This is a genomic window from Nonomuraea sp. NPDC046570 (assembly GCF_040645915.1).
GTDB lineage: Bacteria > Actinomycetota > Actinomycetes > Streptosporangiales > Streptosporangiaceae > Nonomuraea.
In genome coordinates, this window is record NZ_JBEYZF010000005.1 from 1 (window position 1) to 114818 (window position 114818).

100 protein-coding genes and 3 pseudogenes are annotated in these 114818 nt (G+C 69.0%); 54 read left to right on the forward strand and 49 right to left on the reverse strand.

Annotated elements, in window-relative coordinates:
• The 5 genes from ABZ911_RS10170 to ABZ911_RS10190 form a co-directional block, all read left to right on the forward strand.
• Positions 1–288: universal stress protein (locus tag ABZ911_RS10170; protein WP_358054034.1), on the forward strand; the 288-nt coding region annotated here is incomplete at its 5' end.
• A gap of 620 nt (positions 289–908) precedes the next feature.
• Complete coding sequence (locus tag ABZ911_RS10175) at positions 909–1766, forward strand: ABC transporter substrate-binding protein (RefSeq protein ID WP_358054036.1); 858 nt, start codon at positions 909–911, stop codon at positions 1764–1766.
• Between the two features lie 2 nt (positions 1767–1768).
• Positions 1769–2587, forward strand: coding sequence for an amino acid ABC transporter permease (locus tag ABZ911_RS10180; protein WP_358054038.1), 819 nt, complete (start codon positions 1769–1771; stop codon positions 2585–2587).
• Complete coding sequence (locus ABZ911_RS10185) at positions 2584–3342, forward strand: amino acid ABC transporter ATP-binding protein (RefSeq protein WP_358054040.1); 759 nt, start codon at positions 2584–2586, stop codon at positions 3340–3342. The genes ABZ911_RS10180 and ABZ911_RS10185 overlap by 4 nt, the downstream gene beginning before the upstream one ends.
• Positions 3343–3371: 29 nt before the next feature.
• Positions 3372–4565, forward strand: coding sequence for a serine hydrolase domain-containing protein (locus ABZ911_RS10190; protein WP_358054041.1), 1194 nt, complete (start codon positions 3372–3374; stop codon positions 4563–4565).
• A 70-nt stretch (positions 4566–4635) separates the two neighbouring features.
• On the opposite strand, the gene ABZ911_RS10195 is transcribed toward ABZ911_RS10190, so the two are convergent.
• Positions 4636–6609, reverse strand: a complete 1974-nt coding sequence (locus tag ABZ911_RS10195) for a S9 family peptidase (protein WP_358054043.1) — start codon at positions 6607–6609, stop codon at positions 4636–4638.
• Positions 6610–6641: 32 nt separating this feature from the next.
• Positions 6642–7895: an MFS transporter gene (locus tag ABZ911_RS10200; protein ID WP_358054045.1), complete on the reverse strand. Its 1254-nt coding sequence runs from the start codon at positions 7893–7895 to the stop codon at positions 6642–6644.
• A gap of 123 nt (positions 7896–8018) precedes the next feature.
• On the opposite strand from ABZ911_RS10200, the gene ABZ911_RS10205 reads away from it, so the two are divergent.
• Positions 8019–8939, forward strand: a complete 921-nt coding sequence (locus tag ABZ911_RS10205) for a helix-turn-helix domain-containing protein (RefSeq protein WP_358054047.1) — start codon at positions 8019–8021, stop codon at positions 8937–8939.
• 144 nt (positions 8940–9083) lie between these two features.
• On the opposite strand, the gene ABZ911_RS10210 is transcribed toward ABZ911_RS10205, so the two are convergent.
• The gene (locus ABZ911_RS10210; protein WP_358054049.1) at positions 9084–9545 is read right to left on the reverse strand and encodes a GNAT family N-acetyltransferase; all 462 of its coding nucleotides are present in this window, start codon (positions 9543–9545) and stop codon (positions 9084–9086) included.
• An 807-nt stretch (positions 9546–10352) separates the two neighbouring features.
• Here ABZ911_RS10210 and ABZ911_RS10215 point away from each other — a divergent pair.
• Positions 10353–11309 carry a S8 family serine peptidase gene (locus tag ABZ911_RS10215; protein WP_358054051.1) on the forward strand — a complete coding sequence of 319 codons (957 nt, stop codon included), beginning with the start codon at positions 10353–10355 and terminating at the stop codon, positions 11307–11309.
• 153 nt (positions 11310–11462) lie between these two features.
• On the opposite strand, the gene ABZ911_RS10220 is transcribed toward ABZ911_RS10215, so the two are convergent.
• Both ABZ911_RS10220 and ABZ911_RS10225 read right to left on the reverse strand, forming a co-directional pair.
• Positions 11463–12188 (reverse strand): DUF6796 family protein, encoded by a 726-nt coding sequence (locus tag ABZ911_RS10220; protein WP_358054053.1) that lies wholly within the window; start codon positions 12186–12188, stop codon positions 11463–11465.
• 167 nt (positions 12189–12355) lie between these two features.
• A complete protein-coding gene (locus tag ABZ911_RS10225; protein ID WP_358054057.1) occupies positions 12356–13009 on the reverse strand; it encodes a methyltransferase domain-containing protein in 654 nt (217 codons plus the stop codon).
• A gap of 112 nt (positions 13010–13121) precedes the next feature.
• Between ABZ911_RS10225 and ABZ911_RS10230 the strand changes: the two genes are divergently transcribed.
• The 6 genes from ABZ911_RS10230 to ABZ911_RS10255 all read left to right on the forward strand — a co-directional run bounded on the left by ABZ911_RS10230 (position 13122) and on the right by ABZ911_RS10255 (position 17086).
• Positions 13122–13694, forward strand: a complete 573-nt coding sequence (locus tag ABZ911_RS10230) for a TetR/AcrR family transcriptional regulator (RefSeq protein WP_358054059.1) — start codon at positions 13122–13124, stop codon at positions 13692–13694.
• A gap of 40 nt (positions 13695–13734) precedes the next feature.
• Positions 13735–13953 (forward strand): hypothetical protein, encoded by a 219-nt coding sequence (locus tag ABZ911_RS10235; protein WP_358054060.1) that lies wholly within the window; start codon positions 13735–13737, stop codon positions 13951–13953.
• Positions 13954–14098: 145 nt separating this feature from the next.
• Complete coding sequence (locus ABZ911_RS10240) at positions 14099–14611, forward strand: hypothetical protein (RefSeq protein ID WP_358054061.1); 513 nt, start codon at positions 14099–14101, stop codon at positions 14609–14611.
• Between the two features lie 30 nt (positions 14612–14641).
• Positions 14642–14953 (forward strand): hypothetical protein, encoded by a 312-nt coding sequence (locus ABZ911_RS10245; RefSeq protein ID WP_358054063.1) that lies wholly within the window; start codon positions 14642–14644, stop codon positions 14951–14953.
• A 247-nt stretch (positions 14954–15200) separates the two neighbouring features.
• Positions 15201–16700, forward strand: a complete 1500-nt coding sequence (locus ABZ911_RS10250; protein WP_358054065.1) for a hypothetical protein — start codon at positions 15201–15203, stop codon at positions 16698–16700.
• 149 nt (positions 16701–16849) lie between these two features.
• Positions 16850–17086, forward strand: a complete 237-nt coding sequence (locus ABZ911_RS10255; protein WP_358054067.1) for a hypothetical protein — start codon at positions 16850–16852, stop codon at positions 17084–17086.
• A gap of 119 nt (positions 17087–17205) precedes the next feature.
• Here ABZ911_RS10255 and ABZ911_RS10260 read toward each other — a convergent pair whose 3' ends face one another.
• Both ABZ911_RS10260 and ABZ911_RS10265 read right to left on the reverse strand, forming a co-directional pair.
• Positions 17206–18018, reverse strand: a complete 813-nt coding sequence (locus tag ABZ911_RS10260; RefSeq protein WP_358054069.1) for a methyltransferase domain-containing protein — start codon at positions 18016–18018, stop codon at positions 17206–17208.
• Between the two features lie 302 nt (positions 18019–18320).
• The gene (locus ABZ911_RS10265; RefSeq protein ID WP_358054070.1) at positions 18321–18647 is read right to left on the reverse strand and encodes a rhodanese-like domain-containing protein; all 327 of its coding nucleotides are present in this window, start codon (positions 18645–18647) and stop codon (positions 18321–18323) included.
• Between the two features lie 76 nt (positions 18648–18723).
• On the opposite strand from ABZ911_RS10265, the gene ABZ911_RS10270 reads away from it, so the two are divergent.
• Positions 18724–19308, forward strand: a complete 585-nt coding sequence (locus ABZ911_RS10270; RefSeq protein WP_358054072.1) for a helix-turn-helix domain-containing protein — start codon at positions 18724–18726, stop codon at positions 19306–19308.
• A 371-nt stretch (positions 19309–19679) separates the two neighbouring features.
• Here ABZ911_RS10270 and ABZ911_RS10275 read toward each other — a convergent pair whose 3' ends face one another.
• Positions 19680–20435 (reverse strand): SDR family oxidoreductase, encoded by a 756-nt coding sequence (locus ABZ911_RS10275; RefSeq protein ID WP_358054074.1) that lies wholly within the window; start codon positions 20433–20435, stop codon positions 19680–19682.
• A 299-nt stretch (positions 20436–20734) separates the two neighbouring features.
• Here ABZ911_RS10275 and ABZ911_RS10280 point away from each other — a divergent pair, with 299 nt between their 5' ends.
• The 7 genes from ABZ911_RS10280 (at position 20735) to ABZ911_RS10310 (ending at position 28188) form a co-directional block, all read left to right on the forward strand.
• The gene (locus ABZ911_RS10280; RefSeq protein ID WP_358054076.1) at positions 20735–21934 is read left to right on the forward strand and encodes a low temperature requirement protein A; all 1200 of its coding nucleotides are present in this window, start codon (positions 20735–20737) and stop codon (positions 21932–21934) included.
• Positions 21935–22036: 102 nt separating this feature from the next.
• Positions 22037–23767, forward strand: a complete 1731-nt coding sequence (locus ABZ911_RS10285) for an FAD-dependent oxidoreductase (protein WP_358054078.1) — start codon at positions 22037–22039, stop codon at positions 23765–23767.
• A 163-nt stretch (positions 23768–23930) separates the two neighbouring features.
• A complete protein-coding gene (locus tag ABZ911_RS10290; protein ID WP_358054079.1) occupies positions 23931–24161 on the forward strand; it encodes a hypothetical protein in 231 nt (76 codons plus the stop codon).
• On the forward strand, positions 24154–25881 hold the full coding sequence (locus tag ABZ911_RS10295) for a ferritin-like domain-containing protein (RefSeq protein WP_358054081.1): 1728 nt from the start codon (positions 24154–24156) through the stop codon (positions 25879–25881). Before ABZ911_RS10290 ends, ABZ911_RS10295 begins: the two co-directional genes overlap by 8 nt.
• Before the next feature lie 28 nt (positions 25882–25909).
• Complete coding sequence (locus ABZ911_RS10300) at positions 25910–26827, forward strand: RNA polymerase sigma-70 factor (RefSeq protein WP_358054083.1); 918 nt, start codon at positions 25910–25912, stop codon at positions 26825–26827.
• 168 nt (positions 26828–26995) lie between these two features.
• Positions 26996–27673, forward strand: coding sequence for a hypothetical protein (locus ABZ911_RS10305; protein ID WP_358054085.1), 678 nt, complete (start codon positions 26996–26998; stop codon positions 27671–27673).
• Between the two features lie 29 nt (positions 27674–27702).
• A complete protein-coding gene (locus tag ABZ911_RS10310; protein WP_358054087.1) occupies positions 27703–28188 on the forward strand; it encodes an Ohr family peroxiredoxin in 486 nt (161 codons plus the stop codon).
• Positions 28189–28286: 98 nt separating this feature from the next.
• Here ABZ911_RS10310 and ABZ911_RS10315 read toward each other — a convergent pair whose 3' ends face one another.
• Positions 28287–28571 carry a WhiB family transcriptional regulator gene (locus tag ABZ911_RS10315; protein ID WP_358054089.1) on the reverse strand — a complete coding sequence of 95 codons (285 nt, stop codon included), beginning with the start codon at positions 28569–28571 and terminating at the stop codon, positions 28287–28289.
• A gap of 480 nt (positions 28572–29051) precedes the next feature.
• On the opposite strand from ABZ911_RS10315, the gene ABZ911_RS10320 reads away from it, so the two are divergent.
• Positions 29052–29816 carry a sigma factor-like helix-turn-helix DNA-binding protein gene (locus tag ABZ911_RS10320; RefSeq protein ID WP_358054091.1) on the forward strand — a complete coding sequence of 255 codons (765 nt, stop codon included), beginning with the start codon at positions 29052–29054 and terminating at the stop codon, positions 29814–29816.
• Positions 29817–29997: 181 nt separating this feature from the next.
• On the opposite strand, the gene ABZ911_RS10325 is transcribed toward ABZ911_RS10320, so the two are convergent.
• Together ABZ911_RS10325 and ABZ911_RS10330 are read right to left on the reverse strand one after the other, a co-directional pair.
• Positions 29998–30765: an SDR family NAD(P)-dependent oxidoreductase gene (locus ABZ911_RS10325; RefSeq protein ID WP_358054093.1), complete on the reverse strand. Its 768-nt coding sequence runs from the start codon at positions 30763–30765 to the stop codon at positions 29998–30000.
• A gap of 428 nt (positions 30766–31193) precedes the next feature.
• Positions 31194–34301: an AAA family ATPase gene (locus ABZ911_RS10330; protein WP_358054095.1), complete on the reverse strand. Its 3108-nt coding sequence runs from the start codon at positions 34299–34301 to the stop codon at positions 31194–31196.
• Between the two features lie 148 nt (positions 34302–34449).
• Between ABZ911_RS10330 and ABZ911_RS10335 the strand changes: the two genes are divergently transcribed.
• Positions 34450–34788, forward strand: a complete 339-nt coding sequence (locus tag ABZ911_RS10335) for a hypothetical protein (RefSeq protein ID WP_358054097.1) — start codon at positions 34450–34452, stop codon at positions 34786–34788.
• A gap of 150 nt (positions 34789–34938) precedes the next feature.
• Here ABZ911_RS10335 and ABZ911_RS10340 read toward each other — a convergent pair whose 3' ends face one another.
• From ABZ911_RS10340 to ABZ911_RS10355, 4 genes are all read right to left on the reverse strand, one after another.
• Positions 34939–35661, reverse strand: a complete 723-nt coding sequence (locus ABZ911_RS10340) for a GNAT family N-acetyltransferase (protein ID WP_358054099.1) — start codon at positions 35659–35661, stop codon at positions 34939–34941.
• Between the two features lie 128 nt (positions 35662–35789).
• A complete protein-coding gene (locus ABZ911_RS10345; protein ID WP_358054101.1) occupies positions 35790–36851 on the reverse strand; it encodes a GNAT family N-acetyltransferase in 1062 nt (353 codons plus the stop codon).
• A gap of 396 nt (positions 36852–37247) precedes the next feature.
• Complete coding sequence (locus ABZ911_RS10350) at positions 37248–37778, reverse strand: pyridoxamine 5'-phosphate oxidase family protein (RefSeq protein ID WP_358054103.1); 531 nt, start codon at positions 37776–37778, stop codon at positions 37248–37250.
• Between the two features lie 325 nt (positions 37779–38103).
• On the reverse strand, positions 38104–38511 hold the full coding sequence (locus tag ABZ911_RS10355) for a MerR family transcriptional regulator (protein ID WP_358054105.1): 408 nt from the start codon (positions 38509–38511) through the stop codon (positions 38104–38106).
• Positions 38512–38560: 49 nt separating this feature from the next.
• Between ABZ911_RS10355 and ABZ911_RS10360 the strand changes: the two genes are divergently transcribed.
• A complete protein-coding gene (locus tag ABZ911_RS10360) occupies positions 38561–39445 on the forward strand; it encodes an NAD(P)-binding domain-containing protein (protein ID WP_358054107.1) in 885 nt (294 codons plus the stop codon).
• A 23-nt stretch (positions 39446–39468) separates the two neighbouring features.
• Here ABZ911_RS10360 and ABZ911_RS10365 read toward each other — a convergent pair whose 3' ends face one another.
• The gene (locus ABZ911_RS10365; RefSeq protein ID WP_358054498.1) at positions 39469–39918 is read right to left on the reverse strand and encodes a helix-turn-helix domain-containing protein; all 450 of its coding nucleotides are present in this window, start codon (positions 39916–39918) and stop codon (positions 39469–39471) included.
• A gap of 120 nt (positions 39919–40038) precedes the next feature.
• On the opposite strand from ABZ911_RS10365, the gene ABZ911_RS10370 reads away from it, so the two are divergent.
• The 3 genes from ABZ911_RS10370 to ABZ911_RS10380 all read left to right on the forward strand — a co-directional run bounded on the left by ABZ911_RS10370 (position 40039) and on the right by ABZ911_RS10380 (position 42576).
• The gene (locus tag ABZ911_RS10370) at positions 40039–40764 is read left to right on the forward strand and encodes an SDR family NAD(P)-dependent oxidoreductase (protein WP_358054109.1); all 726 of its coding nucleotides are present in this window, start codon (positions 40039–40041) and stop codon (positions 40762–40764) included.
• A gap of 188 nt (positions 40765–40952) precedes the next feature.
• Positions 40953–41456: an HIT family protein gene (locus ABZ911_RS10375; protein ID WP_358054111.1), complete on the forward strand. Its 504-nt coding sequence runs from the start codon at positions 40953–40955 to the stop codon at positions 41454–41456.
• Between the two features lie 472 nt (positions 41457–41928).
• Positions 41929–42576, forward strand: coding sequence for a response regulator transcription factor (locus ABZ911_RS10380; protein ID WP_358054113.1), 648 nt, complete (start codon positions 41929–41931; stop codon positions 42574–42576).
• Between the two features lie 63 nt (positions 42577–42639).
• Here ABZ911_RS10380 and ABZ911_RS10385 read toward each other — a convergent pair whose 3' ends face one another.
• Positions 42640–43731, reverse strand: a complete 1092-nt coding sequence (locus ABZ911_RS10385) for a histidine kinase (protein WP_358054115.1) — start codon at positions 43729–43731, stop codon at positions 42640–42642.
• 416 nt (positions 43732–44147) lie between these two features.
• Here ABZ911_RS10385 and ABZ911_RS10390 point away from each other — a divergent pair, with 416 nt between their 5' ends.
• Both ABZ911_RS10390 and ABZ911_RS10395 read left to right on the forward strand, forming a co-directional pair.
• The gene (locus tag ABZ911_RS10390) at positions 44148–45053 is read left to right on the forward strand and encodes an ATP-binding cassette domain-containing protein (RefSeq protein WP_358054116.1); all 906 of its coding nucleotides are present in this window, start codon (positions 44148–44150) and stop codon (positions 45051–45053) included.
• A complete protein-coding gene (locus ABZ911_RS10395; protein ID WP_358054118.1) occupies positions 45053–47281 on the forward strand; it encodes an alpha/beta fold hydrolase in 2229 nt (742 codons plus the stop codon). The genes ABZ911_RS10390 and ABZ911_RS10395 overlap by 1 nt, the downstream gene beginning before the upstream one ends.
• A gap of 160 nt (positions 47282–47441) precedes the next feature.
• Here the strand turns inward: ABZ911_RS10395 and ABZ911_RS10400 are convergent, their stop codons facing one another.
• Together ABZ911_RS10400 and ABZ911_RS10405 are read right to left on the reverse strand one after the other, a co-directional pair.
• Entirely contained in the window at positions 47442–50252 is a 2811-nt protein-coding gene (locus ABZ911_RS10400) for a hypothetical protein (RefSeq protein WP_358054120.1), read from the reverse strand.
• A gap of 248 nt (positions 50253–50500) precedes the next feature.
• Positions 50501–51586, reverse strand: coding sequence for a helix-turn-helix domain-containing protein (locus tag ABZ911_RS10405; RefSeq protein ID WP_358054122.1), 1086 nt, complete (start codon positions 51584–51586; stop codon positions 50501–50503).
• 205 nt (positions 51587–51791) lie between these two features.
• Between ABZ911_RS10405 and ABZ911_RS10410 the strand changes: the two genes are divergently transcribed.
• Together ABZ911_RS10410 and ABZ911_RS10415 are read left to right on the forward strand one after the other, a co-directional pair.
• Positions 51792–52178: a hypothetical protein gene (locus tag ABZ911_RS10410; RefSeq protein WP_358054124.1), complete on the forward strand. Its 387-nt coding sequence runs from the start codon at positions 51792–51794 to the stop codon at positions 52176–52178.
• A gap of 5 nt (positions 52179–52183) precedes the next feature.
• Positions 52184–52645, forward strand: a complete 462-nt coding sequence (locus ABZ911_RS10415) for a MarR family winged helix-turn-helix transcriptional regulator (RefSeq protein WP_358054126.1) — start codon at positions 52184–52186, stop codon at positions 52643–52645.
• A gap of 187 nt (positions 52646–52832) precedes the next feature.
• Here the strand turns inward: ABZ911_RS10415 and ABZ911_RS10420 are convergent, their stop codons facing one another.
• From ABZ911_RS10420 to ABZ911_RS10430, 3 genes and pseudogenes are all read right to left on the reverse strand, one after another.
• Positions 52833–53261 carry a helix-turn-helix domain-containing protein gene (locus ABZ911_RS10420; protein WP_358054499.1) on the reverse strand — a complete coding sequence of 143 codons (429 nt, stop codon included), beginning with the start codon at positions 53259–53261 and terminating at the stop codon, positions 52833–52835.
• Between the two features lie 105 nt (positions 53262–53366).
• Positions 53367–53453, reverse strand: a pseudogene (locus tag ABZ911_RS10425) (MarR family transcriptional regulator); the annotation flags it as partial.
• Positions 53427–53558 (reverse strand): annotated as a pseudogene (locus ABZ911_RS10430) (helix-turn-helix domain-containing protein); the annotation flags it as partial. The pseudogenes ABZ911_RS10430 and ABZ911_RS10425, both read right to left, overlap by 27 nt.
• A 358-nt stretch (positions 53559–53916) precedes the next feature.
• Here ABZ911_RS10430 and ABZ911_RS10435 point away from each other — a divergent pair.
• Positions 53917–55206, forward strand: a complete 1290-nt coding sequence (locus ABZ911_RS10435) for a serine hydrolase domain-containing protein (RefSeq protein WP_358054128.1) — start codon at positions 53917–53919, stop codon at positions 55204–55206.
• 123 nt (positions 55207–55329) lie between these two features.
• Here ABZ911_RS10435 and ABZ911_RS10440 read toward each other — a convergent pair.
• Positions 55330–55521, reverse strand: a pseudogene (locus ABZ911_RS10440) (LuxR C-terminal-related transcriptional regulator); the annotation flags it as partial.
• 313 nt (positions 55522–55834) lie between these two features.
• On the opposite strand from ABZ911_RS10440, the gene ABZ911_RS10445 reads away from it, so the two are divergent.
• Positions 55835–56146, forward strand: a complete 312-nt coding sequence (locus ABZ911_RS10445) for a hypothetical protein (protein ID WP_358054130.1) — start codon at positions 55835–55837, stop codon at positions 56144–56146.
• 209 nt (positions 56147–56355) lie between these two features.
• Here the strand turns inward: ABZ911_RS10445 and ABZ911_RS10450 are convergent, their stop codons facing one another.
• Both ABZ911_RS10450 and ABZ911_RS10455 read right to left on the reverse strand, forming a co-directional pair.
• Positions 56356–57624, reverse strand: a complete 1269-nt coding sequence (locus tag ABZ911_RS10450) for a serine hydrolase domain-containing protein (RefSeq protein ID WP_358054132.1) — start codon at positions 57622–57624, stop codon at positions 56356–56358.
• A gap of 174 nt (positions 57625–57798) precedes the next feature.
• A complete protein-coding gene (locus ABZ911_RS10455) occupies positions 57799–58593 on the reverse strand; it encodes a helix-turn-helix transcriptional regulator (protein WP_358054134.1) in 795 nt (264 codons plus the stop codon).
• Between the two features lie 149 nt (positions 58594–58742).
• Between ABZ911_RS10455 and ABZ911_RS10460 the strand changes: the two genes are divergently transcribed.
• Positions 58743–60161 carry an MFS transporter gene (locus tag ABZ911_RS10460; RefSeq protein ID WP_358054135.1) on the forward strand — a complete coding sequence of 473 codons (1419 nt, stop codon included), beginning with the start codon at positions 58743–58745 and terminating at the stop codon, positions 60159–60161.
• A 348-nt stretch (positions 60162–60509) separates the two neighbouring features.
• Here ABZ911_RS10460 and ABZ911_RS10465 read toward each other — a convergent pair whose 3' ends face one another.
• From ABZ911_RS10465 to ABZ911_RS10475, 3 genes are read right to left on the reverse strand one after another with little or no spacing between them, the layout of a single operon-like run.
• The gene (locus ABZ911_RS10465; protein ID WP_358054137.1) at positions 60510–61073 is read right to left on the reverse strand and encodes an alpha/beta hydrolase; all 564 of its coding nucleotides are present in this window, start codon (positions 61071–61073) and stop codon (positions 60510–60512) included.
• 38 nt (positions 61074–61111) lie between these two features.
• Positions 61112–61948 carry a DMT family transporter gene (locus tag ABZ911_RS10470; RefSeq protein ID WP_358054139.1) on the reverse strand — a complete coding sequence of 279 codons (837 nt, stop codon included), beginning with the start codon at positions 61946–61948 and terminating at the stop codon, positions 61112–61114.
• A 7-nt stretch (positions 61949–61955) separates the two neighbouring features.
• Positions 61956–63962: a phosphocholine-specific phospholipase C gene (locus tag ABZ911_RS10475; protein ID WP_358054141.1), complete on the reverse strand. Its 2007-nt coding sequence runs from the start codon at positions 63960–63962 to the stop codon at positions 61956–61958.
• A 439-nt stretch (positions 63963–64401) separates the two neighbouring features.
• Here ABZ911_RS10475 and ABZ911_RS10480 point away from each other — a divergent pair, with 439 nt between their 5' ends.
• On the forward strand, positions 64402–64662 hold the full coding sequence (locus ABZ911_RS10480) for a transposase (RefSeq protein ID WP_358054143.1): 261 nt from the start codon (positions 64402–64404) through the stop codon (positions 64660–64662).
• A 104-nt stretch (positions 64663–64766) separates the two neighbouring features.
• Here the strand turns inward: ABZ911_RS10480 and ABZ911_RS10485 are convergent, their stop codons facing one another.
• The 5 genes from ABZ911_RS10485 to ABZ911_RS10505 form a co-directional block, all read right to left on the reverse strand.
• Positions 64767–66770: a beta-galactosidase gene (locus ABZ911_RS10485; protein WP_358054145.1), complete on the reverse strand. Its 2004-nt coding sequence runs from the start codon at positions 66768–66770 to the stop codon at positions 64767–64769.
• A 4-nt stretch (positions 66771–66774) separates the two neighbouring features.
• Positions 66775–67614, reverse strand: coding sequence for a carbohydrate ABC transporter permease (locus tag ABZ911_RS10490; RefSeq protein WP_358054146.1), 840 nt, complete (start codon positions 67612–67614; stop codon positions 66775–66777).
• A 2-nt stretch (positions 67615–67616) separates the two neighbouring features.
• Positions 67617–68588 carry a sugar ABC transporter permease gene (locus tag ABZ911_RS10495; protein WP_358054148.1) on the reverse strand — a complete coding sequence of 324 codons (972 nt, stop codon included), beginning with the start codon at positions 68586–68588 and terminating at the stop codon, positions 67617–67619.
• Between the two features lie 2 nt (positions 68589–68590).
• A complete protein-coding gene (locus ABZ911_RS10500; RefSeq protein WP_358054150.1) occupies positions 68591–69859 on the reverse strand; it encodes a sugar ABC transporter substrate-binding protein in 1269 nt (422 codons plus the stop codon).
• 131 nt (positions 69860–69990) lie between these two features.
• Entirely contained in the window at positions 69991–71196 is a 1206-nt protein-coding gene (locus ABZ911_RS10505; RefSeq protein WP_358054152.1) for an ROK family protein, read from the reverse strand.
• A gap of 109 nt (positions 71197–71305) precedes the next feature.
• Between ABZ911_RS10505 and ABZ911_RS10510 the strand changes: the two genes are divergently transcribed.
• Positions 71306–73384, forward strand: a complete 2079-nt coding sequence (locus tag ABZ911_RS10510) for an alpha-galactosidase (RefSeq protein WP_358054154.1) — start codon at positions 71306–71308, stop codon at positions 73382–73384.
• Between the two features lie 7 nt (positions 73385–73391).
• Here ABZ911_RS10510 and ABZ911_RS10515 read toward each other — a convergent pair whose 3' ends face one another.
• Positions 73392–75779, reverse strand: a complete 2388-nt coding sequence (locus ABZ911_RS10515) for a glycoside hydrolase family 3 C-terminal domain-containing protein (RefSeq protein WP_358054156.1) — start codon at positions 75777–75779, stop codon at positions 73392–73394.
• A gap of 194 nt (positions 75780–75973) precedes the next feature.
• On the opposite strand from ABZ911_RS10515, the gene ABZ911_RS10520 reads away from it, so the two are divergent.
• Positions 75974–76582 carry a TetR/AcrR family transcriptional regulator gene (locus ABZ911_RS10520; protein WP_358054158.1) on the forward strand — a complete coding sequence of 203 codons (609 nt, stop codon included), beginning with the start codon at positions 75974–75976 and terminating at the stop codon, positions 76580–76582.
• On the opposite strand, the gene ABZ911_RS10525 is transcribed toward ABZ911_RS10520, so the two are convergent.
• Complete coding sequence (locus ABZ911_RS10525; protein ID WP_358054160.1) at positions 76566–76736, reverse strand: hypothetical protein; 171 nt, start codon at positions 76734–76736, stop codon at positions 76566–76568. The two genes, ABZ911_RS10520 and ABZ911_RS10525, sit on opposite strands and share 17 nt — an antisense overlap.
• A 23-nt stretch (positions 76737–76759) precedes the next feature.
• Complete coding sequence (locus ABZ911_RS10530) at positions 76760–77374, reverse strand: hypothetical protein (protein ID WP_358054162.1); 615 nt, start codon at positions 77372–77374, stop codon at positions 76760–76762.
• Between the two features lie 348 nt (positions 77375–77722).
• Here ABZ911_RS10530 and ABZ911_RS10535 point away from each other — a divergent pair, with 348 nt between their 5' ends.
• From ABZ911_RS10535 to ABZ911_RS10565, 7 genes are all read left to right on the forward strand, one after another.
• Positions 77723–78655, forward strand: coding sequence for an ABC transporter permease (locus ABZ911_RS10535; RefSeq protein ID WP_358054164.1), 933 nt, complete (start codon positions 77723–77725; stop codon positions 78653–78655).
• Positions 78652–79518: an ABC transporter permease gene (locus ABZ911_RS10540; RefSeq protein ID WP_358054166.1), complete on the forward strand. Its 867-nt coding sequence runs from the start codon at positions 78652–78654 to the stop codon at positions 79516–79518. Before ABZ911_RS10535 ends, ABZ911_RS10540 begins: the two co-directional genes overlap by 4 nt.
• Positions 79515–80507, forward strand: coding sequence for an ABC transporter ATP-binding protein (locus ABZ911_RS10545; RefSeq protein WP_358054168.1), 993 nt, complete (start codon positions 79515–79517; stop codon positions 80505–80507). The genes ABZ911_RS10540 and ABZ911_RS10545 overlap by 4 nt, the downstream gene beginning before the upstream one ends.
• Positions 80504–81325, forward strand: coding sequence for an ATP-binding cassette domain-containing protein (locus tag ABZ911_RS10550; protein ID WP_358054170.1), 822 nt, complete (start codon positions 80504–80506; stop codon positions 81323–81325). Before ABZ911_RS10545 ends, ABZ911_RS10550 begins: the two co-directional genes overlap by 4 nt.
• A gap of 45 nt (positions 81326–81370) precedes the next feature.
• Positions 81371–83062: an ABC transporter substrate-binding protein gene (locus ABZ911_RS10555; RefSeq protein WP_358054172.1), complete on the forward strand. Its 1692-nt coding sequence runs from the start codon at positions 81371–81373 to the stop codon at positions 83060–83062.
• Positions 83063–83160: 98 nt separating this feature from the next.
• A complete protein-coding gene (locus tag ABZ911_RS10560; RefSeq protein ID WP_358054174.1) occupies positions 83161–84840 on the forward strand; it encodes a CocE/NonD family hydrolase in 1680 nt (559 codons plus the stop codon).
• 48 nt (positions 84841–84888) lie between these two features.
• On the forward strand, positions 84889–85242 hold the full coding sequence (locus ABZ911_RS10565) for a hypothetical protein (protein ID WP_358054176.1): 354 nt from the start codon (positions 84889–84891) through the stop codon (positions 85240–85242).
• Here ABZ911_RS10565 and ABZ911_RS10570 read toward each other — a convergent pair.
• The gene (locus tag ABZ911_RS10570) at positions 85226–86257 is read right to left on the reverse strand and encodes a PP2C family protein-serine/threonine phosphatase (RefSeq protein WP_358054178.1); all 1032 of its coding nucleotides are present in this window, start codon (positions 86255–86257) and stop codon (positions 85226–85228) included. The two genes, ABZ911_RS10565 and ABZ911_RS10570, sit on opposite strands and share 17 nt — an antisense overlap.
• Before the next feature lie 239 nt (positions 86258–86496).
• Positions 86497–87378 carry a hypothetical protein gene (locus tag ABZ911_RS10575; protein ID WP_358054180.1) on the reverse strand — a complete coding sequence of 294 codons (882 nt, stop codon included), beginning with the start codon at positions 87376–87378 and terminating at the stop codon, positions 86497–86499.
• Positions 87379–87691: 313 nt separating this feature from the next.
• Between ABZ911_RS10575 and ABZ911_RS10580 the strand changes: the two genes are divergently transcribed.
• Complete coding sequence (locus ABZ911_RS10580; protein WP_358054181.1) at positions 87692–88531, forward strand: SMI1/KNR4 family protein; 840 nt, start codon at positions 87692–87694, stop codon at positions 88529–88531.
• A 289-nt stretch (positions 88532–88820) separates the two neighbouring features.
• Here the strand turns inward: ABZ911_RS10580 and ABZ911_RS10585 are convergent, their stop codons facing one another.
• Positions 88821–89309 (reverse strand): MarR family winged helix-turn-helix transcriptional regulator, encoded by a 489-nt coding sequence (locus ABZ911_RS10585; RefSeq protein ID WP_358054183.1) that lies wholly within the window; start codon positions 89307–89309, stop codon positions 88821–88823.
• A gap of 95 nt (positions 89310–89404) precedes the next feature.
• Between ABZ911_RS10585 and ABZ911_RS10590 the strand changes: the two genes are divergently transcribed.
• Entirely contained in the window at positions 89405–89854 is a 450-nt protein-coding gene (locus tag ABZ911_RS10590; protein WP_358054185.1) for a nuclear transport factor 2 family protein, read from the forward strand.
• A 69-nt stretch (positions 89855–89923) separates the two neighbouring features.
• Here the strand turns inward: ABZ911_RS10590 and ABZ911_RS10595 are convergent, their stop codons facing one another.
• Positions 89924–90967: a LysR family transcriptional regulator gene (locus ABZ911_RS10595; RefSeq protein ID WP_358054187.1), complete on the reverse strand. Its 1044-nt coding sequence runs from the start codon at positions 90965–90967 to the stop codon at positions 89924–89926.
• Positions 90968–91086: 119 nt separating this feature from the next.
• Here ABZ911_RS10595 and dnaE point away from each other — a divergent pair, with 119 nt between their 5' ends.
• Together dnaE and ABZ911_RS10605 are read left to right on the forward strand one after the other, a co-directional pair.
• Positions 91087–94617, forward strand: a complete 3531-nt coding sequence (gene dnaE / locus ABZ911_RS10600; protein ID WP_358054189.1) for a DNA polymerase III subunit alpha — start codon at positions 91087–91089, stop codon at positions 94615–94617.
• Positions 94614–94937, forward strand: a complete 324-nt coding sequence (locus ABZ911_RS10605; RefSeq protein ID WP_358054191.1) for a DUF6300 family protein — start codon at positions 94614–94616, stop codon at positions 94935–94937. Before dnaE ends, ABZ911_RS10605 begins: the two co-directional genes overlap by 4 nt.
• A gap of 98 nt (positions 94938–95035) precedes the next feature.
• Here ABZ911_RS10605 and ABZ911_RS10610 read toward each other — a convergent pair whose 3' ends face one another.
• On the reverse strand, positions 95036–96208 hold the full coding sequence (locus ABZ911_RS10610; RefSeq protein WP_358054193.1) for an MFS transporter: 1173 nt from the start codon (positions 96206–96208) through the stop codon (positions 95036–95038).
• 14 nt (positions 96209–96222) lie between these two features.
• On the opposite strand from ABZ911_RS10610, the gene ABZ911_RS10615 reads away from it, so the two are divergent.
• A complete protein-coding gene (locus ABZ911_RS10615) occupies positions 96223–96801 on the forward strand; it encodes an XRE family transcriptional regulator (protein WP_358054194.1) in 579 nt (192 codons plus the stop codon).
• A gap of 234 nt (positions 96802–97035) precedes the next feature.
• Here the strand turns inward: ABZ911_RS10615 and ABZ911_RS10620 are convergent, their stop codons facing one another.
• The 4 genes from ABZ911_RS10620 to abc-f all read right to left on the reverse strand — a co-directional run bounded on the left by ABZ911_RS10620 (position 97036) and on the right by abc-f (position 100999).
• Positions 97036–97869 (reverse strand): hypothetical protein, encoded by an 834-nt coding sequence (locus tag ABZ911_RS10620; RefSeq protein ID WP_358054196.1) that lies wholly within the window; start codon positions 97867–97869, stop codon positions 97036–97038.
• A gap of 200 nt (positions 97870–98069) precedes the next feature.
• A complete protein-coding gene (locus ABZ911_RS10625) occupies positions 98070–98606 on the reverse strand; it encodes a SigE family RNA polymerase sigma factor (protein WP_358054500.1) in 537 nt (178 codons plus the stop codon).
• Positions 98607–98670: 64 nt separating this feature from the next.
• Entirely contained in the window at positions 98671–99315 is a 645-nt protein-coding gene (locus ABZ911_RS10630; RefSeq protein WP_358054197.1) for a CatB-related O-acetyltransferase, read from the reverse strand.
• Between the two features lie 64 nt (positions 99316–99379).
• The gene (abc-f, locus tag ABZ911_RS10635) at positions 99380–100999 is read right to left on the reverse strand and encodes a ribosomal protection-like ABC-F family protein (protein WP_358054199.1); all 1620 of its coding nucleotides are present in this window, start codon (positions 100997–100999) and stop codon (positions 99380–99382) included.
• Between the two features lie 154 nt (positions 101000–101153).
• Here abc-f and ABZ911_RS10640 point away from each other — a divergent pair, with 154 nt between their 5' ends.
• The gene (locus ABZ911_RS10640; RefSeq protein ID WP_358054201.1) at positions 101154–101786 is read left to right on the forward strand and encodes a TetR/AcrR family transcriptional regulator; all 633 of its coding nucleotides are present in this window, start codon (positions 101154–101156) and stop codon (positions 101784–101786) included.
• Positions 101787–101834: 48 nt separating this feature from the next.
• Here the strand turns inward: ABZ911_RS10640 and ABZ911_RS10645 are convergent, their stop codons facing one another.
• Together ABZ911_RS10645 and ABZ911_RS10650 are read right to left on the reverse strand one after the other, a co-directional pair.
• A complete protein-coding gene (locus tag ABZ911_RS10645; protein WP_358054501.1) occupies positions 101835–103139 on the reverse strand; it encodes a DUF6596 domain-containing protein in 1305 nt (434 codons plus the stop codon).
• Positions 103139–103558, reverse strand: a complete 420-nt coding sequence (locus ABZ911_RS10650) for a YciI family protein (RefSeq protein ID WP_358054203.1) — start codon at positions 103556–103558, stop codon at positions 103139–103141. The genes ABZ911_RS10645 and ABZ911_RS10650 overlap by 1 nt, the downstream gene beginning before the upstream one ends.
• Positions 103559–103873: 315 nt before the next feature.
• Between ABZ911_RS10650 and ABZ911_RS10655 the strand changes: the two genes are divergently transcribed.
• From ABZ911_RS10655 to ABZ911_RS10670, 4 genes are all read left to right on the forward strand, one after another.
• Complete coding sequence (locus tag ABZ911_RS10655; RefSeq protein ID WP_358054205.1) at positions 103874–109363, forward strand: carboxyl transferase domain-containing protein; 5490 nt, start codon at positions 103874–103876, stop codon at positions 109361–109363.
• Between the two features lie 182 nt (positions 109364–109545).
• Positions 109546–110526 carry an NAD(P)/FAD-dependent oxidoreductase gene (locus tag ABZ911_RS10660; protein WP_358054207.1) on the forward strand — a complete coding sequence of 327 codons (981 nt, stop codon included), beginning with the start codon at positions 109546–109548 and terminating at the stop codon, positions 110524–110526.
• 57 nt (positions 110527–110583) lie between these two features.
• Positions 110584–110946 carry a thioredoxin gene (gene trxA, locus ABZ911_RS10665; RefSeq protein ID WP_358054209.1) on the forward strand — a complete coding sequence of 121 codons (363 nt, stop codon included), beginning with the start codon at positions 110584–110586 and terminating at the stop codon, positions 110944–110946.
• A gap of 6 nt (positions 110947–110952) precedes the next feature.
• The gene (locus tag ABZ911_RS10670) at positions 110953–112158 is read left to right on the forward strand and encodes a Cmx/CmrA family chloramphenicol efflux MFS transporter (protein WP_358054211.1); all 1206 of its coding nucleotides are present in this window, start codon (positions 110953–110955) and stop codon (positions 112156–112158) included.
• 61 nt (positions 112159–112219) lie between these two features.
• Here ABZ911_RS10670 and ABZ911_RS10675 read toward each other — a convergent pair whose 3' ends face one another.
• Together ABZ911_RS10675 and ABZ911_RS10680 are read right to left on the reverse strand one after the other, a co-directional pair.
• Positions 112220–113668, reverse strand: a complete 1449-nt coding sequence (locus tag ABZ911_RS10675; RefSeq protein WP_358054213.1) for an APC family permease — start codon at positions 113666–113668, stop codon at positions 112220–112222.
• A 351-nt stretch (positions 113669–114019) separates the two neighbouring features.
• Entirely contained in the window at positions 114020–114724 is a 705-nt protein-coding gene (locus ABZ911_RS10680) for a TetR family transcriptional regulator (RefSeq protein WP_358054215.1), read from the reverse strand.
• Between the last annotated feature and the right edge of the window lie 94 nt (positions 114725–114818).

Genomic DNA, 114818 nt, shown 5'->3' on the forward strand with positions numbered 1-114818 from the left:
CCCTACGCGGGGACCCACGGCCGCCTGCTGGACATCCCCGGCGAGGAGTCGGAGGCGGCGCGGCAGCGGCTGATCCCGTGGCGGGTGAAGCACCCGGATGTCCAGATGAACGAGAGCGCGGTCTGTGAGCACCCGGTATCGGCTCTGGCCGAAGCCTCGCGGACGGCCGACCTCGTCGTGGTCGGCTCGCGTGGCCTCGGCGGATTCGCCTCGGCCGTGCTGGGTTCGGTCAGCCACGGCATCCTGCATCACGCGCACTGCCCCGTGGCCGTCGTTCGGCCCCGATGACCACGTCATTGTCCCAGACGAGTAGGTCCGATGTCTGGGGTTCGGTGATCAGACATGAAGAGAGGGCGTCCAAGATCATGTTGTGACGCAAGATCTGAACACCCTCTTGACCGTGCTGTACGTGAAGACCTGGCGGCAGTTCGCAGGGCGCGGGGGAGCAAGCCGATTCGGTACGGCGGCGCCCGCACGGTGCATGGGCGCACCTTGGAAGTGCTGGTGGATGCCGACGATGCCAGGGTGCTGTATCAGCCGCAGAAGCTCGACCTGCTCAGCCCATCGGGCACGCCAAGCCTCCACGTGGCGCTACGTGGTTGAGGACCTTGGCTCCCAGCCGCCAGACACCTTGTCTCGGCGCGCCACAGCGCGGCCTCGCCACCGCTGCCGACTTGCGAGAGCAGCAGGTACTTGTCGGGCTCTTTCTCTGGCCCTACAGGTCCTGCGGCGGATCCAGACGGCGCTCGACATTGAGGAAGTACAGCTGGCGCGCAAGCTTTAGCCGATCCGATAACGCTGGCCGGACGGAGTTTGGCGCTCGCCCCAAAGCCGGGCAGCGGACACGCTTCCACACTGATGGCGTGTTAATACCAAGTTTAACAGGCGGTCATCGGGTCTGCGCGCTCATGGCCGTCCTCCTGCTCGCCACCTCCGCATGTGGAGGGGCGCCCGCCGCGCAGAACCCGCCTGCCGCGCGGAACACCGCGCCCCTCTACGACCTGCTGCCCGACAAGCAGAAACGGGCCGGCAAGATCATGGTCGGCTCGGACATCTCCTACGCGCCGATGGAGTACTACGACACCGACGGCACCACGGTCCTGGGCTTCGACAAGGAGCTGGGCGACGCGCTGGGCCGACGGCTCGGCGTGCCGTTCGAGTTCGGCAACGCCTCCTTCGACGGGCTCGTCACGGCACTCAAGTCGGGCCGGATCGATCTGGTCATGTCGGGGATGTCCGACACCAAGGAGCGCCAGCAGAGGGTCGACTTCGTCGACTACTACACGGCCGGCGCCATGCTGCTGGTCCGCAAGGGCAACCCGGACAACCTGCGGTCGCTGGCCGACCTGTGCGGGCGCACGGTCGCCGTCCAGCGGGCCACGACCCAGGAATCCTACGCGCGGAACCAGAGCGAGAGCTGTGTCCGGCAGGGCGGCCAGAAGATCGAGATCCTGTCCTTCGACCGCGAGACCGAGGCCCTCCTACAGGTCAAGCAGGGCCGAGCGGCCGCGGGCCTGGAGGACTACCCGGTCGCGACCTACAACGCGCGCACTTCCGGCGGCGGGAACGACTTCGAGGTGGCCGGCGAGCAAATCAACGCCGGTCCGCTCGGCATCGCGGTCGCCAAGGACAACACCGCCCTCCGCAACGCCGTACAGCGGGCGCTGCAAGAGGTCATGGCCAGCGGCGAGTACACGAAGCTGATCGACAAGTGGGGCATACCGGCCGGTGCGCTCACCAGTGCCACCGTCAACGCGGGGACCTGACGATGGCCGTTCCCGCCCGCGCGATCCCGGTGCGGCACCATGGCAGGTGGCTGATCCTCGCGATCCTGCTCCTCGCGGCGGCGGGCCTCGTGCTGGCCTTCTGGAGAGCCGACATCGACTACGCGGTCACCGCTCGCTTCCTCACCGCGCCGAACGTCCTGGACGGCCTGCTCAACACCGTCATCATCAGCGTCCTGGCCCAGGGACTCGGCATCGCCCTCGGCGTGCTCTTCGCGCTCATGGGCATGTCGCGCAACCGGGAGATCCGCCTGGTCTCGGCGGCCTACATCTGGCTGTTCCGTGGTACGCCGGTGATCGTCCAGCTCCTGCTCTGGTACAACCTCTCCCTCGTCATCCCCAGCGTGGCGGGCTGGCCGACCAACCAACTGATCACCCCATTCCTGGCCGCGCTCCTCGGGCTGGGCATCAACGAGGGCGCCTACATGGCCGAGATCGTCCGCGCCGGGATCCAGTCGGTGGACCACGGACAGCACGAGGCCGCCCGCGCGCTGGGCATGCCGCCCATGCTCACCCTGCGCAGGGTCGTCCTGCCCCAGGCCATGCGCGTCATCGTCCCGCCCACCGGCAACGAGTTCGTCAGCATGCTCAAGATGAGCTCGCTGGCCTACGCCATCCAGTACGGCGAACTCCTGCAGTCGGCGGTCAAGATCTACTCCAACAACCTCGCGATCGTGGAACTGCTGCTCACCGTCTCCGTCTGGTATCTGGTCCTGACCTCCATCGCCACGATCCTGCAGAGCTTCCTGGAACGGCGCTACTCCCGCGGCCTCACGCGCCCGGTTCCGGGAGGCGTGCGATGAGCGTCGTCAAAGCCGTGCGGGTGTGCAAGTCGTACGGCGCCACGCAGGTGCTGCGTGGCATCGATCTGGAAGTGGCCCCCGGCGAGGTGTGCTGCATCATCGGCCCCTCCGGCTCCGGGAAGTCCACCTTCCTGCGGTGCGTCAACCACCTCGAGAAGATCGACTCAGGCCGACTCGAGGTGAACGGGCACCTGGTCGGCTACCGCGAGAAGAACGGCCTGCTGTACGAGCTACGCGAGAAGGAGGTGGCCGCGCAGCGCCGCACGATCGGCATGGTCTTCCAGCGCTTCAACCTGTTTCCGCACCTGACGGCGCTGGAGAACGTGATGGAGGCGCCGCTCCGGGTCAGGCACGAGCCGCGGACGTCCGCACGCGAGCGCGCCCTGGCGCTGCTGGACCGCGTGGGCCTGTCCGCCCGCGTCGGCGCCTATCCCGCCGAGCTCTCCGGCGGCCAGCAGCAGCGGGTCGCGATCGCCCGCGCGCTGGCCATGGAGCCCGCCCTCATGCTCTTCGACGAGCCCACCTCCGCACTCGACCCCGAGTTGGTCGGCGAGGTGCTCGACGTCATGCGCGACCTGGCTCGGTCCGGGGTGACCATGATGATCGTCACGCACGAGATCGGCTTCGCCCGGGAAGTGGGCAACGTCCTGGTCTTTCTCGACGAGGGCACGATCGTCGAGTCCGGCCCGCCGTACGAGGTGCTGGCCGATCCCCGCCACGAGCGGACCCGCGCCTTCCTCTCCAAGGTCCTCTGAAATTCCCCAGAGAAAGGAACAGTCCCACCATGCCTACCACCAGAGCACGAAGGCTCCTGGCACTCGTCAGCCTCACCGGATTACTCACCGGCCTGTTCACGGCCGCCCCGGCCACCGCCGCCCCGGCCTCCCGGCAGGCAACCGACCTGACCCAGCTCCTGAACACCGCCCTGGCCGAGAGCTCCGCCAAGGTCGGCAACCCGGGTGTCCAGGCGGTCATCCTGCGCAACGGCCAGCTCGTCTGGTCGGGGAACTCCGGCAAGGCCGTCGACGACCCGCCCACCCCTGTCACCGACAACACGCTGTTCGGCTACGCGAGCTTCGGCAAACTGCTCCTGGCCACCTACACGCTCAACCAGGTCGAGGCCGGCAAGCTCGCCCTGGACACCCCGATCTCGGCCTACATCGGCCACGATGTGCCCGGATCCGGCGTGATCACGATCCGCATGCTGCTCACCCACACCGCGGGCTACCCCGACGTGTACGCCTCGCCCGAACTCGCCCCCCTGATGCCCGGTGGTGACCAGTACCAGCCGGACGTGCCGTACACCTGGGAGATGATCGCTCGCGGCCTGCGCGCTCCCGTCGATCCCGGCAAGGAGTACCGCTACTCCAACACCGGCTTCCTCATCCTGACCCACGTGCTGAGCGTGCGCGCGGGCGGGGACCAGAAGCTCACCGACGCCATCAACGCCTTCAACACCCGCGCCGGCTCCGTCGTGCCCGAGGACGGCAGGGTGCTGACGATGGAGCGCAAGCAGCAGGACTACAGCCGCTTCGCTCATGGTTACGAAACCTTCCGCGACCTGGGGACGATCGACATGTTCACCTACTTCGGCGGCACCGGCATCCCGACCGACATGTTCGGCCTGCCGTGGGGCGACGGCCTGTTCGCCGGGACCGCGCTCGGGGGCGCGCAGTTCATCGACGCGCTGTATGCCAGGAAGCGGCTCCTGCAGCCGGCCACCCTGCAAGCGATGATCACCCCCAGCCCGCAGTCCGCCGCGGACAACGAGACCTACGGGATGGCCACCGAGCGCATTGAGGTCGGCGACCGTGTCTGGCAGGGACACTCGGGTGGGTACGGTGGCTTCAACACGCTGGGCGGGACGGACATGACGCGCGGAGTGACGCTGATGGTCGTGGCCAACCACCTGGGGACGAGCGCAGCCGCAACAATCTGGAAGAGGCTGGCCAGAACGTACGCCTCGGCCACGAGCTGAGCCACCTGCCCGTGCGGAGTGGCCACCTGGCTACTCCGCACGGAATGACACGACCAATGGGCTCGGGGTGTCAGCTGCGGGCCGGCATGTGCCTCTGGAACCAGTCCACGACGCGGGTGCAGAAGTCGATCAGCGACGGGAAGCTGCGGACACCGTGGCCTTCCTGTGGGTAGATCACAAGCTGGGACTCAACCCCGTGCTCGAGCAGCGCCTGATGGAACTCCTGGGCCTGCGTCGGAGGGGTGCAACGGTCCAGGGCGCCGGCGATGTTCAAGCACGGGGTACGCACCTTGCTGGCGTGGGCTACGGGGCTCCTGGAGTGGAACTTGTCACCAGGGACTTCTGGGTTCCCGTCGAGGAACAGCGCGTCGAAGTAGGGGATGTTGCTGGTGAAGTGCTGGCTGTACCAGTTCGTCACGGGTGAGAATGGTACGGCGGCAGCCCAGCGCTGGTCCTGGGTGACCAGCCATGAGGACATGTAGCCACCGTACGACCCGCCGGTGAGGCCGACCCTGGTCGGGTCCACCATCCCGCGCTCGACGAGAGCGTCGATCGCGGAGGTGAAGTCGGTCGTGTCCGCGCCGCCCATCTCGCCGAACACCAGCTGGGCGAAGTTCTGCCCGCGGCCGGAGCTGCCCCGCGGGTTGGGGTTGAGGACGGCGTACCCCTGGCTCACCAGCAGCGGCGTCCAGGGGTAGAGCATCGACCACAGGTTCCGGTAACCCCACACCGGGCCACCGTGGATGTTCACCACGAGCGGGAAGGGCCCATCGCCGACGGGGGTGCAGAGGATCCCGTCGATCTGCAGCCCGTCGGGTGCGGACCAGGAGACAGTTTCGGCCTTGCCCGCGACCGACAGCAGGTACTCGGTACCCGGGTGTCTGATCCCCGCGAGCTCGACCCGGTCGTCACCCAGCACCACGACCCGTTGCGGCACCGAGTAGCCCTCCTCGATGAGCACCAAGCGGCCGTCGGCGGACCAGGCCGCCTCCGGGTAGCGCGTACCGCAGCTGGTGTCCGTGCTCGACCAAACCTCGGTGGTCTTCCCGGTCACCGCGTTGTATACGGCGGCGACGGTTTCCAGGCCGCGGATCCCCAGGATTCCCAGGCGATCCGCGTCGATCCACTGGGTCGTGGTGACGTCCACCTCACCGGTGTCGACCCGCTCGAAGGCGGCACCGGGAGCGCCGACCAGCAGGTCACCCGCGACGACCCAGCGGTCGCTGCACACCGCCTCGACCACCGCCAGCCGTTCCCCGGAAGGCGAGGCCGCAGGACAGCCGAGCTGTACCTCGGAGCGGGCCAGTTCGGTAACCGCCCCGTCGAGGCCCAGGCGGGAGAGGACGGCCGTGTACCAGGCACCCTCGTCCGGAGCGGGGCTGGTGACCGAGACGACCGCGTCGGGGCCGAGCCAGACCGCCTCCCAGGTGTTGAGACCCTCCGGCGACATTCTGATGGTCGTACCTGCCGCGAGGTCGTGGATCCACAGCGACCGCCACGACTCCTCCGTCACGCCGGCCTCGACGTGCGGGTGCCAGTCCGGTAATTCCTCCTTCGGCTTGTACGTCGTGCCGCTCCCCTGACCGCCGGACAGATCGGCGCCGAGCCCCGCCACCCCGAGCAGCACCTTCGTGCCATCTGGCGACCAGGAGCAGTACTCCACCGTCCCGGGTACGGCCGGCGTCGCCTCCGCCTCACCGAGCTGACCGGTGCGCAACAGGTACAGCTGGAACCGGCCTGCCTCCGTACGGTCCGACAGGAACGCCACCGTCGCCCCGTCCGGGGAGAAGCGCGGTTGCCGCGAGGAACCGGACGGCCCCGTCAACGGCCGCAGCTCCGCACCGTCGACCAGGAAGCAGGCCTGGCGTGGAAGACCGACCAGCTCGTCGTACACGAGCCCGGTCGCGGCGATTCGCGAACCGTCGGCGGAGCAGGACGGCTCCAGCAGCATGTGCGGCTGTCCCAACGCCGGCCCGTGTAACCGCCGGAAATACTCTTCGACCAGGTCCCAGGTGGCGCTGCCGCGCACATCGTTTCCGCTCATGGGCGGACCATATGCGAGGGGAAGGTCCGTCTCTATCGACTCGTGACGCGAGCTGGAGGGCTTGGGCTCGACGATTGTCGAGGTTGGATTCCTCCTACCGGGGTCGATCGCGACTGGCCTCCGGCCTCCTGAGGTTCCCGGCCCAGCCGCCTGACTGGCTTGATCAACAGTAGCGCCGCCACCACGCCGACCGCCACCAGGGCCGACCCCAGCATGAAGGCGCGCGGTTCGACCAGCGCGGCGACCGGACCGGCCAGCGCCTGCCCGACTGCCATGCCCGCGACCGACCCGGCCACCTGGTAGGCGTTGACCCGGTTCAGCACGTCCGGCGCGACCTGCGTCTGCACGCTGGTCGACCACATCACCGACCAGAACGCCCACGCGCACCCCCCGAGCAGGTGCCCGGCCATCAGCAGCGGCAGCGGCAGCCCGAGCGCGACCGTCAGCGGCACCGCCACGTACCCGCTCAGCGCCACCGCCCCGGCCGCCAGCGGCCTGCGCGGCCTGAGCCTGATCGCCACCAGCCCGCCCAGCACAGTCCCGAGGCCGAGCGCCGCCATCACCCAGCCGTAGTCGGCCCCGATGACCTGCGACGACAGCGGCACGTACGGCCCGACCACCAGAACGCCCCAGAACACCCAGACCAGGATGACCGACCACATCCAGCTCCTGGCCTTGAACTCCTCCCAGCCCCTGCGCAGGTCGCTCAGCACGTCGGAGGGCTCCGGCCTGGGTACGGTGACCCGGACCAGCAGCAGGCACACCCCGCTGACCAGGAACGTCGCGGCGTCCACCGTGTAGACGAAGACCGGCCCGGCGACGACGATGAGGACTCCGGCCAGTGCGGGACCCGCCAGATGGGTGACCGCCTCGGCGATCTTCAGCGTCGCGTTGGCCCGCTGCGGATCTTCGGCGACCAGGGTGACCATGCCGTTGACGCCCGGTTCGAACACCCCGGCGGCCATGCCCGACAAGAACGCCATCACCAGCAACAGGGCGTACGGCGGAGCACCATCCAGGAAGGCGACGGCCACGACCCCCTGGGTGATGACCCTGACCACGTCCGCGCCGATCATCAAGCGCCGGGCGCCGATCCGGTCGGCGACAACCCCGCCGAACAACATGACCAGCACAGCCGACGCGGTCCAGAGCGCGAGCACGTAGCCGACGCCCGCGATCCCATAGACTTTCCCGATCGACAGCGCCGAGGCGACGGGCATCATCGCGTCACCGAGCAGCGAGATCGTGCGGGCCGCGAAGTAGAGGGTGAAGCTCCTCGTCCACATGAGCCCCAATTCTGGATTTTTCCAGATCAGAGCACCGGTGTCCCAAATGACATCATTGGGTACATTTGCGCCATGGCCCTGGATTGTCCGGTAACGCCCCCGCCGCCCCCCAGCCCGCATCGCGTGGTCGCCTTGGTCGCCCCGAACCAGGAGCTCTACCCGGTCACCTCCGCCTCAGCCGTCTTCGGCTACCACGGCCCCGACATCCCCCAGCACTACAGCCTCAGCCTGTGCGCCGAACACCCCGGCTCCCTCCCCACCACCCTCGGCGTCCCCATCCAGGTGGACAGCGGCCTCGAAGCCCTCGATGACGCCGACACCGTGGTCATCGCGGGCTGGACCCTCACCCCCTCGCCCGCCGTACTCCACGCGGTGTCCCAAGCCCATGCCCGAGGCGCCCGCATCGTCGCCGTCTGCGCCGGAATCTTCATCCCCGCCGCCCTGGGCCTCCTGGACGGCCGCCGCGCCTCCGTCCACTGGGAACTCTCCGGCGAACTCGCCGCCCGCCACCCCCGCGTCATCCCCGACAGCACCGTCATCTACGTCGATCACGGCGACGTCGCCACCGCCGGAGCCTCGGCCGCCACCCTCGACCTCTGCCTTCACCAGGTCCTCCAGGAGTACGGCGCGGCCCACGCCATGCGCATCGGCCGCCAGCTCGCCGCCGGTCCGCACCGCGAGGGCTGCCAGCGCCAGTACCCTCCCCTCCCCACCACCGGCCCCATGCCAGACTCCCTGGCCCCCCTGCTCGAATGGCTCCTCTCGCGCCTGCCCGACCAGATCACCGTCGAGGACATGGCCGCCTACTCGGGCGTCTCCCCCCGCACCCTCACCCGCCAGTTCGCCGACCAGCTCGGCGTCCCACCCGCCCGCTGGCTGCTGGAACGCCGCCTGGCCGCCACCCGCGCCCTGCTGGAGGAGACCGACCTGCCCGTCGAGACCATCGCCACCCGCGTCGGCCTCTCCTCAGCGGTCAACCTCCGCCGCCGCTTCCACACCGCCCTGCGCACCACCCCAGCCGCCTACCGCCGCTCCTTCCGCTGAAGCTCCCAGGCAGTTCCGCCGCGATCACGACCGATGGCCGGGCCCCTCTCCGGCCTCCAACCGCCCCAGCGGCTGTCTGATCTCGCCCGCCGCGACCCCACCCATCCACTTGTTCTGTACGGCGAGCACCCACGATGCCCCCGGTCACCCCTGGCCATCGGGGGTCAGAGAGACGGGCATGCGGAGTTCCAGGATCTCCTCCTCGCCGAAGGTCTGCCCGGTGGGGACGAATCCGGCAGAGGTGTAAAGGGCCTTGGCCGCGACGTTGTCGGCGCGTACGCCCAGCCGTAGTACCGGTGCGCCGAGCTCGTCCCGCACATGTGCGACGATCTGCCGGAGGGCGGCCCGGCCCAGGCCCTTGCCCTGGTGAGACTTGTCGATCATCAAGCGGTACAGCCACATCTGGCCGTCGTCGGGATCGGGGCCGTACATCGCGAAGCCCACGGCGCACTCGCCGTGCATCACCGCCCGGGTCACGAAGCCCGGCAGAAAGCGACTTTCGGCGATCGAGTACAGGTTTGACGAGATGAGGTCGCGCTGGTCGTCGGCCACCGTCAGGTCGGCCACGTCTTCCCAGGTCTCCCGGCACAGGTCCTCAAGGCGCACACGAATCAGCATGAGGTACCTCTAGCCGATCTTCACGCGGGCTGTCATGTGAATTGTTCGCACAACCGCCTAGAGCTGGCGACCTTCACTGTCAGTGACCTGCGGCGACGTGGCCGCACGCAAGGGTGGCAGCCGCTTGGTCGAGGAGGCTCGCAACCTCCTGCAAACGATCAGCCCAGCATGAGGTGGTCGTCTCCGCCTCAGGCTTTCGCAGGAAGTTTGAGTCGTTTACACGAGAAAAGCGCCTTTGAACTGAAAATTATGTCTTTAGTCGATTTGAGCGAGAGTTCAGCTTATCTCTCACCTTGGGGGAGTTGCTTCTAATAATTCCCTTGTTTGGAATGTTGGTGCTATGGAGAGTCATTTCGCATGACATCAACGCTCTGCGTGTATTGAAATATCTTATTTCAATATTGCATGAGAAAAGAATCACTCAAGGGGAGTGCAGTGAGACTTATCCGTACCCTGCGTTCGGCGCCTGTGGCCATCTTCATGGCGGTAGGCCTGATCGTTGTCCCAACCCCCGCCTACGGCGCGAAGCCGTACCCAATCGACCCGCGACCAGGAGGCGCCGAAAACGCACATGTGGCAGCCGCGCCCGAGTCCTATGCCAGCGCGCGGGGGCCCATATCAACGCCTGTCTGCGACCGGGCCGTCGAGCCAGGGAAAGCTCGCTGCCATTCGCTGATCCGCACCGGCATCGCGCCCCGGGCATCACGGCAATCAGGCATGGCCCCTGCCGGACTGGCGCCACGCGACATTCAAAGCATTTACCGCCTGCCAACCGTGTCCGGCCAGGGGCAGACGGTGGCCGTCGTCATCGCGTTCGACTACCCCACCGCCGAACAAGACCTGGCGGTCTACCGCCGCACCTTCGGCCTGCCACAGTGCACCACCGCCAACGGCTGCTTCCGGAAGATCAATCAGAACGGCGGCAGCGTCCCGCCCCCGAGCGTCGTCCACCCCGACTGGGCACTGGAGGCCGCCCTCGACATCGACGCAGTCAGCGCCGCCTGCCCGCGCTGCAATATCCTGCTCGTCGAAGCCAACGACAACACCTTTGGCAACCTGCTCACCGCCGTGGACCGGGCACGCCTCCAGGGTGCGAGGTTCATCTCCATGAGCTGGGGCGCCGGCGAAAACCCCGGCCAACCACTCCTCGACTCCCACTTCAACCACCCGGGCATCGCCTTCGTCGCAGCCGCAGGCAACGTCGGATTCCAAACGAGCTGGCCTTCTACCTCTCCGCACGTCACCGCCGCCGGAGGCACCACACTCAACTTCACGCAGCAGGGCGGTTTCCTCAGCGAGACCGGCTGGAGCAACGGCGGCTCCGGCTGCTCCCGGTTCCAGGAGAAGCCATCGTTCCAGAGCGACCCCGGCTGTCCCCGCCGTACCACCGTGGACATCTCCGCCGTCGCCAACCCGGCCAGCGGCCTCGCCGTCTACACCACGACCCCGACAGCAGCGAACGCAACCGGCTGGCTGATCGTCGGGGGGACCAGCCTGTCCTCGCCACTGATCGCCGGCATGTACGCGCTGGCGGGCACCCCGAGAGCGGGTACCTTCCCCAACTCCTACCCGTACGCCCATCCGGGGGCTTTCCAGGACATCGTCGTCGGATCCAACGGCACATGCGGCGGCTCCTATCTGTGCACGGCGGTGCGTGGCTACGACGGGCTCACCGGCATCGGCGCCCCACGCGGTGTCGACGGCCTCCGCGCACCCCTGTCCCGGCCAATGGCGCAGACCCAGGAGCACTGAATCCCGGCGAGCATGCAATCTCCGCGAACAGGGTCATCGCTGAGTTGTGGTCGGTCGCGAGATGGAAAGCATCATTGCGAACCGGTCGCGCAACCCTGCGATGACCCTGTTCCGAGATCTGTGAGGTCGAACCGGAGGCGGCGGTACGGGCCGCTATCGATTCCGCGCTCTCGTCCAGAGTGCGGCGGTGGACAGCGCGAAGAACAGCAGATTCCCTATGCTCAACGCCGCGCCCTGGAGTGCGACACCCGCCGTCCCAGGGAAGAGGCCGATGACCAGCGCACCTACGGGGATGCACACCAGAGGGTTGACCACGCACATCCACCGGGGAAACGCGGTATTCCCGCGCAGGACGCATACGGCCATCCATGCGGACCCCACAACCCAGAAGGCCAGAAGCACGAAATACGGGATGAAAAGCACCGTCGCCATGTCACCCGGCAGCGCCGTCAGCACCTCGGACCGGCTACCGGACTCGTGCACCGCTATTGCCGACTGGCCCCAGTAGTAGAAGGACCCATGGGCGAAGGGGGCCAGCGCGTAACCGGTGGTCAGCAGCAGCACCGGCGGCAGCGAGAGCCACCGTCGTGCCTGCCGGACGCCTTGCCAGAGATGCCAGCAGGCGGCCAGGTAGAGCGGGCCGGTCAGCACGCCGAGCAGTGCCCCCCAGGCGAGCCGCGTGGTGGAAGCGGGCAGCATCTGGGCCAGTAAGTCGCGAGGCATTCCCTCGTAGGTGGTCAGGATGGGGTAGCTGCTGGGGCTGCCCATGGGCAGCCCCAGCAGCAGAACATCCCCGACCAGCCAGGCGATCGACGCGAGGACACCGGCGATCCCCGTGAGACGCACCCAGCGCACATCACCGCGAAGTGGTTGTGTCACCGCAACCCCCTTGAAAAGGCAATAAAGTTAGGCAAGGCTAACCTGTCTTTCGGGGGGTTGTGGCTGCGAGAGTGGCTCTGGAGCTGGCTGTCGCCATTGGATCGTCCTACTGATCGGTCCCAGCGCGCGGTGACCCGGCCCGCCAGCTCTGCTCGTCGTCGCGCTGATCAGGCCGCGGGCCGCGAAGCCCGGATGTAGGAGAGCATGACCGGCAGGTCGCCCTCGTCCTCGACGTGGAATCCGGCCTGTGGGAGCAGATCGGCGAGCAGGTCACGTGGGTTGTGCCGCATCGCCGGGCCTGTCAGCATCGCGACCAGGTGGGCGAGCAGCCGGTTGGTCGGCGGGCGGAACTCGGCGATCAGCAGCCGCCCGCCCGGCCGCAGCACCCGCAACATCTCCCGCACGGCGGCACCGCGCTCGGCTGCCGGTATGTGGTGGACGGCCAGGCTGGAGACCACCACGTCGAAACCGGCGTCGGGCAGGTCGAGCGCTTGGCCCTCGCCCACCTGGTAGGAGCAGTTCCCCGGGGCGCTACGACGAGCGTATTCGATCATCGGGGGCGACGCGTCGACGCCCGTCACCTGACCGGCCGGGCCCACGACGGGGGCCAGGATACGGGTCAGATAGCCGGTGCCACAGCCGACGTCGAGCACCCGGTCGCCCGGGCGGGCCCGGGACAGCGCGGCCAGCCGGGTGAAGATCTCGCGCCGTCGTCCGAAGAAGCCGACCTCCGACGCGAGTTCGTAGGCGCGCGGGTGGTCGATCGTCCCGCCCGCATCGGCGTGCTCGGCGTGATCGTGTAGCAGTTTGCCCAATCCCATTCGATCTCTCCTCTCGAACAACCTGTTCAGTTATGTATGGTGTGTTTGCCAAGGGTGTCAGGTCAACGATCACTTCCGGCCCGTTGTGCAGTACTGAACAGAAAGCGGTGAAGTGCCCGGAACCCTCGACAGGCGGGTGCGGCGTACCCGGCAGGCGATCCAGCAGGCGCTGGTGGAACTCGTCTTGGAGAAGGGGTATGAGGCGGTGACCGTCACCGACCTTATCGACCGTGCCGACGTCGGCCGCTCCACCTTCTATGCGCACTTCGACGGCAAGCAGGCGGTGTTGTTCGCCAACCTGTCGGAGATCGCCTTCCTGCATCCGGCGGCCAGCGCCGACGGCCCGCTGTTCGCTTTCAGCCTGGCGATGTTCGAGCACGTGGCCGAGCAGCGCAGGTTGGTACGGGCGCTGCTCGGGCGGCGTAGCGGCCGGGCGGTGATGGCCCACGGCGAGCAGTTGCTGCAGGACCTCATCCGCGACGAACTGCTGGCCCGTGGTGCGCGCGCTTCGACGTCGCTGGAGCTGGTGGTGACCTGCGTCGTGGGGGCGTTCATGGCCCTGCTGTCGCGGTGGGTGGATGAGGAGATCACGGCCACGCCGGCCGAACTGGATGCGGTCTTCCGCGCAGCGGTGGGGCCGGGAGTGCAAGCGATGCTGGCCCAGGCGTGCGTCGTCAGGCCGTGAGCTAGTCTCGTGGCGCATATTCCGATCATGTGAGGCATACATGGACATCGGCCCATATCGCGTCATCCGTCAGCTGGGGCAGGGTGGGCAGGGCACGGTCTACCTGGGGCAGGACGAGCACGGCGGGCTCGCCGCCGTCAAGGTCATGAACGGTGGGATCGACCGCGCCTTCGCCCGCGAGCTCGCCGCCGCCCGCCAGGTCGACGAGTTCTGTACGGCCCGCGTCCTGCGAGCCGACCAACGAGCCGGACCTGGGTGAACTACCTGAACCGCTGCGTGGAATCGTCGCCCGCTGCCTGGCCAAGGATCCCGCCATCAGGCCATCGGCCCGCGACCTACTCCTGGCGCTGCTGGGCGAGCGGGCGCCCGATCAGGAGGACGTCGCTCTGCGCCAAGGAGCCGAAGTGGCTCACGGCGGTGCTGTACAGGCTGGTGGTTCCGTACGCGAGCGAACGACGGCGGAGCGCAGGGCCGGCGGGCTCTCGCGGCGGGCGCTGCTGGCGGCTGGGGGAGCGGTCGCGGCGGCGGCGGCCACCACGGGCGTGGTGCTGTGGCGCGGCGCGACGGACCAGTCGAACACGCCTGTGGGGACCACCACCAGCACGCCCACACCCACGACACAGATCACGGCACCACCACCGACGCCTGGCGACCTCCCCCTCGCTCTGGAGAGCGCGGTCGGCGCGAAGCCCATGGCCGACTTCTCCTTCGAGGGACACCTGCCCCAAGGCTCCTGGGCCACGAAGGCGAAAGGACAGCTGTCCTACGATCACGACGCGGTGTCGTCGCTGGACACACGCATGGACATGACGGTCACCGCCGAGCACATCGAGCTGACCAAACGCGTGATTCTCGCGGATGCCGAATACGTCGACGGTAAGGAGGTGACCGACCCGGCGAAGGGGCGGATCATGTAGGAAGCCCGGTGCCCACGCGCCATGGGGGCGGTGGGCGTCATCATCGATCTGGCCAGGCTGACCGAGAACGTGCAGGCGTCGGGCCGCCGATACTCTGGCGCGCTGGTCACCACGAAGGCGCCGGAGTCGCTCCGGCAGCAGTTCAGCGCGATGGGCGACCCCGAACGGAAGCTCGCCGAGACCAGTTTGTCCTGGGTCCTGACACTGGACGCGCAGAACAGGCCGAAGAGGTTCGAGCTCTCCTGGCACTTCAAGCTCGATGAGGCGACCCGGCTGACCTCCAGCTTCGTCACCGAATACAGCGCGTGGCGTGAAGGGGAGGTTCGAGAGCCCGGCTCGTAGATCACGCTGCCCCGTTTTCCTCCGGGGCCTCGCGCGAAGATCATCCATGGTGAGAGCGGAGGCCCGGCTCCTGGCGGGCGCCGAAATCGACGATCCTGAACGGCTGTCGGCTCCTCGACTGGCTGGGACGCGATCGCCGTTGTGCGACCTCGATCGCACATCACCCAGGAGAGGTCATACCAGAGTGGCACGCAGCCCTGGACGTTGAGCCGATGCCAGGCAGAGGCGGCGCGCGAAAAATGATCACATGCCTGTGACGATACTCGGACTGTCGCCCGTGGAGCTCCTGGCCCTGCTGGCCGCCCTCGTACTGGTGTCGGCCCGCTGGCTCCCGCCCGGCGCGCGTCGGCCGGTCACGGTGGTCGCCGGGGTGGCCTTCGTGCTGTCCGCGGCAGTGCCGGCGGTGCTCGGGATCCGCTGGCAGCTCATCCCCATCCTCACCGGCGGGGCCACCGCGCTCGCGTTCGCCGCTTTCCCTCTGCTGAGACGACGCGCTGAACGGCCCGCGCGGCGGCCCACCGCCGGGCCCGCGCGGCGGGCCCGGCGGTGGGCGTCCCTGTCGGGATCGGTGGCCTGCCTGGCCCTTGTCCTCGCGGGAGCGGGGGCGGCGTGGGCCCTCCCTTTGCCCGTGTTCCCCGAACCGTCGGGGCCGTACGCGGTCGGCACCACCGTCATCCAGTGGACCGATCCTGATCGCGCTGAAACCGCCACGCCCAAGCCCGACGACCGGCGTACGATCGTGGTGCAGCTCTGGTACCCCGCGAACGGCAAGTCCCCGGCAGCGGAAAGAGGGCGGTACCTCGGCCGTACAGAGCAGGAGGCGCGGCTTGTCGCCCGTGGCACGGCGGACTACTTCGGCGTGCCCGGCTTCATGCTGGACGAGGTGGCGCGCGCGCACACGCGCTCGACGCCCGATGCCCCGGTGGCCGACAGAGGCGGCCGGTTCCCCGTGGTGCTGTTCTCTCCCGGGCTGGGCGGCGTGCGTACCCAGAACACCGCCTTGGCCGAGGAACTGGCCAGCCGCGGGTACGTCGTGGCCGCCCTCGACCACCCCTACGACTCGGCCGTCGTCACCCTCGCCGACGGCCGGGCGGTCCGCACCCGGCTCGCGGCGACCGGCGACGCGGCGGAGGACGAGAGGCGGGCCGCCGTGTGGACGGCGGTCCGGGCCGCCGACCTCAGCTTTACCCTCACCCAGCTGGGCCGCGTCGACCGCGGCGAGATCCCGGGCCTGCTGGCCGGGCGGCTCGACACTCGGCGGGCCGCGGCGACCGGCCACTCCCTCGGCGGTGCCGCCGCCCTTCAGGCCGCCCGCCAGGACTCGCGGTTCGCGGCCGTCATCGTCCTGGACGGCTTCCCGCGCGACCCCGCCCCGAGCCCGTTCCACCAGCCCGTGCTCGCGCTCACCCACGACATCGCGCCGGGCGAGGAGGCGGACTACATCTCCCGCCTCACGCGGGTGCTCGATCTCAGCACGGCGACGAGCTACCGGCTCACCGTCCCCGGTTCGGCGCACCTCACGTTCACCGACTCCCCGCTGTACCTGCCGCCTCTGCCCGCGCTCATCGGCTCTTCGGGCCGCACCGGCGGCCCGCGCGTCACCGCGGCGACCACCGCCGCCTTCCTGGACGCCACCCTCCGCGGCAAGCAGGGCGACCTGGCCACGACCCTCCGGAGGTACGGGAACCTGACGGTCTTCTCATCGGCGGCGTCTCCGGGTCCCCCTGTCGTAGGGACTGCCGGCTGAGCTGGGCGCAGGTCGTAGCGCATGGTGGTGTCGGCGGAGGCGTGCCCGGCCATGCGGGCGGTCTGGATCGCATCGGTGACGGGCGGCATGTTGGAGACGAAGGTGCGGCGCGCATCATGCGAGGTGCGAGCGGTGGCATCCCCGCGGGGGTGATCGCTAGTGTGCAGGTCATCGGCGAGCTCAGCGGAGTGCTGGACCTGGTCGATACCGACGACACCGCGCTGCTGCGCGAGCGCCTGATCACCGTCGGCCCCGCCGCCGACGTGGTGCTCACCGGTGCCGAGGTCGAGGCCTACCGGCGGACGGTGACCCGGCTCAACGCGATGTGGGCGCTCGGCGAAAGCGCTTTGCGGCTGTTCGTTGGGGGTTCGTCGAACGGGCGTTGACTCAAGAGTGTGGCCGGATGAGACCCGGCTCAGCGGGTGGTGAGTTCGGCGAGGTCGACGTCTCGGCGGGAGTCCTATGGCCGGTCAAGATCTCTACGACTTCGCCTTCACCCCTGGGCTCATTCGGCGCGCTGTCCGACACGGAGGACGCTCAGGTAACGGCGTGATACTCGGTCGCCCATCCGCGTGCGGATGCGCTCGGCGATGGCGTCGAGCAGGGCCTCGCGGACGTCGCGGTCGAGCCTCCGGTACAGCGACGTCGAGCGAAGGAGATCGGCAAAGCCGTCGCCGTTGAACCACTGAACGGTCGGGTACCAGCGCACGATCGTTGGACCGAACAAGCCGCCGGGATCTTCGACGAGTCCCCAACCCTCGTCGGTTGTCCGCACATCGTCCTCAAGCGGCGGATGACCCCAGCCGGGGTTCCCGGGGGAGAACCGCTCGTGGAGATCGGCGGTCTCGGCGTACACCTCCGGCTCTCCCGGCCGACGGACAACAACGTTGCCGAGCAACGCCATCCAACCTCCGGGATGGAGCACATCGTGCGCTCGCTGCCAGCCGATCGACGGATCGATCCAGTGCCACGCCGACGCAGCCACAAGGACATCGAAGCGCGCGCCGCGGTCGTCCCACTCTTCAAACGTCGACGTCTCGACTTCGACGTTGTGGAAGGTGGCGAGCCGTTGGCGAGCGAGTGCGGCCATTCCCTCGCCCGGCTCGACGGCGGTCACTGAGCACCTGAGCGCTGCCAGCGAGCGCGTCGCCTGGCCGGTACCGCACCCCACCTCAAGCACCGACGACCTTTCGCCCATGCGGGTGACGGTGACGAGATCCGCGAACAGCTCGCCGGGGTAGCTCGGCCGGACCCGGTCATAGAGCTCCGGCACCTCGTTGAACACCCGACCGAGGTCACGTCGATCCTCGCCTGCCATCGCACCATCCTGCCGAAACTGTCACCGACGGGCCGCCCCTGGGGAAGCGTACTGTTCCGCTGTTCCTCAACCCGGGATCTTCGAAAGAGCTTGATCCAGTCGGCCGTGCCTCGGTAGCTCCGATCCGGCAAGGGCGGGTTGCGTGCTTTTGGGGCCGCCCAGCACCGCGAGTGCCGCCGCCGTACGCGGGCTGGGTGGACATCGGCCCTTGGCAGCGACGACAAGGACCGCCGAAACGGTCCGGCGCGTGCGACTACCGGGGAGGGGCAAACCTTCTCTCGTTGCCCCTCCCCGGGTGGGGATCAGGCGGATTCGGTGGGAAGACCGGCGTCGGTCCAGTCCTCGATGCCCTCGCGGTACTTGCGGACGTTGGTGTAGCCGAGGGCGGTTAGCCGGTCGGCGACCTGTCCACTGTTGGGGCACGCCGGGTTGGAGCAGTAGGTGACGATCGCGGCGTCGAGGTCGGGGAGCAGGGAAGCAGCCAGGTTGTCGACATCGTCTCGGACCAGTGCGAGGGCGCCGGGCAGATGCTGCTTTGCGTAGTACTCTCCGCCCAGCGCGTCGACAACGGTCACGGTGCCCGCGTCGATCGCCGCCTTCAGCTCGTTTCGGGTGATGAGTGCGGTCATACCACTACCTCCAAGAGAATCGGACTATAGTCCGGTTGTGGCTCATGACAATAACGGACCGCAGTCCGGTTCTGCAATGCCGTTGGAACTGCTACGCACGCCACCCCCCAAGGAACGGGCGGACGCGGCACGTAACCGGGCTGCGGTACTGGAGGCCGCAGCCCGGCTATTCGCCGAACAGGGCGTAGAGGCGGTATCCATGGACCAGGTGGCCGCAGCCGCCGGCGTCGGCAAGGGCACCTTGTTCCGCCGGTTCGGCGACAAGTCCGGGTTGGCCGCCGCTCTGCTGGACGCCCGGGAGCGGGTGCTGCAGGAGGCAATACTGCATGGACCGCCGCCACTCGGCCCCGGGGCGGCAGCCGACGAGCGGCTCGCCGCGTTCGTCGACGCCTATTTCGACTACCTGCTGGAGTACCTGGACCTGATCCGGATGTCGGAGACCGCGGCGCCTGGTGCCCGATACCGGATCGGGGCCTACCGGTTCTGGCACCGCCACATGGCGATCCTGCTCGCCGCCACGCCTGATCCCGAACACACAGCCCATGCCGTGCTGGCCGCCTTGTCGGCCGAGCACGTATCCGCACTCCTGCCAGAGCTGGGCGAAAAGCGGATACGCGCCGGCCTGCTCCGCCTTGCGCGTTCGGTGACGAAGACGACCTGACCACTGTGGAAGGCCACCCTCCACTCGCTGCCCCCCCGCCACGATCACCCCGGCGTCCCTGGCCACCAGCGATGCCGACCAGCACGCCGTCGTACACCTCATCGCCGAGAAGCTGGAATGGGCGGCGCGCCCGCTCAGCAGATCCGACGGCTGGACCACCACCGGCCACGTGGACAGCGGCGCTCGCCGCCCCGGGCACCCGCCCACCAGAGGCTCGCCGTGAATCAAAGGCAGGACCGGAGTGCGGACGCGGTGGTGCCCGATCGATGTCCACGGTCATCGTGCGCGCCTATGCGGGTCTCCTCCACGAAGGGCACTGCCGTCTTGCACACGGTCGATCTCGACCTGGGCGTGGAACTACCTTGGTTGCTCTATTTGCCGGTGGCGTTCTGGTTGAGCCAGTCGTGGTAGCGGATCGCGCCGAGCATCGCGCCGTCACCCGGTACCAGCGAACGCTCGCTCAGTTCGCTGCCGAAGTAGCGCGCGTGCGGGTCGGTGACGACCTCGCGTGGGTCACCCCAGGCAGCCAGCGCCTTGCGGAAGAACTCATCCATCCGGAGCTGCTCCGGTCCGGCGACCTCGACCCTGCCGTTCAGCGGCGCTCCCACCGCGGTCCGGCCGACCGCCTGGGCCACATCGTCACCCGCGATCGGCTGGAACAGCACAGGCGCCATGTGCACCTTGCCCTCCGCTGTGGCCTCGTCGGCGATGCCACGGGCGAACTCGAAGAACTGCGTCGAGTGCACGAGCGAGAACGAGATGCCCGACTTCTCGATCAGCCGCTCCTGAGCGATCTTCGCCGCGAAGTAGCCGTTGTCCGGCATCCGCTCCGTCCCCACGATCGACACCGCGACGTGGTGACCCACGCCCGCCGCCGCCTCCGCCGCCAGCAGATTTCGCGTGGAGGTCTCGAAGAACTCCATGACGGCGGCCCGCTCGAACGATGGCGAGTTCGACACGTCGACCACCACCTGCGCGCCTGCCAGCACCTCGGCCAGCCCCTCGCCGGTCAGCGTGTTCACGCCGGTGTTCGGCGAGGCCGCCACCGCCTCGTGACCATGCTCGCTCAGCTTGGTCACCAGCTTCGACCCGATCAGCCCCGTTCCGCCAATTACCACGATCTTCACCACAAGCCCCCTTCTGTCCGCCGGGGCACCCATGTGTCACCGGTCGCCAGCTAAGACCAGACAGCCGCCAGGCTTGTGACAACCACCGCGTAATCTCGTCTCGCCGTGGCACCGGGACCTGACGTAGGACGCGGCTGACGGCTGCCCGCCTGGCGGACAACGGACCGCTGTCGGACGACGGTCGGTGCCACGTTGTCACAGATCGCATGGCCGTCCTGTCTTTTGGACGGAGGACCTCGCGGAGCGACAGGAGCTTGACCGTGCCACCAGCCAGGACCACCATCCGGATCCGCGTCCGGATGAACTCACGTCCCATCGACGAGCAGCACCGCGCTTCGAGCCAGCTCGAGCTGCTGTTCGACCTCACATTCGTGGTCGCGGTAGCGGTCGTCACCGCGCAGTTCGCGCACGGCATCGCCGGCGGTCATGGCCTGACCGAGCTGATCCCATTCCTCCAGGTGTTCTTCGCGATCTGGTGGGCGTGGATGAACTTCACCTGGTTCGCCTCGTCCTACGACACCGATGACGTTCCCTACCGGCTGCTGACCATGGTGCAGATGGCCGGCGTGCTGGTGCTCGCCGCGGGAGTGCCCGCCGCGGTCGGCCACTCCGATCTCGGGATCATCACGCTGGGGTACCTCATCATGAGAGTCGGGCTCGTCACGCAGTGGCTGCGGGCCGCGCGCGAAGACCCGGCGAGCCGCCGCACCGGGCTCCGCTACGCCGCCGGCATCGGCCTCGCGCAGGTGGGCTGGCTGCTCCGGCTCGCCCTGGTGGAGACGGGCGTCCTGTCCGCATCCCTTCAGCTGCCGCTCTTCGTCTGCCTGGTCGTGTTGGAGCTGGCGGTGCCGCGGTGGGCGGAGCGGGCCAGGGCCACCAGTTGGCACCCGCACCACATCGCCGAGCGCTATGGCCTGTTCACGATCGTTCTGCTCGGTGAGAGTGTCCTGGCCGCGAGCCGGGGAGTCGAAGGGGCGCTCGAAGCGGGCGAGATCAGCGGTCCCTTCGTCGTCGTCGCCGGATCCGGCCTTGTCCTGTTGTTCGCTCTTTGGTGGCTGTACTTCCTCGTTCAGGCCGGGGAAGGCCTCAGTGACCGGCGCCATCGTTCCTACTGGTGGGGGTACGGCCACTATGGCATCTTCGCCGCCCTGGCTGCCCTCGGCGCCGGGCTCGAAGTGGCGGTGGAGCAGAGCGGGCACCAGGTGGCGGCATCACCGCTGGCAATCGGCTACGCGGTCGCCATCCCGATCGGTGTCTATCTCGCTCTGCTGTCGGCGGTGCAGGCGATGGTCGTCACGGAGCCCGTCATCTCTCCCGCTGCGGTAGTGGGCTGCGTCACCGCCATCGTGCTGCTGCCGCTCGCGGCACCGTGGATCGGTGTGGCCGCCGCGGTCGCGATGATCGCGGCAATCTGCGTCGCGCTGATCGCCGTGACGATCTGGACCGCGGCCGTTGCGACCCGTGCCGGATCGCCGTTCCCAGATTCGGGTGAGCCGTAACGCAGAACGCCAAGCGCCGGCAAAGCGGCGTGGATGTCACAAATCACGCTGCTAGCCGGTCTTGCTTCCGGATTACTTAGTCGATGCGCTCAAAGGAGCATCATGCACGCGCCAGAGAATCGGATCGCCACGTCCGTCCTGGTCATCGGGACGGGAGGGGCCGGGCTGCGGGCGGCCATCGAACTCGCCGAGCGCGGTGTCGGCGTCCTCGCGGTCGGCAAACGACCGAAGGCGGACGCGCACACCTCGCTCGCGGCGGGCGGCATCAACGCGGCGCTCGCCACGATGGACCCGGAGGACACCTGGCAGCAACACGCGGCCGACACCCTCAAGGAGAGCTACCTCCTGGCCAACCCCCAAACGGTGCAAATCGTCACAGAGGGGGCCGCGCGGGGCATTGAAGACCTTCAGCGGTACGGCATGCCGTTCGACCGCCGGCAGGACGGCCGGATCTCCCAGCGCTTCTTCGGCGCCCACACCTATCGGCGCACCGCCTACGCCGGGGACTACACCGGACTCGAGATCCAACGGACCCTGATCAACCGGGCGGCTCAGCTCGATGTCCCCATCCTCGACACGGTGTACATCACCCGGATCCTCGTCCGCGACAACGCGGTCTTCGGCGCGTACGGGTTCGACCTGATCGACGGCAGCCGCTACGTCATCCACGCCGACGCGGTGATCCTGGCCGCCGGTGGCCACACCCGGATCTGGCGACGCACCTCCTCCCGGAGAGACGAGAACACCGGCGACTCCTTCCGCCTCGCCGTACTCGCGGGTTGCCGTATCCGCGACCCCGAACTGGTGCAGTTCCACCCATCCGGTCTCATCGCGCCCGAGAACGCGGCCGGCACCCTTGTCTCCGAAGCGGCACGAGGCGAGGGCGGGATCCTGCGCAACCAGCTCGGCGAACGGTTCATGTCGCGCTACGACCCAGCGCGGATGGAATTGTCGACCAGAGATCGCATCGCGCTGGCCGCCTACACAGAGATCAAGGAAGGTCGTGGAACCCCGAACGGTGGCGTCTGGCTCGATGTGTCACATCTGCCGCGCGAGACGATCATGACGCGGTTGCCGCGCGTCTACCAGACGCTTCTGGAACTGCAGATGCTCGACATCACCAAGGCACCGATCGAGATCGCACCGACCGCCCACTACTCGATGGGCGGCGTCTGGGTACGGCCGGCGGACCACAGCACCGGGGTCGATGGGCTGTACGCGATCGGGGAGGCGGCGAGCGGCCTGCACGGCGCCAACCGCCTCGGCGGCAACTCACTCATCGAGCTCCTCGTCTTCGGCCGCATCGTCGGACAGGCGGCGGCCGAGTACTCCGCGGGCCTCGACGCCCAGCGCCGTTCCGCCGAGGCGCTCCACGGAGCACGTGCCGAGGTGGACGAGCTCCTGGCCGCCGACGGTCCTGAGAACGTGCGGTCGCTGCAGCGAGCGCTCCGCGACATCATGACGGAGCACGCAGGTGTGGTTCGCGACGAAAGCGGCCTGCTGAAGGGACTCGGCGAACTCGCCGCCGTAGAGGCGCGCATCAACGACGTCGGCGTACACCCGGACATCGCCGGATTCCAGGACCTGGCGCACGCCTTCGACCTGAAGTCCGCAACGCTCGCCGCACGCGCGACGATCGAGACCGCACTCGAGCGTCGCGAGACCCGCGGCTGCCACAATCGCTCCGACTACCCCGAACTCGACCCCGCGCTGCAGGTCAACCTCGTGTGGGCCGGGCCCGGATCGGTGGATCGGGAGGCCATCCCGCCGATTCCCGACGAGATCGCGGTGCTCATGCGCGAGGTCTCAACCGTCGGAAAACTCGCCGAGTAAGGAATTTCGCGGGGGTTGTCACAAGTCTGTAGGGCTGCCTTGTCTTAGCTGGCGACCGGGTGGCACATGGGCGCCTTCGCCGCCGGTCAGATCGCCGTGCGGCTGGTCCGCGCGGCCGGGCCGGGCTGCCTGACATCCGGCTCAAACCACCTAGGGAGGAACCATGAGCACGCCGAACGGCGAGAACGAGTTTCTGTATGAGCTCCACGTCGAGGTCGAGGCCGAACTGATCGCGGTCAGGGCAAGCCATCCTGAGGAGGAGATGCGACTGTCGGTCACCGAATGGCTCTTCGACCCGACGGACGCCGAACGCGAGGAAATCGGCCTGCGAGGCCTGCGCGACGCGGTCGAGGCGCTGGAGGACCCATCCCGGCCTGGCGGCGACGTTGCCTGAGGCGCGGATCGACACTCTCGACAGTCTGCGTGAGCACCTGCAGTGGGCGGTCGAGCTGGAGCACGCGACGCTGCCGCCGTACCTGTGCGCGCTGTACTCGCTGGACCCCGGGCGCAACCCCGAGGCCGCCCAGGTGGTGGGCAGTGTCTTCGCCGAGGAGATGCTGCACCTGGCGCTGGCCGCGAACCTGCTCAACGCCGTCGGTGGCCGTCCCCGGCTGGACATGCCGGGGATGCTTCCACCGCACCCCCGGACGCTGCCGCACGGCGACCGCTCCTTGGACCTGTCGCTGGTCCCGTTCGGTCCGGAGGCGCTGGAGATGTTCCTGCGTCTCGAACAGCCCGCGCCGCCGAGCGCTCCGCCGGAGTCCGACGGCTACGAGACGATCGGGCAGTTCTACGCCGCGATCGAACAGGGGCTGCGCCACCTGTGCGACCGGCTCGGCGAGCAGGCGGTCTTCAGCGGCGATCCGGCCCGGCAGGTGAGCGCCGCCCACTTCCGGCACACCGCCGGACGGCTGTTCGCCGTCGAGGATCTGGAGTCCGCGCTGGGGGCGCTGGCGGAGATCGTCGAGCAGGGCGAGGGTACGGCCCGCGGCTCGGTGTGGGACGGTGACCAGGACGTCTTCCACCCCGAACGGGATGAGGTCGCCCATTACTACCGTTTCCAGGAACTGAAGCTCGGCCGCCGCTATCAGCGTGGCGACACCCCGGAGTCCGGGCCCACAGGGGAGAAGATCTCCGTAGATCTCGCCGGCGTCCACCCGATGAGGCGCAACCCGCGACTGGCCGACCACGCCCAGGACAGCGCGATCCGCATAGCGCAGGAAGAGTTCAACCACACCTACTGCGCCATCCTGCATCTGCTGGAGCAGGCGTTCAACGGCAGCCCGAAGCTGCTCGCGGTCGCCACCGGCACCATGTACGCGCTCAAAGCCCAAGCTCGGGCCCTGATGCGGATGCCTGACGGCGAGGGCACGACAGCCGGCCCCACCTTCGAGTACGTCGCACCTGAACGGCGCCGGTGGAGCGTCGGCGATCGGCAGCGGATCGTCGTCCTGCCCGACGGCCCGTACGTGGTGTACGGCGGCGTCCCGCTCCGGCGGAAGCGCAAGATCGTTTCCGCCGAGAACGACGCGCTGACCTGGAAGACCGGCGAGCCGCTGGATACCGAGGAGACCTACGCGCTGTGCCGCTGCGGCCACTCCGGCTCCAAGCCCTTCTGCGACGGAACCCACGCCCTGATCGGGTTCGACGGTACGGAGAGCACGGAGATGCGGCCCTACAAGGAGCTGCAGCACGTGCACGACGGGGTGGGCATCTCGGCCCAGCGGGTGGGGGAGCTGTGCATCCATGCCGCCTTCTGCCTCGGGCGAACCAGGCCGATCGCCGCGATGCTCGCCGACACCGGCGACAGCGACGTGCGCTCCACCATCATGGGCCGGATCGACCACTGCCCTTCCGGCTCGTACAGCTACGCCCGCGAACGCGGCGGCGAGCCGATAGAGCCCGACCTTCCGCAGGCCATCTCGGTCCTGGAGGAGGAGGACGGACTGGCCAGCGCGCTGTGGGTCACCGGCGGAGTGCCGGTCCTGCGAGCGGACGGCCGGCCGCTGGAGACCCGCAACCGGATGACGCTGTGCCGCTGCGGCCACTCCGGCAACAAACCGCTGTGCGACGGCACCCATCGGGAGATCGGCTTCCGCGAGGAAACGCCATGATGCCAACACTGCGAAGGCGCAGGTAGACATGCATGCGGAATCCCTGGAACAGGCGGACGCACTCGAGCAGGCCGCGTATGCGTTCATCGAGTTGCGGCCACGCCTGTTCGGCATCGCCTACCGGATGCTCGGCAGCGCGGCCGAAGCCGAGGACATCGTGCAAGAGGTCTGGTTGCGCTGGCAGGACACCGACCGCGCGACCATCGAGAACCCGCCGGCCTTCCTGGCGTTGATCACCACCCGCCTGGCCATCAACTTCGCCCAGTCCGCCCGCGTCCGCCGAGAGGCGTACGTCGGGCCGTGGCTGCCCGAACCCGTGGACACCAGTATCGACCCCGCCGTGGGCGCCGAACGCGGTGAAGCACTCGAACTCGCCCTGCTCCTCCTGCTCGAAAGGCTCACCCCCACCGAGCGGGCCGCCTACGTCCTGCGCGAGGCCTTCAGCTACCCCTATCCGCAGATCGCGGAGATCCTCCAGCTCAGCCCGGTCAACGTCAGGCAACTCGTGAGCCGTGCTCGCAAACACCTGACCGCCGTCCGCCGCGAGCCCATCGACAAGGTCGAGCACCGGCGTCTGCTGAAGGCATTCCTTGACGCCGCGCAGAGAGGGAACATCGCCGCCCTCGAAAACCTCTTCGCCGCTGATGTCGTCAGCTCCTCCGACGGCGGTGGCCTCAGAGGGGCGGCGCGCTTCCCCGTGCGGGGCGGCAACCGGGTGGCGAGGTTCATGGCAGCGTTCGCGCCCCGGTTCTGGTCGGACGACACCATCACGTGGGTCGAGATGAACGGGCGCGCCGGCGTGCTCGTCCCCCGAGGGCGCGCCGGTGTCACGCTGCTCGCCATCGAGGCGTCGCCGGACGGGATCCATCACCTCATGTGGACGGTCAATCCGGTCAAGATAGAGGCGTTCGAACGGTCACGCACACGAGCAAGCCACCTCGTCTAGCAATGGTGTCACACCCCGAAGGGCTACCCGGTCTTACCTGCCGACACCGAAGGAAACAGAGGAAATCGTGCGGACCACCCCGTTGGCCGACGGACATGCCGGCCCTTCCACCCCAGTCTGGAAACAGGAGCAGCGACACCGCTCTTTCTGCTGCGAAAGCGGCAGACCTTGACCGGGGCGGGCGCCGAGTCGCTGGCGGAGATGCTCGACGAACGGCAGCATCTGCTCGAGATCGCCTTGTGGATGTTCGGCTCGGAAGTCACGGCGGACCACGTCGTCCAAGAGACCTACCGCCGCTGGTACGCCCTCGACGATGAGGATCGCGCAGGTATCGCAGTGCCCCGCGCCTGGCTGACGCGAACCGCCGGAAGCATCTGTCTGCACCTTCTGGCCGCCCCGAGCCGAACCCCGGCTGGCCCGACGCGCCTGCCCGAGCCCGTCGTCGACCTGGCACAGCACCACGTCAGGTTCAGCCAGGCGATGCTCGCCAGACACGACCGTGTCGCCCGCCGGTTCGCCGTGGCCTGCCAGACGGGCGACACGTCGGCGCTGCGGACTGTCCTGGCCGCCGACGCGATCGTCGTGAGCGATGGTGGCGGCAAGGTGCGCGCCGCCGTACACCCGACCTACGGCGCGGACGCGGTCGCCCGGCTCGTGGAGGCTCTGCTGATCGGTCAACCCGGCACAGAGGTGGTCGCCGGTTCCGTGAACGGTCGGACCGGTCTGGTACTGCGCCGGGAGGGCCAGGCCGTGGCGGTGGTCAGCGTGAGCGTCGCCGGAGCCGAGGTCACTGCCGTGTGGATAGTGCTGAATCCCGACAAATTGCAGGGCTGGCACCGCCCATGACCAACCTCCCCACGCTGAAAGGGATATCGGTGAACGACCCGATCTTGTCCACGGACCACGACTACAGCGGCTCCGCGTTCAAGCCGCTCTACACGACGCGCGTCGCAGTGACAGGCGGCAGCTCCGCCCACGGCCGGGCCACCGGCCAGGCCCGCTCCGCCGATGGCGCCCTCTCCCTCGAACTGCGGATGCCCGAGGAGTTGGGCGGTGACAATCCCGGCCCGAACCCCGAACAGCTCTTCGCCGCCGGATACGCCGCGTGCTTCCATGGCGCGCTCAGCCTGCTGGCCCGACGGCATCTCCTCGACCCCGAATCGATCACGGTGGACGCGACGGTCGCCTTCGGCCGCGATCCCGCCGACGGCGGCTACCAGCTACGCGCCGACCTCGTCGTGACCTGGCCCGGAGTCGAACGCGAGACGGTCGGCCCGCTGCTCGCCCAGGCGACCGCACTGTGTCCGTACGCGAAGATGACCCGCCAGGGCATTCCCGCGAGCATCAGCTTCGCCCCCTGAACAGGCATACGCCCCGGTCGTAGGTGATCACCCGGTGGGCTCGTACGGACAACCCGCGTGATCTTCGACATCGCATGAATGCCTGAGTCGGGTCGACGTCATGTCCTGGTTCGGCGGGCGGCACCCTCAGGTGAGGGCGCGGAGCGGATGCGGCGGCGCTCGTCCGGGGTGGTACCGCCCCACATGCCGTCCGGTTCGCCGGTTTCGACGGCCCACTCCAGACAGGGCAGGCGTACCGGGCAGCCCAGGCAGACGCGCCGGGCCACGGCAGTGTGCGGAGCAGTCCGGCCGTCCCAGGTGAGTGGGAAGAACAGGGCGGGATCGCTGTTCCTGCAGGCCCCGCGGTCCGCCCAGCGCAGGGTCGGTCTCGTTTCGATGTCCATGGTCGCCACCTGAGTATTCGATGCGCGGGCAACCGGCCCGCCCATGACTGCAGGGCGGGCCGGTCATTCCCGGTTGTCAGCGGGTACGGCGGTCGGCGTCGACGATGGTGTCGGCGATGGCGGTCGGACGGCTGATCGCGATCGCGTGCGACGCTCTTGACCACCCGGGATCCGATGAGGCCGGTCCTACCTTCATTTCCTAGCCTTCAGCAACGCGTCCGCGGTGCTCGCTGCCGCGGCCGGAACCACCATCACGGCGTCGACCGCCTCGGCGGACAGCATGATCACGGGGGTCAGCCCCTGAATGCGGCACGCTGGCTGTCGGCTCCCGCCGGGACCTCAGTGAGCGAAGCGGCTCGTGCTACGCCCCGGTGTACCCACCACGGGCCCCAGTGGTCCGGACCAGGGTACCGACCAGGCTCTCCCCAGGGCGCGATGGAGGGGCCCAAGAAGCGACCGTGATCACAGTGGCATCGCCGGATGCTGGGTGCGAACGGAGCCGAGATCGTGACCATGAACCTGTTGAAGTCGCACCGAGACCATGCGGAGCAGGCCGATGACCGGTCGATCAGAGGATGGGACGGAGCTGCTTCGGTGTTCGTCAGCGCCGCGCCCCGGCTCCTCGCGATCGGTCTGCGCGTCCTGCAAGACGTGGGCGAAGCCGAGGACGTGGTGCAGGAGACGTGGCTGCGATGGGCCCGCGCCGACCGCTCGGTCGTCATCAGCCCGCCCGCCTTCCTTGCGCTGACCACCACCAGGCTCGCCATCAACGTCGCCCAATCCGCCCGCAGGCGCCACGAGACCTCCGCCGGCCCCTGGCTTCCCGAGACGACGGACCGCTCTGTCAGCCCCGAGACGGCAGCCGAACGATGCGAGGCGGTCGACACCGCGATCCGGCTGCTGCTGGAGAGACTGACCTCCGCCGAACGAGCGGTTTATCTCCTACGCATAGCCTTCGACTACCCCTACCGCCGGATCTCCGAGATCCTCCACCTGGGCGAAGACCACGCGCGGCAACTCGTTCGACGCGCCCGCGACCACCTCGCCACCGAGCGACGCCACCCGGTGAGCACCACCACGCACCGGCGCCTCGTACGGACGTTCCTCGCCGCCGCGCAGACCGGCGATCTCGCCGAACTGGAAGACCTGCTCGCCGCCGACCTCGGCCCGCCAGGTCGTCCGGCCATCAGGGCCAGGCTTGTCGATGGTGATCGCGCAGGTGCAGTGGTACTGAGCTCGCGGTAGCAGCCTGTCGCCAGGCGTCGACGCGGCGTAGTTGCTGCTTATCCGTCTCGTTTCGGTAGGGGATGGGTGTTCACGGTTGCGGCGGAGCGCCGTTGTCCGGTCGGTCCTCAGCGGTGCCGGCGATGAGATGATCGACGTCGCCGACACTGGCCTTCGTAGACTCGCGCTCGAGTAGGCGCGGCTACCATGTTTGGTCGCCGGCACGAACCAGCATCTCGTTGACGGCGACCCGCCGCTCTCGCGTGACGATGTAGCTGATCGCGTCCGCGATGTCCTCTGGCCGCAGCGCTTCGATTCCGTCGATCTGTCGGCGGGCCGTGTCCCGGGTGGTGTCGCTGAGGTGGTTCACCAGTTCGGTGTCCACGGTGCCGGGCTCCACCACGCTGACCCGGACGCGTTCGCTGAGCAGTTCCTGGCGAAGCGATTCGGTGAACGCGTTCAGGCCGCACTTGGTCAGGCCGTAGACGCTGCTCCCCGGTCGGGCGACTCGCCCGGCCGTCGAGCTGACGTTCACCAGATCCGCCACCTGCCGCGGGGATGTCGACGCCGCGTAGATCAGGTGCGGGATGGCAGCGTGCGTGACGTGCAGCAGCGCCGCCACGTTGAGCGAGATCATCCGATCCCACTCCTCGATGGTGGTGTGCAGCGCCGAGTTGAGCAGCATGATCCCGGCGTTGTTGACCAGGATGTCCAGGCGCCCGAACCGATCCAGCGCGTCATGCACCATGTCGTCGGCGCGTTCGGGCTCGGTGATGTCGGCCTCCAACGCGACCGCCTCTCCGCCCAGCTTCGCGATGTCGCTCGCGACCTGGTCCAGGCGGTTGCGGCGGCGGGCGACCAGGGCGACCGCCGCGCCCTCGCGGGCGAGGCGGCGCGCGGTCGCGGCGCCGATTCCGCTGCTGGCGCCGGTGACGAGCGCGACGGCTCCGTCTAGCGGCCGGTCGTACATGACTGCCTCATTCCCTCGGGTCGAGGACGACGCGGAAGCGGGCGTCGCCGCGGATCATTTGCTGATAGGCCTTGGGCGCCACGCCGGCCGAACCCCGGCACCAGCGGCGACCGCTCCTCCTGTGCTCGGACGAAATGCCAGACACGACGAGACTCGCGCAGCTGGGTGCCGGGTCGCACCAGGGAGTCTCACTGGTCAACCGGGGCCAGGGAAGGCCACCGGTGCGAGCGGCCGCCCGTCGCCCCGATTCTGGACGGGCAGACAGCTTAGGAGGCACGACATGGCGCCGGTCGACCACAGGCCGGTCAGCTGGGGGCGGCACTGCCTGCCATCACGGCGAACGCGCCCTCGAGCTCGCCCTGCGCCTGATGACCAACACGGCACTTACCAGGGCGTCGACGGCGGCCGGCAGCTCATTCCCCGAACCTTCATGGACTCGTACTCGCCGCGCGGGACAGGGCGTCGCCGAGCTGCCTTCGGGAGCTGATTCCGAGTTTGGTGAAGATCTTGCGGAGGTGCCACTCGACCGTACGCGGGCTCAGGAAGAGACGAGCCCCGACCTCCGGGTTGGAGAGGCCGTCCCGCACGAGCAGGGCGATCTGTTTCTCCTGCGCCGTCAACTCGTCACTCGTCGAGGCCTCGTTCTTGCGCTTGCGGACGGTCTCGCCCGTGGCGAGAAGCTCGCGGCGGGCACGCTCGGCGAACGCCTCCATCCCGATCGACACGAACATCTCGTACGCGGTACGCAGGTGAGCCCGCGCCTCGGCCCGCTGACGGTCCCGGCGCAACCACTCGCCGTACAGCAGGTGAGCGCGCGCCAGTTCGGGGCGCAGGAGCGTCCTGCCCAGCCGCTCGATCGCCTCGCGGTAGAGGTCGTCCGCGGTGGCGTCGTCGCTCAGTAGTGCGCGGCAGCGAGCCAGGATTCCCTGGGCCCAGTCCGTGTCGCACGGTTCTGCCGCATCCGCCAAACCTTCGAGCGCCCCGCGGGCGGCCGTGTCGTCTCCGACGCGCGCCGCCGCCTCGACGAGCTCGGGCAGCGCCCATTGGGAGACGATCAGGTTGGCGCTCCGGGTGGTGGCCTGGGCCGCCGGTAGCGCGAGCCCATAGCGGGCGAGGCCGTTGTAGAGGACCGCGGCCGCCCAGTGGGCGGACGCGACGCCGTTCAACTGACCACCGGCACCGGCCTCCTCGATCGTAGCGGCGATCAGCGCCGCGGCCTCGGCCTCCTTACCCTGCATTGCCGTCAGCAGGAGCTGGGTGTGCTGCGTCATGGGCACGCCCGTCGCATCGGCGACGGCTTCGGATTGGGCGACGAGCGTGGCCGCTGCAGCGAATTCACCGCTCAACACGATCGGTAGTCCTAAGGCGTGGAGATAGATCGGAAGCTCGGACAGGGCAGCGGCCGTGCGCACCTCCTCGATCACCCTGACGGGCCACTCGGCCATGATCCGGTCCTCCCAGACGAGCGCGGTCAAGCCACCGGCCGCCCAACCCCATTTCAGGAGGTCCTGCAGGGGGGCGTCGGTGAGCGCGATCACCGCCCTTCGCAACGTGGGAAGCGCGGCGCTCCGGCCGTCGGTGATGAGCAGCGCGTAGCCCTCGAGCACGAGATCAAGGGCACGCGGACTACCTTCAGGAGAGGGGAGTTCCCTCATCGCCCGGGAGATGGCCATGAGGCTGTCCCGGTTTCCGGCCCCGAACGATGCGGAACCCCAGGCGATAAGGTACGTCTCCCGCGCCAGGTCCATGTCGAAGGGCTCCAGCCGCTGCGCGGCTGTCAGCAACATCAGCGGCGCGTCGTTGTTGAAGCCGGCCGCGAACGTGATGTGACCGCGTGCCAGGTGGGCTCGCACGCGTTGGAACTCGCTCTGGGCATCCCGGTCGGCGATGTCGACGAATCGGCGCGCGGCTTCGATGTCGCCCGCCCGAAGGCTGGCGTCCGCCGCCGTCAAGGCACGTTCGGCGCGCTGCGAGGTGTCGATGGTTAGTGCCACGGATCGCTGCAGGAACGCCGCTGCGGCGGCCAGCCCACCGCGCGCCTGTGCCCGGCCGGCAGACCGTTCAAGTTCGGCGGCGACGCTCTCATCGGGCGCGGCCGTCGCGGAGGCGAGGTGCCAGGCACGGCGGTCCGGGTCGACCTGGGCGTCGGTGACCTCCGCCAACGCGAGATGGACTGCCCGGCGATCCCCCTCCTTCGCCGACCCGTACACAGCCGACCGCACGAGCGGGTGACGGAAGATCACCCGTACGTCGAACTCCAGCAGTCCGTCCGTCCCGCTCGCCAGGACCGTCGCCGGCGTGACGCCGAGCCGTTCGGCGGCACGCCACACCAACGAGGGGTCGCCGACCGGCTCGGCGGCGGCGATCAGTAGGAGCAACCGGGTCTGCTCGGGCAAGCCTTCGATCCGGGCCAGGAAGCTCTGCTCGATCCGGCCCGGCAGCGTGTCGGCGCCCAGGAGGCCGAATCCGCCCGTCATCTGGGTCACGGCCAGCTCACGCGGTAGCTCCAGCAAGGCAAGCGGGTTGCCCCTGGTCTCGGCCACGAACCGATCGCGGATGTGTTGATCGATCCGGACGTGCGTCACCGAGCTCAGCAGAGCGTGTGCGTCTGCGGCCTTCAGCCCGGTGACCTCCAGCTCCGGTAGTCCGAGCAAGTCCTGAGCCCGCCGGCGAGAGCCGAAGACGAGGGCGACCGACTCCGCCAGCAGCCGCCGGGCGACGAAGCCGAGGACCTGCGCCGAGGCCCGGTCCATCCACTGCGCGTCGTCGACCACACAGAGCAGGGGACCCCCCTCCGAGGCGTCCGACAGCAGACTCAGTACCGCCAGCCCGACCAGGAAGCGGTCGGGCGGCGTTCCCCCTCGCATCCCGAACACCGTCTCAAGCGCATCACGCTGCGGCGCGGGAAGGTTCTCCAGCCGATCCAGCAGCGGCGCACATAACTGATGCAATGTGGCGAAAGCCAGTTCCATCTCGGACTCGACACCGACCGCGCGCAGCACCCGCATGCCGGTCGCCGAGTTCTCCGCGTACTCCAGCAGTGCCGACTTTCCGACTCCCGGCGCGCCGTGCACCACGAGCACGCGACTCTCCCTCATGCGGACGGCCGCGATCATCTGATCGAGGAGAGCGCACTCCGACCCCCGCCCGAGCAGCCCGACGTTCTGACCGTGCCCGGCGCTCCGCCTACGTTGGTCCACGGTCCCCCGCCTTTTGTCCCAATTGCACGACTCTGAATACACCCAAGACACACACCAGGCCAAGTTTCCGGACCCGGGCTGTCGGTACGGAGCTGTCATGCGTTGCAGCAGGACGAACACGCCGAGCAGGGGCAGGCCGGCGACGATGAAGGGCCAGTGGCCTGACAGGCCGTAGGTCAGGGCGACCAGCCCGCCGGTGACCGTTACCGCGCCGGGTAGGTCGAGCCGCCCGCCCTGTGGCGGGGAGGGGCGGACCATGAGCCAGGTGGACACCAGCGCAACGGGGACCTTCACGTAGAAGATCGAGCGCCAGCCGTACAGGCCGGTGTGTGTCACCAACCTGATGGCCAAGTACACCTAAAGCCCGCCGCGCCTACGAGACAGAAGCCACGGGGCTAACAAGCCCATTCCCTTACTGATAGTAGTGGCTTAATTACTCTGCGTGTATGGTCGGTGTCCGGTCACAGCCAAAAAGGAGAAAGACATGAGCGCAGCAAGGTGGACAAGTCGGACGGTCAGGAAGGCTCTCACGATCGGCGCGTTCGCGGCCGCCCTTGCCGGCGCCGCACCGGCGACCGCCGCCACCACCGCCCCGCACAACGCGCCGACGATGCTGGCGGGCGAAGTCATCGTCTGCAGTGAGGTGTCCGCGGAACTGCCCACCGTCTTCGGACGCGACTGCAGTACCGGAACCTGGGGCCCGCTGTCCGACTTCACCATCGTCGACCGCGGCACCAGGGCCGCCTACCGGTGCGCGACCGGCTGGGCCGAAGGCAGCCTGTGGGTGAACGGCCAAGGCTGCCGGAGGATCCCTACCCCCTGACCGGTCAACGGCCTAGGACCAGCGGAGACCTTTAGGTTCACGTGGACGATGGGCGGGGTGCCCGGGGCCGTTAGTGGCGGTCCTGGGCACGTTCACTTCTGCACGACCGGCTTGTCCAGGTCGCGGTCTGTCGTATCTGGGTCGTGCCCCCTACACGGCCGAGTCCGGCGAGACGATGTCCCAGGTCCCGAATCGGGTCAGGCCGGCCGATCCGGCCGCGGCAACCGAGGCGTGGTTGTCGAGTTGGCAGCGGTACTGCGGCTCGTGTCCCCGTGCGAGGGCGTGCCGGGAGATCGCGCGCACGAGGCGCCGGGCGTGGCCCTTGCCCCGGTACGGCGCGAGCGTCAGCACGCCGAGGTCGGCCAGCGGCGCATCGTCCCACGGGTACATGCTCGCCACGCACACCAGCCGCCCGTCTTCGAACGCGCCGTAGACCGCCCAGTGGTCCAGTTCGACGGAGGCGTCGTCGCGATCCTGTTCCGACGCCGCTTCCTCGAACTGCCCGAACACGCCGGCGTCGGCCACGGTGAGCGGGCGGATCGAGGGGGCGTCCGGTTCGCCGAGCAACGTCTCCCGGGCCTCGTCGGTGAAGTAGAACAGGTTGTCGGCTCCGTGCAACGAGATGCCTGACTTCTCCAGCCGCTGCCGGAAGCCCGCCTCGTCGAACGGCTGCCCGTCTTCCAGGCCCATCGTCTCGGCGACCGCCGGGGTGAGCAGAACGCGCGTCTTTCCGTCGGTCGTCGTGAGGACGGTGAGCCGTTCGTCCTCGTCGAGGGCGGCGTCGGCGAAAACGCTGAAGGCGTCGTCACCGTAGAGGAGCCGACTCGTCGGGGAGGGGGTCAGCCAGAAGTCGGTGATGGCGGAAGGGAACATATCGGGTGCTTTCTACTCGTCGTGGTCAGGCGGCTGGGTGATGTGCCGCAGGTTGTAGGGCCGGACGCCTCGGTGAGGCGTTGCCGGCGCGGGTAGCGGCCGGCCGGGTGGGCTGGGCCCGGGGGAGGTCAGAAGCGCTTGACGAGACTGACCGTGCGGTCGGTGACGGTGAAGTCGAGGCTCTGGTACAGGCCGACGGCGCCGGTGGGGCTCTCGGCGTCGACGTTGAGTACGGCGTGCTCCAGCCCGTCGGCCCGCAGCGCCCGCAGCACGTGGGCCAGCAGTGTGCGGGCCAGCCCCTGTCCTCGCGCCTCCCGCCGTACACCGACGGTCGTGATGTAACCGAACGGGCCGCCGCGCAGCGGCCACTCCTCCTGCGCCACGTCGACGAAGACGAAGCCGACGACGCGTTCGCCATCGTGTGTGCCGGGGGTGACGGCGAGTAGGGACAGGTCCGGGCGGAATGCTTCCAGGCGGTTACCGGAGGCCCACTCGGCGGCGGTAACCGGCTGGGAACCCCAGTGGTCGCGGAAGGCGTCGTTCAGCGCGAACCTGGCTCGCTCCTGCCATTCCTCTCCATAGGGCACAAGCCGCACCCCGGGGACGGACGGCGGCTCGGCGACCGGCGCCTTGAGGTCGCGCTCCAGCTCCAGCCACCACCGGGCGCGCTCGTAGCCGTGTGCTTCCAGGAGCCGGATGGCAGAGGTGGCGTGGTCGTGCGCGCTCGAGACGAGCCACCCGGGCAGGGCTGCGTCGCAGGCCGCGAGATGCTGAAGCCCCCGGGCCTCCTGCCACGCCAGCAGGGCTCTGCCGATGCCTTCACGACGCCGGTCCGGGGCCACTGTTCCGTCGAGCTCGACCTGGACGATCGTCTCGTGGCTCGCTGGGGCCGCAGCCGAGCCGTAGGCGACGGCCCGCCCGGCGGCGTCGACGGCGATCACCGCGTCGCGCTCGGGGTCGAAGGTCGCGCTCTTGAACTCCTCCTCCAGCTCGTCCCTCATCACCAGCCAGCGCGGATGGTCGACCTGTCCGGCGGCACGCTTCAGGTCGAGGATCAGGCCGATGTCGGCGGCGGTGACAGGTCTCCAGGTGAGCCGGTCGCCGGCCGTGGGCAGCGCGATGGTCGACGGAGCGGTCACCCGGTCGCGCAGTGCGCGGAGTTCGGGGGTGTGATGTGCTGTCCCGCTCACGGGAGGATCCTTTCTCGACGCCGACTGCGCCTGCTTCGGGACTGCTGTGACGGCGGTCCGACAGGGGAGCGGGCCTGGGTGGGCTCGCCTCACGCAGGGAACTGCGCTGTGCGGTCACCGCCTCAGCCACACTCAGTCCGTTCAGACTTCGCTCGTTTCTGGTCCGACCGTATCGATTGAGAACTGCGGAAAGAAACTGATTTAAGCTCGGCGTGGTGGTACCGGCAGCGGTAGCAGGCGATCGCCGCTCTCCTGCGAAAAGGAGATCCACAGCTAAGTACGCCCGAGGCCGCGTGTGCTGTTCCCGCTGGCCCCGGGCCTGACGGCTCGTTAGCGAGGTGGCCCAGTCGGCTCGGACACAGGGGACACGGTCCCGCTAAGGACCTGTGCTGCGGATCAGGACTGGGACGCCGCAGTGAGCTTCGCGATATCGGGGGCGTAGACGGTCATCCAGTGCGGATGCAGCCGGTAGTAGACCACGTCGTTGTCCCAGTCGAAGGAGTCGTCGCCGTAGAAGTCCTTGAAGTACGCGAGCAGGTACGGCCAGTCTGCGGCCGGCTCGCCGTCGTGGGGGTTGAGGATCTCCACCTTGCCGTGCGTGAACACGCCCAGGTCCTCACCGCGCATGTGCGCGGCGCTGACGGCGGTCCGGGCGGCGAGATGGCGGGCCTTGGCGGCGCCGCGCGCCGTGCCGAAGTGCCACTTTCCGTGCAGGAAGTGCCCGTCCACACCGCTGATCCGCGGCTCGCCCTTCGCCGTCACGGTGGACAGGGCGAGGGTGCACATGCCGGTGAGGACCTGGGCGAGCTGCTCTGCGGTCAGTGTGCGCTCGCTGTTGATGATCGAACGGAGGTGCGAGGTGGAGCGGGACAGGGAGGCGTCGAGGAGGGCCTGGAGCTCTTCGAGCTCTTCTGGCGTTTCACGCATTGAGAGGTCCTTATCTATCCATGGGGCCCGGCCCACGTCCGCCATCGACGCCGACCGGTGAAACCATGCTCAACCCAAAACCCGACACCTTGTGTCGTATTTCTCCACCCGCCTTGCGGACCACACCGGGCGCCACACACGGCCCCGGCCGTACACCACCTACCGCCACCTCGACAAGGACAAGGGCAACCCAATCCTCGCCAGCGCCGCCTCTTCAGGGACGACCTGATCGACGCTCTCGTCCTGTACGCCGGCCAGCACGCGTACCGCGGCGTTGCCGCCAGCCCGTTGGCACTGCTCAGGCCGTAGCCAGCACCCCGGCAGCTCAGGCGGGGACGGGCTCCTGGTCAGCATCGTCAAAGGGAGAATAGCTCTCGCTGCCCATTCGATCGGCCGCATCAATGTAGTCGGCAAGAGCGTCGCGGGATTGAGCGAGCCTGTCCATCTGATCGTCCAGTCGCTGCAGCCGTGACCGCATCGCGGCCAGCAACTCGGGGCACCCGGGCAGCTCCGGGGCCTCTCCGACCGCACAGGGCAGCAGGTACGCGATGTCCTCAGAGGACAAACCGGCACCAAGCAGGTGCCGGATCTGCTTCACCCGCAGCACGGCGTTCTCGCCGTACTCGCGGTAACCGTTCGCGCCGCGGTCTGCCTCCAGCAGGCCCTGGGCCTCGTAGTAGCGCAACTGATGGGCGTTGACGCCCGCCCGACGACTCAGTTCCCCGATCCGCATCGAAACCTCACTTGACCTTCACACCGGTATCAACGTTGACGATGGTGCCATGAACAACAAAGCCGATACACCCGTGACAGTCATCGGACTCGGACTGATGGGCCAGGCACTCGCCGGCGCGTTCCTGAAAGCCGGGCATCCCACAACCGTGTGGAACCGTACGATCTCCAAGGCCGACCAACTGGTGGCCGAGGGTGCACGGCTGGCGCCAACGGTTGGCGACGCGCTCAAGGCAGGTTCCCTGACGATCATCTGCGTCACCGACTACCAGGCCATGCACGAGCTGCTCGGCGCGAGCGACATCGAGCTGGACGGCACGATGTTGATCAATCTGACCTCGGGCGACTCGGCCCAGGCCCGGGAAGCCGCCCAATGGGCCGAGCAGCGCGGCGCCCATTATCTGGACGGCGCCATCATGGCGATCCCGCCGGCGATCGGGACCGCCGAGGCGGTGATTCTGCACAGCGGGCCCCAGTCGGACTTCGAGGCACACAAGTCAACCCTCGACGCGCTCGGCACCGTCACCTACCTTGGTGCGGACCACGGGCTGGCATCCCTGTACGACGTGGCCGGCCTAGCCATGATGTGGAGCGTCCTGAACGCCTGGCTCCAGGGCACTGCCCTGCTCAGGACGGCCGGTGTCGACGCCGCAACGTATGCGCCGTTTGCGCAGCAGATCGCTGCCGGTGTGGCCGAATGGCTGCCTGGGTACGCCGAGCAGATCGACAGCGGCTCCTTCCCGGCCGAGGTGTCGGCCCTGGAGACCGACGCGCGGGCGATGGCACACCTGATCGAGGAGAGCGAGGCGGTGGGTGTCAACGCCGAACTGCCCAAGTTGATCAAGGCGATGGCCGACCGCTCGATCGCCGCCGGCCACGGTGGGGAGCAGTATCCCGTGCTGATCGAAGAGTTCGGCAAACCCCACAACGACTGACCGATCCCGACACCGGGATCTACCTACCCAGCAGTGCTGGATCGCGATGGGTGAGTGGCGTCGTACCGGACTCGGTTGGTGTTGATCTCGAGCCGGTGAGTGGTGGCCCACTCGCTCAGGGCGACGACGGAGTCCAGCAGTGTCGTCCCGAGTTCGGTGAGCGCGTAGTCCACTCGTGGGGGGACGCTGGGGTAAAGGGTGCGGGTCAGTAGGCCGTCGCGTTCGAGCTGCCGCACTGTCAGGGTGAGCATGCGCTGGGATATGCCGGTGACGGCGCGGTTCAGCTCGCCGAAGCGCAGGGTGCGGTCGCGGAGCTGCCCGATGACCAGGATGCTCCACTTGTCGCCGATCAGCGCGAGGATCTGCAGCACCTGCCGACAGATGTCCTCCTCCGACTCATGATCGTCGGTGTTCGTCGGTGAGGGCCGGGCGGAGTCGCGATGCTCCGAGGCTGGAGAGATGTCCCCGCGCATTGCCAAGAGTTACCTCCGTGTGCGTGACCGACATGAATGTGCCGTCTTGCCACCGATCGTAGTGACAAATCATGCTGCTACGAACAAACAGTAAGTCTCACTGATTGGAGAGGATCTGTCGTGGCGAAGACGCTCGTTGTTGTCGGTGCTGGCCCGGGGCTCGGGATGGGAGTGGCTCGCGCGTTCGGGCTCCATGGTTTCCAGGTGGGGCTGATCGCCCGCACCAGCGACAAGCTGGACACTCTCGTCGGCGAGTTGTCCGAGCTGGGCGTCGCCGCTGCCGCGTTTCCCGCCGACATCCGTGATCGTGACGCGCTCACCAAAGCCCTCGCCGCGGCGAGGGACGGGCTGGGACCGATCGACGTGCTCGAATTCAGTCCCAGCCCGACCGGGTCGATCACGCACGCCGCGCAGACCACGGTCGCCTCAGCCGCCGCGCAGTTCGAACTGAATGTCTTGGGTGCGGTGACGGCTGTGGGTCAGGTACTGCCGGACATGCGTGCTAGAGGAGACGGCACGGTGCTGCTCACCACAGGCGTCTCCTCGACGATCCCCGCGCCGTTTCTGGCGAACGTCGGTATGGCCATGGCCGGTCTGCGGAACTGGGCGCACGCCCTGCACGCCGAACTCAAGCCTGAGGGGGTCTACGTGGGTACGGTGACGATCGCCTCTGGCGTCGTTCCCGGCGGCGGCGAGGCCGACCCCGACGCCATCGGCGCCCGCTACTACCGCATGTACCAGCAGCGGGATCGCGTCGAACAGGTCATCGGTGACCTGGACGCGTTCCAAGCCCTCGTCGCCCAGCGGACAGCATCTGCGGCAGTCGCGAGCCAGCAATGTCGATGACAAGTAGCAGCACTCTCCGCGCTGAAGACAGCTCCACCGCGGGCGTCTTCTCGGATGGGTCGGTTAAGCGATCAGGTCTTGAGAAGCGTCTCTGAACCACCGGCCTCCTGGTGGATCTTGGCCTGTGCTGACCCACGACTCTAGGATGATCAGCTACTTGAAGATCAAGCGTTCCACAAGAGGTGATCATGACGGGCTCGATCCGGCGCGTGCCGTTCGACCTGGAGAGTTACAGCCATCGCTCCCAGACAGGGCCGTGCTTCATCTGTGGGATTGTCAATCATGATCCCAGTCAGCCCGAAGAAATCGTCTACGACGATGGCACACACATCGGGTTTCTCGCGCGCTTCGCCGCACTGCCTGGGTATGTCCTCGTAGCTCCCAAACGCCACATCGAGCACGTAGTCCGAGATCTTGACGTGGATCAGTTCATCGACGTGATGCATGTGGTGCGTCGTGTCGCTCTCGCCTTGGAAGCAAGCGTGCCATGCGAGCGGACCTATCTACTGTCCTTGGGTAGTCAGCAGGGAAACGCCCATCTGCACTGGCACATCGCCGCTCTGCCTCCCGGGGTCCCATACGAACAGCAGCAATACCACGCGCTCATGGCCGAGAACGGCATCATCGAGCACACACCTGAGGAAGCCGCCGCCCTGGCCGCGAAGATCAGGCATGCCCTGAACGCCCAGTAATAGGCGGGCATTACTGATTGGTCTACCCACGGGAACTACGGCACAACGACCGGGCGTACCTGCAGATCGTCGACTCTGTCGGTCTGAAGTCGACGCCGGAAGAGGTCCTGGCAGGAAGATCAGCGGACGGCATCGTCGGCAGATGGCCAAAACCTGTAACCGAGTGGACGAGCCAGCGAGAATGGGATCATCCATGGTGTGCTGCGGGCATCGCCGCAGCGATTGCCGTTGCGCCGACACAGCACTGAGGCTCGCGGAACTGAGGGCACTATGAGTGCGCCGCCTCCTCGCAGGCAGGTGGAGGACGCCACGGACAGGAGCAGGATCCCATTGACGACCGACTTGAACTTGAAATCCACAGCACCAATGGCCGGCGCGCCCGCTGCGCCGGAGGCAGCGGGATGCGTGGGCGGGCGGCGCCGGCAGCCGCAACCCGCTGCGACACGGACGTAGTGCGCCGGTGGGCATCCGCGTGATCGTCGCTGATGACCAGGCACCCGCCCGGGAGGGCCTGCGTCTGCTCCTGTCGTCCGAGCCGGACCTGGAGGTCGTGGCGGCCGCATCCGACGGGTTCGAGCTGGTCGAGATGGTCAAGCGGCACCGGCCCGACGTGGTGCTCACCGACATCCGTATGCCGCGCATGGACGGGCTGACCGCGATCCGCGATCTCCTAGCCCTCGACCCGGCACCGGCCGTTGTCGCACTGACCACGTTCGACCTGGACGAATACCTGTTCGGCGCGTTGCAGGCGGGCGCGGTCGGGTTCCTGCTGAAGGAAAGCGATCCTGTCCTCATCCTCGACGCGGTGCGGGTCGCCCACGAAGGAAAGGGGTTGGTGGACCCGCAGGTGACGCCCCGCCTGCTGCACCGCTTCGCTGCTACCTCGCCGCGCCCGGCCCCCGACGAACTGGCCACGCTCACGCCGCGCGAAACCGACGTGTTGCGCCACCTGGCCGCCGGGGGCAGCAACGCCGAGATCGCCCAGGCGCTGGTCATCTCACCCGGCACAGTCAAGATCCACATCGAGCGGATCCTGGCCAAACTCGGACTACGGACCCGCGTACAGGCAGCCGTCTACGCCCACCGACACGGGTTGGTCACCTGGGCAGATCCACCATGACAGGTGTCCGTAGGTTTCCTTCCCGGTCGCCGTTGTCCTGGAAGGAACATGCGCCTGCCCTACTCACGCTGGGCAGGCGTTTCCATCTCCGGTCCCGTTCAGGGGCAGGTGGGCGGTAACGCGCCAGCCGCGCGGGTGGCGCGGGCCCGCGGTGAGCGTGCCGCCGAGTTGCGCGGCCCGCTCCCGCATGCCTCGCAGTCCTGCACCCTCCTGTACGGCGGAGGCGCCGGCGACACCCTGACCTTCGTCCTCGACGACCACCACCACGCCGTCGGGAGTGTTGCCGAGTCGCACAACGGCATGCGACCTGCCCGAGTGTCGCATCACGTTTGTCAGCGACTCCTGCACGATCCGGTAGGCGCAGTGCCGTACCGGCAAGGGGGCCTTGTCGATCAGGGAGGCGCCGTCCAGCCGTACGCGCAGCCCCTGACTGGACAGCCGGGCGGCCAGCGAGGCGAGGTCGGCTGTCTCGTCGTCGCGCAGCAGGCCGAGCAGGCGCCTGGTCTCGCCCAGCGCGGTCGCGGAGATCTCGGCGATCGTCTCCAGCGCGTGGCTGGCGTCAACGGGGCCGGCTCTGCGTGCGCCGACGGCCTGCAGCCTGATCGCGCTGAGGTGGTGGCCCACCACGTCGTGGACGTCGCGGGCGATTCTGGAGCGCTCCTCGGCCCGTTCGACCAGTACCTGCTGCCGGGCCCTGTCGTGGTTGAGCCGCAGGGCGTGGCCGAGCGCGACGGGTGCCAGCCCTGCGGCCATCGACACGCTCAGCTGGATCGAGGACCCGCCCAACATGAAGTGAAGGGCGATCAGCCAGCAGGTCGCGACGATGCCCGGTAATAGTCGGCGCCTGCCGTGGTGGTAGGCGGCCGAACCGAACGCCGCCGCTGTCACCCAGACGCCGACCTGCGGCTGGGCGAGAGCGATCGCGAGCAGCACCGCAGTACCCGAGGTGAGCGCTGCCGTCATCGGCAGGCGGCGACGCACGCTCAGCGGCGCGCACACCCCGACGACCAGCAGGCCCCACAGCGGCGTAAACCGGTCCAGACCGCCCGCGGTAGCGGCCTCGAGCAGCGGAAGCGTCAATGTCACCAGCGCCGTCACCACCGCGATCACAGCGTCCTGTACGAGGGCGGGCAACGCCCGCCAGGCTGCCATCATGCTGTCCTCCCCCCCGGGAACCCTAGCTGCGGCTCGCGCCCTTCTCATCAGGCCGCAGGATCGGCCCGGTACGGCAGGGCAGCGCGGTCGCGCAAGGCTTTCCCCCGTGCCGGCCCCGCCGTGCGGCTGTTCTGTGACTCTCAGAGTCTGACACCGCCGGACCCGACTGCCTCGACGGCGGATGATATGCCGTTTGGCAGATGCAGCCCTGGCCGAAGTCCCGCAAGATCGTCATCAGGGCCATGGCTTCGGCTCCCCGCAGCTCGACAGCCCACCACCGATGCGGGTCACCCTCGGCGACCTCGCTGGGCAACCTGGCGAACGACCTCGCCCAGTCGGTCCCTCGGGCCGGGCCTCCATACCGCTGATCGGCACCGGAAGCCGGAGGCGGTCAAGCGCAGAACGTTGGGAATCACATGATCGAAGTAACCGGCCTGACGATGCGGTACGGCGACGCGCTCGCGGTCGACGACCTGTCCTTCGTGGTGAAGCCTGGCCTGGTGACTGGCTTCCTCGGTCCGAACGGCGCGGGCAAGTCCACCACGATGCGGGTGATCCTCGGCATCGAAGCGCCCGACGCCGGGACGGCGCTGGTGGGCGGCAGGCCGTATGCCTCGATGAAGGAGCCGATGCGGCAGGTCGGCGCGCTGCTGGAGGCGGGGGCGGTGCACGGTGGGCGCACCGCCGCCGCGCACCTGTGGTGCCTGGCCCGCAGCAACGGCATCGGCCGCGCGCGGGTGGGCCAGGTGCTGGAGCAGGTGGGTCTGGCCGAGGTGGCCGACCGGCGGATCGCCGGGTTCTCGCTCGGCATGCGCCAGCGGCTCGGCATCGCGGGCGCGCTGCTCGGCGACCCCGGCGTGCTGATGTTCGACGAGCCGGTCAACGGGCTGGATCCCGAGGGCATCCGCTGGATCCGCGAGTTGATGCGGCTGCTGGCCGATGAGGGTCGTACGGTCCTCGTCTCCAGTCACCTGATGGGCGAGATGGCGCTCACCGCCGACCACCTCGTGGTCATCGGACGGGGCAGGCTGATCGCCGACGCCGCGATGTCCGAGCTGGTCGAGCGGTTCCAGCGGGGGGTGCTGGTCCGGGCGGCCGACCAGTCGGCGCTGGCCGGACTGCTGCTGGCCAGCGGCGCGAGCGTGCGCGAGGAGGACGGCGGGCTGTCGGTGAGCGGCCTCGACGCGGCGTGGATCGGCGAGCTGGCTCTCGCGCGCGGGATCGCGCTGCACGAGCTGACGCCGCGCACCGCCTCGTTGGAGGAGGCGTTCATGGAGCTGACCGAGGAGAGCGTCGAGTTCGGCGCGGGAAGGGCCGCCTGATGATCGACGCCATCGCCTCCGAGTGGCTCAAACTCCGCTCGCTGCGCTCCAACCTGTACCTGCTGGCCTTCTCCACGCTGTCGGTGCTGGTCAGCGCGGGGCTGACCGTCATGGTCGTCGGGGGCTTCGACCACCGGGTCGGGGACGAGAAGCTGACCTTCGACAGCCTCGGCGCGGGGCTCGGTGCCGGGCTGCCCGTCGCCTTCTTCGTCATGGCCACGCTCGGCGCGCTGTCGATCACCTCCGAGCATGCCACCGGGCTGATCCGCACAAGCCTGGTGGCCGTGCCCAGGCGGCAGCTCTTCCTGTTCGCGAAGATCCCCGCACTGGCGGCCGTCACCCTGGTCGCGGGGCTGGTGCTGGTGTTCGGCATGCACATCGCCACGCAGGCCATCCTCGGAAACCGTACGGGACACGTCCTGCTCGATGGCCGCACGCTCGGCGTCTCCCTGGCGGACCAGGGCGTGCTGGCGGAACTCCTGGTCGCCGGGGCGGCTATGCCGCTGGTCGCCATGGTCGGGCTCGGCCTCGGCGCCGTCATCCGCTCCACCGCGGGCACGCTGCTCGTACTGATCACGATCCTCTTTGTCCTGCCGGTAGTGGCGCAGACACTGCCCAGGCCATTGGGCGCGCAGGCCGGCTCCTTCATGATCGGCAACCTGCCCGATCAGATCACCGGAGAAGGGTCCGGCATCCTGCCCCCGCTGGCGGCTCTCGCGTTGTTGATCGCCTACCCGGTCGTGGCGCTCACCGCAGGGGCGGTAGCGATCGCCGTCCGGGGCCGCGGAACCAGACCTCTGGTCGTGGGAGGCTTGCTCGCCACCCTGCTGACCGCGGCGATGACGATCCCCTCGAACGCCTCGGCCTCGGCACTGTCCTGGAAACCGTGCGGCCAGGACCTCGAATGCTCCTCGGTCCAGGTGCCCGTGAACTGGTCGAAACCGTCCGAGCGGAAGATCTCCATCCAGATCGCCCGGCTACCGGCCATCGGCAACCACCGCCGCATCGGCACGGTGTTGGTCATCCCGGGTGGTCCCGGCGGCTCAGGTATCGAAGATCTCAAGAGGAAAGGCGGCGCATTCACCGACCTGCGCCAGCGCTTCGACGTGGTCAGCCTCGCCCCGCGCAACACCACCGACCTGGGCGTCATCCCCTTCGACTGCCTCGCCACCGGCCCCTGGATCACCGTACCGCGCGATCACGCCGCATACGACAGGCTGGCCGTACGCAACAGCCAATCGGCCGAACGCTGCCGCGGCAGCGATCCCGCCTACTTCGACAACCTCGACTCCGGCTCCCTCGCCAAGGACATCGAAGCCATCCGTACAGCCCTCGGCGAGCAGCAACTGAGCTTCGTCGCCACCTCCTACGGCGGCGTGGTCGCCACCACCTACGCCCGCCTGTTCTCCGGCGCCGTCCGCGCCATGTACATCGACGGCGGCGTCAACCACCTCGCCGACCGGGCCGCGGACGTGCGGGACAAATCCACAACGATAGAGCGGCAGTTCGCCAGATTCGTGGCCTGGTGCGAATCCGCCCCCACCTGTGCCCTGCACCAGCGGGACGCGAGCGCCCTCTGGCGCGGCCTCCTCGCCAAGGCCGACCACACCCCCGTCCCCGTGAAGGGAACACGGGTCGCCTACAGCGGTTTCGACTTCATCGTGGCAGCCGCGCCCGATCTGATCACCCCAGGCCCGGCGCCCGACTTCCCCAACTGGCAGCGGTTCGCCAGAAGTGTCGACGAGGCCGTCGAGGGAGACGCCTCAGGCTTCGCCAGCTTCTTGGAACAAACCATGAAGAGCTTGAAGGTGCCGGCATTCACCGGCATGAACGTCACCCATTGCCCGGACGGTATGGGCTTCACGAGCTATCAGGAGTTCCAGCGGATGAAGGAGCTCGGCGAGCGGCTGTCCCGAAACTTCGCGGGCAACGCGCTGTGGCATCCGCTCGCCTGCGTGGGCTGGCCGACCCCCGTCACCAACCCCGCCGGCCCGATGCCCGCCGACCGACTCCCGCCCTTCCTCGGCGCGGGCACATGGGTAGATTACGGCTCCACCGCCGAACTCGTGATGCGCGTGCCCGGCTCGTCCACGGTCCGCTACAACGGGCCCGGGCACGGGCTCTATCTCGCAGGCAACCGGTGTACGATCTCGCACGCCAACCGCTACCTCACGTTCCTCCGCCTTCCCCCGCGCGGCACCACCTGCGAACCTCCACCCTCCAAGTAACCGGACCGGAAGAATCCCACCCTGCGGGGCGGGCTTCCCGCAAGGGCGGCGCAGGTCCTCGGCCAGCGGCCGTGCCAGGCGCCGTTGCGTGTAGGCGGGGCATCGAACCATCGGCCGATGGCTCCCGCCTCTCGCAACAGGCTGACCCGACGAAGCGCTACTAAGAGATTGTCGCCCTGAAGAAGCGTGGCCGGTAGATTCTCGAGTCGCGGTAGAGGTCGGCGTCCGGGTGGACGCGGTTGTCCATGCTGTTGACGTTGTAGGAGATCAGCAGCGACTCCTCGGTGCTCTGCTCGTAGTGCACGTGCGGGTTGTAGGAGATGATGTCGGGGTCGAGGTAGCTGCCGAGGGGACCGGGTTCGGGCATGCGGTAGACGCTGGTCTTGTTGGTGAAGCCGTCGAAGGGGTCACACGAGGTGAAGGCGTTGATCTGGCCGCTGAAGGCCTCCGTGCTGTCCTGGCTGAGCAGTAGGAACTGCCCCTTCCACGGCGTCACGCTGTACTCGTTGGCGATGCCGGTCATGATGTAGCCGGCGTTGTTCTCCACCTCTGTCCAGCCCCACAGGTTGAGGTACTGCCACCTGCCGACCCTCAGATCGTTGCCCTTGACGCGGGCCACCCGCATCTGCTTGTTGATGGGGGCGTCGGACACGCCGTAGATGTAGGTGTAGCCGTCGCCGCTGCGGCTGGCGGGCAGGATCGCCGAGCCCCAGGCCACGCCCGCACCTGAGGGCAGTTTGGTGATGTTGGTCGGTTTGGTGAGGTCGCTCAGGGAGAAGGTGGCGACCACGTTCTCGTCGAAGGCGAAAGGCATGGGCCCCGTGCCTTCCCTGCGGTACTTCTGGAAGACCACCTGCAGCGTGTTGCCCACGATGAACCCATCACCGCTCCAGTACCAGTGCGTGGAGTCCGGAGGAGGCAGTAACGCCTTGGGCTCCTCGGCGGTCCCGCCGTGCACGGTGGTGAGCTTGGTCCCGTCCTGGATGACGAAGGAGTTGTTGATCAGTTTGGCGCTGGTGGGCCTGGTGCCGTTGATGAGCGGACCGAGGAAGGTGTCGGAGAACAGCCACAGCGTCCTGCCGTCCGGCATCCGCATGGAGTAGGTCGAGTCGCCGCCCGTCCACCCGTCGGGTGTGGTGAAAGCGTAGTCGTTGAACGTGTCGGCGGGGGCGGCGTTGAGCTCCAGCGGCCCGATGCTGGGTTTGCGCAGGTCGCAGGTGCGGTTCTGGACCGGGACGTAGTTTCCGACCCACCAGAAGGCGCTCCCGTAGTCGAGCATCGCGGCGGCGGAGGACACGCGCAGGTCGTGGCGGGTGGCGATCATCGTGGCCACCATCGGGTAGCGGAAATCCTCGATCTTCACCTCCCTCTGGGTGTGACCCCACCTGTTGTGCGCCTGCGGGTACTCCGGCAGGGCGCTGGAGCCCTCGCCCGCCCGAGACCACACCAGGACGCTCCACGTGATGCCCGGCACCGGCTTACCGGGCAACACGGTGTACCCCTGGACGGTGAGCGTGGTCGGCGGCGCCCCCTTCTCCGCTGCCAGATCGATGTAGAAGCTGCCGCCAGGTTGGAGCTGGGGGCCCAGGAAAGTGTCGTAGCCGACGGACGCCGCCTGTGGAAGTCGGGCAGGTCGGGCGCCGCCGAGCATGTCCTCGTCGGTGGCGTTCTCCTTGGCCAGGATGCTCCGCCACATATCGACGTCGGGGTCTCTGTAGCCCATCGCCTCCATCAGCGGCTGCGGGGAGGCCAGGCGGTAGTTGGCGATGGCGAAGGTGTGCAGCAGCATGTTCAGGTCACGGCCGTTGAGCGAGGCCTTGATGGCGGTGATCGGCGCGGATTTGGCGCTGCGGATGTGCTCCCAGGTGTGCCGCACGAAGTCGGGGCCGATCTGCTCGGTCAGGTAGAGCGGCAGCAGGAATGCCCCGTACTGGCGTGATTCCCCCCAACCGTCCCAGGCGTTCAGCGCATCCCGCGGTCTGGAGAGAAATTCGCCGATATTGCGGGCGTACCGGATCTTCTGGGTCGGGTCGGGAACGTGCGCGGGATACTTCACATACGTCATGTGGGTGGCCCACTCGGCGGTGGCCTCCATCCACCAGTTCATCGACCCGAACTTGTCGGAGGCGAAGAAATCCCAGATCAGCTCCACACCCACCTGCCCGGCCGGCCAGTAGGAGTACTGGAAGACATGGAACAGCTCGTGACGCGCGTGGTAGTCGTAGCCCTCCGAGACGAAATCCTTCGAGTCGGAGGGAATCAGGATGGTCGGCAGGAAGTTGTAGCCGATCGGCATCACGAACGGCGCTTTCACCTTCCATTCGCCTCTTGGGTACGTGATCTTGTCGAGACCCACGAAGATGCCGTGGGGCACCGCCGGATTGCTGGTGATGGTGTAGCCCATCGCCCGATACGTCTTGGCCGCTATCGACACGGCTTCGACCATGTGCTGAATCACGGTCGGCCGCCCGCTCGGCTCGGCGGGTGTGGGCGGAACCCCGCCCACGACGTTGTAGAAGATGACGAAACCGTCGACATTCGCCCAGCAATAGAAATCCTTCGTCATGTACTCGAACGGCTCATCGCGCGCGCAGTCGTAGTTGGTGTTCGCGGCGTTGGTGCTTACGGTGTTGGTCTTCGCGGTGTCGGTGGTCGCGTGGCTCGCCTGAGCGGGGGGTGAGAGCACCTTCCGGGCCGACTCTGAGGCCTTTCCCGACATCGCCGACAGGTAGGTGAGATAGGTCTGGGGATCGGTGGACAGCGGACCTGTCGGGCGCAGCTCCTCGGGCACCGTCTCCGGAGCTGTCAGCGACGCCACGCCGTAGGTGACCATGTCGTCGACCGACAGATCACCGGCCTGGTAGGCGCTGACGATCTTTTCGTTCGGCCCGAAGACCTGAGATTCCGTGGATGCCTGGGCGGGGAGTGAAAGAAGGATCGTGGGGAGCAGAAGGAAAAGGAGGCCTACCAAGGCCGCGCGCCTCATGCGGGGAGTATCACATGATCTTTAGATGCGGTGATGGATCGTCGCAGGAGCGAATTGGTTCGCATGGGGACCTCCTTCGACTTCGGGGAACGGTCACAACAAACGTGGCTGATCTTGCCGCCATCAGCTTGCTACGGCGGCGCCTCGCGGTCGTTAGCGGTGAGCGCAGTCTTTCTTGACACTGCGCGCACACCGGCCGAGCGCTCCCGGGCACGGTGGAGGCCCAACGGGGATCACGGGGAGTCCAGCACGGAGTGGCGATAGTCCTTGGGGGACATCCCGTACGCCCGGCGAAAGGAGCGGCTGAAGTCCGTGGCGTGCGTGAACCCCCATCGGGCTGCGATGTCCTGTATGGAGCGCGCTCGCAGCTGGGGGTCGGCGAGGTCCGCGCGGCAGCTCTCCAGCCTGCGTTGCCGAATCCACGCCATCAGGGTGGTTTCCGGCCGCTGGAAGAGCAAGTGCAGGTAACGCACGGAGATGTGGTGGTGGGCGGCGATGGCGGCGGGGGACAGGTGCGGGTCGGCGAGGTTGTGTTCGACGAAGGCCCGGATGCGTACCCTCAGCACCTGCTGCTGGGTCTCGGGCGGGAGGCGGTCCTGCGCGTTCAGGCGATGCGCGATGAAGGCCATGGCCAGATCCAGCGTTAGCGTCCCCAGCCGCCTCACGTCCAGAAGCGCCATCGAGGAAGCCTGGCGGACCAGGTTCCTGAGGTAGTGGGCGAGGATCGCCGCCATACCGGCACGCGCGGGCATACGCTGCGCGAGGAGTTCGTCTACCTTCTTCTCGGGCAGGGGCAGATGGGCCCTCGGCAGGTGCAGGATCATCGCCCGCGACGTTCCCTCAAGGCCACGCCCGTCATACGGGTGAGAGGTCCCCCACATGACCAGGTCCCTGGCATGGATTCTGGTGTCCTTGCCCGCCTGAGAGAGCCACATCTCGCCTCCCGTGATGAGGGCGAGTTCGTACATCTCCGGGTCGGAGCGGCGGATCAGCGCCGGGGTGCGCTCCGATCTCAGCGTGGGGAAGGACATGGTAGTGATCCGTAGGTCGTCCAGGTCCATGGCCCCGGCGGTGGCCCTGAAGTCGTCGGTGTGATCGCTGGTGATCCGGATGGGGGCCACGTCATGGCTGATCAGATCGCACCACCAGTCGAACCGCTGACCGGGGGGCAGGTCCGTGCTCTGCAAGGCGATGAAGCTCATCAAGCACCTCTCACGACGCATCGGTTGCGTTTTCCATGGGCCGCGGCGGTGACGGCACGACCGTCCTGCCGCCTCGGGGACGCTGAACTCGGTCGGCGACACCATGCCGGCCTCCATGATCAGTACGTAGAGGCAGCCTGCCGCGCATCTGACGAACGATCAATCACCCGGCCGACAATCCGAGACAAGTACCTTGAGGGTGTGTGAAGCGCTCCGGGCACGAAGAGGCGATTCAGCTGGCGTCTGCCGTTTCAGTGTGCGTTGAGCGCAGCTACTCCGGGCGCACACGCAAATATATGCGATTCGCATATATATTAGCGCTATGCACACATCCGAGCGCACTGAAGCGGCCATCGGTCGCTGGCACGAGGCCGTCAACCGTGCGGACCTGGACGCTGCACGGCTCGCCGTGGCGGACCAGATCGTGGTCAACGGACCAAAGGGAGCTGGGGCGGTCACACCAGATGGCTTCGCGGATTGGATCATCCGATCGGGCATCCAGATGCGGCCCCGGTCGTGGCACCCGATCAGCGATCGGGTGCTGGTCGTCGAGCAGGATGCGCGGTGGCCGCAGAATGAGGCCTGGAGTCGCGTTGCGACGGCGTTTCGTGTGACCGGTGATCGTGTTTCCGCTGCGCTGCGGTTCCCGGATCTGCGCGCGGCGTTGGAGTTCGCGTACATCTACACCGAACTGGCCGCGACGGAGTAGGTATCGTGGCGAAGAGGCATGCCGAGCCAGAGGGCGCGGGTCAGGCTCTGTTCCAGTTCGTTCGTCATTGGTCACGTCGCTGGAACGGACCGGAGGACCGCAAGGAAGCCGAACGGGGCCGCGACGTCCTCGTCACCGAGGCCGTCTACGCGCTACGAGACCGCGCAGAGGTAACCGTCAACGATGTTGCCGCCGAACTGGCCATCGACCAGTCGGGGGCGTCGCGGATGCTGTCACACGCCATTGAGCAGGGACTCCTCACGACAAGTACATCGCTGAGAGATGCACGCCGACGCACCGTCGCACTGACCGATGTCGGCCGTGACTTCCTCGCGGCGGCTCACCAGTGGCAGGACTCCATGTTCGCGGTGCTCACCGAAGACTGGACTCTGGAAGAGCGCAACCAGTTCCATCGCGCAATGACGAGACTCCTCAAGCGATCCGCAGACCTGTCACATGAGCGTTAACGCCCGTGTCCCGGGGTGAGAGGCAGCATTCGGCGGTGTTGAGAATCGCCGAATCGTGGATGCCTTGGCTCTCTCCGAACCCCCGTGGATCGAAGATCACCACATCGAACCACCAGGTCAGGCTGGCGAAGGCGTCCTTCCTCGGCGAAAGGTGGATCCCCGGTTTCCGGCGCATCGCTTCGCCGTACTAACGGTCTGTCGTTCGCCGGGCGGAGAAGACCTGTCGCCAGCGTTCGGCGGCCCGGGTCATGTCGTGGCCGGTGTGCTCGAGGAACTGGCCCATGTCCTCCAGTCGGGCGCCGGCGGGTGTGGCGGTGCCGAAGGTCGCGGCGCCTTGCCGGGCGGCGTCGGCCAGGATGGTGTTCATCCGGGCACTCGCCATCCATGCGTGGTACCAGACATCGTCGTCGATCACGTAGCGGTCGCGTCGTCGCCGGGGGTCGCGCTCGCGTCGGATCAGTGCCTGCCCTTCGAGGTCGCCGATGGCCTTGGAGATCGATGCCGGGCTGACGTGAAGTCGTTGGACCAGGTCGGCGGCGGTGAGGCTGCCGGTGTCAGTGGCGTAGAGGCAGGCAAGCACTCTGGCCGTCATCCGGGGAAGCCCCGTCTTGACCATCAGCGAGGCGAATCGTTCCTCGAAGTCGCGGACTGATTCGGGGTCACGCCCATGTGCGTCGGTGGCGGCCGGCACCGTCGGGGCAGGGGTTCGCTTGCGCCGGCGAGCGCGCCGTTCAGTGGCCTGGTGTGCCTGATTGGGCTGGTAGCCGCCCGGGCCGCCATTGCGAGTGATCTCCCGGGTGATGGTGGAGGTGGGGCGAGCCAGGCGTCTGGCGATCTCGGCGTAGGTGAGTCCTTCGGCCAGTCCGTCGGCGATGTGCTGGCGGTTCTGGCGGGTGAGCCTGCCTCCTGGCATGGGGCGTTCGCCTCCTGGTGCGTGACGGATCTGCGCGGGCCGATGGACAGTATGCGTTCACGCTCATCTCATTGCAACTTTGACTGCAGTCGCATTGCGTTCAATTGCATTGCTGTTGCAATAATTAGAGCGCTCTGAGCTGCGATGATGCCGAAATCAGGGCTTCGTTAAATTGACTAAGATATGAACGCAACGTAGCCTTTCTTCTGTCCTGAAGATTGTGAAGAGAAACTCGCTCGGAAGGAACGACATGACCCCACCCCTCCCAGCCTTGGCAGGGTTACCCATGACACACCCTTCGGGCTGTCCCTTCGATCCCCCGATGCACCGTCTCCCGGTCACCTGGAAGGCCTAACCGATGAAACTCACCACGATCTTGTACGGCTCGCGCAACCGAAACGGAGAGACCCTCATGCTCACCCGCACGGCTCGATCAAGCATCGGCCTGCTCGTCGCCGCAGCGTCGGTGGCGGGTAGCGCCATGGCAGCCCCCACGGCATCCGCCTCGGCGGCGGACGCCCCCGACCATGCCGCGGTCCAGAAAGTGCTCGACCAGGCCGTGGCCGAAGCCCGTTTTCCGGGCATGGTCGCCGAGGTCCGCGACGCTCGTGGGCGGTGGTACGGCTCGGCGGGGGTGGCCGACACCCGAACCGGCCGCAAGCGCCAGCCGCACGAGCGGTTCCGTATCGGCAGCGCCGCCAAGGCGTTCACGGCCACCGTGATCCTGCAGCTCGAAGCCGAAGGCAAGCTGAGCCTCGACGACACCGTGGACAAGTGGCTGCCCGGCGTGGTCCAGGGCAACGACAACGACGGCGGCACGATCACCATCAGGCACCTGCTCAACCACACCAGCGGAATCTTCAACTACGGCAACGACAAGGAGGAGGCCGTCAAGTTCACCGGCCCCGCGTTCCTCGAGCACCGCTACGACAAGTACACGCCCGAGCAGCTCGTAAAGATCGGCCTGCGCAATCCGCGCTACTTCGAAGAACCGGGCGACGGCTTCACGTACACCAACACCGGCTACATCCTCGCCGGGATGATCGTCGAGAAGGCGACCGGCAAGACGCTCGCCGGCGAGATCTCGCGGCGGATCGTCCGCCCGCTGGGCCTGACCGGGACGTACCTGCCCGGCGAGGAGACGAAGATACGCGGACCGCACCCGCGGCACTACTCGACGTTGTTCGCGGCCGAACCCGACGCCAAGATCTACGACGTGACCGAGATGAGTGCCACCACCGCCTGGGCAGCGGGCGGCATGGTCTCCACGATCGGCGATCTCCACCGATTCGCCGGCGCGCTGCTGCGCGGCGGGCTTCTCCCGCCCGCCCAGCGGCGGGAGATGTTCACCATGACCAAGACCGGGGTCAAGATGCCGGACGGCACCTGGAAGGACACATGGATCCCCGACACCACCTACGGCCTCGGCATCTTTTCGTGGCAGCTGTCGTGCGGCGCGACGGTCTGGGGCATCGGCGGCGCCATCACCGGTGGGTTCTCCTTCTCGATGGGCACCCGCGACGCCAAGCGCATGGTCACCACCAACATGAACATCGACCGGTATGGCCAGTACAACTCGCTCGACACGATCAAGAATGTGCTTCAGGCCGGGTTCTGCCCCTCCGGCTCCAAGACGCGCAACCAGTGACGACCAGCGTGGACCGGGAGCGCTGACCGCACCTGCTCTCGGCGTTGCTGCTCCTGGGCGCATATCGCACACACTCGCGGTAACCGGCAGATCAGCGCTCGTCAGCCACCCGACAAGACTCGTTTAAGTTCGGTGGTTGTGCTGGTTGAGGGGCTCGGCCGCCGCGCGTGCGAGCTCGGTGCGGTTGGCGAGCTGAAGTTTGGCGTAGATGTGCGCCAGGTGGGTCTTGACCGTGCCACGGCTGACGAACAGGCGGGTGGCGATCTCGGGGTTGGACAGCCCCTTGGCGGCGAGGTCCGCCACGGACCGCTCGGCCGGGGTGAGGCTCTACCAAGCTGGCGACGCGGCAGAGGACGAGATCGTGGTCGATCCGAATCCGTAGGGCCTCATGGTGCACCGGAGAGCAGGCGACTTCCGGCGTAACGGTCGACCGAGGACCCGGACACCGACGACGTCCCTCCGCAGGCGCGGGCAGCCCAGGTGCATCCGGATCAGCGCCGGCGCAGGCGAGCAGGGGTGTACGCAGGTACGCCATCCACGCCAGATCAAGATCTATCTCGCGGGAACATTCGCCCCGATCCCGGACAGCGGGCTGTCACGGCCGTTCCTGTTCCTGGGCAGCCAGGCGATGCACAGCCCGGGTGGCAAGGACATCACCTGGGAGCGTGACTGGGAACATCTGACGGGGTGGAAGCGCTGGCTCGTGGTGGCCGGGGCGGAGCACGTCTCCTTCACCGACACGGCTCTGCTGGTGGAGCAACTTGGCATCTACCGCAACCCAGGCATGTCGGGAGCACGCGCGGTGGAGATCACCCGCAGCTACGCCCGAGCCTTCTTCGACCTGCACCTGCGCGGCAAGCCCCAGCCCTCGCTGGACAAGCCGTCGGCACGCCACCCTGAGGTCAAGCTCTGCTCGGTGGAATCGAAGAGCTGCCAATAGCCGAGCACAACAAGCGGCGAGCCTATCCCGAAGCCATCGAGCAGGCTTATGCCGACTCCGCGGAGGTACGGCATCACTGACGCCGCTGGCACCAGCGTCTGGCACCTGCCGGTGACCAACGAGTACGGTGCGCGGCCAGCTACGAGGGCCATGGCCGCCTGTCGTATGGGCCGAATCGGCCCCAGGCGACGACGGCGGCCGCGACGAATCTAGTCCCCGCCGGGGAGGGAGAGGCCGGCGTAGACCTGGTTGAGGACGGTGGGCAGCAGGGCGTTGGCCGTGGTCCTGCCGTCGGGCGTCAGGGTCAGGTTCGTCCAGAGGACGAGTGTGACCTCGTTGTCCGGGTCGTGGCCGATGAAGGAGTTGAAGCCGGGGAGTTCACCGCCGTGGTAGTACATCGAGGCGTTCGGACCGAAGCGCTGGTGGGTGATGCCGTACCCGTACTTCTTTCCGTCGGGCGCGGCTGGGTCCTCGGCTTGCGGGCTGTGGAGCCACTGCCGCTGGAACGCGGGGTTGAGGACCTTGCCCGTTACCAGAGCCCGGATCCAGGTGGCCAGGTCGTCCGCGGTGGAGATGACGCCTCCGGCGGCGGTGGCGTAGGAGGGGTTCTGGTGGGTGTAGTCCACCGGCCGGAGCTTTCCGGACCGGGCCGCCGCCTGTACGTCGGCGGGGTAGGGCTGGTCGACCAGCGCGTAGGCCGATCCGCCGTACATGTAGCCGTGTGAATAGGGGGTGGGGAGGGACAGGTTGTCGGCGGCGGGCAGCGAAGTCCCCGCCAGCCCGAGCGGGGCGAACAGCCGGTCCTGGAACTGCTGGGCCAGTGGGTGGCCGCCCGCCCTCTCGGCGACGAGGCCCAGCAGCGCGTAGTTGGTGTTGCTGTACTCGTAGGACGCGTCGGGGGCGAAGTTCGGCGGGCGCCGGAACGCGAGGTCCAGCATCGCCTGCGGCGTGAAGGCCTTGCCTGGGTCGGCGTCCAGGGACGCCGCGAGCTCGGGTGCGTCGGTGTAGTTGTAGAGTCCGCTGCGCATCTTCAGCAGCTCGGCGATGGTGATGTGTTCGCCGTTGGGCACTCCGGGAACGTAGGCGGACACCGGGTCGCTCAGCCGGAGTTTGCCGTCCTGGGCGAGGAGGATGATCAGCGCCGAGGTCATGGTCTTGGTGTTGGAGGCGATCCGGAAGTGGTCGCCCGTGGTGGGCGGTTCGGCTGTGCCCAGCTCGGTGGTGCCGACGGTCGCCCGGAAGGTTCCCTGCGGGGTGCGGAGCAGGACCACCGCGCCGGGAACCATGAGCTTCTTCGCCGCACGCTCGACGGCGGACTGGAGCACGGCCGGATCGATGGGCTTCAGCGCCGACGAAGTGGAGTCGGAGGCGCTCGCCGTCGCCGCAGGTGTGGCGGACGCGTCGGAGAGGGCCGTGAACCCCGAGGGCACGGCGCAGCTCGCGATCAGCAGGGCAGCGCCCAGTGCCGGCAGAGCCATACGGCGGGCGGTACGCGACGCCCCGAAACCAGCCCTCATCTGGCGGTTCGGCGCAGCTCGGGAATTCCTCATGCCAGCCCCCCGTGCTCGGCGGTCCAGTACCGCGGCCAGGGTGATACGAAAAGTGATGCGGCACGACCGAAGAGGACAAAACTGAATAAAGTACGTAATTTATCATCTTTCGACGTTGAGAACGGCGTCTCCGTTGAGGTAGCGCCCAGGTGAGGTGCCGACGGTTCGGCGGAACGCCGCGAGGAAAGCGCTCGGGGTCGCGTACCCCACGGCGTGCGCGGCCTGCGATACCGCTCGGCCTTCGGCGAGGAGGGGCAGGGCGGCCCGCAACCGCACGTGGGTGCGCCAGCGGTCGAAGCTCATGCCCGTGTCGCGGACGAACAGCCGGGTCAGGGTGCGCCGGCTCACGCCGATGGAGCGTGCGTGGGTCTCAAGGCTCCGCGGGTCGGCGGGGTCGGCGAGCAAGGCGTCGGCCACGGCTCGTACGCGGTCGTCCACGGGCAGCGGAACGTCGATCGGCAGGGCCGGCAACGGGCGCAACAGGTCCAGCACCACCGCCTCGGCCCGCAGTCGTGCGTCATCGGCGAGATCCTCACGGCCGAGGTAGCTGATCAGCTGGGCCAGCAGCCCGTCGACGCCGACCGCGGTGGGCTCCGCCCAATCCAGAGCGCACCGCTCTGGATTGAGGTAGAGGCTGCACAGCACCGCGTCGCGGGTCGCCCCGACCTCGTGGACGACTCCCGCCGGCAGCCACAGGGCCCGGGTGGGCGGCAGGATCCAGTACGAGTCGGCGACGGCGACGCCGAGCACACCGCTGCGCGTCCATGCCAACTGGTGGTGCGTGTGGCTGTGCGGGGAGATCCACTGCCCTGATGCCAGCGGGAAGCTCCCGACCACGATCACCCCGACCGCGGTCGGGGGAGTGGTGTCGACGGCCTCGATCACGGACTTCAGCATGCCCTTCAGGGTATGTCCTCAAGGCGATACGCTCTGGCCCCATCGCGGATTGTGGCCAGCCTGAGCCGGCCATAGCATCGTCGGATGCTGTTCAATCCTTTGTCCCACCAGCGTACGAACGTCCTGCCCGCACCGGCGGGACACCGATCATGACCCTGGTGTCTCCCGCGGTCACCGGCCGCCGCCGGGCGGCGCTGGTCGTGCTGTGTTTCGTGCAGTTCATGCTGGTCCTGGACGACAACGTGGTGAGCGTCGCCCTCCCCAGCCTCCGCGACGACCTGGGCTTCAGCGGCCCGGGACTGGCTTGGGTCGTCAACGCCTACTTCCTGGCCTTCGGCGGGCTGTTGCTGCTGGCCGGCCGCGCGGCCGACCTGCTGGGCCGACGCCGGGTCTTCCTCCTCGGGGTGGCGCTGTTCGGCGTGGCGAGTCTCGCCTGCGGGCTGGCCCAGCAGCCCTGGCAGCTCGTGGCCGGGCGGTTCGTCCAGGGCGCGGGCGCCGCCATGGCCAGCCCGGCCGCGCTGTCCCTGATCACCCTGTTGTTCCCCGGCGCCGAGGAGCGCGCCAGAGCACTGGGCCTCTGGGGTGCCATCGCGGCCCTGGGCGGCACGACGGGCCTGGTGATCTCCGGTGTACTGACCGACCTCATGTCCTGGCGCTGGATCTTCCTGATCAACCTTCCCGTAGCGGCGGTGGCCCTCGCGCTGCTTCCTCGCCTGGTCACCGAGAGCCGGGCCACCCACCGGGCACGCTTGGACGTACCCGGCACCGTCCTGGGCACCGCCGCCGTGGTGTCCCTGGTCTATGGCCTGCTCCAGGCCGGGGAATCGGGCTGGGCGGACATGGCCGTCATCGCTCCTCTGCTGCTGGCCGCCGTCTTGGCCGCAGGGTTCCTCGTGATGGAGTCGCGGGCTGCTGAGCCGCTGGTGCCGAGGTCGTTCCTGTCCGACCGGACGCGGGCCGTCGCCAACGGCGCGACCCTGCTGTTCTCCGCGGCCTTCTACGCGATGGCCTTCCTGCTGATGATCCACCTGCAGACTGTGCTCGGGTACGGCCCGCTCCAGGCCGGCGTCGCCTACCTGCCCTTCGGCGCCGGAATCCTCGCGGGCATGTGGCTGTCCACCCGGGCGCTGATGAGGATGGGAGTGCGCTGGACGCTGGTCCTGTCCTTCCTGATCAGCTCGGGTGGGCTGCTGTTGCTGTCCGGCTTGGCTGCGGGCGACCCGTACGCGGCGGGCGTGCTGCCGGGCATGCTCGTCACGAGTCTGGGATGCGGGCTGAGCCTGCCGGTCTTGACGGCGGCCGCGGTCACGGGCACCACCGAGGAGAACGCCGGTCTCGGCTCGGCTTTGTTCACCTCCGTCCAGCAGGTGGGCGGCGCGGTGGGAATAGCGGTCCTGGTCACCCTCGGCGCGCATCGCGGCGAAGTACAAACCGACCCGCTACGCGCCGCGACGGAAGGCTTTTCGCTCGCGCTCACCATCGCCGCCGCCCTCCTCGCCCTCGGCGCCATACTCATAGCCGCCCTGCTCCGAACCAGGGACGGGACCGCGCTGCGAGCCGCCCCGTAGCGCAGGGGCCGCAGGCCAGCTGGACGAGGCGGTCCGCGCAGTTGCAGGCCGCCTACCCGAACCTGAAGCAGAACGCGATGTACGGGACCTTCGCCACCGTGCCGGGCAACCCCAAGGCGTCCTACATCCTCCTCGTGTCGAAGAAGATGGTCGTCGGTGTGACCCTGATCCTGACCGCGCAGGACTGCCTCAGGTAGCGGCCCGTCACGCGAGCCCGTACGGCTTGACCGGCCCGGCTACGGACGGATGAGCTCGGCGGCCCAGCCGCGCCGCCCCGAGGACGAACGGCTCGGCCTTGAGGTCGGGGCGGCCGCTATCAGGCGCCTCGACAAGCGGGAGTGCTCCCCGCTAGATCCAGCCCTCGAGAACGGTCATGAAGTCCTCGAACAGGTGGCGGTGGATCGTGTGCTCGGCACCCTTCACCACGCGTACGTCGAAGCCCTTGGAGACGAGGGCGTCGGCGAATTCCGGGGAGACCAGATCGCTCGGGTCGGCCAGCTGGACCAATGAGGGAACCACCGGCCGCGGCGTGAAGTCCGAACCGACGAGCGAAGTCAGCGCCAGCGCGGTCGCCGGGTCCCACTTGGCCAGCATCTCGATCTCAAGCGCGCATTCCTCGGCGGACCAGCCGGGATGGACCTGCTGAACCGTCTCCAGGGTCTGGTCCTTGAACGTGGCCAGCATCGCGCCCAGATCCACTCCGTCGGTCTCGGGCAGGCGGAACCCCGGATCCGAGTAGACCGCCTTGGCCGGCTTGAGCCGTTCGACCGCGACCGCAAGGGTGAGACCGCCGAGCGAGTGACCGATGGCCAGGCCGGGGCCCGCCGGAACCGACTCCAGCACGCTCGACGCGTACAGCTCCGGGGTGTACCCCTCGGCGCGCGGGCTGTCGCCGTGGCCGGGCAGGTCCACCACTCCACAGAGCGGGCCCGATGGGGGAGGGCCGGCCGTCAATGCGTGGACAGCAGGATGACGCCGACCGTCACGATGCCGGCCGCGGCGATGCGCCGGGGGCCGAGCCGTTCGGCGAAGAACAGCGTGCCGATGAGCGCGCCCCACAGGATGCCCGTCTCGCGGAGCGCCGCGACCTCGGCGAGCGCGCTGCCGGTCTGCGCCCACAGCACCAGCCCGTACGACAGCATCGAGATCGCTCCTCCGCCGGCCGAGACCCGCCAGCGGTCGCGCGAGGCGGCCACGATCGCCCGGCCGCGTACGGCCGTCATCAGCGCGAAGGCCAGGACCCCCTCGACGGCGAACATCCACACCGTGTAGCCGAGCGCCGTACCGGACTCCCGTACGCCTATGCCGTCCACCACGGTGTACGTCGCGATGGTCGCTCCGGTCAGCATGGCCGCCGTCACGGCCTGGCGGGACGGCAGGCGCTGCCGTCCCGCCCCGGCGAGCGCCAGCGCCGCCAGCCCGCCGCATGTCGTGGCCAGGCCGCACACCTGGAGGATCGTGAGCCGTTCCCCCAGGAACGTGGCCACGACGGCGACGAGCAGCGGCGCGCTCCCCCTGGCGATCGGATAGACCTGGCCGAAGTCGCCCAGTTCGTAGCAGCGGATGAGCAGCAGCATGTACACCAGTTGCATCGCGATCGAGACGACGCCGTACGGCCAGGACCCGGGCGCGGGTGGAGCCACGAAAGGCAGCAGCGGCAGGCAGATCAGCGACTGGGTGATCCCCATGACGCCGAAGGCCGCGTGCCGGTCGGGCACCGCCTTGGCGAGCGCGTTCCACGTGGCGTGCAGCAGACCGGCGAACAGGACCGCGACAGCGGAGAACACGGGCGCGTCAGCCGGAGACGCCGGTGCGGCCGTTTTCGAGGCGGCCCATCATCCGGCGGTGGAAGGACGGGTCCTCGGCGACGGTCAGCCGCAGGTCGTACCAGCCGGACGCGGTGTCCCAGTCGACGACCGCCCGGTCCCCGGCCGCGACGACCACCTCGCGCCGGTCGGCGCCGTAGGCGAGCGCGTCGAGCGTAAGCGTCAACGGCGCCGGTCCCGGGTTGGCGATCGTCACGGTGAGCCGACGGCCGTCGCCGCGGGAGGACACCGCCGTCCGGGCCGCCGGGCCCGTACGCGAGCCGGTGAACTCGCGCCGGAACCCGTTCGGGCCGGTGAGGGTCAGCTGGTAGCCGCCCTCTCCGACGGGGACGGTGAGGGACTGCGCGCCGAGCACGTCGAAGTGGCGCGGGAACGCGAACTCCCCGGCGTACGGGTAGAGCGCGAAGTGGCTGCCCCGCTCCCCGGCGTCCGTCATGGTGACGATCAGCCCGTCGTCCGCCAGGACGGCGGACGCCTCCGGCCGATACGGCAACGGCCGGGCGGGCCGCGTGCCGGGCTCCTGCGCGGCGAGCCGCCTCTCGGCGGGCGGGCTCGCCGGCCAGCGCACGCGGAACGGGGGCACGGTCACGGCCGCCTCGGCCGCCGTCACCGCGGGTACGGCAGGCGGCGCCGACGTGAAGTCGAACGCCGAGGTGAGGTCTCCGGCGACCTGCCGCCGCCACGGGCTGATGTTGGGCTCGTCGACGCCCAGCCAGCGTTCCACGAAACGGATCGTCGAGGTGTGGTCGAACACCTCCGAGCAGACGTACCCGCCGGCGGTCCACGGCGACACGACCGTCGTCGGCACGCGGTAGCCGAGCCCGATCGGCAGCCCGTCGACGAACTCGTGCTCGGTGCCTTCCGGCGGCAGCGGAGGCGGCACGTGGTCGTAGAAGCCGTCGTTCTCGTCGAAGGTGAGGAACAGCGCGGTCCGCTCCCACACCGAGGGGTGCGCGGCGAGCGCGTCCAGGATCTCGTAGACGAGGCCGGCGCTGTGCGCCGGGCTGGACGGGTCGGGGTGCTCGGAGTACGCCTCCGGCGCGACGATGTAGGAGACCTGGGGCAGCCGCCCCTCGGCGACGTCCGCGCGGAAGGCCGCGGCGAGCCGCCCCGGCGGAACCCGGTGCAGGCCCCGCTCGTACGCGTCCCGCTCGGCCGGGGTGAGCGCCTCGACGCCTTCGCGCAGCGCCGCGAGCATCTCCTCCCGCTCCTGCGCGGGCAGCCCGGCGATCGACGTGTAGAAGGAGTGCAGGCTCCGGCAGGGCGTGAGGGCCAGGGCCTTACGGGCGACGCGCTTGAAGGACGCGAAGTAGTCCAGGGAGTTGCACTGGTAGTTGTCCCACTCCTGGTAGACCCGCCAGGTCTTGCCCGCCGTCGTCAGCCGCTCGGGATAGGACGTGTGCGGATAGCCCGGGTGGGTGTCCTCGTCGCAGGCGTCGTTGGCGGTGGTACGCCGCCCGGACGGCTCGTGGCCGACGGTCCCCGACCAGTGATAGAGGCGGTTGGGGTTGGTCGGCCCGAACATCGAGCAGTGGTAGGCGTCACACAGCGTGAAGGTCTCGGCCAGCTCGAACTGGAACGGCAGGTCGCGGCGGTCGAAGTGGACCATCGCCCCCGGCCCCTTGCCCGCGATCCAGCCGTCGTGCCAGCCGCCGCCCCTGGTCCGCTGCCCGGTGTCCCATTCGTGGTCCACGCCCTCCACGTACTGGAGGTCGCCTTCGGTCAGGTTCCGGTCGCCCATGCCGTCGCGTACCGGGTAGGGGAGGACTCCGGACTGGTCGAACACCGGCCTGCCGTCCGGCAGGGTGATGGCGTTGCGGTCGCCGAACCCGCGCACTCCGCGCAGTGTCCCGAAATAGTGGTCGAAGGAACGGTTCTCCTGCATGAAGAACACGACGTGCCGGAGGGCGCCGAGCCCCCCGGGCGGCGCCGGCCGGGCCAGCGCCGCCCGCAGGGACGGGGGAAGAGCAGACACGAGAGGGGTATGCCTTTCAGCGGGATCTGACGTGGAATCCCGGGCGTTCACGCCCGGGAGGAAACGACAGCGAGGGAGGGCCTCCAGGCCCGAGCGGTGCCGTGACAGTTGGTTCACGTGAGCTGCTCAGCCCGGCCGTTTCTGGTTCTCGTCGGTGAACACCTCGCGCTGGTACTTGGGCGTGAAGACCAAGTGGGCGTGGAGGCTGTGCGACGGTCCGGCCTCTCCGGATATCGGGGTTCGGTTCCCATCACGGTGACATGGACCGAATGGTAGTTTGTTCGATTGTGAAACTGGTGGTGCAGGTGAAGCTCCTGCCAACGCCTGAGCAGGCGGCGGCGCTGGAGGCGACCCTGCGCGGCTGCAACCAGGCCGCCGATCTCGTCGCGCGGACCGCGTTCACCACCCAGATCACCCGCGAGTACGACCTGCGCAAGCAGTGCACTCCTGGAGCTTCCACCAACTTGGGAGCTTCATCGCCTGCAAGGCCCGACAGGCCGGGATCGCTCTTATCCATGTCGATCCGGCCTACACCAGCCGGCAATGCTCGGCCTGCGGGCATACCGATCGGGCCAACCGGCCAGAACAGGCCGTCTTCTCCTGTACGTCGTGCGGTTTCGCTGAGCATGCCGACGTCAACGCAGCCCGTAACATCGCCGCGCGCGGTGTAGCGGGCTGGGCAGTGAGTCACGCTGCCTGACGCGGACCAGACCGTCGAAGCCATCGACGGCGAGGAACTGCAAGCTCGGTCGTTTACGGCCGAGAAGCTGACAGCTTGCGGCAGTTGAGCGCGTCGGGAGGATGTCAAGCGGGTTCCTCGGACACGGTGTGACGCGCGAGAACCGCGACGTCGAGGGGGTGGAGGACGACCTGCTCGACCTCGGGCCGCCCGGGGGCGAGCAGGTGGTGGGACCGGTACGGAAGATCGACCGTGTGGGACTGGGTGGTGTGGTTGAGCAGCAGCAGGAACTCCCGGCCGCCGCCCGTGCGCACCGCCGCCTGCACACCCTCGGGCAGGCCGCGCAGCACCGGCTCGGCGCCCGCCTCGGCGAGCGCCTCCGCCATGACCGCACGCATGATCGTCTCGTCGGGGCGGGTGGCGACGTACCGGACCGTGCCCGCGCCGAACCGGTTCCTGGTGACCGCGGGCGTGCCGTCGGGGAAGGCCAGCAGGACGTCCGCGCCCTCGAGGCGTACGTCCTCCCGCCACAGATCGGCGGTGCCGTCCCCCAGTGGGAAGGTCTCGCCCTCGGCGGCGGGCAGATACTCGTCGACCCGCAGGCCGAGCGGCGCCCGCAGCGGGCCCGGGCAGCCGCCGTGATGGACCCGGTCGTTGCCGTCCACCACGGAGGTGAAGAACGACACCAGCAGGTGGCCTCCGACCGAGACGTAGCCCGCCAGCCTCTCCGCGTGCTCCTCGGTGAGCAGGTACAGGTTGGGGATCACGACGAGTTTGTAGCCGGACAGGTCCGCGCCGGGCGGCAGCACGTCCATGCCCACGCCGAGGTCGAACAGCGGGCCGTAGTGGTCCTGCGCCCGGTCGACGGCCTTCAGCCCGTCGGACGGATGGGAGTCGAGTTCGAGTGCCCACCAGCTGTTCCAGTCGAACAGCACGGCCACCTCGTTCGCCACCCGGGTGCCGGCCAGCTCCGGTACGGCCGCCAGTTCGGCGCCCAGGGCGGCGACCTCCTGGAACACCCGGGTGTCCGTGCCCCCGTGCGGCACCATCCCAGAGTGGAACTTCTCCGCGCCGCCGCGCGACTGCCGCCACTGGAAGTACATGACGGCGTCGGCGCCGTGCGCGATCGCCTGCCAACTCCACAGGCGCATCCGGCCGGGCGCCTTGACGCCGTTGCGCTGCCGCCAGTTGACCGCCGACGGCGCCTGCTCGACCAGGTACCACGGGTCGCCGCCGTGCGCGCAACGCGCGAGGTCGTAGGCGAGGCCGGCCGCCACATGCGAGCGCGGCCAGAACGGGTCGGGGTAGCTGTCGAGCCCCACGATGTCCATCCCGCCGGCCCAGGAGTGCATGTCCACGGGCTTGTGGTGGGCGAGGAAGTTCGTCAGGACCGGCACATCCGGGGTGACGCGCCGCAGGATCGCCGCCTCGATCTCGAAGCACGCGCGCAGCGCCTCGCTGCTGAACCTCTTGAAGTCGAGCTGCTGGGCCGGGTTGGCGTACGTCGGCGCGATCCTGGGCGGCAGGATCTGCTCGAAGGAGGTGTAGCGCTGGGACCAGAAGTCCGTGCACCAGGCCGCGTTCAGCGCCTCGACGTCGCCGTACCGCTCGCGCAGCCAGCGGCGGAAGTCGCGGGCCGACTCCTCGCAGAAGCACTCGGCGACGTGGCAGCCGTACTCGTTCCCCACGTGCCAGAAGCCCAGGGCGGGGTGGTCTTTGTAGTGTCCGGCGAGCACCTCGACCAGGCGGGCGGCCCGGTCGCGGTAGACCGGGCTGGACGGGCAGTAGTGCTGGCGGCCGCCCGGCGACAGGACGGCGCCGGACGCGGTGACCGGCAGGATCTCCGGGTGCTCCGCGGCCAGCCACGGCGGCGGCGAGGCGGTCATGGTGGCCAGGTCGACGGTGATCCCCGTCGCGGCCAGCTCGTCCATCACCGTGTCGAAGTAGGAGAGGTCGTACGCGCCCGGCGCGGGCTCGACCCGCGCCCATCCGAAGACGCCGAGCGTGACCAGGTTGACCCCGGCCTCGGCCATCAGGCGCACGTCTTCGGCACGGATCTCGTCGGGCCACTGCTCGGGGTTGTAGTCGCCGCCGAAGCCCAGCCCGGGCAGGCGGTTGGTGGAACTCATCTGTTCAGTCCTTCATGCCAGTGGCGGCGATGCCCTGGACGATGTAGCGCTGCGCGACCAGGAAGATCGCGACCAGCGGGAGGATCGTGACGACGGCGCCGGCGAAGAGCGCGGGCAGATTGATCGACTGCGAGGTCAGGAACGTGGACAGCGCGATCTGGGCGGTCCATGACTCCGGGTCCTGGCCGATGACGAGGGGCCAGAGGAAGGCGTTCCAGCTCTCGATGAACGACAGAATCCCCAGCGAGGCGAGCAGGGCGCCCGAGTTGGGCAGCGCGAGCCGCCAGTACACGCCCAGATGGCCGAGGCCGTCCAGGCGGCCCGCCTCCTCGATCTCCTGCGGGAACTTCAGGTAGAAGTTGCGGAACAGCAGCACCGAGAACGCGTTGAACAGGCCGGGTGCGATGACACCCCACAGGGTGTCGACCCCACCCATCGCACTGACCAGCACGAACGTGGGCACGAACGTGGCCGAGGTGGGGATCATCAGGGTCACGATGACGCAGGACATGACCACGCCGCGGCCGGGCACCGAGATGCGGGCCAGGGCGTAGCCGGCCATCGAGCCGAGCAGGGTGGAGACGGGAGCGGTGACGATCGCGATGACGAAGGAGTTCCCGAGCGCGTTGGCCATCGGCACCGACGGGTCGTCGAACACGTCGATGAAGCCCTGCAGGGTGAACGGGTCGGGCAGCCAGTGCCAGTCCGGGTCGGTGATCTGCAGTCCCGTCATCAGCGCGGCGCGCAGCATGAAGTAGAAAGGCGCCAGGAACAGTACGGCGGCGACGCCGACGACCAGGTAGGTCAGGATCGTCACCGGAGTCCTGCGCGTGGTCTTGCGCATGGTCAGTCCTTCCGGCCGAATCCGACGAGGCGGCCCTGCAGCAGGGTCACCAGGATGATCAGCAGGGTCAGCAGGAACGCCCCCGCCGAGCCCACGCCGTAGTCCTGGCCCTTGAGCGCCGTGTCGTACAGGAAGACCAGCGGCGGCCGTACGGGGGCGGTGGAGTTGCCGGTGGTGGTCATGAACACGTTGTAGAACTCGTCGAAGGCCTGGAATGCGGCGATGAGGATCAGCATGAGGATCGCCACCGAGGTGTTACGCAGCATCGGCAGCGTAATGTGCCGGAACTGCGCCCACCGGGACGCTCCGTCCAGGGAGGCCGCCTCGTACAGATGGACCGGGATGGCCTGGAGACCCGCCAGGAAAAGGATCATGTAGAGGCCGACCTGGAGCCACAGGCGCACCGTGATGATCACGATCCAGTACAGGGGCGGGTCGGTGCTGGCGATCCACGACTGGACGTCCCAGCCGAACAGCCCGCCGATGGTGTTGGCGACGCCGGACGGCAGGCCGTTGAACAGGCTCATCTTCCAGACCAGGGCGGCGACGACGTAGGAGACGGCGGCCGGGATGAGGAAGCTGGTGCGGAAGAAGGCCCGGCCGCGGCGCATCCCGTGCAGCAGCACGGCGAGCCCGAGCGACATGCCGAACGTCACCGGCACGATGAAGAACGTGAACAGGATGATCCCGGTCATCGAGGACCGGAACGCCTCGTCCTCGAGCAGGGACGTGTAGTTGTCGAAGCCGACCCAGGATCCGAGATCGACGGTGCCGCGCGCCTCGCTGAAACTGAGCAGGAAGCTCCAGCCGATGGCGACGTATTTGAACAGGCCGAGGCCGAGGAGCATGGGCGCGGTCAGCAGGGTGAACGCGCCCACGGCCTTCCAGTCGGTCCGCCGTCCGCGGCGGCCGGGCCGGACCCCGGCCGGCCGGGCGGCCGTCGCCGCCCGCCCGGTCGTAGCGGTGTCTGACATGGTCAGGCCAGCTGCTTGTCGAGCTCGGACTGGGCCTTCCCCGCGGCCTCGTCGAGCAGCGACTTGGCGTCGCCCCCGCTCTTGGCGATCTTCAAGACGGCCTGCGCGAACGCGGAGTCCATCGTGGTGTTCCACAGGTTCGGGTAGGCCCTGCCGGTTTCCGCCAGGATGGCGGCGGCGTCCTTCGCCGGGCCCGAGCCGAACTCGGTGGTCTGCGCCGCGACGCTCTTGCGCGCCGGGACGTGGAACCCGTAGCTGACGCACCAGTCCTTCTGCAGGTCCGTCTGCTTGATCCAGAGCCACTCGATGTACTTCTTGGCTTCTTCGACGTGCTTGCCCTTGGCATTCACGGCCGCGAACCAGCCGCCGATGCGGGAAACCGCCTGGCCTGTGTCGCCGAACTTCGGCCACGCGACGACGCCGAAGTCGTCACCGAGCGCCTTCTTGATGGCGGGCATGGCCCACAGACCGCACCACTGCATGGCGGCGGCGCCCTGGACGAACGCGCCCGGGTCGTACCAGTCGGTGGTGAAGTCCAGCAGCAGCGACTTGTCGTCGTGCAGTTGCTTGAGGCCGGCGAGCGCGGCGATGGCCTCGGGCGAGTTGAAGACGACCTTCTTGCCCTCGGGGTCGAGCAGGTCGGCGCCGTTGGACCACAGCAGCAGGTACGCCGCGTTGCCGATGCCGTCGGAGCCGACGAACAGGCCCTTCTGCTCCCGGCTGGTGAGCTTCTTGGCGGCGGCGGCCAACTCGGCGAAGGTCTGCGGCACGGCGATCCCGGCCTTCTCCAGGACGCTCTTGCGGTAGTACAGGACCATCGCGTCGTCCATCATCTTCAGGCCGTAGAGCTTGCCGTCGGCCGTGGCGGAGTCCAGCGACGCCTTGGAGTACTCGGCCTCCTGTCCCTTGATGATGTCGTCGAGCGGAGCGAGCAGGCCGTTCTTGACGTCGACGTACTGGAAGTCGCCGATCTCGAACAGGTCGGGCGCCTTCGGGGTGAGCAGCGTCGAGTGGAGCTTCGCGGAGTAGTCACCCGCGATCCAGTTGACCTTGATGGCGACGTCCGGGTTGGCCTTGGTGTACTCCTTGGCATACCGGATCACCGCCTGCTGGGTGCCGGCCTCGCCGTAGGCGTGGTACCACTGCTCCAGCGTGACCTTGGCGCCGGCCTTGACGGCGTCGTCCTTGCCGCACGCCGTGAGGGCCACGCCGCCGACGAAGAGGAGCGATCCGCCCAAGAAGGCGCGGCGGGATGTCAGGGAAGTGCTCATTTGGGGGGGTTCCTTCCTGGGGCCGGGCGCCCGTCGGCCCATGAGGCGGGCCTGTGTCCCCGGAGACGGTGCTGGGTCGTGATGCGCGGATCCGCTCGGCTTCGCCGTGGCGGGGATCCGCGGAATGCTCCCTAGCCTGAGGATGTGACCAGGGACTGGACGGCGACGGCCGCCGCGCCGCGCGCCCATTCCTCGAACGGCAGCGGACGGATGATGAGACCGCACCGCCCCGCGCTGCCGTACGCCTGGGCGGAGAACGCCTCGCGGATCGATTCCTCGAACAGGTCGTAGGCGTCGAGTCCCTCGCCGGAGACCACGAGGCTCTCCGGGCCGAGGAGGTTCGCCACCACGGCCAGGCCGAGGCCGATGGCCCGGCCGGCGACGGCGAAGACCTTGCGGAGGACCTGGTCGCCCGAGCGGGCCAGATCGACCGCCTGGTCGATGGTGAGGTCGTCCACTCCTGTAGCGCGGCGAGCCTCGGTGAGCAGTGCCTGGGTCGAGGCCACCGCCTCCAGGCAGCCCGTCGCGCCGCAGTGGCAGCGCGGTCCCTCGACGCCGATCGGCACGTGGCCGATCTCCCCGGACACGCCGAACGCGCCTGAGACGAGACCGCCGTTGACGACGAACGCGCTGCCTATGCCGGTGCCGATGGTGACCAGTGCGAAGGAGGACGCGCCGACGCCCGCGCCGAACCACTGCTCGGCCGCCGCGAGCGCCTTGACGTCGTTCTCCAGGGTGGTGGTGAGCCCGGTGGCCTCGTTCAGCAGCGCGGCGAGCGGGACGTCCCGCCAGCCGAGGAAGGGCGAGTAGCGCACGATGCCGGCGGCGCGGTCGACGTCGCCGGAGATGGCGACCCCGAGCCGGTGGGTCCGCTCCCGGAATCCGGGCTGCTCGTCCAGCAGTTCGGTGACGATCGCGGCGAGGGCCGCGACCACGTCGGCGGGCTCCATGGGGGAGGCGGAGGCGTCGGTCCGCACGTCGAAGCCGGGTACGGCGTGGTGGCGAGCGGCGACGATCCGGGAGCCGAGGTCGGTGACCACGCCGATGAGGTCATCGCCGGTGATCTTGATGCCGATGAAGTACTCGCGTTCGGGCGCGATCGCCAGCGGGCTGGCGGGCCTGCCCGCGCCGGGCGCCGTCCGCTCGGTGGGGGCCAGTTCCCGCAGGTAGCCCGCCTCGATCAGGGGGCGGGCGGCTTTGGTCACCGCCGCCGACGAGAGGCCGGTGAGCCTGCACACGTCGACCCTGCTCACCGGGCCCCGGGTGAGGACCATGGTGAAGACCGCGCTGGCGGCGGGGCTGGTGATGGGCGCCCCGGAGCCCTGGCTTCTCGGCATGCGAGTCACCGTAGGGTCAACTAATTAACTTCGTCAAGAATTTAATTCGACGCGGATCGGCGATACATTTCCCGGACCGACGCCGACCCCCCGCGAGGAGTGCCCCACCGTGATCGAGTACGACCCCCGGCACCGGATCTGGCTGCTCAGCACGCCGACGACCACGTACGCGCTGGGGCTGGACGACGACGGCACGCCGCGGCACGTGCACTGGGGACGCCCGCTGACGCTGGAGCAGGCGGCGGCGGTGCCGCGGTTCCGCGACCCGGCGGACAGCAGCTTCGAGCACCCGCGGGCGGACGGGGCGGAGCTGCCCGTCACCGGGTTCGGGCCGTCCGCGCTCCAGGTCCGCTTCCCCGGCGGCGGCCAGGAGATCGAGTGGCGGTACGACGGCCACGCGGTGGACGGCGGCCACCTGACGATCCTGCTGAGCGACCGGCACCATCCGCTCGCCGTCGAGCTGCACTACCGCGTGCACGCGGACGTCGACGTGCTGGAACGGTGGACCGTGCTGCGGCACACCGGGGACGGCGCGCCGATCGAGCTGCTGCGCGCCGATTCGGCCTCGTGGGCGGTTCCCCATCTGGCCGCCTACCGGCTGAGCCACGTGACCGGGGCGTGGGGGAGCGAGTTCCGGCTGCGCCGCGACGCCGCGCCCGGGGGCGAGACCGTGCTGACCAGCCGCAGGGGTGTGTCCGGGCACCACGCCAATCCGTGGGTCATGATCGATGACGGCGCGGCCGGCGAGGAGTACGGCGAGGTGTGGAGCTCCGCGCTGGCCTGGAGCGGGAGCTGGCGGATCACGCTGCACCGTTCGCCCGCCGAACGCCTGAGCTGGAGCGGCGGGTTCGGCCACGAGGGCGTCACCTGGCGGCTGGAGCCGGGCGAGACGCTGGAGACGCCGGTGTTCGCGGGTTTGTACCGCCCCGACGGGTTCGGCGGGACGAGCCGGTCCTGGCACGACTACATCGCGCGGCACGTGTTGCCCGCCGCCTCCGAGTCGCGTCCGGTGCTCTACAACTCCTGGGAGGCGACCGGCTGGGCGGTGACGGAGGAGGGGCAGAAGCGCCTGGCGGGCCTGGCGGCCGAGGTCGGCGCGGAGCTGTTCGTCATGGACGACGGCTGGTTCGGCGCGCGCGACACTGACGAGGCCGGGCTCGGCGACTGGACGCCGAACCCCGGCAAGTTCCCCGCGGGGCTGGACGGGCTGATCGCCGAGGTGCACCGGCTCGGCATGCGGTTCGGGATCTGGGTGGAGCCGGAGATGGTCAATCAGGACAGCGACCTCTACCGCGCCCATCCCGACTGGGTGCTGCGTCAGCCGGACCGGCGCAGCACGCTGCTGCGCAACCAACTGGTGCTCGACTTCGGGCGGCCCGAGGTGACCGAGTGGGCGCACGACTGGCTGGATCGGCTGGTGGCCGGACACGCGATCGACTTCCTCAAATGGGACATGAACCGGGCCTTCACCGAGGCGGGACGGCCCGGGGCCGGCGACCCGGGCCGGGTGTGGATCGAGCACGTGCGCGGCGTCTACGAGGTGATGGACCGGCTGCGCGCCGACCACCCCCGGCTGCGGATCGAGGCGTGCGCGGGCGGCGGCGGCCGGGTCGACCTCGGCGTGCTGCGCCGTACCGACGAGGCATGGACCTCCGACAACACCGACGCCGCCGACCGGATCGCGATCCAGCACGGGTACGGGCAGATCTATCCCGCCCGCACGATGGCGGCCTGGGTGACCGACAGCCCGCACTTCCTGACCGGCCGGGAGCTGCCGCTCCGGTTCCGCTTCCACGTGGCGATGGCCGGCGTGCTCGGCGTGGGCGGCGACCTGTCGCGCTGGAGCGGCGCCGAGCGTGCGGAGGCGGCGGAGCTGGTCGCGATCTACAAGGAGATCCGGCCGGTCGTCCAGCACGGCGTTCACCACCGGCTGGGAGAGCCGCCGCTGACCGGCGCGCAGTACGTCGCCGACGACCGGGTGGTCGTGCTCGCCTGGCGGCTCTCCTCCCGCTTCGGGGCCCCGCCCGTCCCGCTGCGGCTGCGCGGCCTGGACCCGGACGCCCGCTACCGCGACGACGACACGGGTGCCGTCCACCACGGGGCCGTCCTCCTGGCGCACGGCCTGCCCCTCGAACTGCCGGGCACTGACCACGCCAGCGCCCTCGTCCGCCTGACCCGTATCGCCTGAATCACTCCTACAAGGTCAGGGCGGTGGTGAGGCGGATGTCGTCGAGTGAATGCCCGGTCTGGAGCACGTAGTCCCCGGAGACCAGGCGCCAGCCGTGCTCGCTCCAGACCTCGGCCGCGCGGCGCGGGATCTCGACGGACACCCCGGCGGTCTCGCCGGGGCCGGCCTCGGCGACGGCGAACCCGGCCAGCCAGCGGGCGGGCCGGGACTCGTCGGGCACCGCGGGGGCCAGGTAGACCTGCGCCACCTCGCGGCCGGGACGGTCGCCGGTGTTGCGCATCCGGACGGTGAGCGTCCCGTCGGCGTACTCGGCGGACTCGTAGAGCCAGGTCGTGTATCCGAGACCGGCTCCGAACCCGTAGGCGGGAGCCGTACCCGACCGCTCCCAGGCGCGGTAGCCGACGAAGACGCCCTCCTCGTACCGCAGCTCGCCGTCGACGGGGGTGACGTCGATGACCGGGCAGTCCTCGAGCACGCCGGGCCAGGTGGTCGGCAGGCGGCCGCCCGGCTCCGTACGGCCGAGCAGCACGTCGGCCAGCGCGTGGCCGCCCTCCTGGCCGGGGAACCAGGTGAGCAGGATGGCCGCGACCTCTTCCCGCCACGGCATCTCCACCGGGGAGCCGGCGTTGACCACGACGACCGTCCGCGGGTTGGCGGCGGCCACCCGGGACACCAGCTCGTCCTGGCGGCCGGGCAGCTTCAGCGAGGTGCGGTCGAAGCCCTCGCTCTCCACCTCGGTGGTGGTGGCCACAACGACCACGGCGACGTCCGCCGCCGAGGCGACCCGTACGGCCTCCTCGATCAGCTCGTCCGGACCGAGCGACGGCTCCCGGTGGCCGAGCGTGGCGCTGACGAAGGGGAGCGGCAGTTCGGCCACGGGCACCGTGTACTCGAGCTGGACGTCGACCGGCTCCCCGGCACGCAGTTCCACGTCGACGACGGTGTGCGGCGGCGCCATGAGCAACGCGATCAGGTCATCGTCTTCCGGGACGATCGTCCCGTCGAAGCGGGTTTGCCCGCCGACGACGAGCCGAAAGGGGCCGAACCCCTCGATCGAGAGCCGGTGCACGCCGCCGACTGGGGGAGTGAACGTGCCGGTGATCTCGAGGCTGTGCAGCTCCTGGAAGACCACGCCTTCCGGCATCTCGCCGAACCACTTGACCAACCCCTCGGACAGCGGGAAATCGCCGAGCACTCGCCCGTCCTCCGCCCGGCAGACCGCGCGCATCGGGAAGCGCGCCGGGTTGAGCCTGCTGCCGGGGTCGGCCCCGCGGGCGTACACCATCTGGACCCCCGCGGACACGAACCCGTCGTACGGCGAGACGACATGGGAGGGGGTGACCTGCGCGCTGCCCCCGCCCATCACGCGGGCCTCCTTCGCCGCTCCTCCGACGAGGGCCACGCTGGTGTCCGGGCCGAACGGCAGGACGCCGTCGTTGCGCACCAGCGTGAACGACGCCGCCGCGACCTCACGGGCCAGCGCCTCCCCATCGACGGCCGGAAGGGGCTCGGCGCGGGGCGCGCCCTCCAGGGCGCCCACCCGGCGGGCCAGGGTCAGCACCCGGCGTACGTGCTCGTCCACGACCTCCTCGCCCAGCTCTCCGGCGCGTACGGCCGCCGCGAGCGCCGGGCCGTACACGGTGGCGGGGCCGGGCATGGCGATGTCGAGCCCGCCGAGCGCGGCGCGGATCGTGTCGCGGGCGGCCATCCAGTCGGAGACGATGACGCCGTCGAATCCCCACTCCTCGCGCAGGACCTTGTTCTGCAGCTTGTCATGCTCTGTCATGGTGGGCCCGTTGACGCTGTTGTAGGCCGCCATGACGCCGAACGGCCCCGCCTTCTTCACCACGAGCTCGAAGGGGGCCAGGTAGAGCTCGCGCAGGGCGCGCTCGCCGACCAGGACGTTGACGGTCATCCGCTCGGTCTCGGAGTCGTTGGCCGCGAAGTGCTTGACCGTGACGGCGACCCCGCCCTCCTGGACTCCGGTGACGTACGCGGCGGCGATCTCGCCGCTCAGCACCGGGTCCTCGGAGTAGCACTCGAAGTGCCGGCCGCCGAGGGGGGAGCGGTGCAGGTTGACGGTCGGCGCCAGCAGCACGTGAACGCCCTTGCGGTGGGCCTCCTGGGCCAACAGGTTGCCGACGCGGCGGATCAGCGCCACGTCCCAGGTCGCGGCCTGTGCGGTCGGGCTCGGCAGGGCGACGGACGGGTCGCCCGCCCATGTGACGCCTCGGACGCCGATCGGCCCGTCCGACATGACGATCGAATCGAGGCCGACGCTGGGCACCGAGGGCAGGCTCCACATGTCCTGACCGGCGAGAATACGCACTTTGGTGTCCAGGTCGAGTTTGCTCAGCGCTTGTTCCACGATGTCGTCGTGCTCGATGTCCGTCACGGTCAGCGAACCCCCTTGATGCGAGTGACCAGAACCACGCCCACGATCACGCCGACCCGGGCGAAGAGGAAGAGCGCGGGCCGCGCTTCCCCTCCGGAGTATGCCTGCGATTACCGAGTGGTCGGTAGGTCATAATATGCAATCGTTATGCTTAGTGATCGCGTTAGGCTCGGCGCGGCGAGAGGAGTTGACGCATGGTGCGGCGCGGGGGATCGCGTGAGAGCCGACGGGAGGAGATCCTGCTGGCCGCGCTCGACGTGTTCGCCGAACGCGGCTACACGGGGGCGTCGATCGCGTCGATCGCCGAACGGGTGGGCCTCAGCCAGCAGGGGGTGCTGCATTACTTCCCGAGCAAGGATCGGCTGCTCGCCGAGGTTCTGCGGCTGCGCGACGAGCGCAACCTCGACGTGCTCGTGCTGCCCGGTGAGGGGGGAGCGATCACGCTGGACACCGTGGCCGCGCTGGTCGAGTACAACGAGCAGCGCCGCGGCATCGTGCAGTCCTTCACCGTGCTCTCCGCGGAGAGCGTGATCGAGAACCACCCGGCCAGGGACTTCTTCAAGGAGCGCTACGGAACCGCCCGTGTCTGGATGGCCGAGGTGATCCGCGCCGAACTCGGCGACGAGCTGCCCGCCGGCCTCACCCCCGAGCAGGCCGCCCCGCTGATGTTCGCGGTGATGGACGGACTCCAGCTCCAGTGGCTGCTCGCCCCCGACGAGATCGACATGCCGGGGCTGTTCCGCGCCTTCCTCTCCCTTCTGAAAGCCCGCGACTCGGCCCCAGGGCTCAGCGGACCGACCTGACGGGGAGCACGGTCAGCGCCACCACGGCGGACACGCCCGGGGCACTGTAACCGTCGTCGTTGCTGAGCAGGATGGTCAGCGGCCTGGCGGGCTCGGAACGCGGGACGGAGGCGACGGCGGACGCGGTCGGGAAGGCGGCCGTGGTCAGGGCCACGGCGGTGAGGAAGGCGGCCCCCGCTACGGCTTCGGCGTCCCGCCCGCGGTCTCCGGACGCGACCCCAGGCCGCCGATGAACAGATCGGTCAGCCGGGAGATGGCCATACCGACCCGTTCGTCCGTCCACAGTTCGGGGTCCTCGGTGCCGGCGAAATAGAAGCCGCGGAGCAGCAGGTAGAGCACATCGGCCGCGAAGTCGGTGTCGGACACGCCCGCCTCGGCCACGGCGGCGCGCAGCATGCGGTGATGTTCGACGGCGTCCTGGCGCAGCACCTCGAACGCCGCGCTGCGCGACTCGGCTTTGGCGGCCACGTCGAGCCATATCTGCCGCACAGCGCGGTCGGGGCCGACTGTTCCTGAGGACCAGGCCATGTAGGCGCGCAGATACTGCGCCCCTCCGTACGGATTGACGTGGTTGTCCAGATCTTCCCGCCAGCCGCGTTGTGCGTAGCGGATTGCGTTGACCAGGAGGTCGGAGCGGGTCGCGAGGTAGTTGGTGACCACAGCGGTCGAGCCGCCGAGCTCGGCCGCGACCGCCCGGATGGTGACCGCCGCCGGTCCGTCGCGTTCGGCCACACGCAGCGTGGCCTCGGCGATCCGCTCAAGACGCTCGGTGATGTCGATCTCGATCGGCATTGGCTGACCACGATCCTTCTCGGCTGCTGGTTTCTTCGGCTCTTGCCCGCGTGACGACCGTGGTCGTCGTGCGCCGGCGCCGCCGCGGGCACGGCGCCGGCCAGCCTGGACTCCACCAGGCGCGCGCTCGCCCTGTCACGACATCCTGCGAGCGGTGCGACATGTCTGTGCGATGCCGCAGGAATCGGTTCTTGACGCTCCTTCGGTGGAGCGTATAGCTTCCTGCAACAACGTCATATAACAACGTTACATCAACCGGCCCCGTCCTCTTCACGGGGCTCGCGTGATCTCACCAGCACAGAGGGGAGTGTCACCATCACTTCCAGAGCAGCTTCACGAACACGATCAGTGATTGGCCGACTAACCGCACTTGCGACGACGCTGGGCGTGGCCAGCGTGGTGATCTATGGTGCCATGTTCATCGTCCCGGGCGATCCGGCGTCGTTGCTCGTCGGGGGGAGCAAGCCGAACCCCGAGGCGCTGGCGGCGATCCGCAGGCAGTTCCACCTCGATGAGCCCTTCTGGCAGAGCTACCTCCGCTGGCTTTCCGGGGCCGTTCACGGCGACTTCGGGACGTCGCTCGTCTACCGCAGCCCGGTCAGCGATCTTATCGCCGGTCGAGCGCTGACCACGATCCTGCTCGTCGCCTATGCGGCGGTTGTCATCCTCGTTGCCGGTGTGGGGCTCGGTGTCCTCGCCGCGTGGCAGGAGAGGCGCGTCGGCGCCGCGATCACGCTGGCCACGACGGTGATGATGGGCGCGCCCACCTTCGTGATGGCCGTCATCTTCGTCGCGCTCTTCGCCACGGGACTCGGGTGGTTCCCCGTCTTCGGCGCGGGAAGCGGCCTGGTCGACCGGTTGTGGCACCTGACCCTGCCCGCCTTCGCGCTGGCCTTCTCCTGGATCGCGTACGTGGCTCAGGTGACGCGGGCCGCCGTACGCGAAGAGATGCGTTCCGAGCACGTCGACACCGCTCGCGGTCGCGGTGTTCCCGAACGGTCGCTGCTGCGCCGTCACGTCCTGCGCAACGCCTCGGGTCCGATCCTCACCGTCAGCGGCCTGACCGTCGCCGGACTCTTCGCGGGTACGGCGGTGGCGGAGCAGGCATTCGGGATCAACGGAATCGGGGCGCTTCTCGTGCAGAGCGCGGCCAAACAGGATCTCGCGATCGTCCAAGCGGTCTCGCTGGTGGTCGTCGCCGCGTTCGTGGTGGTCAACATGCTGGTCGACGTCTCCAACACGCTACTCGGCCAGCGGGCCAAGGGGAGGGCGGCCGCGTGAGCGTCCTCCAGATGGCCCCCGAGCCCGAGGTCCGCGAGACCATCGGGTGGGGCACGCGTTTCGACGCCCTCACCGTCGTGGCCTGCGCCGTCGTGGCGCTGTTCACCCTCGCCGCCGTGTTCGCGCCGATCGTCGCGCCGTACGACCCGACGCAGGTCGACGCGTCCGCCGTGTACCAGGGGCCGAGCACCGCCCACCTGCTGGGCACGGACGACGCGGGACGGGACATCCTGTCGCGACTGCTGCACGGCGCACGCGCCAGCCTCCTCGGCCCGGCGATCGTCGTTCTCGTCGCGGCCGTCGTCGGCACGGTCGTCGCCGTCTCCGCCGCCTGGGTCGGCGGACGATTCGACGCGCTCGTCTCGCGAACCCTGGACGTGATCTTCGCGTTCCCCGGCCTCGTCCTCGCGATCATCGCGGCGGCGGTCATCGGGCCCGGGCTCCTCGCCCCCGTCGCGGCCCTGTCGATCTCCTACGTGCCCTACATCGCCCGGGTGCTGCGCACCGCCGCGATCCGCCAGCGCAACCTCCCCTACATCGCCGCGCTCGAGGTGCAGGGCTTCGGCGCCCTCGCCATCTGTGTCCGGCATCTGGTCCCCAACCTGCTCCCGTTGCTGATCGTGCAGGCGACCGTGTCCTTCGGCTACGCGCTACTCGATCTGTCGGCCATCTCCTTCCTCGGCCTGGGAACCCAGCCTCCAGCCCCCGAATGGGGACTGATGGTGGCGAACGGCCAGCCGTCGATCATCGCCGGTCACATCGAGCAGTCCTTGTACGCCGGGCTGACCATCGTCGTCGCCGTGGTGTCCTTCAACGTGCTCGGTCAGGGACTGGCCAAGTCATTTCTGGGAGACGACCGATGAGCGCCCTGCTGTCGATCGATCGGCTCCGGGTGGAGCTCCCCGCCGGGAAGGGGATGCGGACCGTCATCCACGACGTGTCGCTCGACATCCGGGCGGGCGAGGCGGTCGCTCTCGTCGGCGAGTCCGGATCAGGGAAGTCCATGACGACCCGGGCGGTGATGCGCCTGCTCCCTCAGGGGGCTCGCCTGTCCGGCGACATACGGTTCGACGGGGTCTCGATCCCCGCCATGGACCGGCGCGCGCTACGCGGGTGGCGGGCGACCCGGGTGGGCATGGTCTTCCAGGACCCCCGGGCGCACATCAATCCCGTGCGGACGATCGGGGACTTCCTCGTCGAAGGCGTGATGCTGGACGGCCGGCTCTCGGCCTCGCGGGCCCGTGAGCGGATCTCCCCGCTGATGCGCGCCGTGGGGATCGCGGACGTCGACCGGCGCCTGGGCCAGTACCCGCACGAGCTCTCCGGCGGGCTGCTGCAGCGAGTGATGATCGCTGCCGCGCTGTCCACCGAGCCGGAGCTGCTTCTGGCCGACGAACCGACGACCGCCCTCGACGTCACCACCCAGGAGGAGGTCGTAGCGATCATCGACGAGCTGCGCCGCGAGAGGGGGCTCGCCATGCTCTTCATCACGCACGACCTCGACCTCGCCGCCGCGGTCTGCGACTCGATCGCCGTCATGTACGCCGGGTCGATCGTGGAGGAACGGAAGACCGGCCCGTCCGGCCTGGACCCGTCGCATCCGTACGCCAAGGGCCTGCTGGCCGCACGCCCGAAGCTGGGACGTCGTGAGCGTCGTCTCCCGACGATCGAGGGCAGGCCGATCTCGGCGTTCGAGGTGAGCGCCGGTTGCGCGTTCGCCACCCGCTGCCCGCTGGTGCACGACCGCTGCCGCCGGGAACGCCCCGTCCCCGCCCGCGTGCCTGGCGGGCGGGTCGCCTGCCACCGCATCGAGGAGTCCGGATCCGCGGACAGTGACGGGGGTGCCCGATGAGCCATCCCGTCCTCGAGGTACGCGACCTGCGCAAGGTATACCCCGTCGGAGTCAGCGATGACTGTCCCGACGGTGAGTTCACGGCCCTGCACGGCGAGAGCTTCACCCTGGCTCCCGGAGGCAGCCTGGCCGTCGTGGGCGAGTCGGGCTCCGGCAAGACCACCTGTGCTCGCCTCATCGTGGGGCTCGAACGAGCCACGTCGGGTGTGGTCCTGATCGATGGGGTGGAACAGGTCCGCACCCGCATGGGCTCCGCACGTCGCCGGCGGCGAGGCCGCCAGGTGCAGATCGTCTTCCAGGATCCATACTCATCGCTCGACCCCCGCCAGCGGGTCCGTGACTGCCTGGCCGAAGTGCTCACGCTCCACTTCGACCTGGACGCGCGGGCCCGCGAACGCCGGATCGACGAACTGCTGGACCAGGTCGGTCTCGACGAACGGCAGGCAGGCGCGCTGCCGCGCGCGCTGTCGGGGGGACAGCGGCAGCGGGTCGCCATCGCCCGCGCCCTCGCCGCGGAGCCGAAGATTCTGATCCTGGATGAAGCCGTCGCCGCTCTCGACGTGTCGATTCAGGCCCAGGTCCTCAACGTGCTCGCCGACGTCCGCGATGCGAGCGGTGTCGCCTACCTGTTCATCACGCACGATCTCGCCGTCGTTCAACAGCTCTGCGACGACGTCGTCGTCATGCACTCAGGACGCATCGTCGAGCGCGGCACGGTCGCGAGCGTGCTGGAACAGCCGGTGCACCCGTACACCCGGCGGCTTCTCGCATCGGTGCCACGTCCGGGCTGGACGCCGCGCCGCCGCACGCCGGCCTGAAACGGTCACCCCCGCCCTCCACAGCCAACCGAAGGAGTCCTTCTGATGAAGGATCGAATCCACGTGCCGCCCGGACGCCGCCCAGCGGTCGCCGCCGGCCGTCCGTTCATCGCCCTGACTGCGGCTCTCGCGGCATCGTCGCTGGTAGTGGGGTGTGCCGCCAAACCGGCCGCGCAGGTCTCGCGAGAAGACCTGGAGAAGTCGGTGACGTACACCACGGCGCCGGGCACCGGGCACCTGGAGCGGGTGACCTGGGCACTGCCCAACGGGGAGCCGACGTCACTCGATCCCGCCCTGACCGGCGACTATCCCGGAAGCACCGTCGAAGGAAACCTGTGCGAGGGCCTGACGCGGATGAACGCCGACTTCAGCATCGAGCCCGGCCTGGCGGAGAAGATCACACGTCCCGACGACCGGACGATCGTGTACGACCTGCGGCCAGGCGTGACGTTCACCAACGGCGACCCGCTCACACCGGAGGACGTCGTATACAGCCTGGAACGGCACACACGGGACAAGAAGCTCGGCTCATTCTGGTCGTCGACGTACGGCGCCGTGACCTCCGTCAAGCAGACGGGACCGGCGCAGGTCACGGTCCGGTTCTCGAAGCCGAGCGCCATCTTCGAGCAGTCGATGGCCACCGCGGCGGGTCTGATCTCCCAGAAGGCCTACGTCGAGAAGGCTGGCGCCGCCTACGGGACGCCGAAGGGGGGTGTGATGTGCACCGGACCCTTCGCGCTGGAGAAGTGGACGCCCGGAGCGGACATCACGCTCACCCGCAACGACCGGTACTGGGACAAGACCCGGTCGGCCAGAACCAGGAAGGTCGTCTTCACCTTCATCAGCGATTCGAGCACGCTGACGAGCGCGCTGCTCGCCGGAGAGGTCGACGGAACGTACGGCCCGCCGAGCACGAGCTATCCCGTGCTCTCCAACTCCGGGTCCGGCACGCTGTACCTCGGGCCGAGCACCCAGATGGTGGAGCTCCTTCCCGCCCAGAAGACCGGCCCGATGGCCGATCCGCGGGTGCGGAAGGCGCTTGATCTGGCCATAGACAAGGCCTCTCTGGTCAAGAACGTGTTCGGTCCGGCAGCGGAGCCACTGAACACCATGGTCCCGCCGGGCATGTGGGGGACCGGCCCCACGCGGACGATCTTCGAAGAGGCGTACGCGAAGCTGGAGGACACCACGAAGCCCGATCTGCAGGGGGCGCGGGCGCTCGTCGCCGAGGCCAACCCATCGGATCGCTCGTTCGTGGCGGCGATGCCCGCCGGCGACCAGACGGGGTTGCAGATCCTGACCTTCGTCCAGGCGGCCGCCAAGGAGATCGGGCTCACCATGACGATCAGGCAGATCCAGCCGACGGAGTTCTCCGACCTCTTCTACAACGCCGACCGCCGCAAGGACGTCGACCTGGTCTACGCCATGGGCTACAGCGAGTTCGCCAATCCGATCTCCTACCCGGACAACTACCTCCGGGCCGACGGCCTGTTCAACTGGACGGGCTATGACGATCCGGAGGTTCGCCGGCTCATGGACGAGGGACTGCACACGGCCGACCCGCGCGAATCGGCCGAGCTCTTCGTCAAGGCCCAGGCGCTCTACACGCCGGAACGCCTCGTCATCCCACTCGCCGCTCCCTACCAGCAGCTGTACATGAGCAAGCGCATCACGGGCGCGCCCGCGTCGTTCGCGTACCTGCAGATGCCCTGGGCCGCGATGATCGGCGCCGTCTAGAGGCGCTCAGCCTCGCATCCGAAGCGTGGACCTGTCCGCGGTTCACCGATGCCACCCTTCTTCCCCTTCCCTACATCCGAGGAGATTTGGTTCCGTCCATGAGCATCGATTCCACTCGCCCCCGCTGGAGCAGCGTCCCCGCACCGGTCGACGCACGCGCCGACGCCACGATGCTGCGCCTGCGTGACGGTGTGCGCCTGGCCACAGACGTCTACCTGCCCGAGTCCAACCGGCAGAACCTGCCGACCGTGCTGGTGCGCCTGCCGTACGACAAGTGTGGGCGCTATACCTTCATGCCGGAGATCGCCGCCTACCTCACCGCTCACGGTTTCGCGGTCGTGGCTCAGGACGTCCGCGGAAAGTTCCGTTCCGAGGGTGAGCGCTTTCCTTTTGTGAACGAGGCCGCCGACGGCTACGAGACGATCGAGTGGATCGTGGCGCAGCCATGGAGCGACGGCACGGTGGGCATGCTGGGAGACTCCTATTACGGCTTCACCCAGTGGGCCGCGGTGTCCAGTGGCCACTCCGCGTTGCGTGCGATCGTGCCGCGCGTCACCGGCTCGCGATTCATGGACATGTTCTCGCCCGATGTCGTGCCCAAGCTTCCGCTTTACGAGTGGGTCCTGCACACCTTCACGACGGAAGGGATGCTCGACGGGCCCGTCCTACCGGCCAAGCCGCTGGCGGGGCTTCACCCGCTCCCCGAGTACGCGGCTCACATGGGCACGCTCCTCGGAGATCTCGTCCGCGCCTGCGGCGACAGCTCACTGTTGCGGCGCGCGTTTCCCACCGGGTCTCCCGCCCCGGTCATGAAGCTCCCCGCGCTCCACATGGGTGGTTGGTGGGACAACCTCCAGCGGAGCCAGCTCGACGACTGGCGCTGGGTCGGCTCGTCGCCGGCCGCGGCGCACCAGTTCCTTCGCATGAACGCGACGGATCACGAAGACTTCGAGCTGCGCGAGGACGGCGCCCCCATCGAGGACCACGAGGTCGACGACGACGCGCTCGTGCGCTACCTGCCCAGGATGCTCGACGAACCCATCCGGTTCCTGGACCACTATCTGTCGGGCCGTCCAGGCCCGTGGCGGGCTCCGCGGGTCCGGTACCGGGTCGCGAACTCCGGATGGCAGATCGCCGACCGCTGGCCGGGCGGGGACGTCGATCTGGTCGAGCTGCACCTGACGGAAGGGGAGCGCGCGCTGTCCGGAGCGGACGGCGGTTCGCTCCGCAACCGGCCGGGCGGCACAGGCACGCGCGTCTCGTGGACCCACGACCCCCAGAACCCGGTTCCCTACCTGGTCGACGTCGAGTGGAGCCAGCTCTCCGGGCTTCCGGACGAGCAGGTCGTCCATTCGCGCGATGACGTGGCGACCTTCACCGGGGAGGCGCAGAACACCCCGTTCGACATCGTGGGGCCGGTGGAGGTCGCGCTGACGGTGGACAGCGCCGCATCGTCCACCCACGTGATCGTGCGGTTGCTCGACGTCTTCCCCTCCGGGCGGGCACGCATGGTGCTGGAGGGCGCGGAGATCGCGTCCACCGCCGTTGGTCCGGCCCGAGTACGCGTGCGCCTCGGCGACACCGCCTACCGGGTCCGCCCCGGGCATCGCCTGCGCCTGGCGATCAGCAGCTCCTGCTTCCCGCTCTATCTCGTGCACCCTGGCAATGACGAAGATCCATGGCACGCGTCGTCGTCCCGGCCGGCGAGGCAGACTCTGCACCTCGGCGGGTCGGACGGCGCGACGCTTCGGCTCCCGATCAGAAGGCGGATCGGATGATCGAGGATTCCCCTGCCTCCACCACCCTGCGACAAGGAGTGTGATCAAGTGACCGATCTGGCCTATCTGTCCGCGACTGAGGCTCTGCGGTTGTTCCGGTCTCGACAGTTGTCTCCCGTTGAGTTGATGAACGCCGTCGTTGAGCGTGCCGAGGCCGTCGAGCCCGCGGTCAACGCGCTCAGCGAACGCACCTTCGAAGAGGCGCTCGTAGGCCGAGGCCATCGCGGCACCGGGCTGTGGCATCGCGTCGAGCCGCACCACAAACAGGCGCCGGCACCTCGACGGCTGCGCGCGTGCCGTACGGCGTGGAGGCAAGTCGGCCCTGTTGCGCCGCCACCTGCTCGGGCTCGGCCAGGGTGGGTGGCTTATCGACAGGTCGGCAAGGTCACCGGCGCAGGGTGAGGACGGCGATGTCGTCGGGCGGAGCGGCTCCGGTGAAGTTGTGCAGGTCGGTGCTCAGAGTCTCGGCGAGCTGGATCGAGGGGATGCGGGCCCATGCGCGCAGGCGCTCCTCCAGAGGGTAGAAGGAGCCTGCCGGGTCGCGGGCCTCGGTGACGCCGTCGGTGCACAGCAGGACGGTCGCCCCGGGCGGGAAGGCGAACCACGCGCCACGTCGCGCCTCGGTGGTCAGTCCGGCCAGGCCGAGGGGTACGGCGGGCTCCCCGAGGGGCACCTGCCCGGCGCGGCCGTCGTGGACGAGGTACGGCGCGATGTGCCCGCAGTTGACGGCTTCGACCTGCTCCGGGCCGATGTCGAGCACGAGGGCGGTGACGAAGCGCTCGGGCTCGCCGGTCTCCACGGCGAACGCGTTGTGCCTGAGCACGGCGTTCTCCAGCGCGTTCACCACGTCGACGAGCGTGGTCTCCCGATAGGCCGCCTCCCTGAACGCGCTCAGGACGGCGAACGCGGTCCCGATCGCGGACAGTCCTTTGCCCTGTACGTCCGCGATCAGCACCCTGGTTCTGTCCCGGCGGGCGATCACCTCGTACATGTCGCCGCCGACCATGGTGTCCTCCTCGACCGGCTGGTACATGCCGTCCACGGCGACCTGCCCGGTGCGCAGCGGCAGCGGGCGAAGGATCTGGCGCTGCAGTGCGGCCGCCGCCGAACGCAACCGGTCGATCTCCTGCTCGCGCCCCACCCGGTACCGGCATCCGAGCACGCTCAGCACGCCGAACACGGCCGTGAACCCGGTCGCGACGAGATTGGCGCCGAGGTCGCCGCCCAGAGAGGCCACGGACGCGGTCACCACCAAGACCACCCACACGGACGCGAGGGCCGTCTGCTGGACCGTGCCCAACCCCGAGACGATCGACGGCAGGAAGACCAGCAACGGCACCAGCCGCAACGCCGTACCCGTGAACGCCCCGAGGCCGACCACCACCACGGTGACGCCGACAAGCCCCGCCACGAACATCCCCGTCGAAAGAGAAGCCTGTCGGCGCCGCTGCCGCTCATCACCCCACATAACTCCCACCACCCCCGGTACCCACCTTCTACCAGCGCGTTCCCCGCTCCCGGCCCCCGGACACGACCCCTTGGTCCCTCCTTGTCCCCATGCCGCCGCACCGGACGAGCACCACGCCCGTTCCGAGGCCTACGCTGACCTCATCAAACCGACCCCCGTGCAGGGTGTCGCCTCGCGGCGCTAATGGTCTATAGAAGGGGAAGATCGCGGGCGAGCCTGTCGCAGCGCCCGACAAGGTCGTGGACCGCCTGATTCAGTAGGTAGCGGGCGGTATGGTCCTCGGCTGCCCGCTGAAAGGCTTCGTGCAGTGAGTCCAGCGATTCACCCAGTTCCTCAGCGCCATGCGCAAGCCTCAGGTTGCTTTCCTGCTGTCTGATACGTGAGATCCACGGTTCGTGATCGCTCCGGCTTGAAACCGTGCTGCCGCCGACGTGGAAGGGTCGTCCCAGCAGGCTCAAGTCATCGCTGGCCCGTTGAACACGTTGGAGCTGGTCGGCGATAGGCCAGTTGATCCCCTGCAGAATGAGGCGTCCGCGCACGTCTCGGTCGAGTTGCAGACAGACCGTGTTGAGCTCCCTCACCGCTTCCAGCACGTCGTGCCAGCGTCCGAAATTGTCCTCCCATGTCTCCACCACCAAGCTGCAGAGGCCGGCCAGCCTGGAGGCCAACTCCTCTATGCCTTGGTGTTCAAGGTCCTGCCTGCGTGCTGGGGCCGCGAGATTGAGCGCGCGGTCTATGTGTTCCCGCACTGGTTCACGAAGAGAGAGTTCGCCGGCACCCAGGTACGGGGTCGAAATGTTCTGCAGCTTCTCCCCTTGCACGGCAAGGCGCAGGACAAGGAGACGAGCGTCCGCCAGGGTCGCGCGGCGTGCAGCCTGGCTCGCCTGCTGACGGGCCAGCTCCTGGAGCACCAGCACTGCGAAGGGGACGGCGAAGCAGAAGCCGGTCAAGGCCGTGATCATGTTCGTCAGAAAGGGAATACCCGTCCAGACTCCAGCGACATCGCCGACGGTCCCCAACCCGAACAGGATGCCACCAGCGATCCACAAGGCCACGATGACCCTACGCATGGACGCGCTGGCTAGACCCCAAACCCCCCTGAACCATCGGAGAATGACGCCCACCGTCCCTCCCCTCCCGCCCGTTCCGCGCAAGCAACGACCCAGGTTGATATCGGCCCCTCATAGCAGGCGTTACCGGGCAGGTGGGACGACTCAGCGCAGATATCGGCCTGGTAGGCGTCGGTACACTCCTTGAACTTCTCGGTGATCCAGGCCGGCTGGCCGACCGGGGAGTCGTGCAGGCTGTAGGCCGGGTGGGTGCGGCCGGGTGGGTGCGGCCGGGTGGGCTTTCGGCCGCGTTGGCTCGCTATTGTTGCGGGCCGTGACGACGATTGATGAATTGATCCGCCTCGTGCCGCCGCCCACGGAACCGGTCGATGCGCAAGGCGACTGGCGGGAGGTCGAGGCCGCCCTCGGGCTTGGGCTGCCCACTGACTTCAAGACGCTCATCGAGCGATATGGGCGCGGCCAGTTCGTTGACCTCATCACGCCGCTGACTCCGTTCGGCGCTCACGACCTGCTGATCCAGAGCGCTCGGCGACTGCTGGACAGAGAGCGGCCTTTCCGTGAGAAGTATCCCGACGAATGCCCTTACCTGTTCTATCCGGAGCCAGGTGGTCTGCTGGAGTGGGCCGGCACCGACAATGGTGACTCGCTCTGCTGGCTGACCGAGGGAGAACCGGACGGTTGGAGCGTCGTGGTCTGGAATCCGCGCAGCGTCGCCTACGACGCGCATGACGTCGGCGCGGTGGAATTCCTCCACGGCTGGTTGAGCGGGCGAATCACCACGCCGATACTGCCCGACGAGGTCGAGATCTCGCCGTGGTTCGAGCCGTTTCGCGAGCGTGAGCATGTCTACATCAGGCTGTCGGAGGGCGAGTTGCCCTACCATGAACGACTGTTGATCCTGCGCGATGCGCTCGCGCCCACGGCGGACCGAGGCTGCTACAGCGACGAGGACGACGAGCGGCAGGACCACTTCGCCGCCACGGACCTCGGCTGGTCGCTGACCTACGAGACGGTCTACGACCACCAGATCCGGGTCGCCTTCCCGCCTGAGGACGAAGAGCGGGCTCGCGTCACCCTGTTCGATGCGGCCCGCCGCATGGGCTGCCAGGTGTTGTCGACGACGACGCGCCTCGGAGAGCCTGTCTGGACCTAGCGATGGGGAGGGCCGATCGGCAGGTGGTGGCTGTTTGGCCTTCCTGTTCAGGGCCGCTCGCGGATAGCGCAGGCTGAGCGGTAGGGCAGGCGGGGGGTGGAGGTAGTCGCCCCACACGCAGCCGCTCGGATGGGTGGTGCGGTGACGGCAGACCAGGCCGCGCTGGTTTCCGGATCGTGGTCGACGAAGACGCCGAGCGCGCCGTGGTACGGCGCCTCCAGGGCGTAGATGAAAGCGCTGAAGGTCGGCACCAGCTTGGTTCAGGACGCAAAAGGCAAGTCGCAGCCGGTCAGCTCGGCGGACGTTGGAGAAGCGACCGGTCCGGGGTCGAGGCGAGCTGGTGGTCGACGATGCGCGAGAGAAGCCCGACGAGCTGCTCGCGTTCGGCCGTGGTCAGTGACGTGAGAAGTTCGTCTTGGACGTCGGCGAGGAGCCGGTCGAGCGACTTCAGGTGCCGGGTCCCCGCCGGTGTGACGGTGACGATGTTGCGGCGCCGGTCGGTGGGGTCGGGGCGGCGTTCGACCAGCTCACGTTCCGATAGCTCGTTCACGGTCGCCACGATGTCGCTCCGGTCGATCCCGGTACGACGCCCCAGGGCGGCTTGGCTGGCGGGCCCGAACTCCTCCAGTGCGGCCAGCAGCGCGTAGTGGTACCGGCGTGATCCGGTGGCGGCGAGCGCCTGGTCGACGAGCCGGTTGGCCGACGTCGCGACGTGGTTGATCAACCGGCTCGGTAGGGCGCGCAGCCTGTTCGGGACCGTGCCCTCAGCGTTCTCCACGCAAGCAAACCTACCAACTCCGTTGGCGCAACCAATAATCTCCCCTATATAGTTGGCTCAGCCAACATTGGTTCGACCAACAACATGGAGGATTGATGAGTGTGACAGATGACCGCGGGGACATCACCCAGCTGATCTACCGGCTCTACGCCTGCATGGATGAGGGGCGGCTCGACGACCTGCGGTCGGTGTTCTCGGACGAGGCCACCGCCCGGACTCCCGGCGGCGTAGCGGAAGGGCGGGACGCCGTGATCGCCCAGGCGTCGCGCAACCACTCAGCCGAGGAACGAATCCAGCACTTCGTCCACAACGTCCTCATCGACGTGGACGGCGATTACGCCGGCGTACGAGCGGACGTGATCGTGACCTTCAGCGACGAGGCCGCGCCGGAGGGACGACTCGCCCCGGAACCCCGGTTCACGCTCAGCACGCGCTTTCGTTACGAGGTGACCCGCTCACCACAGGGATGGCGCCTGTCGCGCCTCGATGCCACCCCCGTATGGGCAAGCGACAAGCAGCCCCAAACCGTCCCGGCCGGGCGGTGACCGCTGTCATGACCCCGGAGCCAAGCCCGGCTGTGAAGCCACAGAGGGGCATGCCGTAAGGAGTGATCTTCAGGATGGCGGGGTGGGCGGTGCCGCGCGGGGCGCGGCGGTGTAATCGTCGTGGGCTCGGCCGCCCGCCTTGGTCTCCGCCCGGGATGCCGGCCTGGGATCCATGGTGAAGGCGGCACGGTCGGGGGGCGGCAGCCATTGGCGGCTCGGGTCGAACGGCCGGAAGGTGCTCTCGATGAAGCGGGCAAGCCGGGCCAGCACCGGATGATGGTTCTGCCGGTGGTAGATCAGCGAACACGGGTACATGGGCGCGGGGTCGATCACCGGGATCTGGACGGTACGCGGGTGGCCGGGCAGGCGGCACCACTCGCCCACGAGCCCGACGCGTGCACCCGAGCCGATCTCCTCCACGAAGTACTCCCAGCCGAAGTCGGGACCGGAGGTGTCGATCCGGATGTCGAAGGCGGCGCCGAAGAGGTCCCAGAAATCGGCCCACTCGCTGCCGGCGGCGTTGCCGGGCATCCACACGGTCATCCCGGACAGCCGCGCCGTCTCCACCTGGGGCAGGCCGGCCAGGGGGTGGTCGCGCCCCACCAGCAGGTGTACCTGCTCCAGGTAGGCCGGTATGGACAGCAGGTCGTCCTCCAGTGGTCCGCCGGCCCGGGCGAAGGCGGCGTCGACGGACCCGTGGGCGAGGGCGCCGCGCGTGGACCTGAGCCCGTTGGAGGTGATGATGTCGATCTCCACGTCCTCGACGGTCTGGTGGAACGCCCGGATCACATCGATGGAGGCCAGCCGGGTGTCCAGGACGTCGACGCGCAGTGACCGGCGCCGGCCGTGCAGCATCTCTAGCGCCTGGTCGGCGATGCTGACCAGGGCGCGCGCGTGGTGGAGGAACGCCCCGCCGTCCTTGGTGAGCTCGGCCCCGGTGCGCGTACGGGAGAGCAACCGCACGCCGAGGTCGGACTCCAGCTTCGCGATCCGCTTGGAGACGGCCTGCTGGGTGATGCCGAGCGTGGTCGCGGCCTCGCTGAAGTAGCGGTCCTCGGTGACGGCGACGAAGGCCCGGACCGTGGCGAGGTCCAGGTCGGTCGGTTGTACCACTGTTGGTTGTGGATGGTCGGCGTGTCGATTGTTGGACAACCGGTCCTGCCCTCAGGTCGAATGCTCGGGTTCGCGGTCGAGCCTACAAGCAGGGGGCGTGGTTTCCGGTGGGATCCTTCGTGCATCTTCATGTGCACACCGAGTACAGCATGCTCGACGGGGCGGCCAAGGTCGGCCTGCTGATGGACGAGGTGGCACGGCTGGGCATGCCGGCCGTGGCGATGAGCGACCACGGCAACGTACATGGGGCGTACGAGTTCTACCAGTCGGCACGCAAGGCGGGGATCAAGCCGATCATCGGCATCGAGAGTTACGTCGCTCCCGCCTCGCGGCACCATCGCAAGCCGGTGTTCTACAGCGACAACCTCTCGTTGCGCCGCTCCGACGACGAAACCGGCGAGGGCGGGGACGTCTCCGGGCGCGGCCTGTACACGCACATGACGATGTGGGCGGCGAACGCCCAGGGCCTGCGCAATCTCTTCCGCCTGCAGTCCCGGGCCTGGCTGGAAGGGCATGTCCAGAAATATCCGCGCATGGATGATGAGCTGCTCGCCGAACACGGCCAGGGAATCATCGCCACGACCGGCTGCCCCTCCGGCGAGGTGCAGACCAGGCTCCGGCTCGGCCAGTACGCCGAGGCCGTCGAGGCGGCCGCCCGCTATCGCGACATCTTCGGCGAGGACAACTACTTCCTGGAGCTGATGGACCACGGCCTCGCCATCGAGCGCCGGGTCCGCGACGACCTCTTGGACCTCGGCAAGAAGCTCGCGCTGGCCCCCCTGGCCACCAACGACTCCCACTACGTCACCGAGGACCAGGCCCAGGCGCACGACGCGCTGCTGTGCGTCGGCACCGGCAAGCGGCTCGCCGACACCGATCGCTTCCGTTTCGGCGGCAGCGGCTACTACATCAAGTCCGCTGAGGAGATGCGCGCGCTGTGGGACGCCGAGGTTCCCGGCGCCACCGACAACACGCTGCTGGTGGCCGAGCGCGTCGGCGACTACGGCGAGGTGTTCGCCCACCGGGACCTGACGCCGCGCTTCCCCGTGCCCGAGGGCGAGAGCGAGTCCAGCTGGCTGCGGAAGGAGACGCTGCAGGGGGCGCGCCGCCGTTACGGCGTACACCCGCCCCAGGAGACGCTGGACCGCATCGACTACGAGCTGTCGGTCATCGACGCCATGGGCTTTCCCGGCTACTTCCTGGTGGTCGCCGACATCTGCCGGTACGCCCGGGAGAGCGGTATCGGCCTGGGCCCCGGCCGCGGCTCCGCCACCGGCTCGATCGTCGCCTACTGCACGGGCATCACCCAACTGGACCCGATCGAGCACAAGCTGATCTTCGAGCGCTTCCTCAACCCCGAACGCGTCACCATGCCGGACGTCGACCTCGACTTCGACGACCGGCGGCGGGAGGAGATGATCGACTACGTCACCCGCAAGTACGGCGAGGACCGGGTCTGCCAGATCGTCACGTTCGGCACCATCAAGGCCAAGGCCGCCATCAAGGACTCCTGCCGGGTGCTGGGCCTGCCGTACGCCCTGGGGGACCGGATCACCAAGGCGTTCCCGGCGGCGGACGGCGGCAAGGAGATCCCGCTGGCCGCCATCCACGACACCCGCCACCCCCGCCACGGCGAGGCGAGCGAGCTGCGCCAGATGTACGAGCTCGACCCCGACGTCAAACGGGTGATCGACACCGCGGCCGGTCTCGAGGGCCTCACCCGGGGCACCGGCGTCCACGCCGCGGGCGTCATCCTGTCGAGCGAACCCCTGGTCGACGTGATCCCCCTGGTCAAGCCCAAGGCGGCCGGACCGGTCATCACCGGCTTCCCGTTCACGCAGGCCGAGGAGATGGGCCTGCTGAAGATGGACTTCCTCGGCCTGCGCAACCTCACCGTCATCGGCGACGCGATCGCGAACGTCCACGCCAACAAGGGCGTCGACATCGACATCCTGGAGATCCCGCTCGACGACGCGACGACGTACGAACTGCTGGCGCGCGGCGACACGCTCGGGGTCTTCCAACTGGACAGTGGCGGCATGCGGGTCCTGCTGAGGCTCATGCGGCCCACCACGTTCACCGACATCGCCGCGGTGAACGCGCTGTACCGGCCCGGCCCGATGGAGATGAACGCGCACACCAACTACGCGCTGCGCAAGACCGGCAGGCAGTCGGTCGAGCCGATTCACCCCGAGCTGGAGCAGGCACTGGAGCCCATCCTGGGCGACACCTACCATCTGGTCGTCTTCCAGGAGCAGGTCATGGCCATCGCCCAGCAGCTCGCCGGGTACTCTCTCGGCGCCGCCGACATGCTGCGTCGGGCCATGGGCAAGAAGAAGAAAGAGGTCCTGGACGCCGAATGGGACCGCTTCTCCACGGGCATGCGCGGCCGCGGCTTCTCCGGCGAGGCGATCAAAGCCGTCTGGGACGTCCTGGTGCCCTTCAGCGGGTACGGCTTCAACAAGTCCCACACCGCCGGCTACGGCCTGGTGTCGTACTGGACCGCCTACCTCAAGGCCAACCACCCCTGCGAGTACCTGGCCGCGCTGCTCACCTCCGTCGGCGACGACAAGGACAAGATCGCCGTCTACCTGGCCGACTGCCGTCGCCTGGGCATCAAGGTGCTGCCCCCGGACGTCAACGCCAGCCGCCTGGACTTCGCCGCGGTCGACTCCGACATCCGCTTCGGCCTGGGAGCCGTCCGCAATGTCGGCGCCGGCGTCGTGGACGCGATCGTCACCACCAGGGAAGCCAAGGGCCACTACACCGATTTCAATGACTTCCTCACCAAGGTCCCCTCCATCGTCTGCAACAAGCGCGTCATCGAGTCGTTGGCCAAGGCGGGTGCCTTCGACAGCCTGGGGCACCACCGCAAGGCCCTGATCACCGTGCACGAGCAGGCAGTCGACGCGGTCATCGACCTCAAACGCAACGAGGCGCACGGCCAGGACTCGCTGTTCGGCGAGCCGGGCGCGAGCGGCGCCTTCTCGATCGCGATCCCGCAGGGGGAGTGGGACACCGCCACCCTGCTCGCCTTCGAGCGCGAGATGCTCGGCCTGTACGTCTCCAGCCACCCGCTCGACGGCGCCGAACGCGTCCTGGACGCCAACCGCGACACCACCATCGCCGACCTGCTCGCCTCGGGACGACAGGAGGGAGTGACCCGGATCAGCGGCATCGTCTCCGCTCTGCAACGCAAGATCACCAAGCAGGGCAACCCGTGGTCGATCGTCACCCTCGAAGACCACGACGCCGCCGTGGAGTGCCTGATCTTCCCCAAGACCTACACCCTGTACGGCGAAGCGCTGGCCGAGGACCGCGTGATCTCCGTGCGGGGGCGGATCAACGTGCGCGACGAGACGTTGAGCATCTACGGCGAGGACATCACCCTCCTCGACGTCTCCCGGGCGAACACCGAGCCTCCCGTAGTGATCTCGATCCAGGAGACCCAGCTGAACCTGCGACTCGTCCAGGAGCTCAGACACATCCTGACCACCCACCCTGGTCAGGCACCCGTACACCTGCGCTTGCACCGCCACGGCGCCAAGAGCTTGCTGCTGGACCTCCAGCCCTTCCAGGTCACTCCGGAACCGGCCTTCTACGGCGACGTCAAAGCACTGCTCGGCGCCAACGCGATCGGCCAAGCGTGATCCCCGACCGGGCGTGTCCCCGATGCCGCACCGACAACATCCTGGCGATCCTGCGCCGACCCCACACCTGGACGAACGCATCAGGAATCCAGATCCAGGGCGTGGATGAAGTCCTCCTGTGCGCTCGCTGCGACGCGCACGACCCCATCGCCGGCCCGATCACCGCGTACTTCGCCGTCCACGGGTCCGCGCGACCAGAGAGCCTGGCCCAACTCGCGCGGCACCTGCTCCACTGGATCGATCAGGCACGAGCACCGAAGCTCCCGGACGAGAACACACTGACTGCCGAGGCCGAAGCCTGGTACCGCGGCGAACTGTGACCGGGTCAGCGTGACCATGCGCTGGCTGATGCCGGTCATGGACCGTTCGAGCTCGGTGAATCGCACCGGGCCGTGACCGAAGCTCGTGGTCATACACCTCAGTCCGGCTGTCCCGGTCCGGGCAGGCGAAGGGCCAAGGTGGCCGCCCCGGCGAGCACGAACAGGACGGCCAGCAGCCCCCAGGCCGGGCCCCCGGCGACCTGGAGCAACCCGGTGACCAGGACAGGGCCGAGTACATAACGGGAGAAGGATCGCCCCATGCCGAAGGCGCTGAGGTATTCGGCACGCCGCTCGCCGGGCGCCAGAGCATAGGACAGGGTCCAGGCCGCGGCGACGGCGACGAGTTCGCCGAAGGAGAGCAGCACGACCGCGGGCAGGAACCATCCGGCCCAGAAGGCCAGGCAGGACACGGCCAGCAGGAGCGCTCCGGCGGCTTGCCAGCGACGGGCGGCGGCAGGGTCGCGTACCAGGCGCGCGGCGGGCACCTGAAGCAGCACACATAAGACGGTGTTGACCGTGTACAGGGGGCCGAGCCAGGTGCGTAAGTGGGGGTCGTGGGCGATGAGCCACAGCGGGAAGCCGAGATTGAGCAGCGGCAGCCATAGTTGCAGGACGGTGTCGACGCCGGCCAACGCCAGCAGTCGCCTGTCGCGCAATGGGCCACGCCGAGCGGGTACGGCCGGCCCTGCCGGATGAGGGCCGGGACGGGGGCGGGCGGTGAGGGTGGCCAGCAGCAGGGCGACGGCCACATAGGCGGCGGCGTTGGCCAGCAGGACGAGTTGGTAGGCGGCCCGCCCGCCGGAGGCGGTGAGCAGGCCGCCGAGGGGGCCGCCGATGCTGATGGCGAGGTTGGCGGCGGTGCGGTACAGGGCCATGACGCGTTCTCGGCGGCCGGCTCCGGCCAGGTCGGCGACCAGAGCCTGGGTGAGGGAGGCGATCGCCTGGTCGGCGACGGTGACGACGGTGACGGCGGCCAGGAAGCTCCACCAGCCTCCGACCAGGGCGTAGGCGGCGGTTCCCGCGGCGCGCAGCAGGTGGAGCAGGATCAGGACGCGGCTCGGGCCGGCGCGGTCCGCCAGGCGACCCAGGAAGGGGGCGGCGGCCAGCGCGAGGACGCCGGCGATGCCGAGGCCGAGGCCGACCTGGGCGGACGCCAGGCCGACGAGCTGGGTGAAGTAGACGGCGGAGAAGGCCAGGAAGAGCCCGGCACCGAGGTAGTCGACGAACCCGGCGGCGAGCAGGCGACGTACAGGATATTGTGCCTTTAACACAGTATTATGGTCTCATGATGCAAGAGGACTTGGGGCGGACGCTGGCGGCCAATGTGCGCGCCGCACGGCAGGCGCTGGGCTGGCGACTGGAGGACCTGGCGGCGCGCTCGGGTGTCAGCCGCAACATGCTGCAACAGATCGAGACCGCCCGGACCAATCCGAGTGTGGCCACGCTCGCGCGGGTGGCGGCGACGCTGGGGGTGTCCATCGGCGTGCTGGTCGAACCACCCGAGGAACTGGGGTACGTGGCGCGGGCCTCCGAGACCCTGGCCCGCCCGGCCGGGCGCGACAGCGTGGCGCGACTGCTGGTCAACGACGGACAGGCGCCCTTCGTGGAGGTATGGGACTTCACCATCGCCGGGCACGACGAGATCCGCTCGGCCGGGCACCCGCAGGGCACCCGGGAACTGTTGCACCTGCACCAGGGCGCGCTGGAGGTGAGCGTGGGCGGGGCGACGTTCACCCTGGCCGAGGGGGACGCGCTACGAATGCGCGGCGACCGCCCGCACGCCTACCGCAACCCGGCCGCCGCCCCGGCCCGGCTGAGCATGACGGTGGTCTACTCCGGTGCCCAGGATCCCCGCTATGCGTGACCATCCCTATTCCACGACACACCCCATGCCGTGGTTGCCGGCGCTGCAGACCGGCCCCCCGCAATGTGAGCTGCTCGCTCATCGGGGACGCATGCTTCGAGTCAGAACCGGAGCAAGGCGGCCCGACCTCCTCGACTCTCGACGTGCCGAGATGGAGCTCGACTTCTGAATCAGGCCCTGGCAGGCCAGGTGGCCTGACCTGCCAGTTCGGCCGTGAGGTGGCGTGGGTCGCCTCTACTTGGTCTCTTCCCAGAACCCTGCCGACCAGCGGACGGGACGATTGCCCACCGGCCCCGCCATGGAGAAGCGGATGGTGAGTTCGGCGTCCTTCCCCGGTGGGATCTTGGTGCCGGCCATGGCCATCGGATAGGAACCCTTCTCCCAGACCCCGCAGTCGCCGCCGACGCCGGTGGCTCGCCCGTTGAGCAGGACCGTGACCTTCAGGCGTCGAGCCAGGGAGCCCGTGCAGAGCTGGTCGGTGCCGATCACCTGGCCGCCGCGTACCCGCACAGTCGCGACGGAGTCGTCGGGCCACACGCCGGTCTTAACCTCAAGAGCCCGATATCCCTTGACCGGAGGGAACGCCTTGACGGCGGGCGGCTCGATCGGGGAGTCCGGCGGCGTCCACTCGTAGACGCCCAAGGTCCAGACCCCGTTCTTGGGGACAGTGGGCTCGCACGGCCCGTCCTTCCTGGACCTCACGCACGACGTCCCGTGCGTGGTGGCGTCGAACAGCACGGTGACTCTCCCGGGCTCCTTCGGCAACGGCAGGGCGATGAGCTGCATGTTCTTCACACACGGGCCGATCCGTGCGCCGGGGAGCATGCGGTTGCCGACCTTGATCTGCGGAACGGGTGCGTTTCGGTCACCCCTGCAGGACACGGCGATGTCCAGAGGCTTGTCGTTGATCGCCACCGTCAGCGTGACCTTCTTGCGGCGCGCCGTGTCGAGCGTGGTCTTGGCCAAGCGCCGGTACAGCACGCCGTCCTCGGCCGTGAACCGCTCCGGCAGGCCCGTGGCGGGCGAGGCGGTGGCGGACGCCGAGCCGGTCACCTTCGGCACCGCCACCGTCTGCGTCTGATCCTGAGATATCGCGAAAAAGCCGGACAAGGCCATTACGGCCACCGCCAGCGTGGTTGCTCCCGCCATCATCATCCTTCTGTGTCTGAGGCGCCGTATACGCGCCTCCACCTGTGCCTGACGTACCGGGTTGTGGGGAGGGGGTCCGTCGCCGCGCTCTCGCAGCAGATCGCGCAGATCCTGGGTGCTCACCACGCCACCTCCGTCACGATCGACTCGTCCACCCGCAACTTGGCCAGCGCCTTGGCCGTCTGACTCTTGACTGTGCCGGGCCCGCAGCCCAGCAGTTCGGCCACCTCCGCGACCGGGAGGTCCTCGTAGAAACGCAGCACCACGACCGCGCGCTGGCGGGCAGGCAGCCTGCCCACCGCGCGCCAGAGCGCCTCGCGCTCGCCGATCTGGCCGGTGGCGTCGGCCGTGTGCCCCTCGGGCAGGTCGTCGATCGGCAACTCCCACCGCCACCTGCGCCGCCACCAGGACGTGTAGGTGGTCACCAGGACCCTGCGGACGTACGCCTCCGGCTCGTCCACGCGCGACCAGGCGAACCACGACTTGGCCAGGGCCTCCTGTAGGAGGTCCTCGGCCGCCGCCCAGTCACGCGTCAGCAGGTACGCGGTGCGTAACAACCGATCGGACCGTGTCGCCACGAATTCCCGATATTCCGCCCGATCCGCCACGTACCGCCTCCTGGCCGACAACCTTCCGCTGTAGTGACGCATCGTCATGCCGCCCCGGTTGCCCCCGAGCACGACGCATTTCACGGCGCTCCCGGAACGGCCGGCCCGGCCGCTACCTGGGCGCCACGGCCTCCAGGTCGGCGACGCTGCCGGACATGATCGTGCGGATGTGCTCGGTGAGGTGCTGGAGCGGCCAGTCCCACCAGGCCAGGGCCAGCAGGCGGTCAACGTCCGCGTCGCTGTAGCGGCGACGGATGAGCCGGGCCGGGTTGCCGCCGACGATGCCGTAGTCGGGGACGTCGTCGACGACGACGGAACCCGCGGCGACGATCGATCCGTGGCCGATACGGACACCGGGCATCACCATGGCCCGGTAGCCGAACCAGACGTCGTTGCCCACCACGGTGTCACCCCGCCCGGGAAGCTCGGCGAGCAGATCGAAGTGCTCGGTCCAGGAACCGCCCATGATCGGGAAGGGGAACGTCGAGGGACCGTCCATGCGGTGATTGGCGCCGTTCATGATGAACCGCACCCCGGTGCCCAGCGCGCAGAACTTCCCGATGACCAGCTTCTCCGGCCCGTAGTGATACAGCACATTGCGGGTCTCGAAGGCGGTCGGATCATCCGGATCGTCGTAGTAGGTGAACTCTCCGGCCTCGATCAGGGGAGAGGTGATCAGAGGCTTCAGCAGCACCACCCGCTGTTGCTCGGGCATGGGATGCATCACGGTCGGGTCGGCGGGAGCATGCGGCTTCATGAATTGTTTCCTCTCAAACTGCGGTGTGACACAGGGGGCAGGTGCTTGCGGGCCCCGCAGGACGTCAGGACCTGGCGGCGGACGCCGGAGTCGCCTGCATGGCGAGATGCGTACCCCGCCAGCGCCGGCGCAGCCGGCGGTCGTGGCTGACGATCACGAGGGTGCCGTCGTAGTCGGCCAGGGCGGCCTCCAGCTCCTCGACGAGGGCGGGGGACAGATGGTTGGTGGGTTCGTCGAGCAACAGGACATCCGACGGTTCGCTGACCAGCCGCGCCAGGGCGAGACGCTGCCGCTGCCCGGTGGACAGCCGCTCGACCGGCACCGTGAGCTGCTCGCGGTCGAACAGGCCGAGGGACAGCAGCCGGTCGGTGTGCTGGGCGGCTTCCCCCGCCCGCCCACGGGCGAAGGCGGCCAGCAGTGTTTCGCCCGGTCTGCCGGGTCTCGGCTCTTGCGGGAGGTAGCCGATCCCGCCGCGGCGGGTGACGTTCCCGCTGTCGGGGGCGAGTTCTCCGGCCAGGACGCGGAGCAGGGTGCTCTTGCCCGCTCCGTTCGGCCCTGTGATCAGCAGGCGCTCGCCTGCCGTGACCGTGAGGCTTGTGCTGTCGAGCCGGCCCGCGACGGCGATGCCGGCGGCGTCGAGCACGACCCCCTGCAGGCGGCCGGCCCGAAGCGCGGGGGTGAAGCGCAGCGGCTCCGGCGGGGGCGGGACCGGGTTCGCAAGGAGACGGCGCAGCCGTTCCTCGGCATTGCGTACCCGGCTGGCCAGCGACTGCTGTACCCGGCCGGCCGCCCGGTCGTACGCCATCTTGTTGCCGTCCTTCATGGCACGGCCGGGGGCCACCCGGCGGGCGGTGGTCGCGGCGGCCTCGCGGAGCCGGTCGGCGTCGGCCCGCCACTGGGCGTGCGCCTGGGCCCAACGCTGCCGCGCCGCCGTCTTCTCCGCGAGGTAGCCCGCGTAGCCGTTGCCGTATCGGACGACGCGGCGCCGGTCCGCGTCCACCTCCAGCAGGCTGGTCGCGACGCGTTCGAGGAAGACCCGGTCGTGGGAGACCGCCACCGTGGTGCCCCGCCGGGTGCGCAGGTGCTCTTCCAGCCAGCTCAGGGCGTCGTCGTCGAGATGGTTGGTCGGCTCATCCAGCAGCAGCACCTCCGGGGCGGCCGCCAGGACGGCCGCCAGCCGCAACCGGGCCTGCTCTCCGCCGGACAGGCCGCCCACGGTACGGCCTCGGCCCACAAGCCCCAGGCCGAGGCCGTGCAGGGCACGTTCCACGCGGGCGTCGGCGTCGTAACCGCCGCGCAGCTCGAAGACCGTCATCAGGTCGCCGTACTCGGCCATGCCCGACTCGTCGCCCTCGGCCATCGCCGCCTCCAGGCGGCGCATCCGCTCCTCGACCGCGCGCAGATCGCTCAGGGCCCGGTCGACGACCTCCTGAACGGTCGCATGCGGCGGCAGCCGCCCGTCCTGAGCGAGATAGCCGACGCCGCCGTCGGCATGGACGACGACCTCTCCCTGGTCGGGCCGTTCACGCCCGGCGAGCAGGCGCAGCAAGGTGGTCTTGCCGGATCCGTTCTCACCGATGATCCCCGTGCGCTCACCCGCGGCGAGCGAGCACGTCACCGAGTCAAGGACGAGCCTGCCGTCGAAGGACTTGCCGACGGCGAGCGCGGTGATCTGTGTAGCCATGTGGACACTCCGAAGCATTCGAGGACGGGGCGGCCGTCAGGGGCCGCGCGGCCGGGTGAACACTTCGGAAGAGCATCGACGACTCCGTTAATACGACAACTGTTGCATTAAGATGCTGCCATGACGATGTCCCGCTGAGCAACCGGATTACCAGATGACTCCCTCGGTTCCACCGGCCCGACGCCGTCCGGGCGGCCGTACCAGCCGCATCCGGGCGCAGGTGCTCGACGCGGTCCGCGCGGAGCTCGCGGAGCACGGCTACGATGGGCTCACCATGGACGCCGTCGCGGCCCGCGCGGGCGTGCACCGCACCACGGTGTACCGGCGCTGGCGAGATGTCGGCGGCCTGCTCGCCGACGTCTTCGAAGCGGCGAGTGACGACGATTGGCAGCCCCGGGACACGGGCTCCCTGCAGGGGGACCTGGCGGCACTGAACGACGAGATCCAGGCGGCCCTGACCGCGCAGCCGTCGGTCACCGCGGCCCTCATCGCCGCCTCGTTCCGCTCCGAGGAAGCGGCCCGCGCCCAGCGGCGGCTCTGGGAGGACCGGTACGCACGCTGCGAGATCGTCGTGAGCCGGGCCATCCGGCGCGGCGAACTCCCGCCGCACACCGACGCGCGGCGACTGCTCATCGCCGCCACCGCGCCGCTGTACCACCAACTGGTGCTTCTCCGTACGCCCCCCGACCCGCACCTGCCCGACCACGCGGCCAAGACCGCCGCCCTCGCCGCATCCGCCGGCGCCTTCGCCAAGCCCCCATCGTCCGGCGACACCTCCGGGGCCTAGGAACCTGGGAACAGCCGTTGGCCTCGTCGGACAGCGGGCGGGTGGACATCACCCCAGCGCAGCCGCCTTGCGCAGCAGTACCGACCGCTCGCGGACGTTGCGGCACAGCCGGGCGGCGAGCTCCAGCTCGGCCCGTGCCTCGGTGGTCCGGCCGAGCCGGGTGAGGAGTTCGCCGCGCACGCTCGGGAGCAGGTGCGATCCCGGCAGGCGGTCGGCGGCGACGAGCTCGTCCACGATGGACAGCGCCTGCCGCGGCCCGTTCGCCATCGCGACGGCGACGGCCCGGTTGAGCTCGACGACGGGTGACGGAGCCACGCGGCCGAGCGCCTCATAGAGGAGCACGACCCGCTCCCAGTCGGTCTCCGGCACCGAGGACGCCGACGCGTGACAGGCGGCGATCGCCGCCTGCAGGCCGTACGGTCCGAGGCCGCGTCCGACAGCTGAGGCGCGGCCGATCGCTGCCAGGCCGCGACGGATCGCCGACCGGTCCCACAGGCGCCGGTCCTGATCCTCCAGGAGCACCGCCTCGCCATCGGGCCCGACGCGTGCGGGAAAGCGCGCGGCCGTGAGCTCGAACAGGGCGAGCAGCCCGTACACCTCCGGCTCATCGGGCAGCAACGCGGCCAGCGTCCGGGCCAGCCGGATCGCCTCGTACGCGAGATCAGGGCGCAGCAGGCGGTCACCCGCCGTTGCCGTCGAGCCCTCCGTGAAGATCACGTACAGCACGCTCAGGATGCCGCCGAGCCGTACGCGCCGTTCCTCCGAAGGCGGCAGCTCGAACGGCACTCCCGCCGCGGCGATCGTCTTCTTCGCCCGCGTGATCCGTGCCTGGAGAGTCGGCACGGGCACGAGGAACGCCCGGGCGATCTCCTCGCTCGACAGGCCGCCGACAGCGCGCAGCGTCAGGGCCACCCGGCCCTCGGGCGAGAGCACCGGATGGCAGGCCACGAACATCAGCGCGAGGACGTCGTCGTCGACCCGGTCGGGATCCCACGGCAGGTCGTCCGACCGGTCTGGCGGGGTCACCGCGCCCGAGCTCGTCTCACCTTCGGCGAGTTGGCCGGCGAGCATGGCGTACCGCTCGTCGAGTGCCGACCGGCGGCGGAAGCCGTCGATGGCGCGCCGCCGCGCGGTCGCGAGCAGCCAGCCCACCGGGCTCGCCGGCGCACCGTCACGCGCCCAGGTGACGAGCGCCTCCGCCACCGCCTCCTGCGCGACGTCCTCGGCGAGCGCGAAGTCCCCGGTGTAGCGGGCCAGCGCGCTGACGATCCTCGCGGACTCGATCCGCCAGACGGCCTCGACGGCCCGCCGCGCCGACTCGGTGCTCGGCGGGCCGCCGGTGGCCGCGGGCATCAAAGCTGGCCGGTCCGCTCGCGCCACGCCCGCTCCCTGACGATCCACTCGTTGTCCTGCGGGAACTCGTCGATGCTCGGCACCCGGCGGATCTCGCACTTCGTCCCGGAAGCCGCGGGAAGCCGCTTGGCCCACTCGACCGCCTCCTCCTTCGACGCCACGTCGAGCACGTAGAAGCCGCCGAACAGCTCCTTCGTCTCGCCGTACGGACCGTCGGTGACGACCGGCGTCTCGCCGCTGAAGTCGACCACCACGCCCTGGGCCGGGTCGTCCAGGCCCTCGGCGGCGACGAGCACGCCGGCCCGGATCAGCTCATCGTTGAAGCGACCCATCGTCTCGAGCATCTCCTCGAAGGGCGTCTCCATCATCTTCGCGACGGATTCGTCCGTGCCTCGCATGATCAGCATGTACTTCGCCATCTTCGATCTCCTTGACATCGGGGTCGCCTCTCGACCCTCTCACTCCCAGGTCGAACGGGGCAGCCGCGGATCGACACGGCAGACGGACAGAGGCCATTTTTTACCCGAACGCACTGACACTCCGGCTGGTGGAGCAGGTGGTGTGAATGTCACACCACGCCGACGGGCGGGTTAGAGTTTGTGCGAATCCCACAACTCCGGCCGCGAAGCACGCTTAGTCCCCGCCATACCGGTATCCGGGGGGCAGCCGAGAGTATGTACCCCGGTTAGGGCGGGGACGGCCGCCGTGTTCACCGGCTTCGAAAGGCCCGCTTAGTGTTCAGTCGTGTCGCCATCGTCAATCGCGGTGAAGCCGCCATGCGGCTCATCCACGCCGTTCGGGACCTAGCCGCGGAGACGGGGACACGGATCGAGACCGTCGCCCTGTACACGGACTCCGACCGGACGGCCACGTTCGTCCGCGAGGCGGACATCGCCTACGACTTGGGGCCCGCCGCGAACCGGCCCTATCTGGACCACGCGGTCCTCAGGAAAGCCCTGGTCGAGACCGGTGCGGACGCGGCCTGGGTCGGTTGGGGATTCGTCGCGGAGGACCCGGCGTTCGCCGACCTGTGCGCCGAGATCGGCGTGACGTTCGTCGGGCCGAGCGCCGCGGCGATGCGCAAGCTGGGCGACAAGATCGGCTCGAAGCTGATCGCCGAAGAGGTCGGCGTGCCCGTCGCGCCGTGGAGCCGCGGTCCGGTGGAGACGCTGGAGGACGCGAAGGCGGCGGCGGACCGGATCGGCTACCCGTTGATGCTCAAGGCGACCGCCGGCGGCGGTGGCCGCGGCATCCGGATGGTCTCCAACGCCGACGAGCTGATCCAGGCCTACGAGCTGACGCGCCAGGAAGCCGCGCGCGCGTTCGGCAGCGGCGTTGTGTTCCTGGAGCGCCTGGTGACGGGCGCCCGGCACGTCGAGGTGCAGGTCATCGCGGACGGGCAGGGCACCGCGTGGGCGCTCGGCGTGCGCGACTGCTCCGTGCAGCGGCGCAACCAGAAGATCATCGAGGAGTCGGCCTCCCCGGTCCTCAACGCCAAGCAGGTCGCCGAGCTGAAGGCGTCGGCCGAGCGGCTCGTGCTCGCGGTGGACTACCAGGGCGCGGGCACCATCGAGTTCCTCTACCACCCCGGGGAGCGGCTGTTCGCGTTCCTCGAGGTCAACACGCGCCTGCAGGTCGAGCACCCGATCACCGAGATCACCACCGGCGTCGACCTGGTGAAGGCCCAGTTGCACATCGCGGCGGGCGGCAAGCTCGACGGGGACGCGCCCGAGGAGTGGGGTCACGCCGTCGAGGCGCGCCTCAACGCCGAGGACCCCGACCGCGACTTCGCCCCCTCGCCCGGCCGGATCACGCGGCTGGCGCTGCCCAGCGGCCCCGGCATCCGGGTGGACACCGGTTTCAGCGAGGGCGACACGATCCCCGCCGACTTCGACTCGATGATCGCCAAGATCATCGCGCACGGTCGTGACCGTACGGAGGCGTTGGCCCGCCTGCGCCGCGCGATGACGCAGACGACCGTCATCATCGAGGGCGGCGTGACGAACAAGGGCTTCGTCCGCATGCTGCTCGACGAGTGCGCGGTGATCGACGGGTCCGCCGATACCGGCTGGATCGACCGCGTGCGCGCCCAGGGCGCCCTCGTGTCGCACCAGCACTCCGCGATCGCGCTGATCGCCGCCGCCGTCGAGGCCTACGAGGACGAGGAGGCCGTGACGCGGCAGCGCTTCCTGACCACCGCGCACGGCGGCCGTCCGCAGTCGCAGCACGAGAGCGGCCGCGCGCTGGAGCTCAAGCTCCGGGACGTCGGCTACCGCGTCCAGGTCGCCCGCACCGGCGGCCACCGGTTCCGCATCGGCATCTCGGCGGGCGGCCCCGAGCACGCGGCCGACGTCGACATCGAGCGCTTCGACGAGCACAGCGGCCAGATCACCGTGAACGGCGTCCGTTTCAAGGTCGTCACGAGCACGCACGGCCCGATCCACCTGGTCGAGGTCGACGGCGTCACACACCGGATCAGCCGCGACGAGGGCGGCATCGTGCGCTCGCCCGTGCCCGCGCTCGTGGTGGCCACGCCGCTGCAGGCGGGCGACGAGGTCGAGGCCGGTGCGCCGCTGCTCGTGGTCGAGAGCATGAAGATGGAGACCGTGCTGCGGGCGCCGTTCCGCGGTCGTGTGCGGGAGCTCGCGGTGTCGGTCGGCAGCCAGGTGGAGGCGGGCGCCCGCCTGCTCCGCCTGGAGCCGCTGGGTGACGGCGAGGAGGCGGCCGGTCCCACGGCCGCGGCGCCGGAAGTCGAGCTGGACCTGCCGTACGAGCCGGTGGACGTGCCCGCGGCCGAGCGGGCCGCGCGTGGTCTGCAGGACCTGCGCAGCCTCCTGCTGGGCTTCGACACCGACTCGCAGGACGAGAAGCGCCTGCTCGCCAACTACCTGGCCGCGCGCGCCGAACTCGTCTCGGACGGCGAGCACGAGCCGGCCGGTGAGGTGGAGCTGCTGCGCCTGTTCGCCGACCTGAGCGAACTGAGCCGCAACCGGCCCGCCGGCGAGGAGTCGAAGTCCGAGTCCGCGGTGCACAGCCCCCGCGAGTACTTCCACACCTACCTGCAGTACCTCGACCCGGACCGGTCCGGGCTGTCGGAGAGCTTCCGGCAGCGGCTCAGCCACGTGCTGTCCCGCTACGGCGTCGAAAGCCTGGACCGCACGCCCGAGCTGGAGGACGCGGTCTTCCGGATCTTCCTGGCCCAGCAGCGGGCGTCCGCCGACGTCGCCGTGGTGACGACCCTGCTGCGCCAGTGGGTGAACGAGGCCCCGCCCGCCGAGGCGGACCGCGTCACCGTCGGCCTGGCGCTGGAGCACCTGGTCGCCGCCACCCAGGTCCGGTTCCCGGCCGTCGCGGACCTGGCGCGCGGTGTCGTGTTCGCCTGGTTCGCCCAGCCGCTGCTGCGCCGTACCCGCGCCAAGGTCTACACGGCCGTGCGCAGGCACCTGCGCCACCTCGACCAGCACCCGGACGCGCCCGACCGCGCCGAGCGGATCTCCGCGATGGTCGCCAGCCCCGAGCCGCTCGTCCGGCTGGTCGGCCAGCGGATCGGCCGCGAAGGCGCGGACCCCGTGCCGCTGCTGGAGGTGCTGAGCCGCCGCTACTACGGCAACCGCGCGCTCAGCGACATCCGGGTGAGCAAGGTGGCGGGCTGCACCTTCGTCGTCGCCGACCACCGCACCGCGAGCGGCGACGGCCGCGTCGTGACCACCGCGGTCGACTTCCCGGCGCTGGCCCAGGCGGTCAAGGCGGTCGACGAGTTCGCCGGCGACGGCGAGCTGGTCGCGGACGTCTACCTGACCTGGTCGGACGGTCCGAGCGACCCCGACGAGATGGCCGCGCGCCTGGGCGAGGTCCTGGCCGCGCAGCAGCCGTCGAACCGGGTCCGCCGCATCGCCACGACCGTCGCGGGCAACAGCGGCGCCGTGATGCACCACCACTTCACCTTCCGGCCGTCCGCGGACGGCTTCGTGGAGGAACGGCTGGTGCGCGGTCTGCACCCGCGCATCGCCGAGCGCATGCAGCTGGAGCGGTTGCGCGACTTCGACCTCACCCGGCTGCCCTCGCCCGACGAGGAGGTCTACCTCTTCCGGGCCGCGGCACGGCAGAACCCGTCCGACGAGCGGCTCGTCGCCCTGGGGCAGGTCCGCGACCTGACCCCGTTGCGCGACGACGAGGGCAGGCTCGTCGCGCTGCCCGCGGCCGAGGACATCCTGACCACCTGCCTCGACGCGATCCGCCGGGCCAAGAAGCCGGGCGCGAAGACGTCCGCCACGAACCGGATCGTCATCTACGTGTGGCCGCCGACCGACCTCTCGCCGGACGACCTGAACACCGTGGCGAAGCGCGTGCTGCCGACGACGGCGGGCGCGGGGCTGGAGGAGGTGCTGTTCCTCGGCAGGCGCCGCGACAGCGCCACCGGCGAGCTCGTCGACATCGCCGTCCGGATCGGCTACGACGTGGGCTCCGGCGTGCGGCTGTCCATCGTGCCGCCGCCGACCGAGCCCATCGAGCCGCTGGACGACTACCGCCAGGAGGTGCTGCGGGCGCACAGCCGCGGCACGCACTACCCGTACGAGCTCACCGGCATGCTCGCCGGGCCGTTGGGCTCGTTCACCGAGTACGACCTGGACGAGCAGTCGAAGCTGGTGCCGGTGAACCGGCCCAAGGGGCGCAACACCGCCGCGCTCGTCGCGGGTGTCGTCAGCACGCCCACGCCGCGCCACCCGGAGGGCATGACCCGCGTCGTGCTGCTGGGCGACCCGACGAAGGCGCTCGGCGCGCTGTCCGAGCCCGAGTGCGCGCGGGTGATCGCCGCGCTCGACCTGGCCGAGCGGATGCGGGTGCCGCTGGAGTGGTTCGCGCTCTCCGCGGGCGCCCGGATCTCGATGTCGTCCGGCACTGAGAACATGGACTGGGTGGCGGCCGCGCTGAAGCGGATCGTGAACTTCACCCAGGACGGCGGCGAGATCAACATCGTGGTCGCGGGCATCAACGTCGGCGCCCAGCCGTACTGGAACGCCGAGGCCACGATGCTCATGCACACCAAGGGCATCCTGGTGATGACGCCGGACTCCGCGATGGTGCTGACGGGCAAGCAGTCGCTCGACTTCTCCGGCGGTGTGTCGGCCGAGGACAACCACGGCATCGGCGGGTACGACCGGATCATGGGCCCGAACGGCCAGGCGCAGTACTGGGCGCCGGACCTCCGCGCTGCGCGGGAGGTGCTGATGTCGCACTACGACCACAGCTACGTCGCGCCGGGGGAGAGCCGGCCGCGCAGGACTGTGACCAGCGACCCGGTGGACCGCGACGTGTCGACGTTCCCGCACGCCGTGCCGGACAGCGACTTCACGACAGTGGGCCAGATCTTCTCCGCCGAGTCCAACCCGGACCGCAAGAAGCCGTTCGACATCCGTACGGTCATGCGCGCGCTGTCCGACCAGGACCACCCGGTGCTGGAGCGGTGGGCGGGCATGGCCGACGCGGACACCGCCGCGGTCCAGGACGTTCACCTCGGGGGTCGGCCGGTGTGCCTGCTGGGCATCGAGTCCCGGTCCGTGCCGCGGCGCGGATTCCCTCCCACCGACGGCCCGGACACCTACACCGCGGGCACCTTGTTCCCGCGCTCGTCCAAGAAGGCCGCGCGGGCCATCAACGCCGCCAGCGGGAACCGTCCGCTGGTCGTGCTGGCCAACCTGTCAGGGTTCGACGGGTCGCCCGAGTCGATGCGCAAGCTGCAACTGGAGTACGGCGCGGAGATCGGCCGGGCGGTGGTGAACTTCAAGGGTCCCATCGTGTTCTGCGTGATCTCGCGGTACCACGGCGGCGCGTTCGTGGTGTTCTCCAAGGCGCTCAACCCGAACATGACCGTGCTCGCGGTCGAGGGCTCGTTCGCCTCGGTGCTCGGCGGCGCTCCGGCCGCCGCGGTGGTCTTCGCGCGCGACGTGGACAAGCGGACCGGCAACGATCCCCGCGTGCTCGCGCTCGCCGCCCGTGTCGCGAAGGCGCCGGCCGCCAGGCGAGCCGCGTTGGCCGCCGAGCTGGCCGAGCTGCGGTCGTCCGTGCGGGCCGAGAAGCTCACCGAGGTGGCCGCCGAGTTCGACCGCGTGCACAGCATCCAGCGGGCGGTCGACGTCGGCTCGGTGGACGCGATCATCAGTTGCGCCGAGCTGCGGCCGAAGATCATCGAGGCGGTCGAGAAGGGCCTCGCCCGGCAAGCCTGACCTGCTCCTGAAGCCGGACGCCCGTGCCTTTTCGGCGCGGGCGTCCGGCTTTGGCGTGTCCACCCTGCATGGACGAGCTCGAGGCCGGAGCCCTGCGATCAGGGGGCCTTGTCCCAGAAATGGCAACAAAGATTGTCAGTTCGTCGCCAGGGGATGCATCATCGGGCTTGGAGGTGATCGCCATGATCAAGGCGACGAACGACGAGAAGAATGGCGTGCGGAGCGCCGTCGATGACGGGGTCTACGACGTAGTGGTGGTCGGCGCCGGAGCGGCCGGACTGAACGCCGCCCTGCTCCTCGGACGCGCCCGCCGCAAGGTCGCGGTGATCGACGCCGGCGAGCCCCGCAACGCCCCCGCCGCGCAGATGCACGGATTCCTGTCCCGCGACGGCCTGCCCCCCTCGGTCCTGCTCGAACTCGGCCGCGCTGAGATCGCCTCGTACGGCGTCCAGCTCATCCGGGGCCGGGTGGAGCAGATCGACCACGGCTTCTACGTCCGCATGGTGGGCGGGCCGGTGCTCAAGGCCCGCCGCATCCTGGTCGCGACCGGGCTGCGCGACGAGCTGCCGGACATCCCCGGCGTACGCGAGCGGTGGGGCAAGGACGTGCTGCACTGCCCCTACTGCCACGCCTACGAAGTCCGCGACCAGCCACTGGCCGTGCTCGGCACCCACCCGGGGGCGGTGCACCAGGCTCTGCTGCTGCGTCAGTGGAGCGACGACGTCGTCTTCTTCCCGCACACCCTGGACCTGACGGCGCAGGACCGGGAACGGCTGGAGGCGCGCGGCCTGCGCTTCGTCGAGGGCGAGATCGAGCATCTCGTCGTCGACGGCGACCGGTTGCGCGGCATCGAGCTCACCGACGGCCGCGCCGTACCCCGCGCCGCCGCCTTCGTGTTCCCCCGCGCGGTCCCGCACGACGAGCTGCTGACCCACCTGGGCTGCGCCAAGGGCGACAACGGCTGGGTCGTCACCGACCGCACCGGCCGTACCGGCGTCTCCGGCGTCTGGGCCGCCGGCAACGTCGTCGACCCGCGCGCCCAGGTGGTCGCCGCCGCCGGCATGGGATCGACCGCCGCCTTCGCCCTCAACGCCGATCTGCTGGAGGAGGACGTCGAGTCCGCCGTCGAGCAGCACCGCGCCACGGCCGCCGCCACCCGGTAGCCCACCCGCACCACGGCGCCCTACCTCACCATCCCACTCGAACAAGGAGATCCGTACATGCAAGCGCCTACCCCGGGCTCGGTGGACAGCGTCACCGAGCAGACCTTCGACGAGCGCGTCCTCCAGGCGAAGCGGCCCGTCCTGATCCAGTTCTGGGCCACCTGGTGCCATCCGTGCCGGATGGTCAGCCCCATCGTGGAGCAGTTGGCCGCCGAGAGGTCCGGTGACCTGGACGTCGTCAAGGTCGACCTGGACGAGGAGCCGGAGCTCGCGGCCCGGCACGGCATCACCGCCGTCCCCGCCTTCGTCGTCTACGCGGAGGGCCGGCCCGCGGGCTCATGGGTCGGCGCGGCGCCCAAGCACATCCTGGAGCAGAAGCTCGCCGCCTACCTTGGCTCCTCGGCTGCGGGGCGGGGCTGACACTCGGTGAGAGCCGAAACCGTACAACAGCAGGCGGCGGCCTCTCGTGGGAGGCTGCCGCTTGGTGTCTACCTGCTCGCGTTGAGCCTGTTCGCGATGGGCAGCGCCGAGTTCCTGCTCGCCGGGGTCCTGCCGGCGATCGCGGACGACCTCCAGATCACGCTGTCCTCCGCCGGTGCGCTGATCTCGGCGTTCGCCATCGGCGTGGTCATCGGCGGGCCCCCCTTGGCCATCATGACCCTGCGCTGGCCGCGACGGACCACACTGGTGGCCACCCAGGTCATCTTCGCTGTCTGCGTGACGATCGGCCTGCTCACTGACAGCTATGCGGTTCTGCTGGCCACCCGCTTCCTCTGCGGGCTCGCCTACGCGGGCTACTGGGCTGTCGCGGCGGTCACCGCGATCGGCCTCGTCACGCCCGATCGCAACGCACGCGCCTCCGGGGTCGTGGTCAGCGGGCTCAGCCTCGCGATGATCGCCGGTGGCCCGGCCGGCGCGCTGCTCAGCTACTTCACCGGATGGCGGGGCGGATTCTGGATCGTGGTCGCCCTCACTGTCGCAGGCGCGATCTTGACGCTCCTCGTGCTGCCGTCGACGAGCGCGGACAAGAAACCCGCTGTACGGCGTGAGCTTCGCGCCATGAGACAACCACAGCTGTGGGTCGTCTACGCCGTCACCCTCCTGAGCACCGCCGCCTACATGATCTCGTTCAACTACCTCGCGGCCTTCTTGACCGACGTCACCGGCATCCCCGGGGTCTGGGTTCCCGCGATTCTCACGCTGTTCGGCGTCGGCGCCTTCGTCGGTCTGTCCATCGGAGGCAGGATCGGCGACAGACGCCCCTATCACGCGCTCCTGATCGGGGCAGTCGGGATACTGGTCAGCTCTGTGCTGCTCGCGGTCCTCGCCCGGCACGCGCTGGCCGTCGTCCCTCTCGTCCTGCTCCTCGGGATCGCTGGATTCGTTCTGAACCCGGCCATCTACGGGCGGGTGTTCACCATCGCGGCCGAGGCGCCGACGCTCGCCGGGGCGACCACCGTCTCCGCGTTTCAACTCGGCATCAGCCTTGTCCCCGCGCTCGCCGGCGCCGCCCTCAACGCCGGCGCCGGCATCACCTCCGTCACATGGATCGGTGCCGGCCTGGCCGTAGCCGCCATGTTGACCATCTTTCTCGACCGAATGATCTCGCGTCACCGATCGCAGAAGACGTGACGCACGAGGTCGGCCGCGTGCGCCCACCGGGTGTCGAACCTCGACGCCGATGATCGGGCGCTCACGGCCGGCCGGTCGAAGCCCGCGCGTCGGCCTCGCCGCCCTCGCGCCCGGCCGTCGCGGCGCGCCGCCGTCTGCGGGCCACCCAGGCGAACGAGACGGCCAGCACGGCTGTCGCCGACACCGCGACATAGGACATCGCGTCGGCCGGCGACGGTGGCGGGAAGAGGATTCCGCTGATGTATACCCACACGACCGATCCGGTGCCGATGAGGAGGCACACGACGGTCCCGGCGGTGAGCTTGCCCTCCTGGAACAGGAGGACCGCCGCGCCGACGCAGATCAGTGTGTAGGGGATGACCCAGAAGTAGACGACCAGCGTCGAGATCGCGCTGTAGATCGTCTGCATCGGGCCCGACGACGCGAGCACGAGGGTCACGATGCCTCCCAGACCGCACGCGATCGTGAGCAGGAGCGCGTACGCCGGGCTGTGGAATCGCGGATGCACGCGGGCGAGTCTCCGCGGAAGCAGTCCTTCCGCCGAGAGTGTCGCCGCGAAACGTGAGCCGTAGTTCACGAACCCGATGAGCGCCGCGAACGTCGACACCGCCACCACCAGATCGGTCGCGCGGCCGACGCCGTCCGGCAGGCCCGCCGCGTGCGCGAGCGCCGCGGGTGGCGACGCCCCTGCCGCCATCGCGTCCGACACCAGGATGATGCCCGGCGCCTGCAGGATCGTCGCGATCAGGTAGAGCGCGCCGAGGATCACCGGCACGCTCATCACGGCGACCGGGACGCTGCGTTTCGGGTCGCGGGTCTCCGCCGCCAAGGCCGCGCTTCCCTCGAAACCGACCAGGAAGGCGGATCCCGACGCGATGCCCGCCACGATTCCGCTCACGGACGAACCGTCGAGTGTGAGTTGCTCCTGCAGGTGGAGGCCCGTGTGGGCGGCGCTCGCCCCGGTGACGACCAGCAGGAGAGGCAGGCATACGACGGTGAGAGCGACGGCGATCCGAACCGACGCGTCGAGACCGCGGTAGGTGATCAGCGCCGTGACGATCGACGCGCCCGCGTAGAGCGCGATCTGCATGGCAGGGTCGAGGCCGCTGTCGACGCCGATCGACAACAGGAAGCTGCCGGTGTACGCGCCGATGACGAGCAGGATGCTCGCGACCATGGCCAGGTAGCCCAGGAGCAACGACGCGGCCGTGAGGGATCGCGCCCAGGCGCCGAACACCTCGCCGACATAGGAGTAGAGGGAGCCGGACGCGACGTACCTCCTGGCGAAGGCGATGACCGCGCGTCCGACGCAGACGATCGTGAGCGCCGAGATCAGCGCGGCGAGCCAGCTGCCGGCGCCCGCATTGATCACCAACAGCATGGGGAACGAGGCCATCCCGACGGCGGGAATCATGGAAGAGATCGACAGGGACGTGAGCTGGAACCGGGTGAGGCGGCCTGATTCCAGGCCGTCGATTTCCGGTTCGGCGGAAGATGTCGCAGAGGTCATGTGGGGGGTCCTTGATCTGCGCGGCTGAAAACCGCCTGAGGACGACGGCGCACGCCACAGCGCGGGCGGTACGGGAAGTCGGACGGCGGGGGCGCTCAGGTGATCGAGCCGGGTACCGGGTACGCCACGATCCGTGGCGCGGCGTCGGCGAGCGCGACCGAGAGGTGGATGCGGGGCTCGTTGCCTGTGATGTTCGCGGCGGCATCGAGTGGTGTCAGTCGAGCGACTGAATCGGTTGGCTGACATTAACCCCGGGCGGCGCCTCCGTCAATGACCTCAGGATCCGCGATCTCGCCGAACCCGGCTGGGCGGTCGACGAAATCGCGGTCGATGGCCGCCGGGCTCGGCGGTCTACTGGCGCGGCTTGACGGCGTCGGCGATGTCGAGGATCGCGCGGGAGATCGCGTCGAGTTCGGACTCGCTCACGCCGTCCGTCCCCGCGGCGAGGTTCTGCATGTAGATGCCGTCTATCGTGCCCACCGCGTAGCGCGCCAGCAGGGCGGCGTCCCTGTCCCCGATGTCGACTGCCCCTTCAAGCTCTCGGGCGAACATGCTGATGAACGCCTGATAGCTCTTGGCCGCGAGTTCCACCTTGTGCGAGGTGCGCAGCGCCCACAGCAGCAGCTCGTACTGCGCGATCGCGATCTGCCGATCGGTTCGCAGCAGGTTTTGAAAGCGGCTGATCAGTGAGTGGACGACCTCCTGGCACGTACGAGCTGTCGCCGGTTCGGGGGGCGAGCCGATGATGAGGGCGCGAAGGGACTCGTCGACCGCCGCGTAGATCTCGTCCTTGCCGCTGAAGCTGTAGTGCAGGGCCGCCAGATTCACCCCGGCTTCGGTGGCGATCCGCCGGGTGGTCGCGGCGGCGAGCCCGTCACGGGCGATGACACGCGTAGCCGCCTCGACGATACGCGCATGCCGTTCGGCCGCCGTCAGATAAGCCATGTCGCCACCGTTCGTCCACTCCTCGCCCTGTCTGTCGTGCCGATCGAGCGCCGGAGCAAGCCTATCCACGCGGATGCCGGCGTCGGCCCCACGCGGGCGCGTCTGGCTCACGGCCCACCGAGCGGCGCCGCACCTGTTGCCCGTCACCTCTTGACGGAACTCCGACGCCCAACCTAATGTCAGTCAAGCGACTTAATCATATGAC

Bases quoted from the DNA above. Each gene is read 5' to 3' on its own strand.
- ABZ911_RS10320 (WP_358054091.1), top strand. From the start codon at position 29,052: ATGCTGGGTGCGAACGGAGCCGAGATCGTGACCATGAACCTGTTGAAG.
- ABZ911_RS10410 (WP_358054124.1), top strand. From the start codon at position 51,792: ATGCACACATCCGAGCGCACTGAAGCGGCCATCGGTCGCTGGCACGAG.
- ABZ911_RS10190 (WP_358054041.1), top strand. From the start codon at position 3,372: ATGCCTACCACCAGAGCACGAAGGCTCCTGGCACTCGTCAGCCTCACC.
- ABZ911_RS10435 (WP_358054128.1), top strand. From the start codon at position 53,917: ATGAAACTCACCACGATCTTGTACGGCTCGCGCAACCGAAACGGAGAG.
- ABZ911_RS10325 (WP_358054093.1), bottom strand. From the start codon at position 30,765: ATGTACGACCGGCCGCTAGACGGAGCCGTCGCGCTCGTCACCGGCGCC.
- ABZ911_RS10650 (WP_358054203.1), bottom strand. From the start codon at position 103,558: ATGGCGAAGTACATGCTGATCATGCGAGGCACGGACGAATCCGTCGCG.
- ABZ911_RS10175 (WP_358054036.1), top strand. From the start codon at position 909: ATGGCCGTCCTCCTGCTCGCCACCTCCGCATGTGGAGGGGCGCCCGCC.
- ABZ911_RS10300 (WP_358054083.1), top strand. From the start codon at position 25,910: ATGCATGCGGAATCCCTGGAACAGGCGGACGCACTCGAGCAGGCCGCG.
- ABZ911_RS10335 (WP_358054097.1), top strand. From the start codon at position 34,450: ATGAGCGCAGCAAGGTGGACAAGTCGGACGGTCAGGAAGGCTCTCACG.
- ABZ911_RS10195 (WP_358054043.1), bottom strand. From the start codon at position 6,609: ATGAGCGGAAACGATGTGCGCGGCAGCGCCACCTGGGACCTGGTCGAA.
- ABZ911_RS10645 (WP_358054501.1), bottom strand. From the start codon at position 103,139: ATGCCCGCGGCCACCGGCGGCCCGCCGAGCACCGAGTCGGCGCGGCGG.
- ABZ911_RS10420 (WP_358054499.1), bottom strand. From the start codon at position 53,261: ATGGTCAAGACGGGGCTTCCCCGGATGACGGCCAGAGTGCTTGCCTGC.
- ABZ911_RS10375 (WP_358054111.1), top strand. From the start codon at position 40,953: ATGACGGGCTCGATCCGGCGCGTGCCGTTCGACCTGGAGAGTTACAGC.
- ABZ911_RS10200 (WP_358054045.1), bottom strand. From the start codon at position 7,895: ATGTGGACGAGGAGCTTCACCCTCTACTTCGCGGCCCGCACGATCTCG.
- ABZ911_RS10360 (WP_358054107.1), top strand. From the start codon at position 38,561: ATGAACAACAAAGCCGATACACCCGTGACAGTCATCGGACTCGGACTG.
- ABZ911_RS10385 (WP_358054115.1), bottom strand. From the start codon at position 43,731: ATGATGGCAGCCTGGCGGGCGTTGCCCGCCCTCGTACAGGACGCTGTG.
- ABZ911_RS10180 (WP_358054038.1), top strand. From the start codon at position 1,769: ATGGCCGTTCCCGCCCGCGCGATCCCGGTGCGGCACCATGGCAGGTGG.
- ABZ911_RS10625 (WP_358054500.1), bottom strand. From the start codon at position 98,606: ATGACGATGCGTCACTACAGCGGAAGGTTGTCGGCCAGGAGGCGGTAC.
- trxA (WP_358054209.1), top strand. From the start codon at position 110,584: ATGCAAGCGCCTACCCCGGGCTCGGTGGACAGCGTCACCGAGCAGACC.
- ABZ911_RS10640 (WP_358054201.1), top strand. From the start codon at position 101,154: ATGACTCCCTCGGTTCCACCGGCCCGACGCCGTCCGGGCGGCCGTACC.
- ABZ911_RS10390 (WP_358054116.1), top strand. From the start codon at position 44,148: ATGATCGAAGTAACCGGCCTGACGATGCGGTACGGCGACGCGCTCGCG.
- ABZ911_RS10450 (WP_358054132.1), bottom strand. From the start codon at position 57,624: ATGGCTCTGCCGGCACTGGGCGCTGCCCTGCTGATCGCGAGCTGCGCC.
- ABZ911_RS10265 (WP_358054070.1), bottom strand. From the start codon at position 18,647: ATGACCGCACTCATCACCCGAAACGAGCTGAAGGCGGCGATCGACGCG.
- ABZ911_RS10555 (WP_358054172.1), top strand. From the start codon at position 81,371: ATGAAGGATCGAATCCACGTGCCGCCCGGACGCCGCCCAGCGGTCGCC.
- ABZ911_RS10675 (WP_358054213.1), bottom strand. From the start codon at position 113,668: ATGACCTCTGCGACATCTTCCGCCGAACCGGAAATCGACGGCCTGGAA.
- ABZ911_RS10250 (WP_358054065.1), top strand. From the start codon at position 15,201: ATGCCTGTGACGATACTCGGACTGTCGCCCGTGGAGCTCCTGGCCCTG.
- ABZ911_RS10500 (WP_358054150.1), bottom strand. From the start codon at position 69,859: ATGAGCACTTCCCTGACATCCCGCCGCGCCTTCTTGGGCGGATCGCTC.
- ABZ911_RS10575 (WP_358054180.1), bottom strand. From the start codon at position 87,378: ATGCGTAGGGTCATCGTGGCCTTGTGGATCGCTGGTGGCATCCTGTTC.
- ABZ911_RS10570 (WP_358054178.1), bottom strand. From the start codon at position 86,257: ATGTTCGTGGCGGGGCTTGTCGGCGTCACCGTGGTGGTGGTCGGCCTC.
- ABZ911_RS10590 (WP_358054185.1), top strand. From the start codon at position 89,405: ATGAGTGTGACAGATGACCGCGGGGACATCACCCAGCTGATCTACCGG.
- ABZ911_RS10485 (WP_358054145.1), bottom strand. From the start codon at position 66,770: ATGAGTTCCACCAACCGCCTGCCCGGGCTGGGCTTCGGCGGCGACTAC.
- ABZ911_RS10350 (WP_358054103.1), bottom strand. From the start codon at position 37,778: ATGCGTGAAACGCCAGAAGAGCTCGAAGAGCTCCAGGCCCTCCTCGAC.
- ABZ911_RS10395 (WP_358054118.1), top strand. From the start codon at position 45,053: ATGATCGACGCCATCGCCTCCGAGTGGCTCAAACTCCGCTCGCTGCGC.
- ABZ911_RS10365 (WP_358054498.1), bottom strand. From the start codon at position 39,918: ATGCGCGGGGACATCTCTCCAGCCTCGGAGCATCGCGACTCCGCCCGG.
- ABZ911_RS10460 (WP_358054135.1), top strand. From the start codon at position 58,743: ATGACCCTGGTGTCTCCCGCGGTCACCGGCCGCCGCCGGGCGGCGCTG.
- ABZ911_RS10235 (WP_358054060.1), top strand. From the start codon at position 13,735: ATGGACATCGGCCCATATCGCGTCATCCGTCAGCTGGGGCAGGGTGGG.
- ABZ911_RS10315 (WP_358054089.1), bottom strand. From the start codon at position 28,571: ATGGACATCGAAACGAGACCGACCCTGCGCTGGGCGGACCGCGGGGCC.
- ABZ911_RS10505 (WP_358054152.1), bottom strand. From the start codon at position 71,196: ATGCCGAGAAGCCAGGGCTCCGGGGCGCCCATCACCAGCCCCGCCGCC.
- ABZ911_RS10290 (WP_358054079.1), top strand. From the start codon at position 23,931: ATGAGCACGCCGAACGGCGAGAACGAGTTTCTGTATGAGCTCCACGTC.
- ABZ911_RS10455 (WP_358054134.1), bottom strand. From the start codon at position 58,593: ATGCTGAAGTCCGTGATCGAGGCCGTCGACACCACTCCCCCGACCGCG.
- ABZ911_RS10405 (WP_358054122.1), bottom strand. From the start codon at position 51,586: ATGGAGGCCGGCATGGTGTCGCCGACCGAGTTCAGCGTCCCCGAGGCG.
- ABZ911_RS10660 (WP_358054207.1), top strand. From the start codon at position 109,546: ATGATCAAGGCGACGAACGACGAGAAGAATGGCGTGCGGAGCGCCGTC.
- ABZ911_RS10615 (WP_358054194.1), top strand. From the start codon at position 96,223: ATGATGCAAGAGGACTTGGGGCGGACGCTGGCGGCCAATGTGCGCGCC.
- ABZ911_RS10630 (WP_358054197.1), bottom strand. From the start codon at position 99,315: ATGAAGCCGCATGCTCCCGCCGACCCGACCGTGATGCATCCCATGCCC.
- ABZ911_RS10490 (WP_358054146.1), bottom strand. From the start codon at position 67,614: ATGCGCAAGACCACGCGCAGGACTCCGGTGACGATCCTGACCTACCTG.
- ABZ911_RS10530 (WP_358054162.1), bottom strand. From the start codon at position 77,374: ATGCCGATCGAGATCGACATCACCGAGCGTCTTGAGCGGATCGCCGAG.
- abc-f (WP_358054199.1), bottom strand. From the start codon at position 100,999: ATGGCTACACAGATCACCGCGCTCGCCGTCGGCAAGTCCTTCGACGGC.
- ABZ911_RS10280 (WP_358054076.1), top strand. From the start codon at position 20,735: ATGAACTCACGTCCCATCGACGAGCAGCACCGCGCTTCGAGCCAGCTC.
- ABZ911_RS10285 (WP_358054078.1), top strand. From the start codon at position 22,037: ATGCACGCGCCAGAGAATCGGATCGCCACGTCCGTCCTGGTCATCGGG.
- ABZ911_RS10550 (WP_358054170.1), top strand. From the start codon at position 80,504: ATGAGCCATCCCGTCCTCGAGGTACGCGACCTGCGCAAGGTATACCCC.
- ABZ911_RS10560 (WP_358054174.1), top strand. From the start codon at position 83,161: ATGAGCATCGATTCCACTCGCCCCCGCTGGAGCAGCGTCCCCGCACCG.
- ABZ911_RS10260 (WP_358054069.1), bottom strand. From the start codon at position 18,018: ATGGCAGGCGAGGATCGACGTGACCTCGGTCGGGTGTTCAACGAGGTG.
- ABZ911_RS10520 (WP_358054158.1), top strand. From the start codon at position 75,974: ATGGTGCGGCGCGGGGGATCGCGTGAGAGCCGACGGGAGGAGATCCTG.
- ABZ911_RS10545 (WP_358054168.1), top strand. From the start codon at position 79,515: ATGAGCGCCCTGCTGTCGATCGATCGGCTCCGGGTGGAGCTCCCCGCC.
- ABZ911_RS10185 (WP_358054040.1), top strand. From the start codon at position 2,584: ATGAGCGTCGTCAAAGCCGTGCGGGTGTGCAAGTCGTACGGCGCCACG.
- ABZ911_RS10340 (WP_358054099.1), bottom strand. From the start codon at position 35,661: ATGTTCCCTTCCGCCATCACCGACTTCTGGCTGACCCCCTCCCCGACG.
- ABZ911_RS10355 (WP_358054105.1), bottom strand. From the start codon at position 38,511: ATGCGGATCGGGGAACTGAGTCGTCGGGCGGGCGTCAACGCCCATCAG.
- ABZ911_RS10225 (WP_358054057.1), bottom strand. From the start codon at position 13,009: ATGGGATTGGGCAAACTGCTACACGATCACGCCGAGCACGCCGATGCG.
- ABZ911_RS10495 (WP_358054148.1), bottom strand. From the start codon at position 68,588: ATGTCAGACACCGCTACGACCGGGCGGGCGGCGACGGCCGCCCGGCCG.
- ABZ911_RS10270 (WP_358054072.1), top strand. From the start codon at position 18,724: ATGCCGTTGGAACTGCTACGCACGCCACCCCCCAAGGAACGGGCGGAC.
- ABZ911_RS10445 (WP_358054130.1), top strand. From the start codon at position 55,835: ATGCACAGCCCGGGTGGCAAGGACATCACCTGGGAGCGTGACTGGGAA.